At 62.2% G+C, this 112,214-nt stretch carries 110 protein-coding genes, 2 tRNA genes and 7 pseudogenes (1 of these 119 running past the window's edge); 65 read left to right on the top strand and 54 right to left on the bottom strand.

What is annotated here, in order from left to right; translation table 11 throughout:
- Positions 1–383: 383 nt before the first annotated feature.
- From CK227_RS22830 to CK227_RS22860, 7 genes are all read right to left on the bottom strand, one after another.
- A complete protein-coding gene (locus CK227_RS22830; RefSeq protein ID WP_095774462.1) occupies positions 384–1,202 on the bottom strand; it encodes an MBL fold metallo-hydrolase in 819 nt (272 codons plus the stop codon).
- 3 nt (positions 1,203–1,205) lie between these two features.
- Positions 1,206–2,000, bottom strand: a complete 795-nt coding sequence (locus CK227_RS22835) for a TatD family hydrolase (protein WP_095774461.1) — start codon at positions 1,998–2,000, stop codon at positions 1,206–1,208.
- Positions 2,000–3,553, bottom strand: coding sequence for a methionine--tRNA ligase (gene metG / locus CK227_RS22840; protein WP_095774460.1), 1,554 nt, complete (start codon positions 3,551–3,553; stop codon positions 2,000–2,002). Before metG ends, CK227_RS22835 begins: the two co-directional genes overlap by 1 nt.
- An 84-nt stretch (positions 3,554–3,637) precedes the next feature.
- Positions 3,638–4,693: a DNA polymerase III subunit delta' gene (locus tag CK227_RS22845; RefSeq protein ID WP_095774459.1), complete on the bottom strand. Its 1,056-nt coding sequence runs from the start codon at positions 4,691–4,693 to the stop codon at positions 3,638–3,640.
- A complete protein-coding gene (gene tmk / locus CK227_RS22850) occupies positions 4,690–5,364 on the bottom strand; it encodes a dTMP kinase (protein WP_095774458.1) in 675 nt (224 codons plus the stop codon). Before tmk ends, CK227_RS22845 begins: the two co-directional genes overlap by 4 nt.
- 76 nt (positions 5,365–5,440) lie before the next feature.
- Positions 5,441–6,607, bottom strand: a complete 1,167-nt coding sequence (locus tag CK227_RS22855; RefSeq protein ID WP_095774457.1) for a D-alanyl-D-alanine carboxypeptidase family protein — start codon at positions 6,605–6,607, stop codon at positions 5,441–5,443.
- 83 nt (positions 6,608–6,690) lie between these two features.
- Positions 6,691–7,914, bottom strand: coding sequence for a septal ring lytic transglycosylase RlpA family protein (locus CK227_RS22860; protein WP_095774456.1), 1,224 nt, complete (start codon positions 7,912–7,914; stop codon positions 6,691–6,693).
- A 275-nt stretch (positions 7,915–8,189) separates the two neighbouring features.
- On the opposite strand from CK227_RS22860, the gene CK227_RS22865 reads away from it, so the two are divergent.
- From CK227_RS22865 to CK227_RS36835, 3 genes are all read left to right on the top strand, one after another.
- Positions 8,190–8,279: transfer RNA gene (locus CK227_RS22865), tRNA-Ser, on the top strand.
- A gap of 225 nt (positions 8,280–8,504) precedes the next feature.
- On the top strand, positions 8,505–8,747 hold the full coding sequence (locus CK227_RS36250) for a DUF680 domain-containing protein (protein WP_143750515.1): 243 nt from the start codon (positions 8,505–8,507) through the stop codon (positions 8,745–8,747).
- Between the two features lie 685 nt (positions 8,748–9,432).
- The gene (locus CK227_RS36835) at positions 9,433–9,591 is read left to right on the top strand and encodes a hypothetical protein (RefSeq protein ID WP_179295961.1); all 159 of its coding nucleotides are present in this window, start codon (positions 9,433–9,435) and stop codon (positions 9,589–9,591) included.
- A 312-nt stretch (positions 9,592–9,903) separates the two neighbouring features.
- Here the strand turns inward: CK227_RS36835 and CK227_RS22875 are convergent, their stop codons facing one another.
- Complete coding sequence (locus CK227_RS22875; protein WP_095774454.1) at positions 9,904–10,137, bottom strand: hypothetical protein; 234 nt, start codon at positions 10,135–10,137, stop codon at positions 9,904–9,906.
- A gap of 297 nt (positions 10,138–10,434) precedes the next feature.
- Between CK227_RS22875 and CK227_RS22880 the strand changes: the two genes are divergently transcribed.
- The 7 genes from CK227_RS22880 to rimO all read left to right on the top strand — a co-directional run bounded on the left by CK227_RS22880 (position 10,435) and on the right by rimO (position 16,158).
- Positions 10,435–11,232: a sterol desaturase family protein gene (locus CK227_RS22880; RefSeq protein ID WP_095774453.1), complete on the top strand. Its 798-nt coding sequence runs from the start codon at positions 10,435–10,437 to the stop codon at positions 11,230–11,232.
- A gap of 143 nt (positions 11,233–11,375) precedes the next feature.
- Positions 11,376–12,182 carry an alpha/beta hydrolase gene (locus tag CK227_RS22885; RefSeq protein ID WP_095774452.1) on the top strand — a complete coding sequence of 269 codons (807 nt, stop codon included), beginning with the start codon at positions 11,376–11,378 and terminating at the stop codon, positions 12,180–12,182.
- Between the two features lie 67 nt (positions 12,183–12,249).
- Complete coding sequence (locus CK227_RS22890; RefSeq protein ID WP_095774451.1) at positions 12,250–12,921, top strand: DUF2161 domain-containing phosphodiesterase; 672 nt, start codon at positions 12,250–12,252, stop codon at positions 12,919–12,921.
- A gap of 88 nt (positions 12,922–13,009) precedes the next feature.
- Positions 13,010–13,273, top strand: coding sequence for a TfoX/Sxy family protein (locus tag CK227_RS22895; protein WP_210202897.1), 264 nt, complete (start codon positions 13,010–13,012; stop codon positions 13,271–13,273).
- A 127-nt stretch (positions 13,274–13,400) separates the two neighbouring features.
- Positions 13,401–13,808: a DUF930 domain-containing protein gene (locus tag CK227_RS22900; RefSeq protein WP_179295962.1), complete on the top strand. Its 408-nt coding sequence runs from the start codon at positions 13,401–13,403 to the stop codon at positions 13,806–13,808.
- 185 nt (positions 13,809–13,993) lie between these two features.
- The gene (locus CK227_RS22905) at positions 13,994–14,680 is read left to right on the top strand and encodes a TerC family protein (RefSeq protein WP_095774449.1); all 687 of its coding nucleotides are present in this window, start codon (positions 13,994–13,996) and stop codon (positions 14,678–14,680) included.
- A gap of 164 nt (positions 14,681–14,844) precedes the next feature.
- A complete protein-coding gene (rimO, locus tag CK227_RS22910) occupies positions 14,845–16,158 on the top strand; it encodes a 30S ribosomal protein S12 methylthiotransferase RimO (RefSeq protein ID WP_095774448.1) in 1,314 nt (437 codons plus the stop codon).
- 77 nt (positions 16,159–16,235) lie between these two features.
- On the opposite strand, the gene CK227_RS22915 is transcribed toward rimO, so the two are convergent.
- From CK227_RS22915 to CK227_RS22950, 8 genes are all read right to left on the bottom strand, one after another.
- The gene (locus CK227_RS22915; protein ID WP_095774447.1) at positions 16,236–17,303 is read right to left on the bottom strand and encodes a BMP family ABC transporter substrate-binding protein; all 1,068 of its coding nucleotides are present in this window, start codon (positions 17,301–17,303) and stop codon (positions 16,236–16,238) included.
- Positions 17,304–17,354: 51 nt separating this feature from the next.
- Positions 17,355–18,275: an ABC transporter permease gene (locus tag CK227_RS22920; protein ID WP_095774446.1), complete on the bottom strand. Its 921-nt coding sequence runs from the start codon at positions 18,273–18,275 to the stop codon at positions 17,355–17,357.
- Entirely contained in the window at positions 18,275–19,405 is a 1,131-nt protein-coding gene (locus tag CK227_RS22925) for an ABC transporter permease (protein WP_095774445.1), read from the bottom strand. Before CK227_RS22925 ends, CK227_RS22920 begins: the two co-directional genes overlap by 1 nt.
- Positions 19,402–20,979, bottom strand: coding sequence for an ABC transporter ATP-binding protein (locus tag CK227_RS22930; protein WP_179295963.1), 1,578 nt, complete (start codon positions 20,977–20,979; stop codon positions 19,402–19,404). The genes CK227_RS22925 and CK227_RS22930 overlap by 4 nt, the downstream gene beginning before the upstream one ends.
- A gap of 133 nt (positions 20,980–21,112) precedes the next feature.
- Positions 21,113–22,090 (bottom strand): quinone oxidoreductase, encoded by a 978-nt coding sequence (locus CK227_RS22935; protein WP_095774444.1) that lies wholly within the window; start codon positions 22,088–22,090, stop codon positions 21,113–21,115.
- Between the two features lie 28 nt (positions 22,091–22,118).
- Complete coding sequence (gene pcsA / locus CK227_RS22940; protein ID WP_179295971.1) at positions 22,119–22,925, bottom strand: phosphatidylcholine synthase; 807 nt, start codon at positions 22,923–22,925, stop codon at positions 22,119–22,121.
- Between the two features lie 23 nt (positions 22,926–22,948).
- Entirely contained in the window at positions 22,949–23,563 is a 615-nt protein-coding gene (locus tag CK227_RS22945) for a DUF1326 domain-containing protein (RefSeq protein WP_095774442.1), read from the bottom strand.
- Between the two features lie 14 nt (positions 23,564–23,577).
- Positions 23,578–24,507: a DUF2182 domain-containing protein gene (locus CK227_RS22950; RefSeq protein ID WP_095774441.1), complete on the bottom strand. Its 930-nt coding sequence runs from the start codon at positions 24,505–24,507 to the stop codon at positions 23,578–23,580.
- A gap of 70 nt (positions 24,508–24,577) precedes the next feature.
- Between CK227_RS22950 and CK227_RS22955 the strand changes: the two genes are divergently transcribed.
- Both CK227_RS22955 and hspQ read left to right on the top strand, forming a co-directional pair.
- Complete coding sequence (locus tag CK227_RS22955) at positions 24,578–25,792, top strand: UbiH/UbiF family hydroxylase (protein WP_095774440.1); 1,215 nt, start codon at positions 24,578–24,580, stop codon at positions 25,790–25,792.
- A gap of 148 nt (positions 25,793–25,940) precedes the next feature.
- Positions 25,941–26,264 (top strand): heat shock protein HspQ, encoded by a 324-nt coding sequence (gene hspQ / locus CK227_RS22960; RefSeq protein WP_019858091.1) that lies wholly within the window; start codon positions 25,941–25,943, stop codon positions 26,262–26,264.
- Between the two features lie 99 nt (positions 26,265–26,363).
- On the opposite strand, the gene CK227_RS22965 is transcribed toward hspQ, so the two are convergent.
- On the bottom strand, positions 26,364–26,993 hold the full coding sequence (locus tag CK227_RS22965; RefSeq protein WP_027046833.1) for an invasion associated locus B family protein: 630 nt from the start codon (positions 26,991–26,993) through the stop codon (positions 26,364–26,366).
- A 234-nt stretch (positions 26,994–27,227) separates the two neighbouring features.
- Between CK227_RS22965 and CK227_RS22970 the strand changes: the two genes are divergently transcribed.
- The 4 genes from CK227_RS22970 to mgtE all read left to right on the top strand — a co-directional run bounded on the left by CK227_RS22970 (position 27,228) and on the right by mgtE (position 33,777).
- The gene (locus tag CK227_RS22970; protein WP_095774439.1) at positions 27,228–29,048 is read left to right on the top strand and encodes an extracellular solute-binding protein; all 1,821 of its coding nucleotides are present in this window, start codon (positions 27,228–27,230) and stop codon (positions 29,046–29,048) included.
- 16 nt (positions 29,049–29,064) lie between these two features.
- Entirely contained in the window at positions 29,065–29,745 is a 681-nt protein-coding gene (locus CK227_RS22975; protein WP_095774438.1) for a DsbA family protein, read from the top strand.
- 502 nt (positions 29,746–30,247) lie between these two features.
- On the top strand, positions 30,248–32,140 hold the full coding sequence (locus tag CK227_RS22980) for an ABC transporter ATP-binding protein/permease (RefSeq protein WP_179295973.1): 1,893 nt from the start codon (positions 30,248–30,250) through the stop codon (positions 32,138–32,140).
- Positions 32,141–32,412: 272 nt separating this feature from the next.
- Positions 32,413–33,777 (top strand): magnesium transporter, encoded by a 1,365-nt coding sequence (gene mgtE, locus CK227_RS22985; protein WP_095774437.1) that lies wholly within the window; start codon positions 32,413–32,415, stop codon positions 33,775–33,777.
- A 102-nt stretch (positions 33,778–33,879) separates the two neighbouring features.
- On the opposite strand, the gene gor is transcribed toward mgtE, so the two are convergent.
- The 3 genes from gor to rpiA all read right to left on the bottom strand — a co-directional run bounded on the left by gor (position 33,880) and on the right by rpiA (position 36,733).
- Positions 33,880–35,271: a glutathione-disulfide reductase gene (gor, locus tag CK227_RS22990; protein WP_095774436.1), complete on the bottom strand. Its 1,392-nt coding sequence runs from the start codon at positions 35,269–35,271 to the stop codon at positions 33,880–33,882.
- A gap of 120 nt (positions 35,272–35,391) precedes the next feature.
- Complete coding sequence (locus CK227_RS22995) at positions 35,392–36,015, bottom strand: DUF2059 domain-containing protein (protein ID WP_095774435.1); 624 nt, start codon at positions 36,013–36,015, stop codon at positions 35,392–35,394.
- Positions 36,002–36,733: a ribose-5-phosphate isomerase RpiA gene (rpiA, locus tag CK227_RS23000; RefSeq protein ID WP_095774434.1), complete on the bottom strand. Its 732-nt coding sequence runs from the start codon at positions 36,731–36,733 to the stop codon at positions 36,002–36,004. Before rpiA ends, CK227_RS22995 begins: the two co-directional genes overlap by 14 nt.
- A 193-nt stretch (positions 36,734–36,926) precedes the next feature.
- Here rpiA and CK227_RS23005 point away from each other — a divergent pair, with 193 nt between their 5' ends.
- The 5 genes from CK227_RS23005 (at position 36,927) to CK227_RS23025 (ending at position 39,724) form a co-directional block, all read left to right on the top strand.
- Positions 36,927–37,610 (top strand): phosphoglycolate phosphatase, encoded by a 684-nt coding sequence (locus CK227_RS23005; RefSeq protein ID WP_095774433.1) that lies wholly within the window; start codon positions 36,927–36,929, stop codon positions 37,608–37,610.
- Between the two features lie 137 nt (positions 37,611–37,747).
- Positions 37,748–37,822 (top strand) — tRNA-Val (locus CK227_RS23010).
- A gap of 160 nt (positions 37,823–37,982) precedes the next feature.
- The gene (locus CK227_RS23015) at positions 37,983–38,240 is read left to right on the top strand and encodes a PepSY domain-containing protein (RefSeq protein WP_095774432.1); all 258 of its coding nucleotides are present in this window, start codon (positions 37,983–37,985) and stop codon (positions 38,238–38,240) included.
- A gap of 149 nt (positions 38,241–38,389) precedes the next feature.
- Complete coding sequence (locus tag CK227_RS23020) at positions 38,390–39,130, top strand: lysozyme inhibitor LprI family protein (RefSeq protein WP_245318216.1); 741 nt, start codon at positions 38,390–38,392, stop codon at positions 39,128–39,130.
- Positions 39,131–39,241: 111 nt separating this feature from the next.
- Positions 39,242–39,724 carry a hypothetical protein gene (locus CK227_RS23025; RefSeq protein WP_179295965.1) on the top strand — a complete coding sequence of 161 codons (483 nt, stop codon included), beginning with the start codon at positions 39,242–39,244 and terminating at the stop codon, positions 39,722–39,724.
- 4 nt (positions 39,725–39,728) lie between these two features.
- Here CK227_RS23025 and CK227_RS23030 read toward each other — a convergent pair whose 3' ends face one another.
- Both CK227_RS23030 and CK227_RS37350 read right to left on the bottom strand, forming a co-directional pair.
- The gene (locus CK227_RS23030) at positions 39,729–41,609 is read right to left on the bottom strand and encodes a murein L,D-transpeptidase (RefSeq protein ID WP_095774431.1); all 1,881 of its coding nucleotides are present in this window, start codon (positions 41,607–41,609) and stop codon (positions 39,729–39,731) included.
- Positions 41,610–41,819: 210 nt separating this feature from the next.
- Positions 41,820–41,927 (bottom strand): annotated as a pseudogene (locus CK227_RS37350) (oxidoreductase); the annotation flags it as partial.
- Between the two features lie 5 nt (positions 41,928–41,932).
- Between CK227_RS37350 and CK227_RS37355 the strand changes: the two are divergent.
- A pseudogene (locus CK227_RS37355) lies at positions 41,933–42,043 on the top strand (TetR/AcrR family transcriptional regulator); the annotation flags it as partial.
- A 64-nt stretch (positions 42,044–42,107) separates the two neighbouring features.
- Complete coding sequence (locus CK227_RS23045; RefSeq protein WP_032930276.1) at positions 42,108–42,503, top strand: rhodanese-like domain-containing protein; 396 nt, start codon at positions 42,108–42,110, stop codon at positions 42,501–42,503.
- A 69-nt stretch (positions 42,504–42,572) separates the two neighbouring features.
- Here CK227_RS23045 and CK227_RS23050 read toward each other — a convergent pair whose 3' ends face one another.
- Positions 42,573–43,484 carry an alpha/beta hydrolase gene (locus tag CK227_RS23050; protein WP_095774430.1) on the bottom strand — a complete coding sequence of 304 codons (912 nt, stop codon included), beginning with the start codon at positions 43,482–43,484 and terminating at the stop codon, positions 42,573–42,575.
- Between the two features lie 47 nt (positions 43,485–43,531).
- Here CK227_RS23050 and CK227_RS23055 point away from each other — a divergent pair, with 47 nt between their 5' ends.
- The gene (locus CK227_RS23055) at positions 43,532–43,984 is read left to right on the top strand and encodes a MarR family transcriptional regulator (RefSeq protein WP_019858112.1); all 453 of its coding nucleotides are present in this window, start codon (positions 43,532–43,534) and stop codon (positions 43,982–43,984) included.
- 16 nt (positions 43,985–44,000) lie between these two features.
- Here CK227_RS23055 and CK227_RS23060 read toward each other — a convergent pair whose 3' ends face one another.
- Together CK227_RS23060 and CK227_RS23065 are read right to left on the bottom strand one after the other, a co-directional pair.
- The gene (locus tag CK227_RS23060; protein WP_095774429.1) at positions 44,001–44,612 is read right to left on the bottom strand and encodes a pyridoxamine 5'-phosphate oxidase family protein; all 612 of its coding nucleotides are present in this window, start codon (positions 44,610–44,612) and stop codon (positions 44,001–44,003) included.
- 63 nt (positions 44,613–44,675) lie between these two features.
- Entirely contained in the window at positions 44,676–45,029 is a 354-nt protein-coding gene (locus CK227_RS23065; RefSeq protein ID WP_095774428.1) for a DUF971 domain-containing protein, read from the bottom strand.
- A 196-nt stretch (positions 45,030–45,225) separates the two neighbouring features.
- Between CK227_RS23065 and moaA the strand changes: the two genes are divergently transcribed.
- The 13 genes from moaA (at position 45,226) to CK227_RS23130 (ending at position 55,030) form a co-directional block, all read left to right on the top strand.
- On the top strand, positions 45,226–46,221 hold the full coding sequence (gene moaA, locus CK227_RS23070) for a GTP 3',8-cyclase MoaA (protein WP_095774427.1): 996 nt from the start codon (positions 45,226–45,228) through the stop codon (positions 46,219–46,221).
- A 55-nt stretch (positions 46,222–46,276) separates the two neighbouring features.
- Positions 46,277–46,771: a hypothetical protein gene (locus CK227_RS23075; RefSeq protein ID WP_179296503.1), complete on the top strand. Its 495-nt coding sequence runs from the start codon at positions 46,277–46,279 to the stop codon at positions 46,769–46,771.
- A 119-nt stretch (positions 46,772–46,890) separates the two neighbouring features.
- Positions 46,891–47,250, top strand: coding sequence for a hypothetical protein (locus CK227_RS23080; RefSeq protein ID WP_095774425.1), 360 nt, complete (start codon positions 46,891–46,893; stop codon positions 47,248–47,250).
- 178 nt (positions 47,251–47,428) lie between these two features.
- Positions 47,429–48,349 carry a DMT family transporter gene (locus CK227_RS23085; protein ID WP_095774482.1) on the top strand — a complete coding sequence of 307 codons (921 nt, stop codon included), beginning with the start codon at positions 47,429–47,431 and terminating at the stop codon, positions 48,347–48,349.
- Positions 48,350–48,392: 43 nt separating this feature from the next.
- The gene (gene mobA, locus CK227_RS23090) at positions 48,393–49,025 is read left to right on the top strand and encodes a molybdenum cofactor guanylyltransferase MobA (RefSeq protein ID WP_095774424.1); all 633 of its coding nucleotides are present in this window, start codon (positions 48,393–48,395) and stop codon (positions 49,023–49,025) included.
- Complete coding sequence (gene mobB, locus CK227_RS23095; RefSeq protein ID WP_095774423.1) at positions 49,022–49,537, top strand: molybdopterin-guanine dinucleotide biosynthesis protein B; 516 nt, start codon at positions 49,022–49,024, stop codon at positions 49,535–49,537. The genes mobA and mobB overlap by 4 nt, the downstream gene beginning before the upstream one ends.
- A gap of 146 nt (positions 49,538–49,683) precedes the next feature.
- The gene (locus CK227_RS23100) at positions 49,684–50,469 is read left to right on the top strand and encodes an ABC transporter substrate-binding protein (protein WP_095774422.1); all 786 of its coding nucleotides are present in this window, start codon (positions 49,684–49,686) and stop codon (positions 50,467–50,469) included.
- Positions 50,470–50,549: 80 nt separating this feature from the next.
- Complete coding sequence (locus CK227_RS23105; RefSeq protein ID WP_095774421.1) at positions 50,550–51,269, top strand: ABC transporter permease; 720 nt, start codon at positions 50,550–50,552, stop codon at positions 51,267–51,269.
- Entirely contained in the window at positions 51,266–52,087 is an 822-nt protein-coding gene (locus CK227_RS23110) for an ABC transporter permease (protein WP_095774420.1), read from the top strand. Before CK227_RS23105 ends, CK227_RS23110 begins: the two co-directional genes overlap by 4 nt.
- 213 nt (positions 52,088–52,300) lie before the next feature.
- Positions 52,301–53,170, top strand: coding sequence for an NAD(P)-dependent oxidoreductase (locus CK227_RS23115; RefSeq protein WP_095774419.1), 870 nt, complete (start codon positions 52,301–52,303; stop codon positions 53,168–53,170).
- Between the two features lie 6 nt (positions 53,171–53,176).
- Positions 53,177–53,881 (top strand): DNA alkylation repair protein, encoded by a 705-nt coding sequence (locus CK227_RS23120; RefSeq protein WP_095774418.1) that lies wholly within the window; start codon positions 53,177–53,179, stop codon positions 53,879–53,881.
- Positions 53,841–54,419, top strand: a complete 579-nt coding sequence (locus tag CK227_RS23125; protein ID WP_095774417.1) for a GNAT family N-acetyltransferase — start codon at positions 53,841–53,843, stop codon at positions 54,417–54,419. Before CK227_RS23120 ends, CK227_RS23125 begins: the two co-directional genes overlap by 41 nt.
- A gap of 44 nt (positions 54,420–54,463) precedes the next feature.
- Entirely contained in the window at positions 54,464–55,030 is a 567-nt protein-coding gene (locus CK227_RS23130) for a DUF3299 domain-containing protein (RefSeq protein ID WP_095774416.1), read from the top strand.
- 12 nt (positions 55,031–55,042) lie between these two features.
- Here the strand turns inward: CK227_RS23130 and CK227_RS23135 are convergent, their stop codons facing one another.
- The 4 genes from CK227_RS23135 to CK227_RS23150 form a co-directional block, all read right to left on the bottom strand.
- A complete protein-coding gene (locus tag CK227_RS23135; protein WP_006205209.1) occupies positions 55,043–55,534 on the bottom strand; it encodes an Lrp/AsnC family transcriptional regulator in 492 nt (163 codons plus the stop codon).
- 107 nt (positions 55,535–55,641) lie between these two features.
- Complete coding sequence (locus tag CK227_RS23140; RefSeq protein ID WP_095774415.1) at positions 55,642–56,316, bottom strand: uracil-DNA glycosylase family protein; 675 nt, start codon at positions 56,314–56,316, stop codon at positions 55,642–55,644.
- The gene (locus tag CK227_RS23145) at positions 56,256–56,867 is read right to left on the bottom strand and encodes a glutathione S-transferase (RefSeq protein ID WP_095774414.1); all 612 of its coding nucleotides are present in this window, start codon (positions 56,865–56,867) and stop codon (positions 56,256–56,258) included. The genes CK227_RS23140 and CK227_RS23145 overlap by 61 nt, the downstream gene beginning before the upstream one ends.
- A gap of 34 nt (positions 56,868–56,901) precedes the next feature.
- Positions 56,902–57,525, bottom strand: a complete 624-nt coding sequence (locus CK227_RS23150) for a thermonuclease family protein (protein WP_095774413.1) — start codon at positions 57,523–57,525, stop codon at positions 56,902–56,904.
- A gap of 76 nt (positions 57,526–57,601) precedes the next feature.
- Here CK227_RS23150 and CK227_RS23155 point away from each other — a divergent pair, with 76 nt between their 5' ends.
- The gene (locus CK227_RS23155) at positions 57,602–59,122 is read left to right on the top strand and encodes a HAMP domain-containing sensor histidine kinase (RefSeq protein WP_095774412.1); all 1,521 of its coding nucleotides are present in this window, start codon (positions 57,602–57,604) and stop codon (positions 59,120–59,122) included.
- A gap of 32 nt (positions 59,123–59,154) precedes the next feature.
- On the top strand, positions 59,155–59,682 hold the full coding sequence (locus CK227_RS23160; protein ID WP_095774411.1) for a GNAT family N-acetyltransferase: 528 nt from the start codon (positions 59,155–59,157) through the stop codon (positions 59,680–59,682).
- A gap of 19 nt (positions 59,683–59,701) precedes the next feature.
- Here CK227_RS23160 and CK227_RS23165 read toward each other — a convergent pair whose 3' ends face one another.
- Positions 59,702–60,700 (bottom strand): nicotinate-nucleotide--dimethylbenzimidazole phosphoribosyltransferase, encoded by a 999-nt coding sequence (locus CK227_RS23165; protein WP_095774410.1) that lies wholly within the window; start codon positions 60,698–60,700, stop codon positions 59,702–59,704.
- Between the two features lie 197 nt (positions 60,701–60,897).
- Between CK227_RS23165 and CK227_RS23170 the strand changes: the two genes are divergently transcribed.
- Positions 60,898–61,128, top strand: coding sequence for a DUF1289 domain-containing protein (locus CK227_RS23170; RefSeq protein ID WP_064988667.1), 231 nt, complete (start codon positions 60,898–60,900; stop codon positions 61,126–61,128).
- A gap of 111 nt (positions 61,129–61,239) precedes the next feature.
- Positions 61,240–61,947, top strand: coding sequence for a TIGR02281 family clan AA aspartic protease (locus tag CK227_RS23175; RefSeq protein WP_095774409.1), 708 nt, complete (start codon positions 61,240–61,242; stop codon positions 61,945–61,947).
- A gap of 2 nt (positions 61,948–61,949) precedes the next feature.
- Here the strand turns inward: CK227_RS23175 and dusA are convergent, their stop codons facing one another.
- Positions 61,950–62,948, bottom strand: coding sequence for a tRNA dihydrouridine(20/20a) synthase DusA (dusA, locus tag CK227_RS23180; RefSeq protein ID WP_095774408.1), 999 nt, complete (start codon positions 62,946–62,948; stop codon positions 61,950–61,952).
- Between the two features lie 115 nt (positions 62,949–63,063).
- On the opposite strand from dusA, the gene CK227_RS23185 reads away from it, so the two are divergent.
- Positions 63,064–64,125 (top strand): site-specific integrase, encoded by a 1,062-nt coding sequence (locus CK227_RS23185; protein WP_095774407.1) that lies wholly within the window; start codon positions 63,064–63,066, stop codon positions 64,123–64,125.
- A gap of 12 nt (positions 64,126–64,137) precedes the next feature.
- A pseudogene (locus tag CK227_RS23190) lies at positions 64,138–64,569 on the top strand (LysR substrate-binding domain-containing protein); the annotation flags it as partial.
- 24 nt (positions 64,570–64,593) lie between these two features.
- Here the strand turns inward: CK227_RS23190 and CK227_RS23195 are convergent.
- Together CK227_RS23195 and CK227_RS23200 are read right to left on the bottom strand one after the other, a co-directional pair.
- Positions 64,594–64,939: pseudogene (locus CK227_RS23195) on the bottom strand (FAD-binding protein); the annotation flags it as partial.
- Positions 64,940–65,268: 329 nt separating this feature from the next.
- A complete protein-coding gene (locus CK227_RS23200) occupies positions 65,269–66,171 on the bottom strand; it encodes a LysR family transcriptional regulator (protein WP_142875980.1) in 903 nt (300 codons plus the stop codon).
- 119 nt (positions 66,172–66,290) lie between these two features.
- On the opposite strand from CK227_RS23200, the gene CK227_RS23205 reads away from it, so the two are divergent.
- The gene (locus CK227_RS23205; RefSeq protein ID WP_095774405.1) at positions 66,291–67,256 is read left to right on the top strand and encodes an MBL fold metallo-hydrolase; all 966 of its coding nucleotides are present in this window, start codon (positions 66,291–66,293) and stop codon (positions 67,254–67,256) included.
- A gap of 658 nt (positions 67,257–67,914) precedes the next feature.
- On the opposite strand, the gene CK227_RS23210 is transcribed toward CK227_RS23205, so the two are convergent.
- From CK227_RS23210 to CK227_RS23230, 5 genes are all read right to left on the bottom strand, one after another.
- Entirely contained in the window at positions 67,915–68,319 is a 405-nt protein-coding gene (locus CK227_RS23210) for a periplasmic heavy metal sensor (protein ID WP_095774404.1), read from the bottom strand.
- Positions 68,316–68,756, bottom strand: a complete 441-nt coding sequence (locus CK227_RS23215) for a hypothetical protein (RefSeq protein ID WP_095774403.1) — start codon at positions 68,754–68,756, stop codon at positions 68,316–68,318. Before CK227_RS23215 ends, CK227_RS23210 begins: the two co-directional genes overlap by 4 nt.
- Positions 68,753–69,349: a sigma-70 family RNA polymerase sigma factor gene (locus CK227_RS23220; RefSeq protein WP_095774402.1), complete on the bottom strand. Its 597-nt coding sequence runs from the start codon at positions 69,347–69,349 to the stop codon at positions 68,753–68,755. The genes CK227_RS23215 and CK227_RS23220 overlap by 4 nt, the downstream gene beginning before the upstream one ends.
- Positions 69,350–69,440: 91 nt before the next feature.
- Complete coding sequence (locus CK227_RS23225; protein WP_095774401.1) at positions 69,441–69,824, bottom strand: hypothetical protein; 384 nt, start codon at positions 69,822–69,824, stop codon at positions 69,441–69,443.
- Positions 69,825–69,852: 28 nt separating this feature from the next.
- Positions 69,853–70,287, bottom strand: coding sequence for an EF-hand domain-containing protein (locus CK227_RS23230; RefSeq protein WP_095774400.1), 435 nt, complete (start codon positions 70,285–70,287; stop codon positions 69,853–69,855).
- A 235-nt stretch (positions 70,288–70,522) separates the two neighbouring features.
- On the opposite strand from CK227_RS23230, the gene CK227_RS23235 reads away from it, so the two are divergent.
- From CK227_RS23235 to CK227_RS23250, 4 genes are all read left to right on the top strand, one after another.
- Entirely contained in the window at positions 70,523–70,945 is a 423-nt protein-coding gene (locus tag CK227_RS23235) for an EF-hand domain-containing protein (RefSeq protein WP_095774399.1), read from the top strand.
- Positions 70,946–70,977: 32 nt separating this feature from the next.
- The gene (locus tag CK227_RS23240) at positions 70,978–71,400 is read left to right on the top strand and encodes a BA14K family protein (RefSeq protein ID WP_095774398.1); all 423 of its coding nucleotides are present in this window, start codon (positions 70,978–70,980) and stop codon (positions 71,398–71,400) included.
- A gap of 42 nt (positions 71,401–71,442) precedes the next feature.
- Complete coding sequence (locus CK227_RS23245) at positions 71,443–71,892, top strand: VOC family protein (RefSeq protein WP_095774397.1); 450 nt, start codon at positions 71,443–71,445, stop codon at positions 71,890–71,892.
- Positions 71,893–72,254: 362 nt separating this feature from the next.
- Positions 72,255–72,710: a MucR family transcriptional regulator gene (locus tag CK227_RS23250; RefSeq protein WP_095774396.1), complete on the top strand. Its 456-nt coding sequence runs from the start codon at positions 72,255–72,257 to the stop codon at positions 72,708–72,710.
- A 467-nt stretch (positions 72,711–73,177) separates the two neighbouring features.
- Here the strand turns inward: CK227_RS23250 and CK227_RS23255 are convergent, their stop codons facing one another.
- From CK227_RS23255 to CK227_RS23310, 12 genes are all read right to left on the bottom strand, one after another.
- Entirely contained in the window at positions 73,178–74,002 is an 825-nt protein-coding gene (locus CK227_RS23255; RefSeq protein ID WP_095774395.1) for a DUF1445 domain-containing protein, read from the bottom strand.
- A 157-nt stretch (positions 74,003–74,159) separates the two neighbouring features.
- Positions 74,160–74,975, bottom strand: coding sequence for a type III secretion system export apparatus subunit SctT (sctT, locus tag CK227_RS23260; protein ID WP_095774394.1), 816 nt, complete (start codon positions 74,973–74,975; stop codon positions 74,160–74,162).
- 9 nt (positions 74,976–74,984) lie between these two features.
- Entirely contained in the window at positions 74,985–75,254 is a 270-nt protein-coding gene (locus CK227_RS23265) for a flagellar biosynthetic protein FliQ (RefSeq protein WP_095774393.1), read from the bottom strand.
- 19 nt (positions 75,255–75,273) lie between these two features.
- Positions 75,274–75,927, bottom strand: a complete 654-nt coding sequence (sctR, locus tag CK227_RS23270; protein WP_095774392.1) for a type III secretion system export apparatus subunit SctR — start codon at positions 75,925–75,927, stop codon at positions 75,274–75,276.
- Positions 75,920–76,894: a type III secretion system cytoplasmic ring protein SctQ gene (sctQ, locus tag CK227_RS23275; RefSeq protein ID WP_179296502.1), complete on the bottom strand. Its 975-nt coding sequence runs from the start codon at positions 76,892–76,894 to the stop codon at positions 75,920–75,922. Before sctQ ends, sctR begins: the two co-directional genes overlap by 8 nt.
- A 152-nt stretch (positions 76,895–77,046) precedes the next feature.
- Entirely contained in the window at positions 77,047–77,535 is a 489-nt protein-coding gene (locus CK227_RS23280; protein ID WP_095774390.1) for a hypothetical protein, read from the bottom strand.
- Entirely contained in the window at positions 77,522–78,880 is a 1,359-nt protein-coding gene (locus CK227_RS23285; RefSeq protein ID WP_095774389.1) for a FliI/YscN family ATPase, read from the bottom strand. Before CK227_RS23285 ends, CK227_RS23280 begins: the two co-directional genes overlap by 14 nt.
- Positions 78,877–79,497 (bottom strand): type III secretion system stator protein SctL, encoded by a 621-nt coding sequence (gene sctL / locus CK227_RS23290; RefSeq protein WP_095774388.1) that lies wholly within the window; start codon positions 79,495–79,497, stop codon positions 78,877–78,879. The genes CK227_RS23285 and sctL overlap by 4 nt, the downstream gene beginning before the upstream one ends.
- Positions 79,498–79,501: 4 nt before the next feature.
- Positions 79,502–80,119, bottom strand: coding sequence for a SctK family type III secretion system sorting platform protein (locus tag CK227_RS23295; protein ID WP_095774387.1), 618 nt, complete (start codon positions 80,117–80,119; stop codon positions 79,502–79,504).
- Positions 80,116–80,883 (bottom strand): type III secretion inner membrane ring lipoprotein SctJ, encoded by a 768-nt coding sequence (gene sctJ / locus CK227_RS23300; RefSeq protein ID WP_245318215.1) that lies wholly within the window; start codon positions 80,881–80,883, stop codon positions 80,116–80,118. Before sctJ ends, CK227_RS23295 begins: the two co-directional genes overlap by 4 nt.
- 79 nt (positions 80,884–80,962) lie before the next feature.
- Positions 80,963–81,583, bottom strand: a complete 621-nt coding sequence (locus CK227_RS23305) for a hypothetical protein (RefSeq protein ID WP_143750516.1) — start codon at positions 81,581–81,583, stop codon at positions 80,963–80,965.
- A 19-nt stretch (positions 81,584–81,602) separates the two neighbouring features.
- Positions 81,603–82,175 carry a type III secretion protein gene (locus tag CK227_RS23310; RefSeq protein WP_095774481.1) on the bottom strand — a complete coding sequence of 191 codons (573 nt, stop codon included), beginning with the start codon at positions 82,173–82,175 and terminating at the stop codon, positions 81,603–81,605.
- Positions 82,176–82,475: 300 nt separating this feature from the next.
- Here CK227_RS23310 and CK227_RS23315 point away from each other — a divergent pair, with 300 nt between their 5' ends.
- The 3 genes and pseudogenes from CK227_RS23315 (at position 82,476) to CK227_RS23320 (ending at position 84,128) form a co-directional block, all read left to right on the top strand.
- Entirely contained in the window at positions 82,476–83,198 is a 723-nt protein-coding gene (locus tag CK227_RS23315) for a L,D-transpeptidase (RefSeq protein ID WP_245318213.1), read from the top strand.
- A gap of 45 nt (positions 83,199–83,243) precedes the next feature.
- A pseudogene (locus tag CK227_RS37360) lies at positions 83,244–83,336 on the top strand (LysR family transcriptional regulator); the annotation flags it as partial.
- A gap of 111 nt (positions 83,337–83,447) precedes the next feature.
- A complete protein-coding gene (locus CK227_RS23320) occupies positions 83,448–84,128 on the top strand; it encodes a substrate-binding domain-containing protein (protein WP_245318217.1) in 681 nt (226 codons plus the stop codon).
- A 13-nt stretch (positions 84,129–84,141) separates the two neighbouring features.
- On the opposite strand, the gene CK227_RS23325 is transcribed toward CK227_RS23320, so the two are convergent.
- The gene (locus CK227_RS23325) at positions 84,142–94,713 is read right to left on the bottom strand and encodes a LysM peptidoglycan-binding domain-containing protein (protein ID WP_095774383.1); all 10,572 of its coding nucleotides are present in this window, start codon (positions 94,711–94,713) and stop codon (positions 84,142–84,144) included.
- 76 nt (positions 94,714–94,789) lie between these two features.
- Positions 94,790–95,638 (bottom strand): MurR/RpiR family transcriptional regulator, encoded by an 849-nt coding sequence (locus tag CK227_RS23330; protein ID WP_245318212.1) that lies wholly within the window; start codon positions 95,636–95,638, stop codon positions 94,790–94,792.
- Positions 95,639–95,862: 224 nt separating this feature from the next.
- On the opposite strand from CK227_RS23330, the gene CK227_RS36255 reads away from it, so the two are divergent.
- From CK227_RS36255 to CK227_RS23360, 6 genes are all read left to right on the top strand, one after another.
- Positions 95,863–96,045, top strand: coding sequence for a hypothetical protein (locus CK227_RS36255; protein ID WP_142875995.1), 183 nt, complete (start codon positions 95,863–95,865; stop codon positions 96,043–96,045).
- A 114-nt stretch (positions 96,046–96,159) separates the two neighbouring features.
- Positions 96,160–97,161 (top strand): EscD/YscD/HrpQ family type III secretion system periplasmic domain-containing protein, encoded by a 1,002-nt coding sequence (locus tag CK227_RS23335; protein WP_095774382.1) that lies wholly within the window; start codon positions 96,160–96,162, stop codon positions 97,159–97,161.
- A gap of 59 nt (positions 97,162–97,220) precedes the next feature.
- Positions 97,221–97,598, top strand: a complete 378-nt coding sequence (locus tag CK227_RS23340) for a hypothetical protein (RefSeq protein WP_245433486.1) — start codon at positions 97,221–97,223, stop codon at positions 97,596–97,598.
- A gap of 325 nt (positions 97,599–97,923) precedes the next feature.
- The gene (gene sctV, locus CK227_RS23350) at positions 97,924–100,086 is read left to right on the top strand and encodes a type III secretion system export apparatus subunit SctV (RefSeq protein ID WP_095774380.1); all 2,163 of its coding nucleotides are present in this window, start codon (positions 97,924–97,926) and stop codon (positions 100,084–100,086) included.
- A 102-nt stretch (positions 100,087–100,188) separates the two neighbouring features.
- On the top strand, positions 100,189–101,490 hold the full coding sequence (locus CK227_RS23355) for a type II and III secretion system protein family protein (RefSeq protein WP_245318211.1): 1,302 nt from the start codon (positions 100,189–100,191) through the stop codon (positions 101,488–101,490).
- A 69-nt stretch (positions 101,491–101,559) separates the two neighbouring features.
- Positions 101,560–101,955, top strand: a complete 396-nt coding sequence (locus tag CK227_RS23360) for a hypothetical protein (RefSeq protein ID WP_245318210.1) — start codon at positions 101,560–101,562, stop codon at positions 101,953–101,955.
- A gap of 185 nt (positions 101,956–102,140) precedes the next feature.
- Here CK227_RS23360 and CK227_RS23365 read toward each other — a convergent pair whose 3' ends face one another.
- Complete coding sequence (locus CK227_RS23365; protein ID WP_245433487.1) at positions 102,141–102,938, bottom strand: tetratricopeptide repeat protein; 798 nt, start codon at positions 102,936–102,938, stop codon at positions 102,141–102,143.
- 91 nt (positions 102,939–103,029) lie between these two features.
- On the opposite strand from CK227_RS23365, the gene CK227_RS23370 reads away from it, so the two are divergent.
- The 3 genes and pseudogenes from CK227_RS23370 to CK227_RS23380 form a co-directional block, all read left to right on the top strand.
- The gene (locus CK227_RS23370) at positions 103,030–104,070 is read left to right on the top strand and encodes an EscU/YscU/HrcU family type III secretion system export apparatus switch protein (RefSeq protein WP_095774376.1); all 1,041 of its coding nucleotides are present in this window, start codon (positions 103,030–103,032) and stop codon (positions 104,068–104,070) included.
- A gap of 691 nt (positions 104,071–104,761) precedes the next feature.
- Positions 104,762–105,024, top strand: a pseudogene (locus CK227_RS23375) (pyocin activator PrtN family protein).
- Between the two features lie 8 nt (positions 105,025–105,032).
- A pseudogene (locus tag CK227_RS23380) lies at positions 105,033–105,177 on the top strand (LysR family transcriptional regulator); the annotation flags it as partial.
- Positions 105,178–105,250: 73 nt separating this feature from the next.
- Here CK227_RS23380 and CK227_RS23385 read toward each other — a convergent pair.
- Entirely contained in the window at positions 105,251–108,100 is a 2,850-nt protein-coding gene (locus CK227_RS23385) for a winged helix-turn-helix domain-containing protein (RefSeq protein ID WP_095774375.1), read from the bottom strand.
- Positions 108,101–108,299: 199 nt separating this feature from the next.
- Between CK227_RS23385 and CK227_RS23390 the strand changes: the two genes are divergently transcribed.
- From CK227_RS23390 to CK227_RS23410, 5 genes are all read left to right on the top strand, one after another.
- Positions 108,300–109,574 (top strand): epoxide hydrolase, encoded by a 1,275-nt coding sequence (locus tag CK227_RS23390; RefSeq protein WP_095774374.1) that lies wholly within the window; start codon positions 108,300–108,302, stop codon positions 109,572–109,574.
- A gap of 34 nt (positions 109,575–109,608) precedes the next feature.
- Entirely contained in the window at positions 109,609–110,025 is a 417-nt protein-coding gene (locus tag CK227_RS23395) for an organic hydroperoxide resistance protein (RefSeq protein ID WP_095774477.1), read from the top strand.
- A 74-nt stretch (positions 110,026–110,099) separates the two neighbouring features.
- Positions 110,100–111,143, top strand: a complete 1,044-nt coding sequence (locus CK227_RS23400; RefSeq protein WP_095774476.1) for an alpha/beta hydrolase — start codon at positions 110,100–110,102, stop codon at positions 111,141–111,143.
- A 19-nt stretch (positions 111,144–111,162) separates the two neighbouring features.
- Positions 111,163–111,678 (top strand): cytochrome P460 family protein, encoded by a 516-nt coding sequence (locus CK227_RS23405; RefSeq protein WP_095774373.1) that lies wholly within the window; start codon positions 111,163–111,165, stop codon positions 111,676–111,678.
- Positions 111,679–111,794: 116 nt separating this feature from the next.
- Positions 111,795–112,214 carry the 5' portion of an alpha/beta hydrolase gene (locus CK227_RS23410; protein ID WP_095774372.1) on the top strand. Its footprint extends 357 nt past the window's final position, so the window shows 420 of its 777 coding nt (coding positions 1–420); the start codon lies at positions 111,795–111,797; the stop codon falls past the right edge of the window.

Genomic DNA, 112,214 nt, shown 5'->3' on the forward strand with positions numbered 1-112,214 from the left:
TCGCTCATCAGAACAAGTCCCAAGTTGCAATCTCCCGCACCGTCGAAGGCGGAGAGATTGGCAGCGCACAAGCAGGAGCGACATTCCTACTTTGCCAAACCCGGACATTTTAACTTAGCTCCTACATCCGCAAGTCGCATAAGATAGATTATGGAACTTATCTGTTGGCCAGCATCTGGAAATTGCCGTTGATTTTCATGGATTTGGCTCGATCGGGGCGTGTTGCCTTGAGCTAACGGCCGACGCTGCGCGAATGATGATAGCAAAGCGTGGAGATCGAACTGGCCGATTGAAGTGTTCGTGCATGACGGGCTATGAACGGATGTGAACGCTGCTGATATTCGCCCCAAAACGCAGAGCACCTTCATCAGAGCCCGTTCGTATCACGCTGATTCAAAGGGAATTTCGATCACCATGCCGTCATAGGCCGGGGTGACGTTGGCCGGCAGTTCGCCCTTGACCGTGGCATAGTCGAGCGGCACGTGCATGTGGGTCAGTACGGCCTTCCTCGGTGTCAGCTTTTCGATCCAGCCGAGCGCCTGGCCGAGCGACAGATGGCTGGGATGGGGGTTGTACTGCAACGCGTCGATGACCAGCATCTCCAGGCCGCGCAGCCGCTCGGCGGTGGCGTCGGGAAAGTCGCTGATATCAGGGCAATAGGCCAGCCCTCCAATGCGGAAGCCGAGCGAGATGATGTCGCCATGAATCTGCGGCAGCGGTTCGAGGGCGAGGGCACCCCCCTCGCCTTCGATCATGACAGGCATTGCGTGGTCGATGATATGCGCCCGCACGATCGGCGGATAAGAACTGCCCGGCGGCGTCTCGAAGCAATAGCCGAACGCCTGCCGCAGGCGCAGCATCGTCGGCTGGTCGGCATGGATGTCGATCAGGTGGCGCTGCTCGAGCACATAGCCGCGCAGATCGTCGATGCCGTGAATATGGTCGGCATGTGGGTGCGTGTAGACGACCGCGTCGATGCGTTTGACCGACGCAAGCAGCATCTGCTCGCGGAAATCCGGCCCGGTGTCGATGACCACGGTGGTACGGCCGCCATTGGCCGCAATCCGTTCGACCAGCGCTGCCGTGCGCATGCGCCGGTTCCTCGGATTGGTCGAGTCGCAATTGCCCCAGTCGCCGGTGATGCGCGGCGTACCTGGCGACGAGCCGCAGCCCAGAATGGTGAGGCGCAGCCGGTCGGTCATCGCTCAGGCGCTCAGCTCAGCAGGTCGCGGCATCTTGCCGAACAGGCGGAAGAAATTGTTCGTTGTCAGATCCGCGATTTCAGCTTCGCTGACACCAATCGTCTCCGCCAGCACCTTGGCGGTGTGCGCGACATAGGCAGGCTCGTTGCGCTTGCCGCGAAACGGGATCGGCGCCAGATAGGGTGCGTCGGTTTCGACGAGCAGGCGGTCATGCGGCACGCCGGCGGCGATGACGCGCAGTTCGGCAGAGTTCTTGAAGGTCAGTATGCCCGAGAACGACACGTAGCCGCCGAGCGAGACGCCCACCTCGGCCAGCCGGCGTCCGGAGGAGAAACAATGCAGGATGAAGGGGAAGGTGCCCTTCCCTGTTTCGTCCTCTAGAATGGCTGCCATGTCGTCATCGGCATCGCGCGAATGGATGACGAGAGGCAGGCCGGTCTCGCGAGCGGCGGCAATGTGATTGCGAAAGCCCTGCGCCTGCGCATCGCGCGGCGCCTTGTCGTAGAAATAATCCAACCCCGCTTCGCCGATTGCCACCACCTTCGGGTGTGCCGACAGGCGGATCAGCTCCGCCGCCGTCACGTCCAACTCTTCCTCCGCATTGTGCGGATGGGTGCCGACCGAGCAATAGACATCGTCGAAAGTCTCCGCGATTTCAAGTATTTGCTGAAACCGCTTCACACGGGTTGAGATCGTTACCATACGGCCAATTCCGGCCGCCTTGGCGCGGGCGACAATGGCCGCCCGCTCCTCGGCGAAATCTGGAAAATCCAGATGGCAGTGGCTGTCGACAAGCATCAGGCGTTCGTGCCCGGCTGTTCGACGTAACGTGGAAACACGCCTTCCGGCACCGGCAAGGCAGTGCCCGGCACCAGCGCATGGTCGGCGTGGACATGCGCGAAATCACGTTTGTCCGCGGGCACCGCCAGCAGGTCGAGCAGCTTCGCTGCCGATCCAGGGATAAAGGGCTGGCACAGCACCGCCACGCGCCGCACCAGTTCGGCGGTCGTCCACAGCACCGTTTCCATGCGTTCCGGATCGGTTTTCTTCAGCGCCCATGGTGCCTGTCCTGCGAAGTATCGATCGGCTTCCGCCACCACATCGAAGATCGCCGCCAGTGCCAAATGAATGCCTTGCCCGGCCATGGCTTTGCGCGCGGTGGCGAGAGCGGTCACCGCCTGATCCAGGATCGCGCTGTCGGCTTCCGTCAAATCGCCGCGCTTCGGCACCACGCCGCCGCAGTTCTTGGCGATCATCGACAGCGACCGCTGCGCCAGATTGCCGAGGCCATTGGCAAGATCGGCGTTGGTGCGGTTGACGATCGCTTCATGGCTGTAGCTGCCATCCTGGCCGAACGGCACCTCGCGCAGGAAGAAGTAGCGCACCTGGTCGAGACCGTAATGCTCGATCATGGTGAACGGGTCGATGACGTTGCCGACCGATTTCGACATCTTCTCGCCGCGGTTGAACAGGAAGCCGTGGCCGAAAACCCGCTTCGGCAGCGGGATGCCGGCCGACATCAGGAAGGCTGGCCAGTAAACCGCATGGAAACGCACAATGTCCTTGCCGATGATGTGCGCATCGGCCGGCCACAAGCGCCATTTCTCATCGTTTTCATCGGGATAGCCAACACCGGTGATGTAATTGGTCAATGCGTCGACCCAGACATACATCACATGCTTGTCGTCGCCCGGCACAGGCACGCCCCAGTCGAAGGTCGTGCGCGAGATCGACAGATCCTTCAGTCCCGATTTGACGAAACTCATCACCTCGTTGCGGCGCTCGGCCGGGCCGATGAAGTCCGGCTGGCTTTCATAAAGCGCAATGAGCTTGTCCTGGTAGGCCGAGAGGCGGAAGAAATAACTCTCTTCCTCGACCCATTCGACCGGCGTTCCCTGCGGTCCGTAGCGGACATTGTCGGGACGGACCTCCGTCTCCTCCTCGCCGTAATAGGCTTCGTCGCGCACCGAGTACCAGCCGGCATAGCCGCCCTTGTAGATGTCGCCATTGGCGTCCATCGCCTTCCAGATCGCCTGCGAGGAGGCATAGTGCCGCTCTTCCGTGGTGCGGATGAAATCGTCGTTGGAGGCGTTGAGCGCGGTCGCCATGCGCTTGAAATCGGCCGCGTTGCGATCGGCCAGCGCGCGCGCCGAAATGCCTTCGCGCTTCGCCGTCTGCAGCATCTTGATGCCGTGCTCATCGGTACCGGTGAGGAAGAAGACCTGCTTGCCGTCGAGGCGCTGGAAGCGCGCAAGCGCGTCGGTGGCGATCAGCTCGTAGGCATGTCCGATATGCGGCTTGCCGTTTGGATAGGAAATCGCGGTCGTGATGTAGAATGTGTCGCGTGACATGAATGAACCGTCATGAATGTCTGAATGGAAGCCGTGGCGGTGGATATCGCATCGGAATGGCGATTGCCATCCCGGTGGAGGCCGTCACATTCGCATCGCAGAATTCAGGCGGTCGATCATGATCAAGGCGTGCTGCTTTTTGTCGAGATTGTAGGTGTCGGTCTCAGATATAGCGTCCAGCGCCTCATGCCAAGTGTCCGACAGCGTTTTCGCCCTTGCGAGGTCGCCTGCGAGCGCGGCCTGGCTTGCAGCATCCGACAAAAGGTCGAGCGCCCGGCGGTTGAAGATATCGAACTGGATCGCCTGGTCGCGGCCGGCGACGGCTTCGGCGAGCCGATAGGCGCCGCCGATGTCGTTTTTTCCCTTCGCAACCAGCGCGTCGAGCGTCGAGGCGATCTCCAACCCGCCATATTGCGTCAAAAGGATCGCGCTGCGGGCGCTGCCCCCTGCCCGCTCGACCAGTGCTGCCCGCGCGGCCGGATCGTCCGGCGGCGGCGGCTCGGCTGTTTCCAGCACCGCCATCAACTCGTCGGCGTCGAGCGGTGTCAGGCGTATCACCTGGCAGCGTGAGCGGATCGTCGGCAGCAGGCTGCCCGGCGCATGGACGATGAGAATGAACAGCGTTCGCGCCGGCGGCTCCTCAAGATTCTTCAGCAAGGCATTGGCGGCGTTGGCATTCATGTCGTCGGCCGGATCGACGATGACGACCCGGTAGCTGCCGTCATGCGAGGTCATCGACAGGAAGCGGCTGACCCGGCGGATCTCGTCGACGGTGACGACCGTCTTGAAGCTCTTGGTCTTGTCGTTCATCGGCCGGGTCAGATGCAGCACGCCCGGATGCGCCCCGGTCGCGATCTGGCGAAACAGCGGTGAGGCCGGATCGGGACTGGCAAGGCTTTCCGGCGCCTGCCCGAAGGCCGGGTGCTTCAAGAGATGGTGCGCCAGGTGGAAGGCCATCGTCGCCTTGCCGATGCCGACCGGTCCGGCGAAGATCAGCGCATGCGGCAGCTTTCCCGATCGATAGGCGGCGGCGAGCATTTCCGCTGCCTGCCTGTGCCCGACCAGACGGGGCGTTTCGGAGGGTTCGGGAACGCCGTCCAGCGTATCATGCTGTTCCGGCGCGATGCGTTCGAAGATCATACGGGTGCTGCCTGCCTGTTGCGCGCGGGCGCCCTCGCCTCCAGCGCCGCGAAGACGGCCGCGGTGACGACGTCCTCCACCGTATTGGGATCGGCGGAAGCATCGACGACGATGCAGCGTTCCGGCTCGGCAGCGGCGATCGCCAGAAAGGCCTCGCGGCGGGCCTGATGAATGGCCAGCGTCTCCTTTTCGAAGCGGTCGGCGTCGGCGTCGCTGCCGCGTCGCAGCGTCGCGCGCCTGAGGCCCTCGGCTGGATCGATATCGAAGATCAGCGTCATATCGGGCATCATGCCATTGATGGCGACCTGTTCCAGCGTGGCCATGAACGCCGAGTCGATCCCGCCGGTGACGCCCTGGTAGACGCGCGAGGAATCAAGGAAACGGTCGCAAAGCACGATGGAGCCGCGCTCGACCGCCGGCCGGATGACCTGCTCGACATGGTCGGAGCGCGCGGCGGCGAAGAGCAGCGCCTCCATCTTCGGTCCGAATGGCTCGGCGGCACCCGAAAGCAGCACATGCCGGACCGCTTCGGCACCCGGCGAGCCGCCCGGTTCGCGCGTCAGCAGGACATCATACTTCTTGGCGCGCATCTTTCTCGCCAGCCGCTCGATCTGCGTCGACTTGCCTGCGCCCTCGCCGCCTTCGAAGGTGATGAAAAATCCGCGCGCCAATCGAAAGGGCCTTTGTCCAGGTGGATTGTTGCGCTCTAGATAGTCCGCGTTCGGGAAAACGTCCATGCCATCGGTGCTATCGCAGCCAGCCGATCGCCAGTTCCTTGACGGCATCGAGCGCGCGCTGCGGCAAAGTGCCGACGCCGATCGATTCAGCAGCGAAAAGCGGCGTCTCCTGGCTCAGCGTGTCGCCGATCCAGACGCGCAGCGCCCCCACCGGCTGGCCCTCCTCCACGGGCGCCGCAACCGGCCCGGTGTAGACGATCCTGGCCGTCAGCTTGTCGCGGTTGGTGATCGGCAGGAAGATGTCGATCGGCCCTTTTGCCTTCAGCGTCACGCCGGATTTCGCACCGCCGAAAACCTGGGCCTCGCCGACGACCTCGTCCTTGGCGAAGATCTCCGTCTTCTCGAAGGAGCGCGCGCCCCAGTCGAGCAGCTTGCGCGCCTCCTCGGCACGCTCCTTGTCGTTGGCCAACCCGCTCATCGCCATGATCACCCGCGTGCCGTTGTAGCCGACCGAAGCGACAATACCGAAGCCCGAGACCTCGCTCGCGCCGACAGCCAGACCGTCGGCCCCGATGTCCATTGCCAGCAACGGATTGCGGTTCCTCTGCGAGATCTTGTTCCAGGTGAAATCCTTCAGCCCGTAGTAGCGATAGAAATCCGGATAATCGCGCCACAAATGCAGCGCCAACTGCGCCAGCTCGCGCACCGTCGTCTGCTGGCCGTCGGCCGGCAGGCCGGTCGAATTGACGAAGGTCGATGTCTTGAGCCCGATCTGGCGGGCGCGCTCGGTCATTTGCGCGGCAAAATTGTCCTCGGAGCCGGCCATGCCTTCGGCGATGACAATGCAGCCGTCATTGGCCGCCTGCACCGTCACGCCCTGGATCAGGTCTTCGAGCCGGATCGCGGATTTGAGCTTGGCAAACATCGTCGACGTGCCCGATGGCGCGCCGCCCTTGCGCCAGGCGTTTTCGCTGACCACGAACGTGTCGTCGAGCTTGAGGCGCCCGGACTTGATGGCGTTGAAAACCACCTCCATGGTCATCAGCTTGGCCATCGAGGCCGGCGGGATCGGCTTGTCGGCGTCTTTCGAGAACAGCACCGTGCCGGTGTCGGCATCGATCATGAAGGCTTGTGTGGCCTTGGTCTCGAAAAGCTGCGCTTGGGCTGGTGCGAGGCAAAGCAGCAGTAAGGCCAGTCCCAGAAAGCCGGCAAATGGCGGAAAGGCGCGCAACTGCATGAAATCTCGACCCGTTTGCCGGTTTTGGCACAGCCAAGCTATCAGGGTTTTTTCCGCCGGATCAACCGCCCGGGCAAAATAGATCAGTTGCGCACAGCCAGCGCATCGGGTGCGCCGTGCGACCATGCCGCCTGCAGCAATTCGTCCAGGCCGCCATGGCCGTTCGGATAGAGATTGACCGCGTACCAGTCATTGCCGTCGAGGTCGGAACGCTGGATTTCCGTTCGGCCGAAGGGCTGAAGTGCCGTTGCCACGCGCTTGGCTTCGGTGGCGTCGTCGAACGTGCCGGCGGCGACATAGTCGGCGCTGGACGGTGACGCCTGCGGATTGGACTTTTGCCACGACCGCAGGATATCGGCGGGTGACATGCCGCTATCATCCAGCGCGGCAAAGACGTCGGCGCGCTGCACGCGTTCATCCGCATAGGACAGCGAGGCCACCGCGAACGGCGACTGCGGCGGCAGGCCGATCTCCGGACGCTCCGGCACGATCGGTCCGAAATCGGGCAGCGCCAGGTCGCCGAAAGCCGGCGCCTGCGCCGACAAAGACGGTTGCGCGGCCTCGCTTGAATCCGTCAGCTGACCGGGGAACGGCACGGCGGCCGCGCCCACCGGCAGGCTTGGCGACGGTCCGTTCATGGCCACCATGACGCCGGTCGGCAGGCCATCCGACGGATCCGGAATCCTGTTGCCGGGATGATAGGAGGCCATCAGATATTGGTCGTCATTGCCATCGAGCGGCGCGCGACCGACATATTCGACCTTGACCTTCGCCGTGCCCACCTTGTCGTAATCGAGCATCTGCGCCGCGCGCTCCGAGACGTCGATGATGCGGCCCTCATGATACGGTCCGCGGTCGTTGACGCGCACGATGACCGAACTGCCGGTTTCGAGGTTGGTGACACGGGCGTAACTGGGCAGCGGCATGGTCGGATGCGCGGCCGTCAGATGCGTCATGTCGTAGACTTCGCCATTGGCGGTCAGTCGGCCATGGAAGGCGTCGCCATACCACGAGGCCAGGCCGACCTTGGCGTAGTGCCGATCTTCCTTGGGATAGTACCACTTGCCGCGCACCTGGTAAGGTTTGCCGAGTTGGTCGCGACCACCGCCGCGCCGCATGAAGCCAGCGCGCGGGCTCGCCTTCACGCCATATTCGGTTTCGGCGAAATATTCCTTGGAGCGATGCTTGGAATTGACCATCGCCTTCGGCTCGGGCTGCGACGCGCAAGCCGCCAGCAAGGCAGCCGACGCAGCCAACAGCGTAAGCGTGGAAGCGCGACGAAGACGCGGGCGCGTCGTAGCCTGCATTATCCTGAAATCCCCTACAGTCTCAATCAAGACGCCGTCGCATGAACAGCAGAGGAGGCAAAGCACTCGCTCGACAATACCAACGGCACCCTGAACCCCGATCCTTTGTGCACAGGAATTGTTTATCACGGTATTAATTGATTGTGGCCGGAACCGGGCAAGATTGTGGCGCTTCCCTGCTGCATGGTTCAGTGAAGGAACAGGCGCGGCCACGCATGCCGGTTGACAGGCCTTTGCCGGGCACACTAGAGCAGTCGCATGTGACTGATGTCACTGGAGGGATGGCCGAGCGGTTTAAGGCACCGGTCTTGAAAACCGGCGTGGGCGCAAGTTCACCGTGGGTTCGAATCCCACTCCCTCCGCCACAATATCAATAAAAACAAATGGTTAGGGTTATGGGATGGGCCTTGCCGTAACTTTTGCCCCAATCCCCTACATAAAAAGCCGGGAAGCCGAGCCGGCGGGCTAAGAGTTCGCCCCCGTTTCGATCCACGCTGACCTCGACTTCGGTGGACCAATGATCTGTGATTGACGGTAACCCTTCCGCAGCGTTAACTTCTTATTAGCTTTTGCTAAAAGAGGGGCATCTAATGAAAACCGCTATTCTTTGCGCGGCAATTGTGCTTGCCGCGTCGAGCGCCGCCATGGCGCACGACAAGAAGGCAAAGGTCATTGCCGACGCGTGTGCCGGCCTTTCGATCAAGGCTGCAGTTGCCGCGAAATTGGACTGTGCGGCAACCGGTACGGCCATTTCACCACAGGCCGATTCAAGTAGTCCTAAGCCGCACCTTGGGTACGATACCAACCCTTGGACTCCCTCATTCGGACTCTAGGCGCTCCATAACGCGGAAGGCCCGTAACTGTTAGGCAGCGGGCTACTGTGGGTCTGCATCGGCCACTCCCGTGCCGCGTAGGCGGATATGACTTCCTCCCGGCTCATCGTGTGGCCTCAGCCACCTCCTCGCTATCGACTGACTTCCGTGTGCGGCGCAAAGAAGCAGCGGATGGTCATATTCGGGGAAGACGTGCAGATGTGATATTGGTTGTCTTCGCTCTCTAGGACGCGGTTCTTGGGGATGAAGTATCGACTCTTGGACCCGTGCGGATATTGAAATCGCCGCCCGGTAGCGGCTCCACATAGCGCGAGCTAATGACCCTACAATCCTTCTTGTCGTCGCAGCATTCATATCCGGTGACCGGATCATGGTAGCCGGTATACCAGTTGTGAGCGACAACGAGTGCGATCAAAAAGAGCCTCATGTGTCAGAAAATCTTGCGCCTCCAGTCGAATATTAGCAAGTTCTTGGCGTGTAGATCAGGCCGACAGCGCGGCCCGCAGAAACGCTCGCTGGCCGGACTACTAGCGGCCCAGCGGCCAAAGGCTCCGTCCTACACCGGCGAAGCATCCCTCCCACCGCCGAAGCCTCTGCCACGCTCTGTTGCTTGCCGAGGAACAGTTCCACCCCTCGCGAGTTTCTAATGCAGGCGGACGCGCAACGATTTAAAGGCGGCCATTGCATGCAACAGATCGACGACACCAAAAAGCCGGTTGAGTTCGATGAACGGGAGCGGCAAAGCCTCATCCGCATTAAGGAAACTCAGGAACTCATCGAGCGGAACCGTAGGCTTATAGAGCGGTCGCGTGAAATCCTTTCGAGGGCTAATAAACGGGCTTGAGAGAGCCAGCGCCTAGATGCTTTACGCGCCCAGGTTTTTCCTGTGGTTGCAATCGTGGCAGCCCGCGCGGCCGCTGGCCAACGTTCGGCATGACCTTAGTTGGTCGGCCCGCGTCAAATGGCGCCTGCATCACGTTGGCGGGGGTGATGCGGGCCGAGCCAAGACCGCACGGATCCAGGCGCTGATCCGCGAACTGGTCGGGCGTTCGATCCAGCCGTTGGGGCGACACCATAATGTCGGTTTGCCGGGCGGCCTATCCACGGCGATGAGCGCGTGCGGCGACGACAGGCCCGTGCAATGCCAGGCGATTGCTCAATCCGACGGCTGGGTACGCTCCGCGATGGCGAATGCCTGAAGGTTCTTGGCCTTGCCGATGTCCTGATCCGCATTTGCGATGATCGAAAAGAAGGCCGCTCTGGCGATGTCCGTCTTCGAGGCCTTGGGGTGCGCTTTTTGGGCTGCCTTGACAAGCTGTTTGGGAGACATGTCGGGCGTGACGATCCTCATGAGGGTGTCGCCGATCGCGCTCATTTCACTTGCGTCCATGACGGGGTGTCCTGTGCTGACCGTAGACCACGATAGCAAGGATAATTCGCGACTGCCAAGATGGTAGCTGAAATAGAAAACCCCACCGGCAGGGAACCGGAGGGGTTAGTCCTGGGAGGACGCACGGCACGCGCTGCGTTCGCCGACCGCGCCTTATCTTCATATCGCCCGGTTGCGACACCGATGTGACACTCTGGTCAGACGCCGGCATCAAGCCTTTGGAAAGGAGAAATGTGGTTCTGTTCGGAAGCTGAGGCGCGTGCGGTGCTGGCCAGGCTAGGCAATAGAGGCGAGCGAATGGATATATTTGGCATCAAGGGGCTGTTGATCTGCGCGCTGATCTTCATTCCGTTCGAACATCTGTTTCACGAACGGCCCCAGAAGGTCCTGCGCAAGGGCCTGGGTGTCGATCTGATCTATATGCTGTTCAATGGCCTCATCGTAAAATTGGTCATCGTTCTGATCGCGGCCAACACACTCGAAGCCGCTGCGATCCTCGTTCCGCAATCAATCACGCAGACCGTTGGCGGCCAGCCCGTCTGGCTGCAGGTTCCCGAAATCATCGTGATCACCGATATCGGCGTCTACTGGGCACACCGGGCTTTCCACACGATCCCGGCGCTTTGGAAATTCCATGCGGTACACCACGGCATTGAGGAACTGGATTGGCTCGGCGCTTTTCACTCCCACCCGGTCGATGCCATCCTCACAAAGGCATTGTCGCTGACGCCGATCTTTTTCCTCGGCTTCTCCGAAGCCTCGATCGCCGTCTTTTCGGTCATCTACTTCTGGCACACGCTGCTCGTTCATTCGAACGTGCGGATTCCGTTCGGTCCCTTGAAGTGGCTGATCGCCAGCCCGCAGTTCCATCGCTGGCACCATGCCAACCAGCGCGAGGCCTATGACAAGAACTTCGCCGGGCAATTGCCTGTCCTCGACATGGTGTTCGGCACCTACAATGCCACTGGCGACAAGGTGCCGGAAAAATACGGCGTCGATGATCCGATCCCCTCCAGCTATTTCGGGCAGGTCAGCTATCCGCTCCTGCCGGACGAGAAGCGATCGAACCGTCCAGTGCCGAGCACCGAAGCCTGACGGCTGACACCGACACGCAGGTCTTTCGCCGCTCGAAACCGGCGGTGTCGCCAGGTGGCAGCAGACGTTGCGTCGCGGGTTGGCTTTGGCTGATACCGGCAATAATTGTGGGTCCTGCGCGTTCGCCTCGAGGCATTCCCGGCATGGACCATCACGATGACGATCTCAGGAAATTCGAAGCGCATGGCGCGACGCCCCTGCCGGCCGCAAGGGACGAAGGCCGGGTGGCACATGATGGCGCCGAAATCTGGTACGCCACGTTTGGCGCCGGCCTCCCCGTGATCCTGCTGCATGGCGGCCTCGGTCACAGCGGCAATTGGGGATTTCAGGTCCCCGCGCTGGTCAAGGCCGGCTATCGGGTCGTGGTGATCGACAGCCGTGGCCATGGGCGCAGCAGCCGCGACGAGCGGCCGTACAAATATGAACTGATGGCTTCCGATGTCCTGGCCGTGATGGACAGGCTGCACTTGAAAAAGGCGGCTATGGTGGGTTGGAGCGATGGCGCCTGCGTTGCCCTGATCCTCGGCATGAAAGCCGCCGACCGCATCACCGGCGTGTTCTTCTTCGGCTGCAACATGGATCCGAGCGGCACCAGGGAATTCGAGCCCAGTCCGGTCATCGATCGCTGTTTCAGCCGGCATGCCAGGGACTATGCCGAATTGTCGGCGACCCCGGACCAGTTCGACGCATTCGTCGAAGCCGTCGGCCTGATGATGAAGTCCGAACCCAATTACACCGCCGCCGACCTGGCGCGGACGCGCGTGCCCGTGGCGATCGTTCAAAGCGAGCATGACGAGTTCATCAGACACGAGCACGCGAGCTATCTGGCCCGCAGCATCCCGGCATCGCAATTGATAATCCTGCCCGACGTCAGCCATTTCGCACCGCTGCAACTGCCCGGGCAGTTCAACAGCGTGCTGCTGGCCTTCCTCGAAAAAATGCATTCTTGAGAGCTCGGTGCGCAGCGCGCGCCGATGCCGGAAGGCTTTTTTTGTCGAATCGGCTAAGCCTTGCGGCATGAACGAGACCTCACTCTATGCGCCGGTGAAGCGGTTCCTCGAAAGCCTCGACTTCGTCGTGAAGGGCGAGATCGGCGGCTGCGACATCGTCGCGCTGCGCGACGGTGAGCCGCCAATCGTCGTCATCTGCGAGTTGAAGCTGCAATTCAATCTGGAATTGGTGCTGCAGGGCGTCGACCGTGCGGCCGCTTGCGACGAAGTCTGGCTGGCGGCGCGCATGTCGGCCCGGGGCAAGGGACGTGAAAGCGACGCCCGGTTCCGCAACCTCTGCCGCCGGCTTGGCTTCGGCGTGCTTGGCGTGACAGCCAACGACAAGGTCGAGGTGCTTGTCAGTCCCGCCGCGCCGGAGCCGCGCAGGAATGCACGGCGACGCTCACGCCTTGTCGACGAGCACCAGCGCCGCCGCGGCGATCCTGTCGCCGGTGGAGGATCGCGCAATCCGATCATGACCGCCTATCGCCAGAGTGCCCTCACCTGTGCGGCCGCGATGGCGGACGGACCCAAACGACCACGCGATCTGAAGGCCTTGACGCCGATCGCGCCGAAAATCCTGCAGCACAATGTCTATGGCTGGTTCGCGCGCGTCGATCGCGGCGTCTACGACCTCACCGACGCCGGCCGCGCCTCGTTGATCCGTTGGCCGCAGGCCTCGGACAGTTCGGCGGGATGACCGTGAACGTGCTCTAGCCGTCATCCAGTTCGCGCAGGATTTGCCGATCAAACGGACGTTCCGATCAACTTTCTGACAGGGAGGCATGATGACGGTACGCATTCAGGGCATGCGAAATCTTGGACCGGCGACGGCGCGGATGTTGGCGGAAATCGACATTATCGACGATGAGGATTTGCGCCATCTTGGCTCGGTCGAAGCCTATCGTCGCCTAAAGTTTCGATTTGGCCGACATGTGACGATCCTCGCGCTCTATGCGATGGAAGCTGCATTATCCGATTGCGATTGGCGGGATCTCAAACCGGACACAAAGGCGTTTCTCCGACAACAGGTTGGCGCGGCCAAGTCTTAGAGGACGGCGCTCCAAACGTTCACCAGGAATTCGGTCCGACGACGAAACACGACACGGGATTTTGAACGCGAGGGCCGCCTGAACACGGGAACCTGCCGGGTCCTTTGGTTGATTTTTCAGACAAAACATGCTGCTAGTCCCGCCCATGAAGACACTCTGCATGATGGCCATTGCGTCCCTGACGCTGACTTTCCCGGCCAGCGCGATGGACAATGCTTTGCGTGCCGGGCTGATGAAACTTGACCCGCAAACACGCCTCGAACAGCGGTGCGATGCCGAAGTCCTGGACCGGATCACCCACGATGATCGCAAGTTCAAGGCCGACCGGGTCGTCGCCTACGCCTTTGCGACGCCCGAGATGAGCGCCGATGCGATCAGGAGTCCGGGTGCGGCATTCCGCAGCAAAGGACAGTGGTACCGACTGAAATTCAAATGCCAGACCGGGCCGGACCATATGGAAGTCCTGCAGCTGCGCTACCGGATCGGCGACGAAATTCCGGAAGCCGACTGGGCGAAGTACAATCTCTACGATTAGTTTTTCGCGGGCTTGCGTAGGCTTTGGCTCACGTGCCGGCAGCGGCTAAGAATCCCCTGTAATACCCCTGCCACGAAAGTGGTTTTCCAGTGGTGTCCGTCGCGGCGTCTTGACGCCAGCGGACCATGCCTTTAGGCCCGTCTGGACAATCGACAACGAACACTCGGCGAAGGGCTTCCCGGTCGATGGAAATATTTACCGCCGCGGGCATATCGGCTCTTTTTCAAGTCATCGCTATCGACCTTGCACTTGCGGGCGACAATGCCATCGTCATCGGCCTCGCGGCGGCCGGCCTGCCCGCCGCCCAGCGCAAGCGCGCCATTTTGGTCGGCATCGCGGCGGCCACCGTGCTTCGCATTTTCTTCGCCCTGATCACGCAATGGCTGCTGACCATCGGCCCGATGCTGCTGATCGCCGGCGGCCTGCTTTTGCTGTGGGTCTGCTGGAAGATGTGGCGCGAATTGCGCGTCAGCCAGGATGAGGAGCGCGACGCGACCGAAGCGCTGTCGAATGGCGATTTCGACAAGGACGGCGTCATCGGCGGCAAGGGATCCGGCAAGACCTTCTCACAGGCCGCCTGGCAGATCGTCATTGCCGACGTGTCGATGTCGCTCGACAATGTCCTGGCCGTGGCCGGCGCGGCCATGAACCATCCGACGGTGCTGATCATCGGACTGGCCCTGTCGATCGCCTTGATGGGCTTTGCCGCGTCGTTCGTCGCGCGCCTGCTGCACAAATACCGTTGGATTGCCTATGTCGGCCTGGCAATCATCCTCTATGTCGCGGTCAAGATGCTGCTTGACGGGGCCGTGCAGCAATTCCCCGAGCACTTCGCCTTCCTGGCGCCTTGGTTCGGATCCGGGGGCCACTGAGCCATCCGATGGCGCGGACCAGCCCGTCGGCCGGTTTGCTTGATTGCGCAACCCATGCTATTGCGCCGCGCGTATTGGCTCCTGCCATGCGCCATAGACCGACATTTACAGCGATTTGAGGCCGGACCAGCGTTTCGGCCCGTGCCCCCATTGGAAGCTTGCCTATGTCCGCCCCTCGCGTCAGTTTCGTTAGCCTTGGATGTCCGAAGGCGCTCGTGGATTCCGAGCGCATCATCACGCGCCTGCGCGCCGAAGGCTATGAGATCGCCCGCAAGCATGACGGCGCCGATCTCGTCGTGGTCAACACTTGCGGTTTCCTCGATTCCGCCCGCGACGAGTCGCTCAACGCCATCGGCTCCGCGCTTTCGGAAAACGGGAGGGTCATCGTCACCGGCTGCCTCGGCGCCGAGCCGGAGGTGATCCGCGAAAAGCATCCCAATGTGCTGGCGATCACCGGGCCGCAGGCCTATGAGAGCGTCATGGCAGCCGTGCATGAGGCAGCCCCGCCCTCGCATGATCCGTATATCGACCTGCTGCCGCCGCAGGGCGTCAAGCTGACGCCGCGCCACTACGCCTACCTGAAGATCTCGGAAGGCTGCAACAACCGCTGCACCTTCTGCATCATTCCCGCCCTGCGTGGCGATCTCGTTTCGCGCCCGGCCGCCGATGTGCTGCGCGAAGCCGAAAAACTGGCCAAGGCAGGCGTCAAGGAACTCCTCGTCATCTCGCAGGACACCAGCGCCTACGGCATCGACATCAAGTACCAGACGTCGATGTTCGGCGACCGCGAAGTGCGCGCGAAATTCCTCGATCTCTCCGAGGAGTTGGGCAAGCTCGGCATCTGGGTGCGCATGCACTATGTCTACCCCTACCCGCATGTCGCCGACGTCATCCCGCTGATGGCCGAAGGAAAAATCCTTCCCTATCTGGATATCCCGTTCCAGCATGCCTCGCCGCAAGTGCTGAAAAACATGCGCCGTCCGGCACATGGCGAAAAGACGCTGGAGCGCATTCGCGGCTGGCGTGACGTGTGCCCGGATCTCGCTATCCGCTCGACCTTCATCGTCGGCTTCCCCGGCGAGACGGATGAGGATTTCGAGATGCTGCTCGACTGGCTGGACGAGGCCAAGATCGACCGCGCCGGCTGCTTCAAATACGAACCGGTCAAGGGCGCCCGATCCAACGACCTCGGCCTCGAACAGGTACCGCAGGACGTCAAGGAAGCACGCTGGCACCGCTTCATGCAGCGTCAGCAGAAAATTTCGGCGACGCAGTTGGCCAGGAAGGTCGGCAAGCGCCTACCGGTACTGATCGACGAAGCCCATGGCAATTCGGCGAAGGGCCGCACCAAATACGACGCGCCCGAGATCGATGGCTCGGTCCATATCCAGTCGCGCCGCCCGATGCGTGCCGGTGACATCGTCACCGTCAAGATCGAGCGCGCCGACGCCTACGACCTCTACGGTTCGGCCGTCTGAGCGTTCCGTCACTTTCTCCCGGCAAATGAAAAGGGCGCCTCGCGGCGCCCTTTCCTGTTCGAAATGTGATGCGCCGCTTACTGCGGCAGCTTGTCGTCGACGCCCTTCACGTAAAAATTCATGCCGAGCAGTGTGCCGTCATCGGCGACTTCACCGTCCTTGAGCCACGGTGTACCGTCCTGCTTGGCGATCGGTCCGGTGAAGGGGTTCCAGCCGCCGGCGATCTTCTTCTCGGTTGCCTCGGCCATCGCCTTCACGTCGTCGGGCATGTTGGTGTAGGGCGCGAGCTTGACCGCGCCGTCCTTGATGCCGAGCCACACATTGTCCGGCTTCCAGGTGCCATCGATGGCTGCCTGCACGCGGCTGATGTAGTACGGACCCCATTCGTCGGTCAGCGAGGTCAGCTGCGCGTTCGGCGCGAACTTGATCATGTCGGACGACTGGCCAAAGCCATGCAGCTTGCGCTCCTCGGCGACCTGCAGGGCGGCGGTCGAATCGGTATGCTGGACGATGATGTCGGCACCTTGATCGAACAGCGCCTTGGCGGCGTCGGCTTCCTTGCCCGGATCGAACCACGAATTGACCCAGACGATCTTGGCCTTGAAGTTCGGGTTGATCGACTGCGCGCCGAGCATGAAGGAGTTGATGCCCATCACCACTTCGGGAATCGGGAAGGAGACGATGTAGCCGGCAACGCCGGACTTCGATTCCTTGGCGGCGATCTGGCCGAGCACATAACGGCCTTCGTAGAAGCGTGCGTTGTAGATGCCGAGATTGTCACCGGTCTTGTAGCCGGTGGCGTGCTCGAACATCACTTTCGGAAACTTCTTGGCGACCTTCACCTCGGCATCCATGAAGCCGAAAGAGGTGCCGAAGATCAGCTTGCAGCCTTCGCGCGCCAGACGCTCGAAAGCACGGTCGGCATCGGGACCTTCGGAGACGTTCTCCAGATAGGCGGTCTCGACCTTGTCGCCGAGCGCCTTCTCGACTTCGAGCCGGCCCTGGTCGTGCTGGTAGGAGTAGCCGAAATCGCCGATCGGGCCGGTATAGACCCAGCAGGCCTTCAACTTTTCGGCAGCCTCCGCGGACGCGGCCAGCGACAGTGCCGCTGTCGTCGTCATCAGGGCAATAAGCAGTTTTTTCATCGTGTTACCTCTCTGTGTTAAGCCTTGGAGCTTCCCGTCTTTTTGTTTTTGTCAACGATCCGGAACGAATGGCTGCCCCAGGGATGCCGGCGTGTTCATCATCGTCAGACGCTTGTTGCGCGAGATTAGAACGAGAACCACGACGGTTGCCAGATAGGGCAGAGAAGAAAGCATCTGCGAGGGCACCGGAATGCCAAAAGCCTGTGCATGAAGCTGGCCGATCCACACCGCGCCGAAGATGTAGGCACCGGCCAGCACCCGCCACGGCCGCCACGACGCGAACACCACCAGCGCCAGCGCGATCCAGCCGCGGCCCGCGGTCATGTTCTCGACCCACTGCGGCGTGTAGACCAGCGACAGATGGCCGCCGGCAAGACCGGCGCAGGCCCCACCGAAGATCACCGAGAGATAGCGGTAGCGGATGACCTTGATGCCGAGTGCGTGCGCCGAGGTGTGGCTGTCGCCGATCGAGCGCAGCGTCAGCCCGGTCCGCGTCTTGAACAGGAACCACATGACGGCGGCGGTCAGCACGATCGAGATGTAGAACACCGGATCCTGGCCGAACAGCAGCTTGCCCACGACCGGGATGGCGCTCAGGCCTGGAATGTCGAGATTGGGCAGCCTGACACCGGGCTGGCCGACGAAGCTCGTGCCGATCATGCCGGAGAGGCCGAGGCCGAGCAGCGTCAGCGACAGGCCGGTCGCCACCTGGTTGGTGGCCAGCGACAGCGTCATGACGGCGAACAGCAGCGAGAACAGCGCCCCCATGGCGATCGCCGCCAAAAGGCCGATCCAGGGCGAGCCGGTCAGATAGCCGGCCCCGAAGCCGCCGACCGCACCCATGATCATCATGCCTTCGACGCCGAGATTGAGCACGCCGGAGCGCTCGACCACCAGTTCGCCGATCGCAGCGATCAACAGCGGTGTCGCCGCCGTCGCGATGGTCAGGAGGATGTTGACGGTGATGTCCATCAGCGGGCTTCCTTCAACTTCGGTGCAGCGTCGAGCTTTGCCGCGCCTTCTTGTTCCGTCAGCGCCAGGCCGATCAGGCGGATGCGGTAGTGGATGAGCGTGTCGCAGCCGAGCACGAAGAACAAAAGCATGCCCTGGAACACCCGCGCCACCTTGTCGGAAATGCCGAGCGCGCTTTGCACCGCCTCGCCGCCGAGATAGGTCAGCGCCAGAACCAGGCCCGCGGCGATGATGCCGAGCGGATTGAGGCGGCCGAGGAACGCCACGATGATGGCGGTGAAGCCGTATCCGGGCGAAATCACCGGCTGCAATTGTCCAATGGCGCCGGAGACTTCAGAAATGCCGGCAAGTCCGGCCAGCGCGCCCGACAGCAAGAAGGCGAAGAACACCATGCGGCTGAGGCCGAAACCGGCAAAGCGCCCTGCCCGCGGGCTGGAACCCAGCACACGCACCTCGAAGCCCTTGAGCATGCGACCCATCAGGATCCAGATCAGCACCGCGGCAACCAGCGCGAAGACAAAGCCCCAGTTGGCACGTCCGGCGTCCGGCATCAGTTCCGGCAGCACGGCGGAGTCGCCGAACTGGATCGTCTGCGGGAAACCATGGCCCTGCGGATCGCGCCATGGGCCGCGCACCAGCCAGTCGAGGAAGAGCTGGGCGACATAGACCAGCATCAGGCTGGTCAGGATCTCGTTGGTGTTGAAGCGGGTCTTCAGAAACGCGGGTATCGCCGCATAGGCCGCGCCGCCGACCATGCCGAGCAAAAGCATCAGCGGCAACACCAGCGGGCCTTCGAATTGCGGAAACAGCACCGGAATGGCCGAGCCGAAGATGGCGCCGAAAATAAACTGGCCCTCGGCGCCGATGTTCCAGATGTTGGCCTTGTAACAGACTGACAGGCCGACCGCGATCAGGATCAGCGGTGCCGCCTTGATCGCCAGTTCATGCAACTGCCAGACCTGGCTGATCGGTTCGATGAAATAGATCCGGAACGCGGTCAGCGGATTGACGCCGAGCAGAGCGAACAGAATGGCACCGGCGATGATCGTCAGGGCGAAGGCGATGAACGGCGACAGGGCTGAAAACAGCGCGGAGCGCTGCGGGCGTTTGACGAGTTCGAGGCGCATCATGCCGTCTCCAGCGTATGTTCGGCGTGGCCGGGCTCGGCGCCGCCCATTAGCAGGCCGACCTTCTCGAAGGTTGCTTCGGCGATCGGCATCGGCTTGGACAATTCGCCATTGTGCATGACCGCGATCGCGTCCGAAATTTCGAACAGCTCGTCGAGATCCTGGCTGATCACCAGCACCGCCGATCCGCTGCGCGACAGTTCGATCAACGCCTGGCGGATGTGTGCGGCGGCGCCGGCGTCGACGCCCCAGGTCGGCTGGTTCACCACCATGACGCTGGGCCGGCGGTCGAGTTCCCGGCCGACGATGAATTTCTGCAGGTTTCCGCCCGAAAGAGCCGCAGCTTCCGGATCCGGCGCGCTCTTGCGCACGTCCATCGCCTCGATGATGCGTTGGGAGGCAGCGTAAATGGCGCCGCTCTTGACCATTCCACCGGTGCCGACAAACGCCTTGCCGTCAGTGGCATGGCGCGACAGCAAAAGGTTTTCCGAAAGTTTCATGCGCGGCGCCGCACCATGGCCGAGGCGCTCTTCCGGCACGAAGGCGGCACCCAGCAAGCGCCGTCCGGTGATGGTCAGCCCACCCGCATCCTTGCCGCGGATGCGCACCGAGGCGGCATCCTGCTGCAACACTTCGCCTGAAACGGATTCGAAGAACTCGCCCTGCCCGTTGCCGGCGACACCGGCGATGCCGATCACCTCGCCGGCACGGACATTGAGGCTGATGTTCTTGAGCGGAATGGAGAACGGCGTTGCCGGCTTGCGGGTGAGACCGCGGACTTCAAGCAGCGGCTGCGCGGTCTCGATCCCCTCGACCGGGGCACGCACCACGGCCTGCACCTCATTGCCGACCATCATGCGGGCGAGCGAGGCGGCTGTCTCCTCGCGCGGATTGCAATGGCCGACCACCTTGCCGTGCCGCAATACGGTGGCGCGGTCGCAGATGCGCTTGACCTCTTCCAGCCGGTGCGAAATGTAGAGGATCGATTTGCCTTCCGAGCGCAGCCGCTCCAGCGTCTCGAACAGCTTGTCGGCTTCCTGTGGCGTCAGAACCGAGGTCGGCTCGTCCAGGATGATGAGCTGCGGCGTCTGCAGCAGGCAGCGGATGATCTCGATGCGCTGGCGTTCGCCGACCGACAGGTCGCCGACCAGCGAATCCGGATCGAGCGGCAGGCCGTAGCTGTAGGAAAGCGCCCTCGCCTTGGCGGCGATGCTGCTGATGGGCGAGCCGTCGTCCAGGGAAAGCGCGATGTTCTCGGCCGCGGTCAGCGCCTCGAAGAGCGAAAAATGCTGGAACACCATGCCGATGCCTAGCTTCTTGGCGACACCCGGGCTGGTGATCCGCGCCGCCTGGCCGTTCCAGAAAATCTCGCCGGAATTGGGCTCCAGCGAGCCGAACAGCATCTTGACCAGCGTCGATTTGCCGGCGCCGTTCTCGCCGAGCAGCGCGTGGATTTCACCTTTGGCGATGTTGAGATCGATATGGTCGCACGCCGTCAGCGTGCCGAATATCTTGGTCAGGCCACGAACCTCGAGCAGGTTCGCCCCATCGTGATTTGCACTCACAGTGCCTCCCATCTGGTTCACCAGATATGTTCTGTGTTCCCGCAAACATGGTAGGCGCCGCCGGCTCTCAACGGAAAGCGGCACGCGTCTTGAAAGAGCTTCAAGAATTTCAGCGGAAATTCAAGGGATAGCAAGCCCGGCGGGACTAAGGGATGAGAATGGTCGTCCCTGTGGTTCTGCGCCCCTCGAGGTCGGCATGCGCCTTGCCCGCATCCTTCAGCGCATAGCGCTGGTTGATCTGGATCTTGACGGCGCCGCTGAGCACCACTTTGAACAACGCGGCTGCGGAGGCGTCGAGGTCCTCGCGTTTCGCGTTGTAGACGAACAGCGTCGGCCTGGTGGCGAACAGCGAGCCCTTCTGTGCCAGCAATGACATCGAGAAGGGCGGGATCGGTCCCGACGACTGGCCGAAGCTGACGAACATGCCGAGCGGCCTGAGGCAGTCGAGCGAGGCCGGGAATGTGTCGTTGCCCACCGAATCGTAGACGACGTCGCATTTCTTGCCGCCGGTGATGGCCGCGACGCCGGCGACGAAATCCTGCTCCCTGTAATTGATGACATGATCGAAGCCGTGCGCCCTGGCGAGCTCGATCTTGTCGGTCGAGCTTGCAGTGCCGATGACGGTTGCGCCCAGATGTTTCGCCCATTGGCCGAGAATGAGCCCGACGCCGCCGGCAGCGGCATGGAACAGGATCGTGTCGCCCGCCTTCACCTTGAAGGTCCGGCGCAGGAGATATTCGGCGGTCATGCCCTTCAGCATCATTGCGGCCGCCTGTTCGTCACTGATGCCGTCCGGAACCTTGACGACCCGGCTGGCATCGATGACGCGCTCCTCGGCATAGGCGCCTGTCGTTACCGCATAGGCGATCCGGTCTCCAGGCTTCAGCCAGTCGATATCCTGGCCGACCTGCAACACCACGCCGGCGGCCTCGCTGCCCGGAATGAGAGGAAAGCCTCCGGGCGGCGGATAAAGGCCGGAGCGATGATAGACATCGATGAAGTTGAGGCCGATCGCCGTATGCCTGACCAGGATCTGCCCGGAACCCGGTTGGCCGGGATCGGCGTCCTCATAGGTCAGAACTTCCGGGCCGCCATGGGCGTGGATGCGGATAGCTTTGGACATGGACCGGGATTCCTCTGGGAGCGGCTCGTCAGGCCTTTTTGGCGCCGAGATTTGGAAAGAACTGCATGATGCCACCGATACAGGCCAGGTAAAGCCCGGTAATGGTGATGCCGATCTTGATGAAGGTGCTGACCTGTGCGCCCAACACTCCGATCTGGTCGTAGAAGGCGGCAAGTGCCGCCTGTGCGAGAGCAAGCGCGCCGAAGGCGCACCACAAAAGGGTCATTGTGAGATTGATGGGCCGCAGCCGCACGACCCGCACCGGATGAATGAAATTGATGGGGATGAAGGTCAGAATACCGGCTACCACCACCACCGCGAACGATACCCATTGTCCGGGCTCGATGACGAACAGCGTGAACACCACCATGTTCCAGACCACGGGGAAGCCCTTGAAGAAATTCTCCTTCGTCTTCATGCCGGTGTCGGCGTAATAGATCGCGCTGGAGACGACGATGATTGCCGCCGACAGGAACGACAGACCCTCGCCCATGAAGCCGCGCTGGTAGAGCGCGAAGGCCGGGATCAGCACGTAGGTCACGTAGTCGATGATGTTGTCGAGGAGCTCGCCCGACCAGGTCGGCAGGATTTCCTTGACCTCGAGCTTCCTGGCGATAGGCCCGTCAATGCCGTCGACGAACAGCGCCAGCCCAAGCCACCAGAACATTGCCGTCCAGCGTTCCTCACTCGCCGCCACCAGCGACAGGAACGCGAGGAACGAGCCTGACGCCGTCAGCAGATGGACCGAGAACGCCCTCGCCTGCGGCCAGGTGACCTTCTTCTTCGGTCGCGGAATCCGGTCCGTGAGCTTCTTGGCGGCTTTCCGTGCCGCCATGTTCCTGGCCGATGTGTTCTTGCTCACGGGCCCCGCCAATCCAGCTTGCAGATTTCGGCCGAGCGGCCGGCAAAATTCCAGTTGCGGCCAAAGGCTCGCATCTTGCTCTTGTCGGACCTCGCCACGATGATCTCCGGTGCAATCCAGTATTCCGAATTGGTGATCACCGTATCCTTCTCGCGATCCTTGCCCGCGATTGGCGTGACCGCGCCATCGATGATCTTCGGTATCTGGAAGATACGCGTCTTGTCCCGTGTCTCATAGGTGATCGGCACCTGTTCCACACCCAGGAATTTTCCGACCAGGATCGACAGCAGCGATGTGGTTCCGCCGGCCTTGCCGGTGAAAATCCTCGTCAAGGCCTTTACCGCGTAGATCGAGGCGCGTTTGTCGATGAAGAGGCCCGCGGTCCAGTTGCCACGGCTCATGTAGCCGGGGATTTCCATGATCAGCCCAAGGTTGAGGCCGGACAGGTCGACCTCGCCGAAATGGCCGGCATCGATACGGAAACCTGCCCAGGTCTGGCAGTAGCCCTCGGTCGGAGGGTGGCTGCCGAGCGACAGCACGCAAGGGCAAAAAACCGTGCAATTGCAGGAGAGTACGAGCTCTCCTTTCATTGCCCAGCCCTGATCTGTCATTGAATTTCCCCCACTCACAACGAGATTACTAACAGCGCGGCTGCCCAGACAAGCAGTATCGCACCGGCCAGCCGGGTTGGAAGACGGCCCGTGGTTTGTTTTTCAATCAGGGTGAACACGCCGATCAGCGCCATCCAGAAGATGTTCATCACGCCGACTGCGAACATCACCAGCATCAGCGCCCAGCAGCAGCCGAGGCACCAGACGCCTTGCACGGCACCAAGGCGGAAGACGCGGATCGGCGTGGCGCTCCAGTTCGAAAACAGGATCGAGAACGGGTTGCGGCATTTTTTCAGGCAGGCCTCCTTGAGGCCGCTGAACTGGTAGAGGCCTGCAACCAGCAGTGCAAGCGCCCCGGCAACGCCAAGCAGCGGATCGTAGATTTCGCCGGACGCGGCGAATGCATGCACGCCCAATGTCAGCGCCGCAAACAGCATCGAGGCGGCGAGCCAGACACCGAGATAGCCGGCAACCAGTACCAGCGGATGGACGACCGGCTCGCCTTTGATCCGGGCCGTATCGGCGATCTCACAATAGGTGCGGATCATCGGTGCCGCCGACGGCAGCATCGCGGCGACCGCCATCAGGAACCACATCAGGATCAGCGCCAGGGCATGCGGGACGATGCCTGCATCCAGCGGCGCCGGCGACAGGCAGAGCGCGAAGAACCGCTCCAGGAAATCGGGCAGCGGCAGCTGCGGCAGACCGCGCAGGAGCATGTCGCCGGGCGCGCTGCCCCTGGCCTCGGCGCCGCGAATCGCCATCGTGGCCAGCGACGACCAGGCGAGCAGAATGCTGGCGCCGACGACGATATTGACCGTCAAACGCGGGTTGCGCGCAATATCAGCCGTGGCGCGGCCGGCGCGGTCGAGATGGCTGAAATCGTCCTGGGGGCCGGTCATGACACCCGAATGAGCCGAATCGCCGCGTTGATCAAGCCGCATGAACTGACCTATATGCTTCTCGACTGGCAGGTCTGGTGGCCCGCCTCGCATCGCAAGCCGGAAACCGATCTTGGAGCATCACGAAACAGCGCCGATACTGATTGCCGGCACTGGTCCGGCAGGACTGATCGCGGCGCTTGCTTTTGCCGATGCCTGCTTCCCGGTGACGCTGGTGGGGCCCGAGGCGTCGGCCCCCGATGGCCGCACCACGGCGCTGATGAACCCTGCCCTGAAAGTGCTTGAGCGGCTCGAGGTCCTCGAAGTCATCAGGCCCAAGGCCGCTCCCTTGAAAGTCATGCGCATCGTCGACGCGACCAGCCGGCTGATCCGCAGCCCCGTCGTCACCTTCCGCGCCAGCGAGATCGATGAGGACCAGTTCGGGCTGAACCTGCCCAACAGCGTGCTTAGCCCGGCGCTTGCCGACAAGGTCGCCGCCCATTCCGGGATCGAATGGCGCAGGTCGATGGTGAGGACCTGGCATCTCGATGCCGATCGGGCCCATGCCGTCCTCGCCGACGGCAGCGAGGTTGGCGCGTCACTGGCGGTCGCCGCCGATGGTCGCCAGTCGCCTGCGCGCGAGGCGGCAGGCATTTCGACCGGCTCGCACGCCTATCCGCAGGCCGCGCTCGTGCTTAATTTCGGCCATAGCCGTGAGCACGCCTCCACCTCGACCGAGTTCCACACCGAAACCGGTCCGTTCACTCAGGTTCCGTTGCCCGGCAATCGCTCAAGCCTCGTCTGGGTGGTGAAGCCCGAGACCGCCAAGGAGCTTGCCGCCCTGGATGACGCAACGCTCTCGTTGCGGGTCGAGCAGCAGATGCAGTCGATGCTGGGTCGGGTGACGGTAGAGCCGGGCCGCCAGATCTATCCGCTTTCGACCGTGACGCCCCTGCGTTTCGCACGGGACAGGGTGGCGCTTGTCGGCGAAGCCGCGCATGTGTTCCCGCCGATCGGTGCGCAAGGCCTCAACCTTGGCATCAGGGATATTGACGATCTGGTTGGAATTGCAAAAGAAAATAGCGGAGATCCAGGCGCGGCCAAGGTCCTTGCCGCCTACGATTTCAAGCGTCGTCCCGACATTCTGGCGCGCAGCAGCGCGGTCAACCTGCTCAACATGTCGCTGCTCTCCGACATGCTGCCGGCGCAGATGGCACGCGGCGCCGGTCTCGGCGTGCTCGGCGGCTTTGCACCGTTGCGCGCCTTCTTCATGCGCGAAGGGCTTCGCCCCGGCAGTGGTTTTGCAGCACTCGCGGGCGGCCTGCGGAAACCCATGCGGCAGCAGTAGCGATTTTGCGGATTCTATCGCGACATCGCGACATCAATCAAAACCTTTGCGTCGCATTCTGCGTAGCTTGAAGGCGCTCGAACGCTTCGGGATTGAATTGACTCGGAGTCTGCGCCAAATAAAGTCAAGGAATTCAGTGGTGAGTACGATGAAAACGGCCAAATTCGCGATCGGACAGGTGGTTCGCCACCGGCTGTTTCCGTTTCGAGGCATCATTTTCGACGTCGACCCTCAATTCGCCAACACCGACGAATGGTACGAAGCCATCCCCGCCGATGTGCGGCCGCGCAAGGATCAGCCATTCTACCATCTGCTCGCCGAGAATTCGGAAACCGAGTACATCGCCTATGTGTCGGAGCAGAATCTCCTCGAGGATCGGTCAGGCGAGCCGGTCCGCCATCCGCAGATCAAGGAGATGTTCGACAAGAGGCCGGACGGGCGTTACGAGCCGAAACGCCAGTCCAGGCACTGACCTTCCGGCATTCCGGCCGCCGTCAGGAAAGGCCAGACACGAAAAAAGCGGGGCATGACCCCGCTTTTTCATTGGCTTGGGAGCGACCGAAGCCGGTGATCAGTTGGCGGTCTTGGCCTTGTCCTGCTCGTCCTTGAGCTTCTTGGCGAAGTCCTGGTTGTTCTTGGCAACGAAGTCCTGGAGCTTCTTCTGCCGGTCCTCGATGTCCGACTGCTGCAGCGGAGGGCCGTCATAGGCGCCGCTGAAGCCCTGGAGCGCGATCTTGATCGGGTTGGCCTGATTCTGGAAATTGATCGAGGTCAGCGTGATCCCCTGACCCTTCTTGAACGAGGCGACGAGCTGGTCGGTCAGCGGCACTTCGGCCACGCAACGATCCGGAAAGCAGATGACATAGTCGAGCTTTACGGCCTTGCCGGTGTCGATCTGCAGGCCGATGCCGGGAGGCACCAGGCGGCCGGTCGGGACCGTCACCTGAAACACCTTGCGGTTCACCTTGCCCTTGAGTTCGATCAGGCTGACACCGGTGACGAGCTGGCCGTTGCCGGCAGTGACGATGTTCTGGACGTTGCAGATATCAACGTCTTCCTGCTTGGTGCAGGCCTTGAACCAGCCCTGAGGGATCTGTTGCTGCTGCTGTGCGGAAGCAGAGGGAAGTCCTGCGCCCAGAAAGCCGACCACGCCCGCGGCCATGACCGAAAGGCGGTACGCATTGCTGTTCAGGCTCGTCATGTCGTGCACTTCCTCTCAAATAATCCCGGAACCGGCTTCTCTACGCCGTGTGGTCCAGCTACCTGTTGCCGAAATGAGGCAACAGAATGACTTCGGACGGCGTGTTACACTGCAAGCGGTGCCGAATCCAGCCCCGCTCACTTCTAATTCTTGATGACACGATTGGCCGGTACGCGACTGCCTCATGCTAGGCTGCGCACCGAATCATCAAGCCGACCTGTTAAGGAGACGGTCATGGGCCGCGTTCTTGTTTGGCTGGTCACCGCGATATCGCTTTTCACCCTTTCGCTGCGACCGGCCATGTCGGAACCGAAGCATGCCATCGCCATGCAGGGCGAGCCGGCACTGCCGCCCGACTACACCCATTTCGACTACGTCGATCCCGATGCGCCGAAGGGTGGCAACATCACCTATTGTGTTGTCGGCAGCTTCGACAACCTCAACCCTTTCATCCTGAAAAGCCTGCGCACGACGGCGCGCGGCATGATGGATCTGACCTACGGCAACCTCGTTTTCGAACCGCTGATGCAGCGCAACTACGACGAGCCCTTCAGTCTTTATGGCCTGCTCGCCGACAGCGCGGACATGGATTCCGAGCGCAAGTCGATCGAATTCCATCTCAATCCCAATGCAAAGTGGTCGGACGGCGAGCCGGTGACGCCGGAGGATGTGCTGTTCACCTACGATGTGTTCACCGACAAGGGCCGACCGCCCTACAACGCACGCATGAGCCTGATCGCCAAGCTTGAAAAGACCGGTGATCACAGCGTGCGCTTTACCTTCAATGACAAGGCCAATCGCGAAACGCCCATGATCATCGCGCTGACGCCGATCCTGCCGAAACATGCCTTCGACAAGGAGACTTTCGACAAGACAACGCTCAAGCCGCTGATTGGCAGTGGACCCTACACCATTGCCCAGGTGGCTCCGGGCCAGCGCATCGTGTTCAAGCGCAACCCCGACTATTGGGGCAAGGATGTCCCGGCCAAGCGCGGCTTCGACAATTACGAACAGATCACCATCGAATATTTCCTCAACGCCAACGCCAAGCTCGAGGCTTTCAAGAAAGGCCTTTGCGCCATCGACGACGACGGCGATCCGGTCAAACGGGAGCGCGATCTGGATTTCCCGGCCTTCCACAGAGGTGAGGTGGTTTCCGAAACCTTCGATACCGGCATTCCGCCCGTGGTGACCGGTTTCCTGTTCAACACCAGGCTGCCGAAGTTCTCCAATCCGGTGGTTCGGCGCGCGCTCGGCATGCTTTACGATTTCGAATGGGCGAACAAGAACCTGTTCGGCGGCAAATACACCCGCACGATGAGTTATTGGCAGAATTCCGAGCTTTCCGCGCTCGGCCATCCGGCCGACGACAGGGAAAAGGCGTTGCTCGCCCCCTACCCCGGCCGTGTGCCGCCTGACGTCATGGACGGCACCTGGAAACCGCCCGTGACCGACGGTTCGGGCCAGGACCGCAAGGTTTTGAAGACAGCCTTCGATCTCCTGAAAAGCATCGGCTACCACGTGCAGGACGGCACGATGCTCGATCCCGACGGCAAACCTTTCGGGTTCGAGATCCTGACCGCTTCGCAAGACGAGGAGCGCCTGGCCGGCATCTATCAGCGCACGCTGGAGAAGATCGGCATCAATGTCAGCATCCGTAGCCTCGACGGCGACCAGATCCAGTCACGCAAGCAGCGCTTCGATTTCGAGGCTCTGATCGGATCCAGCGGCTTCAGCAATTCACTGTCGCCAGGCTTCGAACAACTCGGGCGCTGGGGCTCCGAGGCGGCCAGGGCCGAAGGTTCGTTCAATCTCGCCGGCGTTGCCGATCCGGCAGTCGATGCGGCGATCGAAGCGATGCTGCGCGCGCGCTCGAAGGAGGATTATGTCGCCGCCGTTCGCGTTCTCGACCGGCTGCTGATTTCGGGCAATTACATGGTGCCGATGCAGTACAACACGCAGCAGTGGCTTGCTTACTGGAATTATCTGGAACATCCGAAGAAGACGCCCATATTCGGTTATCAGCTGCCGACATGGTGGCGCAAACCGAACTGAAAATCCGGAGATCGAGATGAGCGAAGCGAACGCCATAACCGTCGATGTGGTGTCGGATGTCGTCTGCCCCTGGTGCTTCATCGGTCAGAAGCGGCTGGACAAGGCCGTTGCCGCGGCCGGCGACGTCGATGTGCGTATACGCTGGCGGCCGTTCCAGCTCGATCCGACCATTCCGCCGCAAGGCAAGGACCGCCGGGAGTATATGCGGGCCAAGTTCGGCAGCGATGAGCGCATTCGCGAGATTCATGCCCGCATCGAGCCGCTCGGCGAGGCAGAGGGCATCTCCTTTGCCTTCGATGCCATCAAGGTCGCGTCGAACACGCTGGATGCGCACCGCTTGATCCGTTGGGCGGGTGCTGCCGGTGAAGCCGTTCAGAACAGGCTGGTCCGCCGTCTCTTCCAGTTGAATTTCGAGGAAGGCGTCAACATCGGCGACCATACCGTGTTGGTCGAAGCCGCTCGCGAGGCCGGCATGGACGCATCCGTGGTCGCCACGCTGTTGCCGACCGACGCCGATGTCGAGGCGGTGCGCACCGAGATCGCCACGGCGTCGCGCATGGGCATATCGGGCGTGCCGTGCTTCCTGCTTGAAGGCAAATATGCCGTGATGGGCGCTCAGGACGTCGACACGCTGGCTGACGCCATCCGCCAGGTGGCGGCGGCGAAGGCGCGCGGCGAATTGGACAAGGTCGGCTGAAGCCGGTCATTCCTTCGCCTGCGACGAGACCGTTTCAGGTCACTTCTCGGCTCCCGGAAAGGCCGATCGCGCCAGGAATCAGACGTCAAAGGACGGCCGGTTTTCGGGAATTTGGTTAGCCCCAACGAAAAATCGGCTCGCCGGACAAGCCAAAATGAGTCACGAAATCGTGTGGACGCCTTCCCTAAGGGAAGGTTGTGGCTCATCGCGTCGTAACCAAGTAACCATCTGACATTGTTATGTTAAATCGCCTTCCTGCCGGCTTACGCGAAGCAGTTGGAAAGCCTGCTCTGTTGCCTTCCCGACACGGCCGGATCTTCAAATCTCGCTGACCCCCTATAAAAATTAATGGAAAATGATCAATTGGTGTTACCATCCGTAACAAAACAAAAAAGGTTTGGGCGGGATCGTGATTCGGATCGGCAGACGATCGCAGGAGTCAGTACCGGATAGACTACACCGCGGCGCCGCAGGGCGGTCGCATTTGACGCCGGTATCCTCGATGCGCAGTTTCTGGGGGCTGATGAAGGCCTACTGGTTCTCCGAGCGCTGGAAGGAAGCCTGGACGCTCACCATCGTCATCGCTCTGCTGACGGCGCTTTCCAGCAAGGCCGGCGTCTGGTTTGCCCTGGCATTGGGCGAGTTGGGCAATTCGATTGCCTTCTTCCACGATGCAGCCAACACCAGCCCGCTGCAGGCAATCCTGACCAATGCCGGCATATTGGTTCTGCTGGTCGTGCTCAAGGATGCCGGCTTCACCGGCGTGCGTGGTCTTGTCTCGGCAACCCTGCACCGAAAGTGGCGTGGCTGGCTGAATAGCCAGTTCAACAAGGCTCTGCTCGACGGCAATCACACCCACTTCCATGCTCAGCATGGTTCGGCGGCTGGCGGTATCGTCGCGCCCGACAACATCGACCAGCGCATCCAGGAATCGATCAAGGACATGACGGGCGGGGCGATCGGTCTCGCCATGGGCGTTCTGGGTGTCGCGACCTCGCTCTATTTTATCGGCGAAAATCTGATCGGGTCCTCGGTTGAGGTCAAAGGACTGGAGTTCCTCGGCAGTTATGGCAGCGCCGTGCTGGCCTTCCTCGCCGTCGCCATTTACGTGCCGCTGAACACCTGGATCGCGGTCAAGCTCGGCCGCTTGCTCGAGCGGCTCAATATCCGCATGCAGCAGGCCGAGGGCAGCTACCGCAGCGAACTGACGACGTTCCTGCGCCGTAGCTTCCATGTCGCCGCCTCGCATGGCGAAGACGTGCAAAAGTCGATGCACGACAAGCTCTACGTCGATATCGACAAGACCTGGGGCAAGCTCAATGTCGTCAACAATGGCTACACGTCGTTCGAGCTGATCTACAACTTCCTCGGCGCCCGGATCGTCGCCTATGGCCCCGGTCTGGTGTCGTTCATACACAATCGCCTGGACTACAAGGGCTACATAACCGGCTCCGAAATGGTCGCTCAGCTGATCAGCCAGTGCTCGTGGTTCATTCATGTCATGCCCGCCATCGCCACGCTGCGCGCCAACAGCCAGCGTGTCACGGAACTGGCGAACGCGATCGAGAACGTTCAGCATCCGCAGGCGTTCTACAGCCAGACCGGTCAGTCCGACTTCCATTATGCCAGCCAGAACCCGGTTTTCGGCCTGACCATCCAGAAGCTCGAACTGGCGCATCAGGGAGAGGACGCGACACCGTTCCTCAGCGCCGCCAATTTGCGCTTCCGGCGCAGCGAGTGGACGTTCCTCAAAGGCGAATCCGGTTGCGGCAAGACTTCACTGATCAAGGCGATCAACGGTCTTTGGCCTTATGGCCGCGGTACCATTGTCTTCCCCGACGGGGTGAAGAGCTTTTATGCCGCCCAGGAGGTCAAGCTCCAGCAGGTGTCGCTGAAGCAGCTGGTCTGCCTGCCGGGCTCCGAGCACGACCACGGCGATGCGCAGGTCGCGTCCGCGCTGCACAAGGCCGGCCTTGGCGACTTCATCGAGCATATGGCCAATGAAAGCCGTGAAGGCAAAAGCTGGGATCAGGTCCTGTCGGGCGGCCAGAAGCAGAAGCTGGTGGTGGCCCGCATCATCCTGCAGCAGCCGGGGCTGCTGTTCCTTGACGAGGCGACCGGCGCCCTTGACCCGGAAGGCAAGATTGCCTTCCACCAGGCGATCAAGGACAACTGCCCCGATGTCACTGTGATCAGCGTCATGCACGAAGCGGTGGCGCCACGATCGGCTGCCGGCACCGAGTTCTACCATTCGATCGTGTTGATCGCCGACGGCGTCGCCACCAAGAAGCCGCTGGTTCCGACCCTGCCGGTCGAACTCACGACGATTCTGACCCAGCCACGTCCGGTCGAGGACAAATGGCTGCGTTTCTCACGTCGGCTGAAGCAGAAATAACGTTGATTTCACCGCGACTTGCCGGGCAGCGCGGCAGTCGGCGATCACAGTATCGCGATCGGAGCCATCAGGCGCCGTTTTCCTCACTCACTGCGATTGACTCGGCAAGGCGCGCTCCTATGTTGCGCCCGCTTGCTGACAGTCAAACGCGAACCCGCAAGCGGAAAGGTCACCGCGCCATGCCTGGCGACAGTATTAGTCGAACGCAACCGCCGTCCGCCTAGACGTGACCTAACATGGTTCATGTCCTGCCGGACGGCTAGGAGTGAACCATGAACGATTTTTCCCCCGTAGCGGACGACGAGGCCATCGCCATCGCCCGCATCCTTGCAAACGACCATGTCGCCGACGTGGTCGAGGGGCTCAACCATGAATCGCGCGAAACCGCGACGGATCTGCTTTGCGCCGTACCGTTCGAGCGGCTGGTCGAGATCTTCGACCAGCCTGAACTCGACGGCGCGCCCGAACTCGCGGAGGCCCTGCCCCGCGCCAAGGCAAGCAAGCTGCTCACCGCCATGTCGGTCGACCGTGCGGCCGACATACTGCGCGAGCTCGATGAGCCGGCACGCTCCGAACTGCTCGGCGCACTGGCGCCGCCGCTGCGCGCCACCCTGCTGTCCATTCTGGGCTATCCCGAAGGCAGCGCCGCATCGATCATGACGACGGAATTCGTCAGCGTTCCCTCCGACTGGACCGTCGGACGCACGCTGGACTACATCCGCAAGGTCGAGCGGACGCGCGAAACCGTCTACGCGATCTACATCGTCGATCCGCAAACGCACCTCCTGGTGCGGTCGACCGGCCTGCGCCGGCTCATCACCGGTGAGCCGGACGACCCGATCCTGTCTGTGGCGCCGGACCGTGTGCCGGTGACGGTCACCCCGCTGACCGATCGTGAAACCCTGGCGCAGACGATCTCCAAATACGATCTGCTCGCCGTACCCGTCGTCGACCACGGCAAGATCCTCGGCATCGTGACAATCGACGACATCATCGACACGATGATCGAGGAAACGACGGAGGACGTGCATCGCTTCGGCGGCATGGAAGCGCTCGACGAGCCCTATATGAAGATGAGCTTCCTCGCCATGATCCAGAAGCGCGCCGGCTGGCTGTGCGCCCTGTTCCTCAGCGAAATGCTGACCGCGAACGCCATGCAGAGCTACGAAAGCGAACTGGAAAAAGCGATCGTGCTCACCCTCTTTATCCCGCTGATCATGAGCTCCGGCGGCAATTCCGGCTCGCAGGCGACCTCGCTGGTCATCCGGGCGCTGGCCCTGCGCGAGATTGGGCTCGGCGACTGGTGGCGGGTTGCCTTGCGCGAACTGCCGACCGGCCTGGTGCTGGGATCGATCCTTGGCGTGGTCGGCGTCTGCCGCATCACGCTGTGGCAGTATTTCGGTTTCTACGATTACGGTCCGCACTGGCCGCTGATTGCCGCGACGGTCGGGGCCGCATTGGTCGGCATCGTCACCTTTGGTTCACTCTCGGGATCGATGCTGCCCTTCGCGCTGAAACGGGTCGGTTTCGACCCCGCCAGCGCATCGGCGCCGTTTGTCGCCACACTGGTCGATGTCACCGGGCTGGTGATTTATTTCTCGGTGGCGCTGGTCATCCTGCGCGGCACGCTGCTGTAGCGCATTGCTGTCTCCTCCGCTGGCCATGGCCGGCGGCGGCTTCCGCCCTAGGCTGCCTGCCTTAGGTGGTTCAGTCGACCTTCATCGAGCAAAACGCGCCCGTCACTGGACGCGCTGGCCGTCCTTCACGCGGTAGGTCGGCTTGTACATGGTGACGAGTTCTTCCGCCGCGGTCGGGTGCACGGCCATTGTGCGGTCGAAATCATCCTTGGTCAGGCCGGCCTTCAGCGGAATGCCTAGCAGCTGCGCCATTTCGCCGGCATCCGGCCCCAATATGTGGGCGCCTAGCACTTTGCGGGAAGCGCCGTCGACCACCAGCTTCATCAGCATCTTCTCGTCGCGGCCCGAAAGCGTGTGCCGCATCGGCCGGAAGCTGGCGCGGTAGATTTCGACATCGGCGAAACGCTTGACGGCTTCGTCTTCCGACAGGCCGACAGTGCCGATTTCCGGCTGCGAGAAGACCGCGGTCGCGATCGTGTCGTGGTCGGGCGCGGTCGGGTTGCCCTTGAATGCCGTCTCGACAAAGCACATTGCTTCGTGGATCGCCACCGGTGTCAGCTGCACGCGGTTGGTGACGTCGCCGATCGCCCAGATATTGTCGATGTTGGTGCGGGAATACGCGTCGACCTTGATCGCGCCGACCTGGGTCATCTCGAGGCCGATGCCTTCCAGGCCCATATTCTCGGTGTTGGGGATGCGTCCGATGGCCAGCATGACCTGATCCACCGTCAGCGTCTGGCCGCTGGTGAGAAGGGCATCGAGCCGGCCGTCCGGCCGCTTGCGGATCGACTCCGATACGGCGTGGCAGAGGATCTTGATCCCCTTCTTTTCCATGGTCTCGTGCAGCGTGCGGCGCAGATCCATGTCGAAGCGGCTGAGGATCTCCTTGCCGCGATAGACCAACGTGGTGTCGACACCGAGCCCGTGAAAGATGTTGGCGAACTCGACCGCGATGTAGCCGCCGCCCTCGATCATGATCGCCTTCGGCAGTTCCTTGAGGTCGAAAGCCTCGTTGGAAAAGATGCAATGCTCATGACCGGGAAGCGCTGGGTGGGCCGCCGGACGGCCACCGGTGGCGATCAGGATCTGGTCGGAGGTGACGGTGCGGTCGTCGTCCAGGAGATGCACCACATGCGGGTCGACGATCATCGCCCGCGAATGGAAGGTCTCGCCGCCGGCGCCCTCGACATTCTTCTTGTAGATCGCCTCCAGCCGGCTGATCTCGCGGTCCTTGTTGGCCACCAGCGTCTGCCAGTTGAAACTGGCTTCCGGCACCGTCCAGCCATAGCCGGCGGCATCGGCAAAATGCTCCGGAAATTGCGAGGCGTAGACATAGAGTTTTTTCGGCACGCAGCCGCGGATGACGCAGGTACCGCCAAAACGGTATTCCTCGGCGATGCCGACGCGCTTGCCGAGTGCGGCGGCAACGCGCGCCGCCCTCACCCCGCCGGAGCCGCCGCCGATGACGAAAAGATCATAGTCATAACCGGCCATGAGGCGGCTCCTTGAATGTCGGAAAATGCGAGTGACAGGTAGGCCGCCAAAGGCCAAAAGAAAAGCCCGGACAGGCCGGGCTTCGCAGATGGCCGCAAGGCCGCATTTGAAAACGCAGGATCAGTTCTGCGTGCCGTCGGCGGGAGCCGAACCGTCGGCCGGTGCGGCGCCATCCGCCGGAGCCGCATTGTCGGCCGGAGCAGCACCATCAGCGGGCGCAGCAGGCGCAGCCGGAGCCTTTGCCTTGGCGGCCGCGGCCAGCGTTTGGCCGACCTGCTGGGCGAGATCGCGGGCAAGGCCGTTCTGCCAGATGTCGGCTGCCTTGACCAAGTCACGCGTCACGGTCGGGCCGCTGTCGAGCAGCTTCTTGCCGGACTCGGAGCTGTAGAAGGCGGCGATGTCGTTGAGTTCCTTCTCGGAAAACACCTTCGCATAGGCAAGGGCCGCTTCCTTCTCGAGATCGGCGCGGCGCGACGCCATCGCCAGAGCCTTCTCGCTGATCGTCTTGCCGATCAGTTCCTGCATGTCCGGGTTCTTCTGGATGAGCTGCGATTCGAGCGCGGCGGCCGCCTGCGGCAGGATGTTGTCGAACGGGTCGGTCGCATGGATCGCCGCGACCGCGGCGCGGGCTGCCTTCAGGTGCGATTCGGTGACGTCCTGCGAAAACGCCGGCGACGACAAGGCCAAAACGGCCGAAGCCGCCAGAACGACGCAAAGGCCGCGAACCCGGTTATGCAACATCATGGTTGGTAGAACTCCCTGGTTTTCGGGCGGCATGGACGGTTTGGATACCGTCGCCGCCGGCGATGATGGCCGCTGACGCCAGCCCGATGAAAAGACCATGCTCGACCACGCCCGGAATGGCGTGGAGAGCATTCGAAAGCGCTCTTGTATCCGGAATGCGGCCAAAAGATGCATCGAGGATAAAATGGCCGCCGTCTGTAACAAAAGCCTGGCCTCCCGTCATCCTCAATGTAATCGGACCGGAAAGGCCGAGCTCTGCAGCCGCCTTGGCTACGGCGATCTCGGTGGCGCGCAGGCCGAACTTGTTGACTTCGATCGGCAGCGGAAACCGGCCGAGCGTCTCGACCATCTTCGAGCGGTCGGCGATGACGATCATGCGCTGCGAGGCCGCGGCAACGATCTTCTCGCGCAGCAGTGCGCCGCCGCCGCCCTTGATCAGGGTCAGTTCCGGATCGACCTCGTCGGCGCCGTCGACGGTGAGATCGAGCTCGGGGGTTTCCTCCAATGTCGACAGCGGCACGCCAAGCTCGCGGCAAAGTGCTGCGGTGCGCTCCGAAGTCGGCACACCGATGACGGTCATGCCGGTGGCGACCTTGTCGGCGAGCAGCCGCACGAACTCTTCCGCAGTGGTGCCGGTGCCGATGCCGAGCCGCATGCCATCGCTGACATGGGCAAGGGCGGCCCGCGCGGCCTCGACCTTCAACTGTCTTGCATCCATGCTGCTGCTTGCTGCCCCGGGGAACCTTGTGTTCGGGCTCCTAGCATTTTTGCCGGCCCGGTCAAAGCTTTTGACCGGGTCAAAACCTTTGACCGTGGTCAAAGCCGTTGGGGCACCTATCCACCGCTTTGCTTGCCTTGACGCGCCGCAGCCGCTATCGCCTCCACAGGTACAAACCTGTGCAGGATGGATCATGAGTCGCCCGATCATCGTGTTCGACTTGGACGGAACGCTGGTTGACACAGCGCCGGACCTGCTCGACAGCCTCAACCACAGCCTGGCTGCCAGCGAACTCACGGCCGTCGACGAGGCCGGCTTCAGGCGCTTTGTCGGCCATGGCGGCCGCGTGATGATAGAGCGGGCGCACGCCGCCCAGCAGCGCTCGCTTGACGTCGCCGAGCATGACCGGCTGCTCAAGCTGTTCCTCGATCACTACACCGACAACATCCCCGGCAAATCGCGCCCCTACCCCGGTGTCGTCGAGGCGATCGGGCGTTTCGAGAAGGCTGGCTATCTCCTTGCCATCTGCACCAACAAATACGAGGCCAATTCCCTGGCGCTGATCGAGGCGCTCGGCCTGACCAGGCATTTCGCGGCCATCGCCGGCCAGGACACGTTTGCGTTCCGCAAGCCCGATCCACGCCACCTGACCGAAACCATCAAGCTGGCCGGCGGCGATCCGCACCGCGCTCTGATGGTCGGCGATTCGCAGACCGACATAGACACCGCCAAGGCCGCCGGCATTCCGGTGGTGGCCGTCGATTTCGGCTACACCGACCGGCATGTCCGCGAATTCGAACCTTCGGCGGTGATCTCGCATTTCGACGCTCTGACCGTGGAACTGGCGGAGCGGCTGATCCGCGCCGCGGGCCACTGAGCCGACGGCGACCGGCATCCCATCGGGACGGCCCGAGGAGCGAAGAATCCGATCGCTGTGAGAACGCCAGACAGCGCCTTGACTTAACCGGCCGGCCTCCCTTATATCGCGGCTCGCTTGGCCTTCGGGCAACGAGCGGGCGATTAGCTCAGCGGGAGAGCACACCCTTCACACGGGTGGGGTCGCAGGTTCAATCCCTGCATCGCCCACCATTTTCCCAAATGGTTTTCCAGCCTTAGCCCGTTGACGCTCTGTTGGCAGCGGCGCGGCGAATTGCAGCTTGTGCGGACATGGCCGGGCACGCATGGCGTCCCATCCGGAACCAACCACCGCACCAGCTCGTTTCCTTGCGTCGAAACTTGAGGGAAAACCATGTCCAGATTTCTCGTGGCAACCAGCGTTGCCGTTCTTCTCGCCGCCGGACCGGCCCTGGCGGCGGATGACAAGCCGTTGCCGCCGCCCAATGCCAAGAAGCTGTCGGAGATCCTCGCCAAGGTCGAGCACCGCGACGGTTTTCGCTATGTGAAAGAGGTCGACTGGGACGATGGCGCCTACACCGTCACCTATTACACGTCGGACAAGGCGAAGGTCGAAATCACCTATGATCCGGTGACCGCCGAGCCCAGGTAGGAGCCGCCGGCAGATATCCGATAGACGGATCCGCTTTTGCACACGCTCGATGGACCAATCGGCGTGCCGCAAATTGTCCATCCTTGGCGTGTGATATGTACGCCGAGGCGCGGCCGTGCCTTGCGCTATCCTGATGCTTGGGGGCACCGATGCGATCTTCCATCCAAACCAAAGTCTTGCTTGTGCTTGCTGTCATCCTGGCTGGCAGCATGCTTGCGGCGCCTTCGGCGCCCGCGGACGGGCCATCCTTCGATTGCGCCAAGGCCAGCCTGCCGGCGGAGAAGGCGATCTGCGCCGATCCGCAGCTGTCGGCGATCGATCTGCTGGTCGCCAAGGCCTACAAGGGGTTCGAGCCGGCCTTTGGCGGCGACAAGCGCAAGATCGCCCGCGGGCTGATTGCCGACCGCAACGCCTGCAGGAGCGATACAGCCTGCATCGTCAGCGCGCTGAACAACGCCTTGCAGACCTATGGCAATGCGCCCTCATGGGTACAGGACTACAACATCGCCCTGATCGGCAAGAAGGCTCTGGATACCGCCGCGGGCAATCCCGGCAACAACGATCAGCCCCTGCCCTCGGCCGTCGGACAATGCGCGTCCACGCACATCAAGACGCTGACCACGCGGCTTGGCGACGATCCGCTGGAAACCGCCTCGCCCGACGCCGGCAGCGCAGCCACCTTCACCAATGGCGGTGGGGCCGTCTCCTATGATCGCGAACCGGGCCTTGCCGCCTCGAAGGTCGGCGAACCCGTCGTGACTTGCCTGATCGCGATTCCCAGGGATTGTCCCAGGGATGACGACCGCGGCCGGGTCTATTATTCGATCGATCTGGTTGCAAAAGGTTCCTGGGCCTTGCCGGACTCCGAGCATCTGTGCGGCGGCGCCTGATCGGCGTGCTTCCCAATCCACGAAGCCTGCCAAAGCATCCGCTCTGTGCCTGCCCTTGCGCCGGATCGTCTTTGATGGCTGATTGGAACGGTTGACTGCGCCGCATGGGGGATGGGCATGGCGACGGCGAAGCATGTGATGAAACGCATCCTGATGATGCTGGCCGGCTATCTGGTCGCCGTGCTGGTCGGCCTGGTCGCCGTGGCGGCGATCTACGCCGCGCTCAGTTCGCTGCCCAACGCGCCGGCCTATTTCGACATCATGGGCGTCAGCCCGATCGCCGTCCTGGTGGTGCCGCCGCTCGGCATGTTCGTCTACTTCCTGACGATTGTCGTGACCGGGCTGCAGACACTGATCTTCGCGCTGATCGCCGAGTTCTTCTCGCTGCGCAATGCCCTGATGCACATGGTCTTCGGCGCCGCTGCCGCCGCCGGCGGCTTCTTCCTGATCTGGCCGAGCTCAGCGGAAGACATAGACCCGGAGCGCTGGGCCGATATCGGCATCATCGCCGCGGCCGGCCTCGTCGCCGGATTGATCTACTGGCTGATCGCCGGGCGGGAGGCGGGGTTCCGCCGCCCGTTGTCGCAATTCTAAACGATCAGCTCGACGGCGAGCGCACGGCCTCGGTGGCGTCCAATGCCTGCTTCAACCGCGAATCGCGGTCGTAGACGTCGCTGAAATACTCGACCTTGCCGGACATGTCGGGCCATGCGGTGAAATAGGCGACATAGACCGGAATCTTGCGCGTCACATCCTCGGTCGAATGCCCGTGCTTCAGCTTTTCGGCGACATAGTCGACCGTGGTGCCGAGCACCGCCGCCGCCATGCCGCGCGGATCCTGCAGGCGCACGCAGCCATGGCTGAGCGCGCGCATGTCCTGCTTGAAGAACGATTTCTGCGGCGTATCGTGCATGTAGATCGCATGCTTGTTGGGGAACAGGATCTTCAGTTCGCCCAGCGCATTGGCCTCGCTCGGCTGCTGGCGCACGCTGTAGGGAATGTTGGCGCCATAGCCGCCCCAATTGACCGCCGACGACGGAATGCGCTTGCCGCGCGAATCCGTCACCTCGTAGCCGGCCCGATCGAGATAGCCGGGATCGCTGCGCAATCTGGGCAGCATCTCATTGACGATGATCGACTGCGGCACGCCCCAATAGGGATGGAAGTCTACCTGCTTGATCTGGTCGTAGAAGAAAGCCGTCTGGTTGGTCACCCGGCCGACGACGACGCGCGTCTTCAGCTTCTCCTCGCCGTTGTCGATGTAGCTCGCAGTGAACGCCGGCTGGTTGATGAAGACACGTGGGCTGCCGAGATCGGAAGGCAGCCAGCGCAGCTCCTCCAGCGCCACCTGCACCTTGAGCAGTTTGTCAGCCTTCGACGTGCCGGCCAGCAAGGCGACAGTGCGCGGACCGATGACGCCGTCGCCCTTCATGCCTTCCTTCACCTGCACCGCCTTGATCAGCGGCACCAGCTCGGGGACATAAACCTCGCTGGTCGCCAGCCGCGACAAGAGCTCGCCATAGGTGCCGCCCATGCCGTCATCGAGATTGCGCGCGATCAGCGACAGCAGCTTCGGCAGTTCGGGGCTGGTCTCGCCCGGCTTCAGCAGCAGCTTGGGATCGACGACGATCTCATTTTCGGCACTGGCCTGCAGGGCCTCCAGCTCGACGCGCAGCGCCTGATATTCCGCATTCTGCGGATGCCGCGATTCGAGGTAGGTGCGCACTTCCTGTGTATGCGCCAGCGTCTTCAGCACGCCGACCATGTCGAGCGGCTTGGCCGGGAAATCATAGTAACCGGTCATCCGGTTGGGCTCGACACGGCCGTTCTGGGCGTCATGGGCATAGCGCAGGACGCGTGCCGACAGCGCCATCTCGAAGCGCACGAGTTCCCTGAGCTTGGCCGCGTCATCCGTCGACGCCGAAGTCGTGGCCGGCACATCGACGGTGTAGTCGGTGGGCGTCAGGCCGTAGCTCGCGGCCTCGCCCAGCACCCGCACCGCATCCTGGGCGCGGTTGTTGGGGCTGGGTCCGTTCACCCAGATGAAGTCCGGATTGGCCGAGTAATAGGCGATCAACGCCTTGGCGATGTCGGGCTCGGCGTAGAGTTCGTAGTCGCTGAGACCGGCAATGGCATCGTGGAAAGCAGCCCCCGTTGCTGACGGAACGAACGCCGCGTCCTGCGCCGTCGCCGGCTGCGGCGCGGCGGACAGCGTCGAGAAGTCGACGCGAATAAGCTTGTCAGCCTTGTAGGTGTAATAGGACGGCCCGCTGATCTTTGCGCCGCCGCCGCCGCCAGCCGGGGCTTTGGGTTTGTGCGTTGGCGGAGGCGGAAATTCGCCCTGCGGCTCATGCCTGATGCCGCCGCCGAACAGCATGTCGAAGAGCCCCTGGGCGCCTGCCTGAGGCGCGCCCAGGGCGAGCGTTGCCGCGATCGCCACAAGCGGCATCGCGGTTGCTTTTTTACCGAGGAATTTCATGGATCACCCGCTCCGGTCGCAACCGGTTCCCGTTCCGCACGCTAGACCGTCTCGCTCACCGCATGGCGGATGTAAGGCGCGACTATACCGATTCATACCGATTTGGTTAAGCTTTCATAAATTTTGGAAAGCCTGTTGCAGAACGGTTTCACAAGATCGTGTCGGCTGGAGCGCGGGCGTTTCGCTCCAGCCTGGAGAAATCCCCAAAATTCAGGCGTTGGCGCAGCCATCGATGGTCAATGCGGCACCGGTAACGAAACGCCCCTCCGGACCGGCGAGCCAGGCAACCATGCCGGCGATGTCATCGGCCTTGCCGAATCGCGGTGCAGCACGGCATGTCGATCCAGGCGCGCGACGGCGCGTCGCGCCCAGCGCTGATGGCCACCGTCACTGGCGCGATGGCTGCCTGGCAAACTCTGGCAGGCCCCGACTGAGCGTGACAAACGCTGGCCATTATGGTGGAAATCCAGCCAAACGCGCGGTCGGGAGGAACAAGCTGTGAAAAAGGGTTATCGCGAACTGCTGGATGAAGCCAACGCCGAGATCGAAGTGGTTTCACCTGAAGAAGCCGCGGGACTGCTCGAGGACGAAGGCACCATCTTCGTCGACCTGCGCGACCCGCGCGAGGTCGAACGCGACGGCAGGATTCCCGGCGCCAAACATGTGACACGCGGCATGCTGGAATTCTGGATCGATCCGGAAAGTCCCTATCACAAGCCGTTCTTCGCCTCGGGCAAGAGCTTCGTGTTCTTCTGCGCCGGCGGCTGGCGTTCAGCGCTCGCCACCAAGACGGCGCAGGACATGGGGCTTGTGCCCGTCAAGCACATCCTTGGCGGCTACACCGCCTGGAAGGCGGCCGGACTGCCTGTCGAGCCCGGCGAGAAGAAGAAATAGCCCCAATGCATGTCGCTCGAGAGTGGTCCCGGTTTTGAGACAACGACATGCCTGGACGAGGATTGCGTCTCAATGCAGCCGCGACGGCTCGCGGTGTTCCGCGACGAAGGCAACGGCGCGTTCGACAACGCCCTTGTCCGCAAGGATGCGGCGGTGGCCGAGACCGTCGGCCCAGTGCAGCCGCACATGGCCGCCAGCGCCGGCGTAGCGTTTCGCGTGCTCGGCCGGCACCTCGCGATCGTCAGGCGCGTGGATGACCAGCGTCGGCACCGGCGCCTGGGCGAGCTGGCGGTCACCGGTGAATTCATGCAGCGGCCGGCCGGACAGGTGCTGGACGCGGTCCGCCATCGCCACCTGCGAGCGCGGTCCGACGTTGAGCATGCGGCTGAAATCGGCGAAGATAGCCGGCAGGGAGCTGGGTGCGGCGATCAGCACGAGACGTCCGGCCGCCAGCGGCGGAATGTTCTTGACGGAACCGGCAATGGCATTGGCGGCAACGGCGCCGCCGAAGGAATGACCCACCGCCGCGACGAACGGGCCGAACCATTCGCCGGCGACCCGCACCGCGTCGACCGCGTTGACCATGTTCAGGTGCCGGCCCTGCGAATGGCCGTGCCCCGGCAGGTCCAGGGAAACGACCCTGTAGCCGGCGGCGCGATAGCCCTCGATCAAGGCGCGCATATATTCGGTGCGCGAACGCCAGCCATGAACGACAAGCACCGTGCCAAGTGCGGCCCCGCCCGGTTCCGGCCGGAATTCGTGCACCATGACGCAGCCGGTTGCCGTCTTCAGCCGATGATGGCGCGCCTCGGTCATGAACTCGGCGGCCCGGCCGATGGCGCGGCGCTCGCCATCGGTCAGCGCCTTTGTGCTCGGCGTGCGGCAGAACAGTTCGAAAGCCGCGCGCCCGGTGATGCGTGGCGCAATATGCTCGGCCGCACCAAATACGCTCCGGATGACCTTCAGCCCGATTGATGCCATAGTGAGAATCCATCCATACGTTCAAGCATGAACATAATAGTTCAAAGATGAACAATAAACAAGAGCTACCCTGGGACAACCCGCGTTTTCGCAACTGGGTCGCGGTGGCGCGTGCCTGCCATGTGCTGGAGCGCACGCTGGCGGTGAAACTCGCGCCGCTCGACCTGAAGCCGGCGCAGCTCGACGTGCTGATGAACCTCTACCGCCATCCCGGCATGTCGCAGCACGATCTTGCCCGCAAGCTGCTCGTCGGCCGCTCCAACATCACCATGCTTTTGCCGCAGCTGGAGACGCGCGGCCTGCTGCGCCGCGAAGGCGACGAGAAGGACAAGCGCATCCTGCGGCTCGCCTTGACCGAGGCTGGCGAGGCGCTGCTGATGCAGGCGCTGAAAGTGCATATGGCGCTGATCGAGAAAGCGATGAGCCAGTCGACGCCGGAGCAGTGCGACATGATCGGCGAACAGATGCGCAAGATCTATGAGGTGCTGAAGGAGGCCTGACGGCCTTTTCGGTCACTCACCACATGGTTTTCTTCGCCCGCTCCGGCCATTCCTTGTCGTAGGCCTCGCCGTCGATGTTCTTGCGGCTGGTGATTTCCAGGATTTTTCCCGGCGTCGGCAGCGATTTTGGATCGACATGTTTTGCCGGGTTCCAAAGCTCCGACCGCACAATGGCGCGGGCGCACTGGAAATAGACCGAATCGACGTCGATGACGGTCACCGAGCGCGCCGCCTTGCCGTCGACCATGAAGGATGCGCAAAGTTCGGCGTCCGTGGTGATGCGCGCGCGGCCGTTGATGCGCAGCGTCGTGCCAGAGCCCGGCACCAGGAACAGCAACCCGACACGCGGATCCCGGATGATGTTGCGCAGCGAATCGGCGCGATTGTTGCCGCGCCGGTCCGGCATGATCAGCGTCTTCGGATCAACGATACGCACGAAGCCGGCGAGATCGCCGCGCGGCGAACAGTCCAATCCCTCCGGGCCACTGGTGGCAAGCGCAACAAAGGGCGACGCCTCGATGAAGGCGGCATATTCGGGAATGACGTGATCGAGTTCCTTGACCAGCGAGGCTTCGCCTGGAACGCCGTAGAGCGCCTCGAGCTGTTCGACCGTGGTGATAAGCGACATCTTTTTCGTCTCCGAACCCTGGCCGGCGCTACTCCAGATGTGTGACGCCTTTACGACGTCGGCTTAGCGATCGCGGCTCAGCCCTTTTTCGGCAAGCTCCGCCAGGTAGGCATTCCAGCGCTCATCCTTCTCGTGGCCAAGCGCGTGCAGATAGTTCCAGGTGAAAATGCCGGTGTCGTGGAAATCATCGAAGGTGATGCGCACCGCATAGTTGCCGACCGGCTCGATCTTCAGGATGGCCACATTGCGCTTGCCGGGAACCGTCACACGCTGGTCGGGCGAATGGCCCTGCACCTCGGCCGATGGCGAGGCGACGCGCAAAAGCTCCGCCGGCAGTTCGAATGGCTGGTGATTGGGAAAGGTGACCGACAGCAGCTTGCGGTCCTTGGAGACCCGGAGTTCTTTTGGCGCGGTCATGCTGTTTGATCCCGTATCGATTGCCCTTCCCTACGCCGCTTCGCGACAGGGGAAAAGTCCCGATAGACGACCGACACACGGTGTCGGCTCCGGGATGTTACCAAAGATCGAGAAGCGGTATCTTGAATGGTGGGCTGGATCGTATCACATAGCTGTATATAACGACGCCGGTAACGGCCACGGGAAACGCTCGAACATGAACATGATCGACCCTTTCGGTCGCACGATCAGCTATCTCAGAGTGTCGGTCACCGACCGCTGCGATTTTCGCTGCACCTACTGCATGGCCGAGGACATGGCCTTCCTGCCGAAGAAGGACCTGCTGTCGCTGGAAGAGCTGGATCGGCTCTGCACCGTTTTCATCGAGAAGGGCGTCAGACGGCTGCGCCTCACCGGCGGCGAGCCACTGGTGCGCAAGAACATCATGCATCTGGTGCGCCAGCTCTCGCGCCACCTCGATAGCGGCGCGCTGGAAGAACTGACGCTGACCACCAACGGCTCGCAGCTGTCGCGCTTCGCCGCCGAGCTCGCCGATTGCGGCGTCAAGCGCATCAACGTCTCGCTCGACACGCTGGATGCGGACAAGTTCCACCAGATCACCCGCTGGGGCCATCTCGACAAGGTCATGCAAGGTATCGATGCCGCTCAGGCGGCCGGGCTCAAGGTCAAGCTCAACGCGGTGGCGCTGAAGGATTTCAACGACGCCGAACTGCCCAACATGATGCGCTGGGCGCATGGCCGCGGCATGGATCTCACTGTCATCGAAACCATGCCGATGGGCGAGATCGACGCAGACCGCACCGACCAGTATCTGCCGCTGTCGCTGCTGCGCGCCTCGCTGGAACGCCAGTTCACGCTGGCCGACATTCCCTTCAAGACCGGTGGCCCTGCACGCTATGTCCACGTCGCCGAGACCGGCGGAAAGCTCGGTTTCATCACACCGATGACGCATAATTTCTGCGAAAGCTGCAATCGCGTCCGGCTGACCTGCACGGGCACGCTTTATATGTGCCTCGGCCAGGAAGACGCGGCCGACCTGCGCGCGCCGTTGCGTGCATCCGAAGGCAACGAACTTGTCGCCGACGCGATCGACGAGGCCATCGGCCGCAAGCCGAAAGGCCATGATTTCGTCATCGACCGCCGCACCAGCCGTCCGTCGGTGTCCCGGCATATGAGCGTCACCGGCGGCTGATTTTTTGTCCGATTTGGTGCAAGACTATCTTTGGTCACAAGGCCAAGGGGGCATCGTGCTGCGTCTTTATCGTATAGGCTTGTCGTCGCTGACCACTGTCCTGTTCTTGGCGACGCCCGTCACAACAAGTGCAAACGCCAAGCCCTTCACCTATGCGAACGCGCGCTTCGGCACCGTCTGCACCTTTCCCGACGAGATATTCACCGATCGCCAGCCCGAGCCGGAAAATGGCGACGGACAGGTTTGGCTGAGCGCGGATGGCGCCAGCCTGACCTGCTCCGGCATCCTCAACGTCGATGACGACACGCCGAAAGGCTTTGTCGCCGATGAAAAGGCAAGCAAGGAACCTGACTACACCGTTACCTACAGCAAGACCGGCAAGAACTGGGCGGTGCTGTCGGGCATGAAGGATGGAAAGATCTTTTATGAGCGGCGCCTGTTCGGCACTGATGGCGTCATCCGCACGGTCTGGATCGATTACCCGCCAGCCCTGAAGTCGAAATACGACCCGCTGGTCGGCGCGATTGCCGGCAGTCTGAAGGGACAGTGAGTATTTCGGATCACACCCCAGAAAAAGTCTTGTCCGCGAACCGCCGCCGGATTTACGGCCACGCTGTTCCGGCCTAGCCTTCCCCTGAAAGCGGCTTTTCGCAGATAGGGGGAAACGTCATGCGCAAACTCATTCTTTCTCTTGCATTGCTCGGCCTTGCGGCCGTGCCGGCGGCAGCGCAGTCGATCGGTGGAACCTACACCGTCGCCGGCACCAATTTCGACGGATCGAAATATGATGGCGAAGCCACCATCACGCTGACCAGCGGGACGACTTGCGCGATCCACTGGGAGACTGGCGGTTCTTCGTCCGATGGCATCTGCATGCGCAACGACGATGCATTCTCCGCCGGCTATGTCATGGGCAAGGACATCGGCCTCGTCGTCTACAAGGTCGAGGATGACGGGTCGCTGCATGGCCTGTGGACCATCGCCGGCAAGGAAGGCAACGGCACCGAAGTGCTGACGCCGAAGCAATAGACATCGGCAGCCGGTACGTTCCGGGAGGCGAAGCCGCCTCCCGACCAGATCCGCGCCGAATTGAGGACGTGATTTCACGCCGGCGATGACGAATGCCCCGGTCCTGGCCCAGCCCTTTGCCATTGCTGTTTCGTGGCGGGCTGTTACAGGCTTGCTTCCCAAGCAACCGGTGGATGTCTTGCCTCTTTCCCCAAATCTTCGCGGCGCGTTGTTCATGATGGTGGCGATGGTTGGCTTCACGCTCAACGACGCCATCACCAAATACTCTTCGCAATCGATGAACATGGCGCAGGTCATGCTGATCAGAGGAGCCTTTGCCTCGCTCTTCGTCGGCCTGCTGGCCTGGCAACGCGGCGCGCTTTTGCGGCCGCGCCTGATGCTGCAGCCGCTGGTGGCAATCCGCGTGCTGGGCGAAGCTGGCGCCACCGTGTCGTTCCTGGTGGCGCTTGCCCATTTGCCGATCGGCAGTGTCTCGGCCGTTCTTCAGGCGCTGCCGCTGGCGGTGACGATGGGTGCCGCGCTGTTTTTCGGCGAAGCGGTCGGCTGGCGACGCTGGCTGGCAATCGCAGTCGGTTTTGCCGGCGTACTGGTCATTGTGCGGCCCGGCTTTGATGGCTTCAGCATCTATTCCCTTTGGGCGCTGGCCAGCGTCGCCTGCTGCACCGTGCGCGACCTCGCCACCAAGCGCATCCCCCAAACCATACCGACCATGCTCGTCTCGACCGCGACCGCGCTGGCCATGACCGGCGTCGGCGTGGTGCTGTTGTCGCCGATGGGTGGCTGGACGCCCATGACCGGCAAGAGCACGGCGCTGCTGGCGCTGGCCGCGGTGCTGGTGCTCATCGGTTATCAATTCATCATCATGGCGATGCGCTCGGGCGAGATCTCCTTCATCGCGCCGTTCCGCTACACAGCGCTCCTCTGGTCCATCCTGCTTGGCTTGATCGTCTTCGGCGACATTCCGGACATGCCGATGATCGTCGGCGCGACAATCGTCGTCGGTTCGGGTCTCTACGCGCTCTATCGCGAGCGCGTGGTCGGTCGGCGAAGGATCGTCGCCGAAACCACCGGGCCGGCCATGGCGCCGGATGGAATCTAGCCGGGTCTTGTGATTTCCGGCGGCTGGCGTACAGGCTCGATGCATGAGGCGAGATATTGCAGGGATCGTTCTGGCCGGTGGCCAGTCAAGGCGGATGGGAGGCGGCGACAAGAGCCTGTTGCCGCTCGGCGGCGGCAGCGTGCTTGAGCAGGTCTTGTCGCGCCTTGGCCCGCAGATCGAAACCCTGGCGCTGAGCGCCAATGGCGATCCCGAACGCTTTTCCCGTTTCGGACTGCCCGTGCTTGCCGACACCGTCGAAGGCTTTGCCGGGCCGCTTGCCGGCATTCTGTCCGGCCTCGAATGGGCGGCCGCTGGCACACCTTGCAAAGCGGTCGTCACCGCCGCCGGCGACACGCCTTTCCTGCCGCTAGACCTCGTCGCGCGTCTGGCGGCGGCAGCCGGCGAACATCCAGGTTCAATTGCCGTCGCCTCCTCGGCCGGCCGGCTCCACCCGACCTTCGCGCTGTGGCCGACGGACTGTCGCGACGCCTTGCGGCATTTCCTGGTCGATGAGGACAACAGGCGCGTTTCGGCCTTCATCGAGCGCCATGGCCATGTCGAGGTGGAATTCCAGGTCGTGCAATTCGCTGGCCGGCCACTCGATCCTTTCTTCAACATCAATGTGCCGGACGATCTTGCCCAGGCCGGGCGCCTGTTGCAGAGCATGACATCATGAACGTCTTCGGCATCACCGGCTGGAAAAACTCCGGCAAGACCACCCTCACAGAAAAGCTGGTCGCTGAGCTTGTGCGGCGCGGCTGGAAGGTCTCGACGGTCAAACACGCCCATCATGATTTCGACATCGACAAGCCGGGCGCCGACAGCTTCCGCCATCGGCAGGCCGGCGCCACCGAGGTCGCGATCGTGTCCGGCAACCGCTGGGCGCTGATGCATGAATTGCGTGGCGAGGATGAGCCGCCACTGGAGAGCATCCTCTCGCGACTCGCCCCATGCGACATCGTGCTGGTCGAAGGCTACAAGCGCGAATCACACCGCAAGATCGAAACGCGGCGCCTGGAAGCGAGGGACCGGGCGCCGCTTTCGGCAGGCGATCCCAATATTGTCGCCATCGCCGCCGATTTCGCCGTCACGGACGAGAGCCTGCCGGTATTCGACCTCGACGACGTAAAATCGATAGTCGACTTCATCGAGCGCATCACCGGCCTCGTTGCTTGGGATGTAACGTAACGGCAGAACCCCATTGCCGATTTCGGTGGTTTTGCAGTTGCTTTTTTCTTGGAAAGAGTGGGAGTATCGCCTCAGCGGGCGGTCAAAAGCACCGCCCCATAGAGCCGTTTCGGAACGACGGCCGGGACCATAAAGAGAGGACTATCATGCGTATTGCACTGCGTATCGCGCTCGCCGCATCGGCTGCGCTGCTGACGCTCGGCGTAGCCCAGGCCCAGGAAAAGACCCTGCGGATCGGCACCGAAGGCGCCTATCCCCCGTTCAACAACCTCACCTCCGACGGCAAGCTCGTCGGCTTCGACATCGACATCGCCCAGGCGCTTTGCGATCAGATGAAGGTCAAGTGCACCTTCGTCGCCCAGGATTGGGACGGCATCATCCCGGCACTTCAGGCCGGCAAGTTCGACGCTATCGTCGCCTCGATGTCGATCACGCCGGAGCGCAAGGAGAAGGTCGACTTCACCCACAAATACTACAACACCCCCTCGGCTCTCGCAGTGCCGAAAGACAGCACGCTGAAGGGTGTGACCAAGGAAGATCTCGCCGGCAAGACCATCGGCGTCGCCACGACGACCACCCATTTCAACTATGCCTCGAAGACCTACACCGACAGCACCGTGAAGGGTTATCCGAGCAGCCCCGAGGAGCAGGCAGATCTGGCCAACGGCCGCCTCGACGCCATCGAGGACGATATCGTGGTGCTGCAGCAATGGCTGGACACGCCTGATGGTGCCTGCTGCAAGATTCTCGGCCAGCCCTCGCCGCAGCCGGTCGAGATCTTCGGACCGGGCGCCGGCATTGCCGTGCGCAAGGGCGAGACCGATTTGGTCAACAAGCTCAATGAGGCCATCGACGCCATCCGCGCCAATGGAAAATACAAGGAAATCAACGACAAGTACTTCAAGTTCGACGTCTTCGGCGCCGAGTCCTGATAGACAGGATCAAGACGGCGGGGAAATTCCCCGCCGTCTTTCTATTCATCCTGGGAACGTCGTGGGGATAACACCTGTCAATGCCAGCCCAAAGCATATGGACACTTCTCAGTTGGGGACCTGATGGCTGGAGTGACGACATTGCCTATGGCGTCATTGTAACGGTTCTGCTTGCGCTGGCGACGCTCCCCATTGGGTTGACGATCGGTTTTTTCATTGCGCTGGGCAAGCAATCCGAGGAGCCGTCGCTGCGCCTCGCCGCCAATATCTACACCACGGTCTTTCGCGGCCTGCCGGAACTGGTGACGCTTTTCCTGTTCTTCTTCGGCATGCCGATCCTGCTGCAACATCTCATCCGGTATTTTCGCCCCGAAGCGACCATCGACGTCAACAGTTTCGTGGCCGGCATGATCGTGCTCTCGCTGATCTTCTCGTCCTATGCCAGCGAGGTTTTCCTCTCGGCCTTCCGCGCCATCCCGAAGGGGCAGTATGAGGGTGGCTATTCCATTGGTTTGTCCAGATGGCAGACAATGCGCTTGGTGATCCTGCCGCAGCTGCTGCGCATTGCCTTCCCCGGTCTCGAGAATTGCTGGCTTAGCCTTCTCAAGGACACGTCGCTGGTTTCGGTCGTCGGTCTTGCCGAGACGCTGCGCAACGCCGGTGTGGCGGCTCGCGTCACCAAGCATTCGTTCCTGTTTTACAGCATTGCGGCTCTGGTCTTTCTGGGTCTGGCCGTCGTGTCATCCTTCGCCACCAGCGCCATTTTGCGCTCGCTTGGCAAACGGGAGGCACAACGATGAGCGCCACAGCCGCCATGGTCGAGCGGCCGCCACCGCGGACCCGCGGCTGGCCGCGACGGCGCATCGTCGGCTACGCGCTGGTCTGCCTGTGGATCGCCTTTGGCCTCGGCATCGTCGGCTATCTGTTTTTTGCCTGGAACCCGGCCTTCTTCGCCAAATATGCGCCGGCCTATCTGAGCGGGCTGGGCGTTACCTTGTCGCTGGTCGCCATTTCGATGGTGCTTGGCGCCGTCCTGTCGATGCCGGTTGCTTACGGGCGTATGTCCAGGAACCGGATCCTGGCCGGTCTTGCCTACTGTTACGTCTATTTTTTCCGGGGCACGCCGCTGCTGGTTCAGACCTTTCTGGTCTATTACGGGCTGGGGTCGTTCAGGCCGGAACTCCAGATGATCGGGCTTTGGGATTTCTTCAAGGACGCCTTCAACTGCGGCGTCTTCGCCTTTGCGCTCAACACCGCTGCCTACCAGGCCGAAATCCTGCGCGGCGCCGTCGAAAGCGTGCCCAGGGGCCAATGGGAAGGCGCCGCCTCCCTCGGCCTGCACAAATTGCAGACGCTGCGCAAGATCATCCTGCCGCAAGCTCTGATCGTCGCCTTGCGGCCCTACGGCAATGAGCTGATCCTGATGGTCAAGGCGTCCGCCATCGTCGCCATCATCACCGTGTACGACCTGATGGGTAATGCAAAACTCGCCTTTGCCAATTCCTTCGACATCCAGGCCTATATCTGGGTCGCCCTGGTGTACCTGGTGATGGTCGAGTTGTTGCGCCATGCGATCGAATGGATCGAGCGCCGGATCACCATCCACCTGAAGCGTTGACGGATTTCCATATTGCCTGCTCCAGTCGATCAGTCCGCAGGCGTCTTGACGAATTGAGCGCAGGGCCTAGAACGGTTCACCGTTTCGCAGAAACGCCGAACCGCTCTATCTCTTTGTTTTGATGCAATTCCGGAGGGAAAACCGCTTCACACTTTTCCTGGAATTGCTCTAGAGCTTCCGCAGCAATTTCGTTTCCGTCTGAAGGGCAAGTTCATGGCATCTGTGGCATTTCTCGGTCTTGGCGTGATGGGCTATCCCATGGCCGGCCACTTGAAGAACAAGGGTGGTCACGACATCACCGTCTACAACCGCACCAAGGCCAAGGCCGAGCAATGGGTCGGCCAGCATGGCGGCGGCCTTGCAGTGACGCCGGCAGAGGCAGCCAAGGACAAGGACTTCGTCTTTTCCTGCGTCGGCAATGACGACGATCTGCGCTCGGTGACGACAGGTCCCGAAGGCGCCTTCAAATCGATGAAGAAAGGTTCGGTCTTCATCGACAACACCACGGCTTCGGCGGAAGTCGCGCGCGAACTGGCGGCAGCAGCGGAGGCAGGTGGATTTTCATTTCTCGACGCGCCGGTCTCCGGTGGCCAGGCAGGCGCCGAGAACGGCGTGCTGACCGTCATGGTCGGCGGCGATCAGGCTGCCTTCGACAGAGCGAGGCCCGTTATCGACGCTTTTGCCCGCATGGTTGGGCTGATGGGCTCGGCTGGCGCCGGCCAGCTCACCAAGATGATCAACCAGATCTGCATCGCCGGGCTCGTGCAGGGACTGTCGGAAGGTATCCATTTCGGCAAGAAGGCCGGGCTCGATATCGAGAAGGTGATCGAGGTGATTTCCAAGGGAGCCGCCGGTTCATGGCAGATGGAAAACCGCCACAAGACAATGAGTGCCGGCAAGTATGATTTCGGCTTTGCCGTCGACTGGATGCGCAAGGATCTTGGCATCTGCCTGGCGGAGGCCGACCGCAACGGCGCCAAGCTGCCGGTGACCGCGCTTGTCGACCAGTTCTACAAGGATGTGCAGGCCATGGGTGGCAAGCGCTGGGACACCTCCTCGCTGCTGGCGCGCCTGGAGAAGTAGGCGATCATGTCCCTGCCCGCTCCAGGCTGGACCGCGCAGGACATCGTCGCGCATCTGCGCTCGATCGGCACCGAGGAAAACCGCGCCGGCATGGCGCGGTTCGGCATCAACATCGCGACCGCGCTCGGTGTCGGCAACACGGATTTGCGGCCCTTGGCGCGCAAGCTGAAGCGCAACCACGAACGATCCCTGGCGCTGTGGACCAGCGGCATTCGCGAAGCGCGGATGCTGGCGGCTTTCACCGGCGAACCGAAGAAGATCACCATTGAGGAATGCCGTAGCTGGGCCGACGATTTCGATTCCTGGGAAGTCGTCGATACCGTCTCCGACCTGTTCGTCGATACGCCGTTCTGGCGCACGCTGATCGAGGAGTTTGCGGTCGACGAGCGCGAATTCGTCCGCCGCACGGCCTTTGCCATGTTGGCATGGGCGGCCGTGCATTTGAAAAAGGAGCCGGACGCGACTTTCCTGTCCTATCTGCCCTTGATCGAAGTCCATGCCGGCGATCAGCGCAACTTCGTCAGGAAAGCCGTCAACTGGGCGCTGCGGCAGATCGGCAAGCGATCGATGAGCCTGCACGCCCCTGCCCTGACCCTGGCACAGAAACTCGCCGACTCCCCAGACAAGACCGCGCGCTGGATCGGCAAGGATGCCGTCAAGGAACTGTCGGATGCCAAAACGCTGGAACGCCTCGCCGGCAGAAACGTTTGACCTCGCCAACATCCGCTTCACCGAGGTGACGCCGGCAACACGCGGCAGCTTTGAGACCCTGTTCGAGCAGCCGGGTGCGCCAAAATATTGCTGGTGCATGGCCTGGCGGAACTCTGACCGCGAGCACATCCAGAACGATGAAAAGAAGCGTCAGATGATGGCGCTCATCGATGCCGGCACCCCGGTCGGCATCCTCGCCGAGATCGACGGCAACACCATTGCCTGGTGTTCGGTCGCTCCGCGCGAGACCTATCGCAGGCTTTCAAGGCGGCAGGACGACAGCGAGACGGGCGTATGGTCGATCGCCTGCTTCTATGTGCCGAGGGCCTTGCGCGGCGGCGGCCTTGCTTCGGCCTTACTTGACGCTGCCATCGATCATGCCTTCGCCAAGGGCGCGCGCATCATCGAGGCCTATCCCGTGGCCGAAGCGTCGCCGAGCTACCGTTTCATGGGCTTTCGCGACATGTTCGCGTCGCGCGGCTTCCGTGAAGTCGGCATGGCTGGTTCTCGCCGACATGTGATGCGGCTCGCGCATTGACGTCATTGGCCGCGGCGTCTTTACTTGGCCGCAAAGGAAGCGGCATGAGCGTCCATCTCAAATCAATCCTGGCTCTGGCGACCGCGCTGTCCCTCTGGGCTGCCGGCGCTTCGGCCGAAACCATGCACATCTTTTGGAAGGATTTGCGCCCGGCGAGCCAGGCCGTCGCGGAAGACGCCGGCCTGCCGATGATTGCGGCTAAACTACCCGATCATGGTGAGACGCTGTCGCTCGGCTTGCAGGACAAGACGGTACAATTAGCCGGCTACGCGTTGCCGGTCGATCGCGATGGCGACCTCGTCTATCAGTTCCTGCTGGTGCCATGGACCGGCGCGTGCAGCCACATGCCGACGCCACCAGCCAATCAGATCGTGCTGGTGACGCCAGCCCATCCCTACAAGATGTCGCAAGCCTACCAGTCGGTCGCCGTCACCGGCGCCCTGAAGCCGGACATGGAGAAAAGCCAGCTGTTCATTCTGGATGGCGTCAGCGTCATCCAGTCGGGCTATAGCGTGCACAGAGCAGAGGTGGTTGGGGTCGACACCGTGCCTGATGCCGTCACCCTGCCGGTGAACTCGCCCTGGACGTTCCTGAACAAAAAGAAGAACTAATCGGGCTTGCGCTCAGGCGGCGTTGGCGCCCGATTCCTTGTCCAGCACCATGTAATCGAGCGGGATTTCAGTGGTGTACTTGATCTGCTCCATGGCGAAGGACGACGACACGTCACGGATCTCGATCTTGGCGATCAGCCGCTTGTAGAAGGCGTCGTAGGCGGCGATGTCAGGCACCACGACGCGCAAGAGATAGTCGACGTCGCCGCTCATGCGGTAGAACTCGACCACCTCGGGAAACTCCTGGATGACCTCGGAAAAGCGGCGCAGCCATTCGTGGCTGTGCGAATTCGTGCGGATGGAGACGAAGACGGTGACCCGCACATTGACCTTCTCATGGTCGAGAATGGCGACGCGACGCTTGATGACGCCTTCCTCCTCGAGCTTCTGGATGCGGCGCCAGCAGGGCGTGGTCGACAGGCCTACTTTCTTGGCGACATCGGCCACCGCGAGTGTCGCGTCCTCCTGCAGGAGGCGGAGAATTTTTCGGTCAAGGCGGTCCATTAGAGGCTCCTGAGGAATAGTTTGGCTATATTCCCCTTTATTTCGGGCTTTCACAAGAAAGAAATTCTGCCAATCGCTATGAAAGCGAGTGATTTCTTGCTGAATGCCTAGCCGAGGCGATAGCGGATTTCCGAGCGCAGGAAAGGCAGCAAATCCATTTCAAACCACGGATTCTGCTTCAGCCAGCCGCTGTTGCGCCAGGATGGGTGCGGCAGCGGCAGCACCTTTGCGCCGACGGAATTCTCCCAGATGGCCCGCCAGTCCTTAACCGTCTCCGTCAGCGAGGGCCGGCGCGCGGCGCCCATATGCCAGGACTGCGCGTAGATGCCGATAGTCAGCACCAGGTCGATCCGCGGCATCAGCGCCATCAAGGGCGTGCGCCAGGCCGGCGCGCATTCGCGCCTTGGCGGCAGGTCACCACCCTTGGCATCCTGGCCGGGAAAGCAGAAGCCCATCGGCACGATGGCAAATTTCTCGATGTCGTAGAATTCGTCGCTGGTCACGCCGAGCCAGTTACGCAGGCGGTCGCCCGAAGCATCGGTGAACGGCATGCCCGACAGGTGAACCTTGGTTCCCGGCGCCTGGCTGGCAATCAGGATGCGGGCACTGGACGAAGGCCGCAGCACCGGCCGCGGCTCATGCGGCAGCGGCCTGCCGGCGGGGTTTTCGACGCAGATGCGGCAGGCCCGGACTTCTGCGGCAAAATTGTCCAGTTCCAGGGTCAAGCGGCGGCACTCGGCCGGCTGGAGATCGCCTGATGCCAACGCAGGACATTGGTGCATTCCTCCGGTACGTTGATGCGCGCCGGCTTCATGAAGTCGATGGCGATCAGGCCGGTGATATCGGCGATCGAATAGCTGTCGCCGGCAGCGAATTCCCGCTTCGCCAACTCGCCGTCGAGGATTTTCAGGAACTCCAACGCCTTCGGCTTGTTGGCCTCGCCCCATTCGGGGATTTGTGGGATTTCCCATTCCTTCATGGCCGGATGAATGTGGCGAAATGCCTGCGCGACGCAGCTGAGCAGGTTGAACTCCATCCGTCTCTGCCACATCTCGACCTGTGCCTTGCCGAGCGCGCCGCGTCCGAACAGGGCCGGCTCCGGATGCAACTCCTCGAAATACCGGCAAATAGCGACGGATTCGGTGATGACGGTGCCATCGTCAAGCTCCAGCACCGGCAGGCGCTGCAAAGGGTTGCGAGAGCTCACCGTTTGGCCCTTGTGCTCCAGCGCGCCCATGTCGACGGACACCAGCGGAACCGCGATCCCCTTTTCGGCGAGAAAGACGCGTACCCGCCGCGGATTGGGCGCCCGGCCACCGTCGAAGAGCTTCATTTCGATCCTCCCTTTCCTTCCAAGCCGATACGCTTCACCAGAAGCGAAAAATCTCCCGCACGGCGTCGCCGATCGACGCCAGCGTGCCGTGTTTTCGCTCCACCACTTCGCCGTGATGGCTGTCGCGCCAGTCCTGCGGTTGATCGAACGTACCAGCCCAGATACCGACCTTGGCGGCCCGGGCGGTCGCTTCCTCGCTTTCGAAGTCGCCAAAGGCAACCGCCCAACCCGCCTCGACCTGAGCGCGGTTGAGGTCGGTGCCGCCGGCCTTGCAGTCGCCGAGCAACCGGCCATAGCGATCCCGCTGCCAGCCGCTGCAGGTAACGGGCCTGCCGGCGATCAGGCGCACTAGCGACTGGCGCGCAAGCGTGCCGCAGGCATAGTCGGCGCCGTTCCTGCGGCACGTCTGTGTGTATTCCGGGGCGTCGATGCCGCGCATGCGGATGCGCTCGGTGCCGAGCGTGATCGAGTCGCCATCATTGATGATGGCAGCGCCTTGAGTCTGGCGCGTCTCCACCTGATCGAGGCGCGCCGCCAACAGGATCAGCAGCCCCAGAATGATGATGGCCAGCCCATAGTCCAGCACCTTGCGCCACAGGCTTCTCGGGCGCGGCGCCGCGTACCGCCGGCGCGATCTTGGCGACCAGGAACGGCTCATATGGCAAACGGTTGGTTAATCATTCGAACGTAGCTTAACACCTTGGAACCGCTGCACGCATAAATCGAAGTTTTTGATGCCCTTGCAACGCTCGAACACAGCGGACAAGTTCATTGTGGACCGCAGGAAACGGCATCGCAACAGCGATGTCGCGCGTGCGGTGCGCAAGACGCGCGACCGTCTTTCGCAGCAAGCCGGCAATCCCGATTTCGACCGCGAATTGTTGAAACTCCACGCCGGCGCCATGACAAGCGGCGCCGTGGCGATCCCGCTGTTCGTCCTGGCGATCGCCGCTGGCGGCTGGCTCGCCGGCGTCGGTAATGAGATCGGGCTCTGGGCGTTGTTCACGCTCATCTGCTATACGATCGTCGCCTTCATGGCACGGCGCATCGAGCGCACGGAAGCGTCCGAGCTTAACCCCTTGCAAACGCGACGGGAATTTCTGGTCGGCCATTTTCTTTGCGGCCTCGGCTGGGGCTGGTTCGTCGTGCTCGGCTGCGGCGCCTGCGCTGTCGACCAGTTTCAGGTGGTCAAGGCGGTGGTGCTGCTTTTTGCCATGGCCGGGACGGCGCTCATGGCTTCATCGCTGAGCGGCGCGCTGCTGGCGACTTTTGCCGTGCCGGTGGCGCTCTACGCCTATGTCGGCACCAGGCTGTGGATGCCGGTCGAGGCGGTCATGGCCGGGCTGCTTGTCCTGTCGCTGCCTTTCTTCGTCTATGTCGCCCGTCAGCTCAACCGCGCCTCGCTGATGCTGTTGTCGTTCCGCACCGAAAAGGATGCGTTGATCGCCGAACTGGAGACAGCGAAATCCATGTCGGATGAGGCGCGGCGGCGGGCCGAGGATGCCAATCTGGCAAAGTCGCGGTTCCTCGCTTCGATGAGCCATGAATTGCGCACGCCGCTCAACGCCATTCTCGGCTTTTCCGAGGTGATGGCGAACGAGGTGCTGGGGCCGATGAGCAATCCCACCTATCGCGATTATGCCCATGACGTGCATGATTCCGGCCAGCACCTGCTCGACCTGATCAACGAGATCCTCGACCTGTCGCGCATCGAGGCCGGTCGCTACCAGCTCAACGAAGAGCCGGTGATGCTGCTCAACATCGTCGAGGATTGCTGCCACATGATGGAGTTGAAGGCGCGCAACAAGGATATCCGCGTCATCCAGGATTTCGAACAGACATTGCCGCGGCTGTTCGCCGACGAGCGTGCCGTGCGCCAGATCACGCTCAACCTTCTCTCCAACGCCATCAAATTTACCGCCACCGGCGGCGAGATCCGCGTCCGCGTCGGCTGGACGGCGGGCGGCGGGCAATACATCTCCGTCAAGGACAATGGCCCGGGGATTCCCGAGGACGAGATCCCGGTCGTGCTCTCGGCTTTCGGCCAGGGCTCGATCGCCATCAAGAGCGCCGAACAAGGCACCGGGCTCGGTCTGCCGATCGTGCAAGGCCTGCTTGCCATGCATGGCGGCGAATTCGAGCTGCATTCCAAGCTGCGTGAAGGCACGGAGGCGATTGCCATCTTCCCGCTGAGCCGGGTGATGGAAGAACTGCCGGCGTTGCCAACCGCGGCGGTGGCGGCGCGACGGCGTTAGGCGACCGGCCTCAAAGGGGAACGCGGACCGCAATGACCGCAGACTGGGATGCCGGCAGCGTCGAAATCAAATCGCACCGACTTCGCCTCAAGTTGTTTGCGGCCGTTGATGCTGACGAGGTCTTTGCCGCCATCACGCCCGCAATCACCCGTTTCATGCAGTGGGAACCACCTCGATCATCAACGGCCTTTGCCGAGGTATGGCGATCCTGGTTGGCGCCGATCCTCGACGGATCGGATCTGCATTTTGTTGTGCGCTCGCTGGCGGACGATCGCTGTATGGGTCTTGTCGGCCTGCATGCGGCGAAGACGGCCTGTCCCGAAATCGGAATTTGGATAAGGGAGGACGTCCATGGAAACGGCATCGGCCGGGAGGCCGTCGCCGCCGTGGTGGCATGGGCGTCCGAGGAACTCGATCCGGATGGCTTCGAATATCCTGTCGCCGAAGAGAATATGGCGAGCCGAAGAATCGCGGAAAGCCTCGGCGGCTCGATCGTCGAGACCCGCTCCAATCCGAAATACACCTCGGTCGTCTATCGTCTCCCCAATCCCAGGCGGTGATGCGCCGGGCGGGAAGCCTCTAGATCCGAACCGCCGCCGCCATGCCTGAACTGGTCAGCGCCGCCGCCTTGACCAGGCCCGCGCCAAGTGCCGCCCCCGCCCCCTCGCCATTGCTTATGCCGAGGTCTAGCAGTGGGCGCAAGCCAAGCAGTTCGGCGGCCCTTGCATGCGCGGGCTCCGGCGACAGGCTGGCGAGAAGGCAATGCTTGAGCGCAGCGGGGTTTGCGACATAAAGCACAGCCGCGGCAGCCGTTGCGGCAAAACCGTCGAGCAGCACGGGTATCTTCTGCATCCGCGCGGCGAGAATGGCGCCGGCTATCGCGGCGAACTCGCGGCCGCCGACCCGGCGCAGCACTTCCAGCGGGTCGTCGAGATGGCCGTGGTGAAAAGCCAGCGCCGCATCGACCACATCGGCCTTGCGGACCTGCATCGCCGCGTCGGCGCCGGATCCCGGACCGACCCAGTCGGCACCCCTTCCCTCGAACAGGGCGGCGAGCAGGGCGGCGGCGACGGTGGAATTGCCGACGCCGAGATCGCCGAGGCAAAGCAGGTCGGTGCCGCCCGCGATCGCTTCCATGCCGAAGGCCATGGTCGCCGCGCAGCCGCGCTCGTCGAGCGCGGCATCCTCTGCGATGTCGCCGGTCGGGATATGCAGGGCAAGATCGAACACCTTCAATCCGAGATCATAGGCAATGCAGATCTGGTTGATCGCCGCACCGCCTGCCGCGCAAAGCTCGACCGCGTTGGCGGTTGCCGCCACCGGACGCGGCGAAATACCATGACGGGTCACGCCGTGATTGCCGGCAAAGATTGCCATCAGCGGCCGTGTCACCGCGGGCGGAGCCCGGCCGCTCGAGGCGGCAAGCCACGCCGCGATGTCCTCGATGCGGCCGAGTGAATGCGCTGGCTTGTCGGCCTTGGCAAACAGCGCGCGCACGCGCGCTTCGGCTTTCAGGTCGGCTGCCGGCAGATTGTCGAGCAGGTTGCGAAAATCGTCGAAAGGCAGAGCGCTGGTCATGTCGTGAGCAATCATTCCTGGATTTGGTGAGCGGCATAGCCGCGTTGCGTGATCGGCACAACCTCTCCCAAACATCAGCCTTGATTGCCGCAAAGATGGCCCGGGAAGGCGCGATCGCGAGGGCTTGCATTGGCTTTGCCGTTGCACCATGTGGAGGTGGAAGAGCGGAGTCCGCACGGATCCCTCGAAAGAAAGTCATGACGGCCATCGAATCCCCCTGCATCCTGGTCTGCTCGATCGACATGAAAACCGGCTTCTGCTTCGGTTGCGGCCGCACGCGCGAGGAAATCGGCGCCTGGATGGGGATGACGCCCGAATCACGCCGCAATGTGATGGCCGAACTGCCGGCCCGACTGGAAACGGTCGAGCGCCGGCCGCGCCGCGAAACGCGCCGCACCCGCATGGCGCGCGAACGCGACGTACTCTAAAGCCTTCACCGTTTCACGGAAACGGCGAACCGCTCCAACTCTTTGTTTTAACGCAATTCCTATGGAATACCGTTTTCGCACTTTTCCTGGAATTGCCCTAGCGAGGCACGGATGAGCAGCCGACTGTTCTGGATTCTGATGGCGGTGATCGGCGTTGGAGCGGCCCTGCTCGTGCTCAATGATTCCGCCGGCAGCACGCTTGGCGTCGAGAATTACGATTTTGGCAGGCTGATATGGCTTGGCGCCTTCGGCGCCCTGATCGCCACCGGCCTGCTGCGATCGGGCCGCCCGTTGGGCGACATGGCACGGAATTTCGGCGCCTGGGCGGCAATCGTGCTGGCGCTGATCGCCGGCTACCAGTACCGCTACGAACTGCAAGATGTCGCCAGCCGGGTGACCGCGGGCCTCGTTCCCGGCAGCCCGCTGGCGCTTGGTGTCGAAGACGGCCACGACACGGTGACCCTCGACAAGGCCGACAATGGCCATTTCGAAGCGCGCATCCTGGTCAACGGCAACCCGATCCGGGCCGTTGTCGACACAGGCGCGACCAGCACTGTGCTGACGTCGGAAGATGCGCAGGCCGCCGGCTTCAATCCGGCGGCGCTCAACTACACGATACCGGTTTCGACAGCCAACGGCATGGCGCGCGCCGCCGCGGTGAAGACCGACGCGGTGGCGATCGGCGGCATCGTGCGCAAGGACATGCCGGTGATGGTCGCGGCACCCGGCATGCTGAGCCAAAGTCTGCTCGGCATGAATTTCATTGGCTCGCTGTCGGGCTTCGACGTGCGTGGCGACCGCATGATCCTCAGGGACTGAGCTCAGGCCGCCTTGGCGGCCCTTCCACCGAATTCGACGGCCGCGAAAGCCGTCTTCAGCACGTCGGGCCCGGCACCGGGCCGGTTTGCGTCGGTCGACAGGATCTGGCGGTAGCGGCGTGCACCGGGCAGCCCATGGAACAGCCCGACCATATGGCGGGTAACATGGCCGAGCCGCCCGCCCCGTTCGATGTGGCGCGCCGAATAGTCCGCCATGGCATCGATCAGCCCAGCGAAATCGAACGCCTCGGGCCTTGCGCCGTAGAAGGCTGCGTCGACGCCGGCCAATATGCCTGGCGTGTGGTAGGCGGCGCGGCCGAGCATGGCGCCGTCGACATGATCGAGATGCGCGCGCGCCTCTTCAAGCGACTGAATTCCGCCGTTGATCCCAATGAATTCGTTCGGCTTTTTGGCCTTCAGGCGATAGACCCTGTCATAGTCGAGCGGCGGGATGTCGCGGTTTTCCTTGGGGCTCAGCCCTTCCAGCCACGCCTTGCGCGCATGCACCCACAGGGTGTCGGCGCCGGCCGCGAAAACCCCGTTCGCCAACGCATCCAGCGCCAGCTCCGGATCCTGTTCGTCGACGCCGATTCGGCACTTGACGGTGACGGGGATTGTCACGGTCGCCTTCATTGCCGCGACGCAGTCGGCGACGAGGTCGGGCACCTTCATCAGGCAGGCGCCGAACGTGCCCGACTGAACGCGGTCGGACGGGCAGCCGACATTGAGGTTGATCTCGTCATAGCCGAAGGCTTCGCCAATGCGCGCCGCCTCGGCAAGTTTCGCCGGATCCGAGCCGCCGAGCTGCAGCGCGACCGGATGTTCCACCGCATCGAAACCGAGCAGCCTCTCGCGCGCGCCCTGTATGACCGCGTCGGCCACCACCATTTCGGTGTAGAGCAGCGCATGGCTCGTCAGCTGGCGATGGAAGAACCGGCAATGCCGGTCCGTCCAGTCCATCATCGGGGCCACGGCGACTCTATGATCTTGATTTTTCAGCATTTTTTCTTTAACATCAAATTCTTAGGTCCTAGCGGCCCAACCCGAATTTACGCCAGAATACGACCCTTTTCGCCACGTTTCGATCTCTCAGTGCACACGGAGCGCACACGAAAAAATGGCCACCTACACAAAGCTCTCGTCCGGTTCCTGGCGTGTCCAGGTCCGTCGCAAAGGACGCTACGTCAGCGAGACCTTCCTTCGCCGAGACGACGCACGGCGCTGGGCGACCGAGACAGAGCGCCAGGTCGATCGCGGTGAGACGCCGACCAAGTCCCGCATAGCGCGCCTGAAAACTTTCGGCGACCTCATCGACCTTCATATCGGCGACATGAGCGATGTAGGCAAGTCCCCTCGCCGCTCCAAGGCCGCAGCCCTCAATATGCTGCGAAGACATCTGGGGAAGTGCAACATAGCGGCTCTCGATCGCGAACGGATCATTCGTTTCGGCCGAGAGCGGGCCGTCCAGGGCGCCGGGCCGATGACTCTTGGTATCGACATCGGCTTTGTAAAACTTGTCCTCTCTCATGCTGCGGCGGTTCACGGTCTGCCAGTCAAGGTCGAACCGGTTGATCTGGCGCGTATCGCTCTGACAAGGCTTGGCCTTGTGGGTAAAGGGAACGAGCGAGACAGACGTCCCACCCAAGATGAGATCGATAGGCTCATCGCCCACTTCAATTCAAACCCTCTGCAGATAGCGCCTGTCGGTCGGATCATACGCTTTGCCATCGCTACGGCCATGCGGCAGGAGGAGATTTGCAAGGCGCGTTGGTCTGACGTCGATTCTCGCACGCGGATGCTACTCATCCGCGACCGAAAAGATCCTAGGAACAAGAACGGGAACAATCAGCGCATACCGCCATTCGCCGCAACCGGCTACGATGCGTGGGCTATTATCGAGGAGGAACGCGCAAGGCGCAGCAACGACGATGATCGAATTTTCCCGTTCAATCATAGGTCAGTCGGCACCGCTTTCCGCCGAGGATGCGCTGACCTTGGCATCCAGGACCTTCATTTTCACGACTTGCGGCACGAAGGAACGAGCCGTCTGTTTGAAGCTGGGTTCACAATTGAACAGGTCGCGCTGGTCACAGGGCACAAAGATTGGAAGATGCTACGGCGATACACTCATCTAAAGCCGGAGATGCTTCATACCATCCACGCGACAAAGGCTGCATGATTGTGGTGAGGGGTGGCAGCATCAGTCGGGACCGCGTTGAGCGCTCCATGGACCGAGCAGCTGTTTGAGGACGACTTTGTCATCGTCGCGCATCAGGGCCATCCGATCCTGGCTGCGGAAACCCTCGCGCCGCGCGACATGCCGGGCTTCGAGTGGGCCTTGGTTTCCTCTTCTGGGGATCCGGTCGGACAGGTCGACGATGCACTTCGGCCCTTGGGGCTAATGCGCCGAGTCCTTCTCACGGTTCCGAACTTCCTCCACGTTCCGCAGATCGTCGCCGAAACAGGGCTCGTCATCGCTCTCGGCCGGCGCTTCAGCAAGATGGCGGCGGCACATTGGCCGCTAGGACTGCGCGAGCTGCCGCTGCCTGTTGCTGGCTTCACAGCCAATATGATGTGGCTCGCGCAAAGAGATGGCGACCCGGTGCTCGGCTGGATACGGTCCCTGCTGCGGTCGTCCGTCTTGTCGTCAGAGGGTTTGTTGGAGCTCGGGCAAGATCTCGAAAAGATCGGCAACGATTCCGTAATCGGCGACTTGGAAGATTGGCGCGTTGGCGTCGGTGTTAATCGCCACGATCACCCTAGAATCCTTCATGCCGGCCAAATGCTGTACGGCGCCGGAAATCACTCAGGCGATGTAAAGGTCCGGGGCGACTATCTTTCCGGTCTGGCCGACTTGCAAGTCTTTCGGCGCGTAGCCCGCGTCTACCGCGGCTCGAGACGCCGACGGCGGCGCTGAGCCTGCCGGCGGTCACTTCGGCAAACTTTTCCGGCGAGCCAAGCGCCCGGCCGCTGGAGACGATGATCTTCGCCGCTGCCGAAATGCCGCCGCTGGCAGCATAGGCAGCGACCCAGATCCGGAATTCCGAAATCCGGAGTCAGCCGTCCGGTTACCTCCGACGGCATAAAGCGCCCGGCCGAACCAAGTCCGGCTCAGCACCAGCTCTGCAAGAACCAAGACGAGCGCCCAGAGAAAGACGACCGGCGCCAGGCATCGCCGGCCAAAGCGACTGCGAGAGAATCATTTTCTGGTCAGAAGCGGCAAGAACGAAATCTGTCGCTGGCACGGCTGGATGCGTCTCCATCAAAATCGCGGAATCGATCTTATCCGCGACGACTTTGTCGCTAAGATCGGCTTGTGCCCTCATTCTGCGAGCGCTCCACGTGTCCGCAGAAATCTTGCCAGACCCTCGACGAAGGCGCGCACCTTTCTAGGAACATAGCGATTCGAAAGATAGACGGCCTGAATGACCTGTGGCTCGTGCCGCCAATCGGGAAGCACGCGTTCAAGTGTGCCCGACGCAATCATCGGATCCAGAAGGACGTCATGGACGAGTCCAATACCCATGCCTGCGACGATCGCCTCGCATATAAGATGTGAATTGTCAGATCGGAGTACTGGCTTTACGAGAACTTCCGTGACCTCTGCGGATCGCGTCAGACGGATCTGTTCGGCGCCTTCTAGATACGAGCGTACGACGTAATCGTGATGCTTCAGATCCGCAGGATGGCTCGGCCGTCCATGCCCATCAAGATACTGAGGCGTCGCCGCGAGACTGCGCTTCAGTAGCCCTATCTTTCGCACGATCAGCTGACTTTCCGTAACCGGTCCCATCCGAACCGCGAGATCGAGACCGTCGGCGGCCAGATCAACGAAGCGATCGGAGAGTGAGACGTCCAAATCGATGCCCGGGTGCTCTTCCCTGAACTGAAAAAGGTATGCGCCCAGAATTTGGGTCCCAAAGCTAACAGGCGCGCTAACGGCCAATCGACCCGTGATTCCTGCGTCTAGATCACTGACGATCTGGTCGGCTTCCTCCATGCGCTCCAGTACGCCTCTGACATGCTGCAGATAAAGAGCACCCGCCTCCGTCAAAGCAACTTTTCGCGTTGTTCGATCGAATAACCGAGTCTGCAGCTGGGTTTCTAAAGCCCGGATTTGCTGGCTTACGGCAGACTGCGCGCGCTGAAGATCACGAGCCGCAGCCGAAAAGCTGCCGCTTTCTGCGACGCGCACGAAACAGGACAACATCGAAAGACGATCCAAGGTGGCGGTCCCATTTATAAGTAGCCGAGATAAATGTTATCAAGTTTGGCGGAATTAATCAGCGGCGATAATCGCGATATAGCACTTCAGCCAATCGTCCGAAACTTCCAGGAGCTGACATGTCTATCTCACGTCGAAACCTTTTCGCCGTCTCTGCCGGCCTCGCTTCGCTCGCCGTTCTCCCCGGCTCCCCTGCCGCTCTTGCCGCAGTTCCCCTTGCCGCAACCCCGGTGCCCGGCGTGATCCGCCGGAAGGTCGGAAAGATCGAGGTGACCGCTCTTCTTGACGGTTATATGGAAATGCCCGCCACCCTATTCAAAGCACCGGAGGAAGAAGCTGCCCGCCTCGCCCGCGAACAATTCCAGCCGCCCTCGCCGCGCTTGAGCCCGGTCAACGCCTATCTAATCAACTTGGGCGACCGCCTTGTGCTGATCGACACAGGGGCAGCTGATCTCTTCGGTCCAACGCTCGGAAAGGTGTCGCAAGCACTTGCCGCGGTCGGGGTCAAACCCGAGCAGATTGATGCGGTCCTGCTCACCCATATGCATCCGGATCACGTTGGCGGCGCCATCGATCCGCATGGGAAGGCCGTGTATTCAAACGCGGAGCTGATTGTTTCGGGAGCTGACTTTCGCTACTGGCACGACGAGGGCGCTCTTGGCCAGGCTCCAGCAGCATTCAAGCCATTTTTCTCTGGAGCTCGCGCCGTCGCCAAAGCTTACCAAAAGCGTCTGACACAGTTTTCCGATGAAACCGAGGTATTCGGCGAGCTAAGGACCGTGCCGCTCCCCGGCCATACACCCGGCCACACCGGCGTTATGGTCCGTTCCGGAGACGATGCCCTCTTCATTTGGGCCGATATTGTACACCATGCCGCATTTCAGTTCGCCCATCCCGAATGGGGTCCTGCCTTTGACGTTGATGGAAACCAAGCTGCAGCGTCCCGCAAGCGCGCGTTTGACCAGGCAGCTTACGATCGCATCCTTCTAGCGGGGATGCACATGCCGTTTCCCGGTTTTGGCCACATCGCTTCCGAAAATGGCAGCTACCGTTTCGTGGCCGCCGAATGGCCGTACGCGCTGTAGCTGCAACCCAAGTTGGACGGATCGCTGGCGAAATCTACGCGAGTTCCATCCGCCAGACCGCTAACATTGCGCCTCGCCTGGCACGTTGAGGTTAGCTGTCATTGTCGAAGCCACGGACTGAGGCACGAGAACCTACCCGTCAGACGAGTCAGCGGTCAGGATTGTTTCGAAGAAGCAGCCCGGGAAGCTATTTCGCTGCGACGGCGGCAATGTCGTCGACGGCCAGACTGCCGACGCGATGCGTCATGGCGCTAGGTGAGGCGTCTAGTCTAGTCTCTGCTGGGGGCGTCCGGCTTGCAGAAACAGTAAAAAGGGGGCGGGCCTGGCGTCGGTTGCTGCTGCAACTTTCGGCCCATTTCAGATACTTGACCCGATTCATCGAGCGGCCTCCGTCACGCGTCCGTTCCCTTTTTGGATGAACCAACCATGTGCGCGGTGTACGACGCGCGACTAACCCGCCTTTAAAGGTGCATAAACGAGCAGCCCGCCGCCGCCGAACGCAATCCAGGCAAGATCGCGGCGTCGCACCGCGCGCAGGCCGGCGACCAGCTCTCGCCAGAGCAATATCAGGACAAGCCTGTCGTGCCGCATTGGTCCGTCAGCATGTTTCCGATGTTGAAATAGGTCACGGCAATTGTGCCGCGAGTGCGGCGACCGCTCATCCGCCGCCGGCCGGCTTCGCATTGACGTTCTTCATGGCGGCAAGCAGATAATCCTGGACCGTTGCCTGAAGATTGGTCGTGGCGGCGCGCACCGCGGCCATCGCCTGCCTGACCGCCGCTTCGTCGAAGGGTCGGGCCTGCTCGGCCGCCGCAAGGTCGGCGCGCGCCGCGCGCAGCTGCCGCAGCGCTTCGAACGTGCGGGCGCGGTTGTCGCGCATGACCGCACGGAACTCCTTGCGCACCTCAGGTGAATAGGCGCCCGCGACCTCCGCCAGCAGCCCGCGCGCAACGGCCGCCTGGCGCAGGCCATGCGTGGCATAGCCAATGAAGAAGAAGTTGAGGGCAAGCGACAGCGCGAGCACAACCAGCACGGCCGCCCAGGTCCATGATCGCCTGGTCATAGCGGACCCCCCTCGCCCGGATCGGCCGTGATCGCCGACCCTCCGTCATCTGCAAGCCTGGCGCCCGCAGCGAGCGCCAGAAGTTCGGAATCCTGGGACTGGTCCTGAAGGCGCGCCACCTGGTAGCCGGCTACCGTCGCGGCGACGAGGACAGCGGCGGTGCAAGCGGCGAGGCCCGCCGGCGCGACGAGGACGCGCGGCAGCAGGGACGGACGCCGAGCGGGGCGATCGATGCGCGCCATCACGTTGCGCGCCAGGGCGCGATCGTCGCTCTCGACCAGCGCGGCCTGCCGCACGAGCCTGTCGAGCGCCGCGTCGGCGCCGGCATCGCCTTCCAGCGCCATGAATGCCAGGGCCGGGCCTTTCAAGGACGCCGGCCAGGCGTCGATGTCGTCGCCGAAGCGGCGCCGGTTGTTCTCGAATTCCTCGCGTGTCATGAGGACTTCCTTTCGCGGCCCCCGGCCGCATCTGCCAAATGATCCCTGAGCGCGCGGCGTCCGCGCACGAGCAACTGCTCGACCGAGCCCGCGCTGGCGCCCATCACCTCGGCTATCGCCGCGATGTCAAGCTCGCCCACCGCCCGCAGAAGCAGCGCCATCCGCTGGCGCTCCGGCAGGCGCGACAGGCCATCGCGCACGATCGCCAGCTCCTGCCTTGCCGCCGTCGCAGTCTCGGCATTCGCTTCCAGCGCGGCCGGCTCCTCGCCGATGTCGTCCAGGCCGAAGAAATTGCGCAGCGCGCGGCGCCGGCGCTGGTCGATGCACCGGTTGGCCGTGATCCGGTAGAGCCATGTCGAGGCGCGCGCCCTGCCGGGATCGAAGCGCGCGGCTTGTTTCCAGACGGTCACGAACACCTCCTGCACCACGTCCTCGGCATCGGCCGCATGGCCGAGATAACGCGTGGCGAATGTCCGCAGCCCACGGCCGTGACGGGCCATGAGCGCGGACAAAGCCGCCTGGCTGCCCGCGGCGATGCGGGCCAGAAGCTCCTCGTCGCCATTGGAGGCTTCATCCCGCACGGCGGCGGGCACCGGTCGAGGAGCCCCCGGCGGCGAGGGAGAAGTCTGCGACGATCCGGCTCGGGAGAAGAACGAATTCCGACGTCAAGTCCACCACCAGATATCAGCGGCGCCAACGGCGGAAGCCGTGAACCGTGTTGCCGTTCGGGCCCGTGAAGCTGCCGACAGAACGGCCGCCAAACGGTCCGGCCGCGCTGTAGCGCTGACCTGAAACGGTCTTGCCGTTCGGCCCGGTGGCAGAATAGCTCCTGGAGCAGTGGTCAACAACGCCGGCCTTGCAGGTTGAATTGGACGTGTAGGTGCCGCCGTTCGGTCCGGTGCGCGTGGTCGAGCCGGTGTAGATATTGCCGTCCCGGTCGACGCTGCGGCTCAGTTCGCCGCCATGCGCGGTCTTGCGCGTCCACTCCTCGGCGGAGGCTGGGGAAGCGGCCGACCAGACGACCATCGCGCCAAGGCAAAGCAGCGGAAGTTTGAGTCTTGAAAGCATGTCATTTCCTTTCTGGCAGGCAGGTTGGTCAGTTGGCGTGAGCAGCCACGATCTTGCGGATCGCCGCGATCTCGTCGGCGGAGAGCCTGCCGTCGCCATTGCGGTCGGCGAGATCGAAGAGCGGCGTGCTGGCCTGGAACTCGCTCTCGGTGACCTTGCCGTCGCCATTCCTGTCCATGCGCCGCCAGCGATTGCCGAGGCGGGCCTCGGCTGCCAGGGCGCGGTCATCGATGGCCTGGCGGGCGGTCTCGATCTCGTTCTCGTCGATGACGCCGTCGCCATTGCGGTCGAGCCTTTTGAAGAGACGTCCGCGGGCGGCGAGCATCTCGTCCTTCGAGATCGCGCCGTCGCCATTGGTGTCGAGGCGCTGGAGGATGCGCTGGCCGGGCATGTCCTGCGCCGCGGCGGCGCAGAGCGGCGTGAGGCCGAGAAGCAGGCCCGCAAGGATCGCTGAGCATTTCATGGGTGGTTCCTTTCGATTGTGACGTCGCGGGGGAGCGACTGTCGGCCAATACGCAGCCCGGTTCGTGCTCCTACGCCGACGTCCGGATTTTTTTGGCGGCCGCCATACCGCGGTGCCCCGTGCATCGACCTTCCGAAAAATTCGAAGACGGCGCGTAGGAGCCGGCGAACTCTTGCGTAGGAGACGCTGCAAGGACGGTCCGCGGCGGGCCGTCGATTTCAGCGGAGACACCCAGATGACCAAGATCGTGACCGCCTTTGCGGGGCTGCTTCTGTGCGGCTGCAGCGCATTCGCAGCCGACCAAGGCGCCAGGGAGGCGTTCCGGCGCATCGACACCAATGGCGACCGAAAGCTCGAATTCAGCGAGATCCAGGCAGCGCGGGCGCTGATGTTCGACCGGCTGGACGCCAACCACAATGGCGTGCTCGACCCCGACGAGGTGCAGGCGGCCATGGCACAGGTCAAAGCGAAGCGCGACGTGCAGGCCGCACGGTTCACGGGGCTGCAGGCCGAGGCGGGGCGCATGGACCGCAACGGCGACGGCAAAATCTCGCGCGACGAATTCACGGCCGCCATTCCCGACCGGCTGCTGCAGGCAGACACCGACGGCGACGGCGCGCTTTCGATTTCCGAACTGCGGGCGCTGAAGCGCCCGTGATCCATGCCAAACCAAATCAGAGGAGACTATCGATGAAGAGAATGATCACTGCTTTCTGCGGCCTGATGCTCGGCGCCGTGATCTTGGCCTCGCCGGCCGAGGCCATGCCGCTTGCGGCGCCGGCAGTTCCGGCGTCCGTGACCAGCCAGGCAACGCCGGTCTGGTACCGGCGCGGTTTCTACGTTGTCGGCGGCGCCTATTACTACAATGGTTACCGGGGTTATTGGCGTGTACGGCCCGGCTACCGCTACTACAACGGCTATTGGTTCCCGGCCGCCGCCTTCGCGGCCGGCGTGGCGGCCGCCACGGTAGCGCCACCGCCGCCCCCCGCGGCGCGCCTGGCGGCCGCCCATGTGCGCTGGTGCTTTGACCACTACCGCTCCTACCGCGCCTGGGATAACAGCTACCAGCCCTATGACGGCCCTCTACAGCAATGCCGGTCGCCCTATAATTGAAACGCGGCGCTGCCGTCATCGACCCCGGAAGGAGGCTCGCCCATGCAGAACCGCTCCATGCCTGCCAATACGGTCATACCGGTGCTTGCTTACCCAGATGTGGAAGCGGCGAGTCGTTGGCTCTGCGAAGCCTTCGGATTCGAATTGCGGCTGACGATCGGCAATCATCGCGTCCAGCTCGGCTGCGGCGACGGGGGCGTCGTGGTCACGACCCTGAAGAGCGGCGGATCCGCGCTGTCGCCCGGCGACGAGGGATTCTCGGTGATGGTGCGTGTCGAGGATGTCGATGCGCACCACCGCCGCGCGATGCGCCGCGGCGCCATGGCGCTGACCGCGCCGACGAGCTACCCCTATGGCGAACGGCAATATTCCTGCCGCGATCTCGCCGGCCACGCCTGGACTTTCTCGCAGACGATCGCCGATGTCGCGCCCGAGGAATGGGGCGGCAGAACCGAGCGTCACGTCTCAACGGATTCAGACGACACGCTTTAAGCGTTGTTTTGACGTATGCCGCTGCCTGCATGGGCGCAAAGCTGTCGTTGGGAATACTTAGGCGCTCGTGCTGACGCGCGCTATCAGCAAGGCACACGTGCCAGAGGTCGACACCTCTTATCCGAAAATCGAATCTACTGACCCACCTTGTCCATAAGCAAATGCAACTCGGGCTGCGGCGCGATCCAGAAAGTTCGAAAAGCTTCCAAGAACCCCAGGCGAATTGGATGCGCTCTGTGGCTTGGTCTCCGTGACATCCATCTAACAGTATCCGCTGGTGGAATTTCTCTCGGCATCGCTCAAAATTGCGGTATACGACAGATGCGTGGGGCGAGCTTTATCCCTATCGTAGGAGCTGATACTTGAGCGATCAAAACGAAGCCCAAACGGCCGATCTCGTCGGGCTGACTGCAGACATTGTCTCTGCCTATGTAAGCCAAAATCCACTACCCGTTGCTGCGTTGTCAGATCTCATCGCGTCGATCCATTCGTCACTGACAGGCCTTGGCCAGCCGAATGTGGCCGAGCTGCCGAAACAGGAGCCAGCCATCAATCCGAAACGGTCGGTAGCGCCGGACTACATCATCTGCCTCGAAGACGGGAAGAAATTCAAATCGCTAAAACGGCATCTCTCGGTACACTACGGACTCTCTCCGGATGAATATCGCGAGAAATGGGGATTGAAGCAGGATTACCCTATGGTTGCGCCGAATTACGCGGCTCAAAGATCAACACTTGCGAAGGCGGCGGGGCTAGGACGCAAACCGCAGCCGGTCTCTGCTAAAAAAGTCCCTGCCAAGCGCAAGTCCAGGGCCTAGTAGAGACAAGCTTCTGGACCGTCCCACCTTGGGCGCTCTGGTTTTTCGACCAAAACGACCCACCGGCGACGTGCCGGGGGCGCACCACCTTATACCAGGCGCTCTTCGACGTTTAAATTCTCGACTGAGCATCGCCGATAGTAGAAGAGTGCTTCCTCGATAGTGGGTCTCGGAATGTAGCGGTCTACCGACTCGAACCCCAGAATTCGTATTGCTCAAGTTCGCATAGCTGCGGATAGAGACATCGAACTTCCATCATAAGCGAACGCAATTCACCTGGAGGCGCAAGGCAGAAAGTTCGAAAAGCTTCCAGGAACCCCCAAATTGCAGAACCGCTTTTGGGGTCGCAAGCGGATTGACGGGTTCGGGGCTAGACCTGAAAAGCCGACGGATGCTCCCAACATGTCTCGGTCGTCAACTTCCGAACATGAGGACAACGGTATCGCTGGATGCCAGAACCGCTGCTATCACACCTTGAAAGTGCCCGCATCCGCTTTGGCGTCGACGTCGGTAATCAACATATGCCCTGGCGATACCGTGATCGAGATCGCGAGTTCGGCGCGAGCAAGTGCATCTTGCGCGGTCAGGCTGCTGGCCCAGAACACTGGGACCTCCCCTTCCAGGATTTCGACCGCATCGCCCCAATCGGGAGCGGTCAGATCTCTTACTCCGATAATCGATGGATCTCCGACATGGATGGGAGAACCGTGGGCAAGCGGGAAGCGTGCGGTGAGGGCGCGAACCTTGTCGACATCGCAGCGTCTCATGGGACGCATGGACACGACCATCTCGCCACCAAAAGGTCCCGCGCCGCGCGTCATGATCTTGGTCCGAAACTTTGGGAGGGCTTTGCCGTGGCCGATGCTGCGGAGCTTGACGCCCTTTTCCACGAGGGCCGCTTCGACGGTAAGCGCACTGCCGAGCGCGAAGGCGGCAAAATCGTCCCGCCAAAGGTCGATGATATCTGTCCTCTGACGGATCACCTCCCCAAAGTGATAGATATTGTATTGCGGAGCATCGGTGCGGATATCGATATCGCCTAGCGCTGGAAGCAATGGGCTGCCGGCGCGGCTTACCGCGACCAAGGGGCAGGCTTTAGGGTTGCGGACGCAAAACTGATGGAAATCGCTTGCAAAGCGACGGGACACAATCACGACGTTCGCTTGAAGCTTGCCTCTTGCAAGCCCTCCTGTGCGCCCTTCATATTCGCCCGTCCTGACCAGTGTCCGCAGTTTGTCTGCATCGACTAGCCGCAAATTGTCATAGAACAATGAAGTGACTTGGCGAGGCATGGTTTCCGAAAATACGCACGTTTCAGGAAAGAGTGTAGGATCATGGCGACCTAGCGGATTGTCAAATCAACAGAATCTTTCCTCGTCGATAAATTGTATTTATTGCTTAGATGGCAAAGTCTAAGTTATTAGCAGTTTTGCATAGACATACTGACTCTCACTGACAATCGCGGCAGCCGATCGCTTCGATCTGCCGGCCCGCTTCGTGCAGAAAGGCGAGATCGCGATTGATGTAAGAGAGAAGGAAAGCCGCGTAGAGGACGAAGACGAGGCTGAAGACCAATGTCTTGACGACCAGCGAAAGCGCAAAAACATTCAGGTGCGGTGAGGCACGCGCCAGGAAGGCCAGCACAATATCAGACAAGAGCATGCTGATGATGAGCGGGAAAACGAGGGTCAGCGCCATCACCAGGATGCGGTTCATGAGATCGAGAAAGATTCCAGCCGCGTCCTTGCTGAACACAGGCAGAAGATGATCGATCGGCCAAAGACCATAGCTGTCGTAGAGGCCTGTCAACGAAAGCTGCAGGCCGCCGGCTGCAAGGTAGATCGTGACCATGATGATGGCGAGCAAGGTGCCCGTGGCCCCTGTCTCATGGGTCATCATCGGATCGATCAGCGCACCCATCGAGGAGCCGCGCTGCAGATCCAGTATATCGCCCGCCGCTTCCGCCGCCCAGAACGGTATGCCCATCGCCAGCCCGAGTGTCACCCCGACCACGACCTCCTTGAGCATGTACAGCACGATCATCGTCATCGGCAGATCGGTGGTCGTCAGCTTGCTCACGATCATCGGAAAGACCGGAACCGCCAGCGCCAACGCAACACCATTGCGCAGAAGCCCTGACAGGGGCACACGCGAAAAAAGCGGCATGAGCAGCATGAACCCGGTCATGCGCGCGAGCGCGAAAGCACCTGCCAGAAGATAGAACTGGAGCTCTTTGACCGAGGTGAAGAGCGGTTCGACCGGCATCCTCGTATCTCAGCGGGTGACGATGGGAAACTCGTCCAGCGCGGTCGACGCCTGTTGCGCAATCTGCTGCGCGAGCAATGGACCAAAGACGATGATAACCAGAAGGATGACGACGAGCTTTATCGTCTGCGGCAGCGACTGATCTTGAATCTGTGTCAGTGCCTGGGCAAGGCCGACGAGCACGCCGACGGCCAGTGCCGCGACGATGGCCGGGCTGGAGGCCAGCAAAACCGTGAGAAGCGCGCCTTGGACCTTCGCCAGAATAAAATCATTGCTCATGCGAAAACCCCCGGCGGCGTCATGAGTAGCTCAGGATGAGGCCATGCATCAGCCGCGACCAGCCGTCTATCGCGACGAAAAGGAACAGTTTCAGCGGGATCGAAATCAGGACCGGCGAAACCATGATCATGCCGAGCGTCATCAGCACGTTCGCAACGACGATATCGATGATCAGGAAAGGCAGATAAAGTAGGAAGCCGATCTCGAAGGCACGGGTAAGCTCGGATGCGACAAAGGCAGGGACAAGGATTGACAGGTCGTCGTCCTTGAGGTTTTGCCGCGCCTGTTCCGGCCAAAGGCGGTTCGTTCCGTCGAGAAAGAATTGCCGCTCCTGCGGCTGGGTGAACTTCATGAGGTGGCGCTGCAACGGCTCCCTGACGAGTTGTGCTGCCCTGGCAAGGTCATCCGTCGTCTGGAACTGCACCTGCCCTTCCTGAAGCCGGCTCGACATTTCGCTCAGCAATGGCGTGGTGACATAGACCGTCAGCACGAGCGCTATGCCATAGAGCACCAGATTGGGCGGCATCTGCTGAACGCCGAGCGCGTTGCGGATGAGGAACAGCACGACCGATATCTTCAGGAAGCCCGTCATCGTGACGACTGCCAGAGGCAGCAACCCAACCACACCGACGGCGATAAGGATTCCAAGCAGGTTGGGCGAGTTATCAAGCATTGTCGAACATGCGCAGGACCCGCACGCCCAGGCTTTCTCCGATCCGCGCGATCTCGCCGCGGCCGACACGCCTGCCATTGGCAAGGATGTCGACAGTCGCCTCGGTTACCTCGACGAGCGGAATGATGGCGCCGGGCGCAAGCTGCCTTACTTCTCCAAGAGGCATTGCCGTGCGGCCGACCTCGAAGGCAAGGACGACCGGCAATTCGTCCAAAGTCGATTCTTCCAAGGTGTCCGGCGGCGGCGTATTCTGGTTCATGGCCCACTCCCAGTTCGATCCAGTGATTGCGGTCGGCGCGGCAAGCAATTGCGGGCCGCCGGCGGTCAGGCCCACCGGCGCGAAAAGGCGCTCGGCAATGATGAGCGTCGCCACGCCCTCTTCCGCCGTGTCGTCGAACAGCACCACATCGTCAGCCTGCAGGCTTTGAAGCTCGCCAATGGTGATCGCAAGCGGACCGCGCCAAAGACGGACCGACAGCGGAAATTCGGCCGGGATCGGCGGCCTGGTTTTGCCGAGCTCGTCGAGAAGGCGGCCGATCCGTACCGGCAGACCGGTGTCATTCGTCGTCAGGACGCAGCCTATGGTGTCATCCTTGTCGGTCAGGGCGAAAGCGAATGGAGTTTCCCCCGAAACGGCATCTGCCGGTGCCAGCGAGGTGATCGCGATCTTCTCGCCCAGTCTGGCCTCGATATATTCGAGATCGTCTTCGAACGTGGCCTCCAACAAGAGCGCGGCGTGGGCCGGCGCAAGCCGTTTCATATCGACCGCCCCGTCGACCCTGGCGAGACCTCGCTCGACAACAGAAAGCGGCAGGCGCAATTGCCCGGCCATGTCCCCGACAGTGAAGCCAACAGCGCATAGCGGCTGGTTCGCGGAATTCAGCCCCGGCCAGGCGGCCGCGATCGCCATGGCCTTCCCGGCAATCGTGATCTGCGCGGCAGTGCGGCGACGGTAGAAGGCGTTCAACGCCCCGACATCCGCGGTCGCTACGGTTGCTAAAGTCAGTGGCTCTCCGCTGCTCGACTGTGCCGCCGCGCGTTTCGCCGGTTTTGCCCGCGCTTTCGTTCTTGCCGGCGCGAAGTCTTGAGGCATCACATCCATATCAATCACGGATTGGGCTATCGTTCTGTGGACAAGCGCGGCTGGCCGCGCTCCTCTTCCTCGGAAAGCTCGGCGAGGGCCTGGCGGCGACGCGCGTTGCGTTTGGCCAATTGCTCCGACAGCCTGTCCAGCTTGGTCACAGCCTTGATGCTCGCACGGTGGTCGTTGCGGGCTGCCGACAGCTCGACTTTCCGTCGCTTCTCGACGACGCCGGCCATTTTCTCGCCTTCCCGCAACTGCCCGGTTTTCCTGGCGTCGACCTCGAACCGTCCCTGCAGCCGGTGGAGGCTGGCGGCATTCACCGGCTGCCCGACCAGCGCATCGAAGGCCGCATCCTCGGCGTTAGCAGTGCGCAGGAGGTGTTCCGTGACGGCCGCGGCCGCCTCCTGAACTTCCCTCGCGGCCTGGTTGGCGGCGGCGCGCCTTATGATCACCTCTTCCTGTGCGCGCTCCTGGCGGCGGCGTCTGAGGTCGCGCAGTCGAGCGATCATGTCAGGCTCCTTCATCGACGATCTCCCGCATGCGCTGGCGTGTCCCGTCGATGGTCTCATATGTTGCGGACGGCTGGCGCAGGAAGGCGTTGATGGCATCGATCTTCGCTACCGCCTCGTCCGCCACGGCATCGCTGCCCTTTTCGTACTCGCCGACGCGCAGGAGCAGTTCGATGTCGGCATAGCGGGCGAGCAGTTCGCGCAAGCGGCCGGCGTCAGCCCGATGTGCCGGCGGCACGACGGCATCCATCAGGCGGCTTCGGCTGCGCAGGACGTCGATGGCGGGAAAATGGTTGCGTTGCGCAAGCTCGTTCGACAGGAAGACGTGGCCGTCGAGCAGCGCCTGGATTTCCTCGGCGACCGGATCCAGCGTGCCGTCGCCTTCCAGGAGAACGCTGTAGAGGCTTGTGATGGACCCGACTCGACCGGGGCCTGAGCGCTCGAGCAGACGCGGCAGGACCGCAAACAGCGAAGACGGGAAACCACGGCGCGTCGGCGGCTCGCCCGAGGCCAGGCCGATCTCGCGCTGCGCACGCGCAAACCGCGTTATGTTGTCCATCGCAAGCAGCACATGCTTGCCCTGATCCCGAAAAAATTCGGCTATTGTTGTCGCCACATAGGCGGCCTTGACACGCTCGATGGCGGGCCGGTCCGAAGTTGCGACGACGACGATCGCCCGCTCGCGCCCTTCCGATCCAAGCTGGTGTTCGAGGAATTCACGCACCTCGCGCCCGCGCTCGCCAACCAGGGCGACCACGGCGACATCGGCGTCGGTGCCGCTGACGATATCGGAAAGCAGGATGGACTTGCCGACGCCTGGCTCGCCGAAGATACCGACGCGCTGCCCGCGTGCGCAGGTGAGCAGCCCGTCGAGGGCGCGGATTCCGAGCTGGATCGGCTCGGAAATCAGACTGCGCTCCAGCGGGGATGGCGGATAGGCATTGACCGGATAGCTGCCGACAATGCCGTCCGGCGAAAGCGGCTTGCCATCCAAAGGTTCGCCGAACGCGCTGATCACCCGGCCCAGAAGGCCGGGGCCGACGGGCACCAGCTGGTCCTTCCCGGTCGCAACGACTTCGGTTAGGCTTGAAAGCCCGGTCAGATCGCCCAGTGGAACAAGGACCGCCATCTCATCCATGAGGCCTACGACTTCCGCCTTGGTCGTCCGGCCGGTTCTGGGGTCGACCAGCTCGCATATCTCACCGATCCTGGCTTCTTCGACGGTCGCATGAATGACCGTTCCGGTGACCCGCCGGACACGTCCTTTGCGGGGACGGCTCGAATCGTCGCGAAGGCCAGAACGGAGGTTTGGAATGATGGACGCCAGACGGCTTTCGATATCGATGGCGGAACCTGTCATGCCGGCGCCTCGGCCCTTGACCGGATTGCGGCGGCGACGGCATCGAGCTGGGCGTCGATGCTGGCGTCAATGACGGCGATATCGGTCGAGAGGATGCAGGCCGCCGGCGCCAGCGCATCATCCGCATCGATTTCAACCATCATGCCCAGATCGCTGTTGCGCAAGACCGTGTCCAGCTCCTCGCGGACCCGGTCCACCGAAGCGGGATGGACACGGATTTTCAGATATCTGGCACGGCGAATTTCGGTCACGGCCTGTCCAGCAGCCCTCGCGACAAGCGTGCCGACGTCGAACTCCCCCAGAATTCGCCTGACGACCTCGAGGGCGAGCCCGGTGACTTCGGCCTCGAGCCCGCCGAGATAGCGATCCACCTTGACTGCCGTTTCGCTTATCAGCCGGCTGGCATCCGCGTCGCCTTGCGCCTTGCCGTCCTCATAACCCTGAGCGTATTCGGCTGCGTAGGCGCGCCGGGCGGCTTCGCGCATTTGCTGGGCATCACGCCTCGCGGCATCGAGAAATGCATATCCATCCTGCCAGGCCCGCGCTTCAGCGGCGCGCAGGATGCGGGCATAGGGGCGCCTTGGTATTTCAACGGTCGCGGTGTCCGCTTCGGCCATCGCGCTAACCCATCGCTCGCCGCACAATTGCCGGACCGGCCTCGATGAACGACTTGGCGGTCCGGTCGACGAATTCGTGCGGCATGAGCTTGATGCGGACGCGCGCGCCTGTCTCGCGGGGCATCGCCTGGCACCATCCGCCAAGGCAGCTCAAACCATCGGCATAGACACGACCGCGGATATCCTCAAGCGGGTGCAACGGCCGCGTTGGACCGGCCAGATCGCGATTGGCAACCGCAAAAGTGCAGAGATCCGCGCCCAGCGCAGTCTGCAACGCATCGGCTTCGCGCCCGTCAATGGCGGCGGCAAGATTGCCGGCCCAGTAGATCGCACCCGAGCGAAGAGCTAGGTCCTCCAATTCCTCGCCCGACGACAAGGCAATCGCCCGATCCACGTAGTCCGACGGTTCATCGGTCGCGCAAGAGAGCCGGTAGTGATCGAGCAGAAGCTTCGACAACCGCTCATGCAGGCGTTGCGACTGCAACATGCGCTGGCACGCAGCTTCGCTGATCGCATCGTCAAAGCATTCGGCGAGTCGGGCCGCGTCCGCATAGGATGCGAGGCTAGAGATGAAGGCCTGCCATTCCGGGCTGGCCGCTTGCTCCGAGCCGGCCCCGGTCATGCCTTCCTCGCGGGGATTGCGGAAGCTTCAAGGGCGTAGACATTAGGCCGTCGGTACCACTGCAGGTACGCCAACCGGGCGGCCAGCGCGAGTATCGCGGCCGCCATGCCGTAGAACAGCCACATCGCCGCCGCCACGCTGTCCGGATGCAGCCAGAGACCAAGGAAAGTTATGAACCCTGGCTCAGATTCCTGCTCCGGGGCGGTCGCGGCGACCGAAATGAGCGTGACGGAGACATTGTCGTAGGTCAGCCCGGCGATGCCCTTGGCCACCAGCATCTTGACCTGCGGGATCAGCTCGTTCATCGGCACCGATGCGCGATGCCTGATGAATACCGACGCGGACGACGGCACCAACTGCTGCCTCAGCGGATCATTCTCGGGCAGGACCAGGTGAACCCGCGCGGAAAGCACGCCGTCGATTTCGGAGATTGTCTGCGACAGCTCCTGGCTCAGGCCATAGATCATCGTTGCCCGCTCTTCCACCGGCGAGGATACGAGCCCGCCTCTCTTGAATACGTCGCCGAGCGTCTGGAATTCCTGTTTGGGTAGACCGCTTTCGTCGAGAAGGGCCATTGCCTCGGCAAAGCGGCCCTTCTGCACCGAAACCGTCATCTTGCCGTCCTTGCCGGCCTCGCGCTGGGCCAAAATCCCGTGACGCATTAGCGTGGCCACGATTTCGTTGGCCTGCCGCTGATCGAGGTTGGAATAGAGTTCCACCGAACAGGCCTGGAGCATCAGCATGCCGGCGACGACAAGCGCCACGCGGCACCGTGCGGCACATCGATTGAACAGCGCCGACCGTCGCGACTGGAACAATTCGGGCACGAGCATTCCGCGGCGCCTACTGTTGCTTGATCAACGTGCTGGTGGACGACGTCACGGCCTTCACGCTGCTGGTCACGACTTCCAGATTGGCTGCTGCCCACATCACCGAAATGGATCGCTCGAGCAGGTGCTGGGCATTCTTTGCCGGCGCATTTTCGGCTTCCTTGCCTGCCGGGGCGGCATCCGGCGTGGCGGCGGTTTCGGCTTGCGCCGGGATGTTCGCCTTGCCAAGGGCCTTTTGGACCTGCTGCATGGTTCCTTCCAGCGACTGGACAGCGGAGCCGAACAAGGCCGAGGGATCCGTGGCCGGGCCCCCTCCGGTCTTTTCCACCTCGGCCAGATAGTCGAAGAGTTTGCGCTCAACGATCGGCTCCGTCCTTCCCGGTTTTGAGGACTGTCCAGCCATTGCCGGACTGGCGCCGGACGATGCCTGTGCCACCTGCTGACCCGCGCGTGCGGCGACATCACCGCGCTCAGGCGTGTTGACCTTCGCGGCGTCGTGCTTTTCCTGCTTGGCTCCGACCATTCCGTTGCCAGGCTGCGCTGCAGCGCCGGCGGTGATCTGCTGTTGTGAGCTTATGCTGGTGGTCAAGTTTGCAAGCGTAGCTTCCAGAGCTCCAATCGGCGCGATTTGCATAGACCTGCCCTCCTCTTTCCTAGTTCGGCTGGGCGGAGGGGACATTATACACCTGCGCCTGCGTTCCGCGGAAAACGCGGACCGAAACAACTTTGCCCGGCTCTTGCTTGGTGCCCGTCGCCGCAGGAACTCCGAGCGTTTTCCTGACCAGTTCGATGTAGGAGGGCGGCCCCGACACCGAGACGACGTCATCTTGCCTGGAGACCTTGGTCGGAAACCTCGGATCGATGACGCCCAGCCGCGAAAGCCGATCTTCCGCGCCGGCGGCCGTGTTGGCATCGAGCGGGATCAGTTCGGTCTGGATTTCAGCTTCGGTGGCGACGTTCATGACGATACCGTCGAAATGCCAGACCAGACCGTATCGATTGCAAATATCTTCCAGAAATTCGCGCGCCGTTCCAACTTGCATACCGGCGCTCAAACGTCCCTTAACGAGCTTGCTGACGCGCATCGGCACCCGCATGTTGCGGCCAAGCTCGGCGAGCGCATCCGTCACCGACTGGTCGATGGTGATATATTTGTAGGGGCCCGCGGGCCAGCGCGGCTCGGCGGCGTTCGCCTGCGAAGCAGCAAGCGTGAACAGCAGGATCACACCAGCCATGAAGGCAGCGTTGGCTCCCGATAACCGGTCCACGAGGCAGGTAACGCGACCCGTCAAAATTGATCCTATCACGGACGCGCGGAGCTAGCCCGCGTCGCCCGTCTCATGGGTTACCCGCCAATTTCACCCTATCGCGTGCGTCGCTAAAATGGAAGTCCAATTGGATTGAACTCACGTAGTTAGTTCCAAATGTTGCGGTCAGTGAGCAAAGCGATATGGTGCGGGCTGGAATCGGGCAGCGAAGGCTCGCGGTCGCCGGTTTGTTGCTCGGATTTGAAGGGATCAGCCCAGGTGGCGGCACGCAAGAACCTGCTCTTGAGCCTGAATGGTCCGACCGGCATTGCTTGGCAATGGCCCCTGATCGGGGAGCGGCTCGGCAAGGGCTTGGGTGAATCGGTTCTGGTCGCTGCCGCGTTGACTGCCGCGATGGCGCCGGCGCAAGGTCAATCGAACAGCGGCTACGACCCGAGAAGCTGGAGCTACGATCAAGCCCGAAATGTGCTTGTCTCGCCATTCGCCCCCGGCCAGGCCTCGGATGGCGAAATACGGCCGGCATGGTCGGCAATACCGAGGGAGATCGTCGATTTCGCTGAGACGCAACCGAAGGGATCAATCGTGATCAACACCAGGGAGCGGCGCCTCTATTACATATTGGGAAACGGCAAGGCGCTGCGATATGCGGTCGGCGTCGGCAAGGAGGGTCTGGAATGGTCCGGTCGCGACACGATTTCGAGCAAGAAGGACTGGCCGGATTGGCGACCACCGGCCGACATGCGGTTCAGGGAAGCATCGAAGGGCCATTTGCTGCCGGCGCGCGTCGCAGGAGGACCGAACAACCCGCTGGGCGCACGCGCGCTCTACATCGGCAACACGCTTTATCGCGTTCATGGCACCAATCAGCCATGGACCGTCGGGCAGGCCAATTCCTCCGGTTGCATTCGAATGACCAATGAAGACGTTATCGACCTATATGACCGAGTGAAGATCGGCGCCCAGATTATTGTCCGGCATTGAATCGTGATCCCTTTCAACATCAAGCAGCTTGAAACCTTTCTCCTGGTGGCGACTTTCGGAAGCTTCCGAAAGGCTGCGGAACGCTTGAACACAACGCAGCCGGCGGTATCGACCCGGATAGCCAGTCTGGAAGAAGCGCTCGGCGCCAAGCTGTTCGAAAGGCAGAGCAGCACCGTAAGGCTGACCGCCGAGGGACAAAGGCTGCTGCCGCCGGCGCAGCGGGTCCTGCGTGTCGCCGAACGGCTGCAATTGACCGCAAGCTCCCTTTCGGAAACAGCGGGCGTGCTCAGGCTCGGGGTTGCCGAGACCATCGTGCACACCTGGCTGGCGGATTTCCTTAAGGAATTGCAGGCGAACTATCCGCTCGTCGATACCGACATCGTCGTCGACACGACGACGACGCTGCGCAATGAGCTCATGTCCCACCGGCTTGATCTTGCGGTGCTGATGGGTCCCATTCAGGAATACAGCATCGAGAATATGGAGCTGCCCTCCTTTCCGCTCGTATGGGTCTGCTCGCCGTCCTTGAAATTGCCCAATCGAGGCAAGCTGACGCTAAGCGACCTGATGCAATTTCCGATTATCAGCTATGCGCGCACGACGAGACCCTACAGCGAACTTTACCGCAAGCTGACCGGTGAGCTTGAAGCGACGCCGCGTATCTTTCCGGCCAATTCGCTGGCCGCCTCCATCACGATGACGCTGAACGGGATCGGTATCGCCTCCCTCCCCAGGGAAGTCGTTCAGGATCATACTGCCAGCGGCTCGCTGCGCATCGTCGATTGCGAATGGCATCCCTCCGACCTGCGGTTCACCGCTTCATACTCCTCCGAACCGTCCAATCCGATAGCGGAGCGTGCGGCAAAGCTGGCCGGTTGCATCGCACATGCATTCGCCGCAAGAATCGGCAAGGCCCAACCTGCCGATTAGAACCCGCGCCGTCTCAGCCAACCGCCGCAATCGGCAGGTAGATGCGGTCGCCGGAGAAAATCATATCCGGGCTTAGAATATGATCCATGTTCAGCACCACCGTATCGGCAACATCGGCTGAATGCGCCTTGGCGATCAGGCGGATGCTGTCACCGTTCCTGACCTCGACCCACTGATAGCCGTCCTTCTCCAGTGTCGGGTTCGTGCGGCCCTGCGGATTGCTGCTGCCTTCGGGATGAACCTCGACATAGTTGCCGGAAGCCCAGCCGCTGTGCATTTTGCCATCCGTTCCGAAACCTTCGACGGCTATCCAGGCCTTTCCCGACGGGTCGGTCGAAGGCCTCGCGGTCTGTTCGACGAATGAGCCGGGTCGCAGCACCGTCACCACGGCGGCGTCGCCCTCGGGCTGGCTCCGCAAATTCAGGCCATCGTCCGCCGACACCACAAGTTGCGGGAAATGTTCGGGCGGGGTCTTCGGTTCGTCTGGGACATCCGGGTGATCGTCGGGCTGCTGGGAGGACGCATCGCCATCCGGCTTGTTCGGATCGGGCGGGGCGACCGTCTTGGGGTCCCAAGGTTGGGCGAGCAGCGAGTCCAGTGAGAAGAGAAGCATTCCGATGCCGAAAGTGATGCCCAGCGTCCAGCGATCCCATGCAGCCCATTTCTTGTCGGACTTCGCAGCGGCCGCGATATCGGCATCGGTTCGCGGCACCGAACGGCGGTTCATCCGGTCCGTCCTTATCGCCGACGCCCAGAACTCCGCGCAGCCGAACGTGAACATGGTGCCGGCGACCGTGGCGATCGGCGCCGGCCAGGAGTGAAGTGTATAGACAGCGCAGCCGAGCACATAACCGGGGCCAGCCAGATGCTCGGCCAGGTTCCGGATCACCGGCCTGCCGGTGAACGACTGCAGCATTGACTTCGTGCCATAGACGACGTTGCCGAGCGAGAACGTGCTGTTGACGACAAGATCCTTGCCCTGGACCATTCCGGTCGCGGCCCCTGGCGCCGCGGCAATGAACGTGGCGCCGCCAAGCGCATTGAGGAACCGCCCGAACGGCCTGTGGCTTGCCGTCGCGTTGGGAAAGATCGCCTGCGTGCCGAACACGAAGCCCCGCACGCCAAACGCAACCGCTCCGGCGGTGGCGGTCCAGGTCGGAGGCAACGAGCTCCACAGCACGTAGGATGTGGTCGACATGCCGCCAAAGGTGGCGAGAGCCTGAGCGTTTTCGCGCATCCTGGCGTGGCTCAGCGCCAGATCGACGCCGGCCGCCTGATCCGGCGTCAGCGCCTTTTTATGGGTAGCCCGAAAGGTTGTCAGCTGCAGCACGGAAAGCGCATTCGTCTGCTCCGTCGACATCCAGGTAAACTGCGTGGGCGTGAACTTGCGCAACTGGCCGGGGCTCAGTTCGCCAAGCTGCTTCGGCGTCAGGGCGCCGATCTGTTGCCTGGTCAGCGCCTCGATCTGATGAACGGTCAGGGTCCCTAGCTGCTCACGCGTCAGCGCCGATATATGGTCCGGCGACAGCTTTGCCGTTGTCGCGGGATTGCGTGCCGCGACAAGGTCGGGATTGAACGCCGCGAACTGCGTCCCATCGAGATGGCCGAACTGGGCAGGTCTCATGGCCGCGAACTGTTCCGACGTAAAGGCGTTGCGCTGCTCATCGCTGAGCTTGGCGATCTGGTCAGGCGTCAGCTTGCGCACTTGCTCCAAGGTCAAGGCAGCGAGCTGCTCGGGCGAGAAGGCGGCAACCTGATCCGGTCGCAAGCCGCTGATGCGGCCAGGCGCAATGGCCTGTAATCTGCTTGGCCTGATCGCCTGGAGCTGTTCGCTGCTCAGCGCCCGCAACTGCTTCGGCCGCAGCGCCGCAAGTTGATCAATCGTCAGTTGCCCGATCTGCTCTGGGCTCAGTGTGGCAACCTGCTCGGGCGTCAGCTTGGCGATGTGCTCCGGCTTGATGGCGTGCAACTGCGCCCCGGTCAGCCCTGAAATCTGATCGGTGGAAAATGCTCTGACTTCCGGCCCGGTCGGCGCCCGTACCGGTTGGGCATGTCCCGGTTGCGCTGCGGAACTCGCCGGAAGCTCAAGGCTGACGATCCTTCCGCTTGCCGGGTCAAAAACCGCCCTGCCGTCGTCGGACACGGGCGGCCAAGTGACGCTCGGCGAGGACGTTTCGGCCGAAGTGTCCACCACCTGCGGCGTTTCGTTGGCCGTCACGGATGGCGTCTCGTCGACCACCGCTTCGGTTACCGGCGCCTCCGTCGGAGCGCCGACATCCCAGAATTCGTCGGCTGGCCGCAAGATGATCTGCGGGCGTTTCGGCGTCGATGCGCCTGGAGCAAGGGCATCCTCGTTGCGGGTAAATCCGCTGACGAAGGTGCCGTCTGGGCCCATCATCCGCCAACCATGGACCTCGCCCCACGGTATGCTGCCGTCGACTGCGGTCTCGTCGACACGGGCCATCCTGTCGCCGACAGGCCGGCCCATCGCCTCGAACTCGGTCGGTACGTGGAGGCGCGGCCGGCTCGGATTCAATGTGTAGAGATAGGTGTAGCCTTGCTGGCGCGCGGCCCGCGACTCCTCCGAGACGAAGGCCTTCGCCCCTGAGACCGACTGGCTCGTGCCAACGAAACGGCCATGGGTATTGCCCATGACATAATTGCTCAGCGCGATGCCTTGCGGGTTGTCCACCCAGATCCCTGTCGGCAGCGGCGGCGAGAAGCCTCCCGCGTCCCTGATCTCGCCCGGCGAGCGCGTGTCGGCGCGGAAAACATAGGGGCCGACATTGCCGCGCAACGGTCGGCCGGCATTGCTTGCTCCCTCGTCTACACCAGCGGGCTGATCGCCCTCTTCCGGACGATCCAGGCTTCCCGGCACGTGTTCGTCGGAAGCACCGCGTATCCAGGGCAGCACCACAGCTTCGCCCGTACTGGGGTCGTACACCAGTATGTGCGTCTTGTCCGCTAGCTCCGGGGCGTCGCCCCACGCCCGTGGACCGTCGGAAGGCGGAACATAGACCCGTTCCGGTCCCCTTGGCTCGGTGCCCAGCATCGCCGCCGTGATCACCTTGCCGCTCTCGTCTTCGAGCTGGATAGTTCGGCCCGAACTGCTTTTGGTCGCCGCGGACTGGGATGGTGAAGTTGCAGCGGCAGGTTTGTTGTGTCCGAAGATGTTGCCGACGATCCCGGCATCATCGAGCGCCCCTTGCAACTCGGGCGAAGGCGGCGCGTCAAGGAAAACCCAGCGCGGTTGATAGCCCGGGTTCTCATCCCGCAGCGCCACATCCTTGTTGATCTGCTCCTGCAATTTCGGCGTGAGCGGCACTTCGCGCATCTGCGCGACACCGTTGATCGTCGTCCAGCGATGGTAGGTCTTGACCTCGATGGCTTCGATCACGTCGTCGCTCTTGAAGACGGGCGCATCCACATACCGGCCACCCGCGCCTGAGACGGGGTGGGCTCCACCCGGGTTGGCATCGACCGGAAAATGCGCTTCTCCAGGCGACCCATTGAGTTCGCGCGTATAGATCTCGCCGGCCTTCCATTTCTCGGGCTGCCGCATGTTGCGGACCTGTTGCAGCGAATAGGTCGTTGGAGGCGCCGCCTCGATCGCCTTCCTGACCGGCGTTGCCGCCGGCGGCACGGCCTCACCCTCCGGCCGAGTGCCCGGAACATGGTCCTCGGAGGCGCCGCGCATCCATGGCAGGACGGATGCTTCTCCGGTCTCCGGATCGCGGAACAAAATATGCGACTTGTGCATCAACTCCGGTTCGTCGCCACGCGCCGGTGGTCCGTCGGCGGGTGGCACATAGACATTCTCCGCGCTCTTCGGCAGCGGTCCATAACGGGTTGCCGTCACGGACTGCCCGTGCTCGTCCCTGATCTGAATCGGGCCGTTTCGGCGGCTGCCCACCTGCGAGGAGAGGAACGTCAGCACACCGTCGGCAACGTTCTGGCGCATGAAGCCGCCATCGACGATCGACGGGCCGAATTCCGTCCGGAACTGCTCGATCGCGGCGCGCTGATCAGGTCTTGCGTTTTTTTCCAGTCCGCCGAGGAACTGCTCCAGGGAGGCTTTGCCGCCCTTCGGGATGCCTGTCGCCGCGCCGTCATGCGAGGTTTCCACGGCATGGGCAAGCCAGGCCGGGACCGTCAGTTCCTCGGTTTGCCCGTCGGCGCGATCGAAGGTCAGTGTCGCGGTTTCGTTCTTGGCGATCGAAGGAGCCATGCTGGCCGCCTTGGACTTGTACTGGACCCTCACCTCGGCGCTGAAAGTCAGCGCACCCGCGGGCAGAGGATGCATCGACAGTGAAACCGTGTAGCGCGTGGCCGGGCTGCCATGCGAACCGTAGAGGTTCTTGTAGATGTTGCCGGCGCTCGGCATGTACCGGGACTGAGGCGGTCCGTCGGGTTGGAAGCGTGCCGGAAGCCATGATTGTACTGTCGATTTCACCTTGTAGGTCGCGGACGTGACCATCCGGTCGGGATTGAAACCCAGCACGCCCGGCAGGTTGTTGTGATCGTTGAAGATGACGTCGACCAGCATCGCCTCGGGATTTACAACGCGAGCCTTCTCGCCGGTCAGCAAAACGATGTCTGCCCTGGCCGCCTTGCCCGGCACTGCCGAAAGACGCAATCCGCTCAGCGTCGGCTCATCGACCAGAGAAACCGTGTTCGACGGATCGATCTGACCGGCCTTGACGAGGTCACGGATCGAGCGGATGCCATCGCCCTCGCCGATGGCTGCGATCAGTTCGGACGCCTTCGCCGGGTCCTTGACCGCGAACTGGATCTTCAGGCTTGTCGAGCCGAGCGCGGACTGGATCTGGTCGAATGCCTGCGTCGACACTATGTCGCCCGGCTGCAACGTGTCCTTGACAGACAGTTCCGGGCGCCTCTCGAAGCCGACGCGCGGCATCTCGCCCACCGCCGCGACGTGATTGGCTACGATCGGCAGGCGTATGCCGGCCTTGGTCTCGGTCATGACACGATCGAACGGAAGCGCGCCTTGCAGCGTGACATGGCCGGAGCTGTTTTCCGCCGGCACCCCAAAGAAATCATGCTGGCCGGGCGCGAGGGTAGCCTCCTTGCCAGTCAGCGAAGGCGTGTAGATCATCTCGATCACAGTGCCTTCGCCGTCGGGTGTCACCCCGACGATAGCGGCATCGACCGGATTGGCCTCATAGCCGCTGGCATCGTGGAATATCGCCTTGCTCGCCGCCGCCGACAGATCGCTGCTGCGAACCGGGAAGGCCGTCTGGTTGGACACCGGCCACACGCCGGCCTGGAGGCTTGTGATATTCCTGTATTCGCGTGCCCGGTAGGATACGACGCCCTGGGTGCCGAGCGCGTCCTTGAACGGCGTCAGGCTGCGTTGGCTGACGCTGTCGACGATCGACCACCCGATCATGCCGAAATCGGTCTTGGTTCCGACACCGAAGCCAACGGCCGCAATTGTCGGCGAGCCTATCCCGAATGCGTCGCCGGTGTTCAACCGGACCCGGAAGGTGAGGCCGGCGCGGAAGTCCGGCAGTACGTCACGAAGCGGCGTGCGTGGAACCTGGACGCCGTCCGGGCCATAGCGCTCGGCCATCTCGGCGCTGGAATAATAGCTTTTCTCCTGCTCGTAGCGAGCCACCAGCTGCTCGGCGCTCAGGCCGTCGAGATAGGCCGAGGACGTCTTCGGATCCTTGCCGCTGGTGTAGACGTAGCCGCTCGTGTCGCGTTCGGGCATGCCGGCAAAGCTGCGTGTCTGCGGATCCCAGACCAGGCGTACCGGTCCGTCTTTTCCTGTCGGCTCACCCGGCACCACGATGGGGTCGCCATCAGCGGGATGCGGTGTGCCTTGGGCAGTCGAGCCATCAGAATCGCGGCCCGTCAGTACCGTCGGATCATTGCCGCCGGCGTCATCGCCCTTGATCGCTTCTCCCGGGATGACCGGGTGGCTGGGGTCATGGAAGACCTGCTCTCCCGTCGGCCGGTAAACGCCATCGGCGCCCATTTCATAGATATTCATCGGGCGTCCGGAGGAGCCGGGGCCAAGCGCTGGCGGCGACTGCCTCGGTCCCTTGCCGCCGGGCGGTTGCTTGCCACCGGGCGGCTGCTGATGCGGACCGCCATTGCCCGGCGGCGGGTTGGCGCCGGGGCCGTTGGAGCTCGCCTGTGTTCCCGTTCCTGGCCGCATGGTGCGCAGACCGTGGATGCCGAGCCCCGTGCCGGTGACGCCAGTGCCAAGACCCGTCAGCGCGTTGGCAAGCTGGAGACCGTTCATCTGGTCCCCGTTGGCGGCGAGATCGTACGCGGATGTCGCCAGCAAAGGTGTGCCGACAATCACCGAGCCGACGTCCAGCCCCCACGCCGTCTTGTTCAGTTTGGCGGTCGATTGCATGTAGGTGCGGGTTTCTGACGCCAACGCCCAGTTCGACCGTGTCGCGCCTATGCTTCCGGCGAAGGCGCGGGGGCTGGCAGCAAGGCCTGCCAGCAATGACTCGCTCTTCGCCGCCATGCCGATGGTGCGCAGGCCGCTGGAGGCCACGGGCAGAACTGTTGTCGCGGCGCTTGCGATATTCGTGAGCGATTCGGTGTCGTACCACTCGCCACCGTGATCCAGGTGGTTGGCCTCGTTTATAACGGCTCTGGCTCCGAGATAGGCCGCGCCCGTATAGGCCAGCGGCGCGGCGACCGGCGCCGCTGGCGTGAATGACAGGATGGTGGCAATGCCGGTACCGATGCCAACCAGCGGATCGACGACCTTATCCCAGACCGAGACGTTTCGCGCTTTCACCACCTCAAGCGCGATCTTGCCGTCGGCGCCGGCCTTCATCTCCAGGTTTTTGGGAACGACAAGCTTGCCGTTCTCGCCAAACTGACTGTTGTTGTCCTGGAAATCACCAAGGTCATCGAACTTCTTGCCAGTGGCATCGACATATCGGGTGTTGCCGTCCCCGTCGCGCACCGCAAAGAGAGTAACCTGCTGCGTTCCGACCCGGTCGTCGATATAGAAGATCGGCACGCTGCGCACATACGGATTGTTGCCGCCGATATCGCGGATCTCGTCCGTCACATTGTCTATCGCGTCGCGCCCATCATCGGTCGAACTGTCCAGGCCGAGCTTCTTGGCGACCGTTTCATCAAGGGCCGCGCCCGGCTGTTGCCTGAACTCGTTGTCGTAGCCGTTGGCGAGCAACTGCTGGAACCTCGGCTGATATATGCCGTCGAGCGCCTGCGGCTCATGCTTGTCCAGATAGGTCTTGTCGACCGTGGTGTTGTCATCCACCAGCAGCGAAGGCTCGCTGAGCCGAAGCTCATGATAGTCGCTGAAGCCTTGCACCACCCTGCGCAGATCCTCGGCCTGCGATATCTGAAGCCTGACGGCACCCAGCTTGAGCCTGGCGACCGCGACTTCGGGGTCGACCCAGCGACCGCTGGTATCGTCATCTTCCGTGTCAAGATCGATCCAAACCGCCTTCCCGCCCTTGGTCAGCGCATCGATCCCCGTCTTGGCGTAGTTTTGGGCAACGTCGGGCGCCACCTTGATCTTCTGCCCGCCGACATCGATCTCGACCGGCTGCGCGCCATCGGGTAGCGTGCCCGCGGGAGCATCGACCGTTCCTGGTTTGTGGTTCGTCAGCGCATTGTCGAAATTGGTCTGCAGCGTCGGCAGTTGGGTCTTGAGGTCGGCAATGCTGTTGCCGAGTTGCTTGTCGAGGACGTCGTTCATGCTCTTTGCCGCCTGTTCCTCGCTGGCCTTTACCGATTGCAGACCATTTGCCGTGCAGACTTTTGCGTTGGCATCGTAGCCGGCCAGAAGTGTCTGCCAGTCCTTGTTGAGTTGGCGATCGCGATATTCGTCCCGGACATTCTTGTCGGTCAGGCTGTAGGTCAGCTGCTGTTCGGTGGTTCCCTCGTCGAAATGGTTGACCACCCAGAGCTGGCCGTCACGGATCTCCAGTGTCGAGCTCTTGTAGTGCCCGAGGTAATCGCCGCTGATGCGATTGTACTTCTCGTCAAAATTAAACTTCTGCTCGCCAAGATACTCGTTGGACAGCTTCTGCTCGAGATCCGTCTGCCGCGCATTGACCTTGGTTGCGTCGGCATGGGCGTCGAAATAGTTCTGGTAGGCCTGAGCCAGTTCGAGTTGGCTGCCTGCCGTCGTCTGCAGGCTCGTGAGCTCCTTGTATTCCTTCGAGTCCTTGGGAACGCCGTTGAGCTCGGCCTGCCCTACCAGGAAGTCGACGGTGAGCTTGTCGCCCTTGCTCAGATGCAGGCCGACCTCGGAAAACAGCTTGTCGACGGCAGAGTGGTCGGCGACGCTTTGATCGCGTTGCGGATGAAGGTCGGGAGTGCCCCGCGCGCTGACTGCCGGCGCGTTCGGATCGCCCAGCGGGGTTAGCGGACCCTGCCCGGCGATGGCGTCCTTAAGGACGCGCCCGGCGTTCTCATATTCGCCGCGGGCATCCCGCGCGTTCTGCAGCAAGGTGTTGGCCTTGGTCAGCCGCTCGCGCGCATCGGCAAGCGTGCCTTTCGGTTTCTGAGCGTTCCATTGCAGGCCGTGCGGCGCCAACGCCTTATTCAGGATGGTCTGCGCGCCACCGACGCCATCCTTGTAGGCGGGATCGAGCATATCGACGTTGAGCTGCTCCTGCTCCTGGCCCGCCAGAGCCCGCGTCTCGGTGACGCGCGACAGCGCGATGTTCTCGTCGATGATGGCCTGAGCAACCTGGGGATCGACCCAGGTCCAGACGCCGTCCATCTTCATCGGCATCCACTTTCCCCCGGAGGGCGCGTTGCCCTGCGGTGGGTCGCCGAGTGGATCGACAACCCTGTTCTGTCCGTCAAGCTTGGGCGTGACGGGCGTACCCAGGTGGTATTTGTCGATCAGGTCCTGTTTGTCATGTCCGGCTTTTTGCGCGGCGGCGATCAGGCTGGGCAAGGTCTCCCCGGCCAACAACCCCTCGACGAAGGTCTTCACGACCTGGCTTTCTTTTGCCTCCTTGGCATCGCTGCTGTTGGGGTTTGCCGCCAGCAGTGTCTTGGCCAGCGATTCCTCCGTGCTTCCTGCCTCGATCTGCAGGTCGGTGCCGGTGGTGTTGTTGTGCAACGTCGAACTGCCATCGGGCTTGGTGGTCAGGGTATAGCCGTTGAAGGTAACCTTCACGGTCGTGCGCGTACCGTTATCGATGGTGACCTTTTCTCCGGTGTCGATGATGTCCGGATCGCGGTGCGAGCTGAAAAGCTCCGGATTCGCGCGCCTGAGATCATCCAGCGTCACGCCATATTGCTGCGCGATAAGGGTCAGGTTGTCGCCCGCCTTGACCTCGTATTCGACAGGCTTGCCGCCATTGATCTTCTCGGTGATCGTCGTCGTCACCCGGCCGTCCTTGTCGGTGACGGTCTTGGTCTCGGTTCCGTTACCATCGACGGATTGCGAGGTTTGCTTGCCGTCAGCCGTGGTGGTGACGGTGCGTACGTCGTGCTGATAGTCGTGGGAGTAGACGGTCTTGTCGCCGCTGCGCGGATCGACGATCTCGACCGACTGCGCGTCGCTGCTGTCGGTGGCCTTGACCTGATAGCCGGCGCCTTCAATCTCGGCGATCACCTGTTGGTCGGTGAGGCCATTTTCCTTTGCGATCTGGTCGATGCTTTTTCCGTCGGCAAGGCCTTGCCTGATGTTCGGCGTGTCGGATCCGCCTGGATCCTGGGCGGGCGCCAATATGGTTTTGCGGCCGTCCGGACCTGTGACCGTGGTCACGGGAAGAGAAGGACCGGCGCCCGGCGTCACGGTTTCCACCGACGCTCCATTGGGCAGCGACGTCCGCTCGGTAACGGTTCCGGTCCCGAGGTCGTCCTCATAGCGCGTCGTTAGGGCGCCGGTGTCTGAATTGTAGCTGGTGGTTTCCTTGCGTCCGAGCCCATCCCGGACCGGCGAGGTGGTCGTCGCGCCGCCGGGCTGTTCCTGGACGGTCGCATAATAGCTGTCGTGCTGGTAATCATAAAACTGCGTGACGGTGCGGCCGCTGGTATCCGTGATTTTCGTCGTCTGCGTGTCGCCGTTCGGCGCGCTTCCATCCGACACGGTCATCCCGCCGGACCTGAGCGCGGCGATAACCTGCTCGCGTGTCATATGGCGGTCAGACGCGATCTGGTCGATGCTTTTGCCTCCGGTGACGTCGTTGACGATATCGCGGGCGGTGTTTGCTGCTGCGGGATCGTCCCTGGTCGGACTCCCATCGAGGTCCACCAGAGTCACGGCCGGCGTCGCGAGATTGGTGTTCACGTAGAGTGCCGGCGTCACCGTCGTGCCATTGCCGGATGTGCCATTGCCGGCGTTCGCAACATTGACGCCCGGTGTCGCCGGTGCCGTTGCCGGCTTCGGCTGAAGGGAACTCAATTGCGTGTTTACATGCGCCAGTTCCTGGCGAGCCTGTGCCGCCCAATCGCGCTCGCCCATTCTGTTGGCGAGCCTGATCTGATCGCGCAGTGCCGCCGCCTGCGCCTCCAGCCGTGCTACCTGGGCGGCATCCGCGTTGGCATTGACCTTCTGTGTCTGGAGGGGCGGCTTGGTGAGCGTTATCGGGCGAACCATCTGGACGACCTCCGGAAATCACTGTTGCCGGCAGCCCGGCCGCCGTCACACCCGCCCCGATCGCAGCCATCCGCTATTATCGAGGGGGCTTCCAATAGATGCCGAAAGCAGCAAGCTGTTCTTCCGACTGTTTCACGCGCTCCGCGGCATCCATTCCGGAGCGCGCCGCCGTCAGCGCCGCCAGGATTTCGACGGCGGCGAATGCCGGCGCCATGCTTCGGAAGAATGATTGCGAATTGGAGGTGACGATGATCGCTTCCCGCGCAATCCGGGTCAGCGGCGACACGCTGCTGTCGGTGATCGCCACCACGCCGACGCCCTGCCGGGCCGACTGGCGCGCCACGTCTATCGTCGTGCGCTCGTACGGCGACATGCCGACGGCAAGGAGCACGTCGCCGCGTCCCGCGTGCTGAAGGGCCTCCAGACCTTGTCCGGCCATCTCGCCGACCAGCATCACCTTGCGGCCGCCGCTATCTGCGAACGACATGATGTCAACGAAATGGCTCGTGACCGGAAAAGCCGAGCGTAGGCCGAGGCCGAAAAGATTGCGCGATCCCGCAACGAGGTCGGCGGCTGCGATGAATTGCATGGCGCTACCGTATTCGCCAAGACTTGAGACCTGCGCGGCGAGGGCGTCGGCAACGACGCCGACCGTCGAGAATCCCGAACCGCCGTCCCGTTCGATGCCCTGTCGTGCCGGCAATCCTCCTGTCGTCTCGCGCAGCGCGCGCGCATAAAGGCTGCGCATGTCCTCATAGCCTTCAAGGCCGAGCCACCGCGCCAATCGCATCATCGTACTGTGCGAAACACCGGCCTGCTGGGCCTGCTCGCGCATCGACATCAGCGCCACATCCTTGGGATGATCCAGCACAAAACGCGCCGCGATCCGCAGTTGCGGCGGCATAGTCTCAAACCGTTCGGCCAACAGCTCCGCCAAAGGACCTTTTTCCATTCCCAATCACCCCATTCACCCCATCGCTCAGGCTACTCCGCGAACGCCTCGAACGCAACAGTTGGAACAAAAATGGCTCACATATTCCAAACGGACTTTCATTTTCGATCGCCCTGCCCTAGATTGCGACTGCAAGGTCCTGGACCGCATGCACGAGTCTGGGCTTGCAACCTGAACAGCCCCTCAAGGAGACAATGATGGCTGCCACCCCTCCCATTACATCCGGTTCTGCAGGGTCACCGGAACAAAACCTGGACAAGATGATCAAGCAACAGGAACGCATGTTTAACCTGGAGATCACGAAAGATATCGCGAAATCACAGCATGACATGCTGATGAGCACCGCCAAGACGCTCGGCGAGTCGGCTGAGAAGGCCTGACGCGAAGCATGCTCAAATCTATGCGCCGCCGACAGCAACCGGCGGCGCAGTTGCATGGCGGAAGCCCATCGTCCGGCTGCATTTGAAATCGCCATCGGCGGGAGATGAAGTGGCATGACCGCTAGTCCTATCGGCAGATATCTGGACGCTGTGCCGGCGCGTCGGCTGCGATCGATTATCGCCCCGTCGCCGTCATCCGCACAGTCCATCGCGCTCAGCGTAACCCACGGTTTTCATGCCGGCGCTGAACTCAGTCTGGTTGAGGCGCTGTATACGATCGGCTCCAGCACCGAATCTGACATCGTCCTCAGGGATGCCGGCATCGCTCCAATCCACGCCAGGCTGCGGCGCAAGGGCAACCAGTTTGAAATCGAAGCCGTCGGCGGCGATGTCGCACTCCTCACAGGCGAAATCATTCGTCAAGGACAGGGCAGTCGCTGCAGGTTGCCGTTCCTCATCGGTATCGGTGACGCCCGAATCCGGCTGGTCAATCCGGAACGCCCATCGAGCCGGTGGTCGCTCGGCAACCGCTCCATGTTGGTTGCCGGCAGCGTTCTCCTTGCCGTTTTTGCCGTTTCTGTCGCTGCCAACGGGTTCTCGCTCGCCAAGTCAGACATTGGCTCACAGGCATCTTCTCGGGACGATCAACCGGTCAGAATGGCGTTCGCCGGTGAGCGCCGGCAGGAAGTGCTGGACGATTCATCGCCGGCGCAGATTCAAACAGTCGCCGATGCGGAAAGCCAGCTCAAACAACGTCTCGATCAGTCCGGCATAAGCACCGTCACCGTCCAGCGATCGCCCGGGCGCCTCGTGGTTTCCGGCGTGATCCCAGATGACAAGAGCGGCGTCTGGACCGAGACCCAATCCTGGTTCGACCAGACCTTCGGCGGTCAAGTTACTCTCGTGTCCAACGTCATGACCGGCAACGCAGTGCAGGCGCCGCGCCTGATGCTGCAGGCGATCTGGTATGGCGACCGGCCCTACGTCATCGCAGCCGACGGCGCACGCTATCACGAAGGCGCATTCACCGATGACGGCTGGACCATCAAACATATCGGCGAGACGGAACTTCTGCTGACCAAGGGCGGCGCCACGGTCGCGCTGAAATATCCGTGAACCGCCGGCTCGAAGGGCCGCGCCTCGATTCGGCGAGGATGGAGACTGCCGGCCGCGACGTGCATCAGGCCGAAGGCGTGCGCGGTCAAACGATCAGCCGGCGACGGATGAATGGCGCCGACAAAGCCGCGAAGGGTGCTCCGGGGACGAAATCGGCCGCTGCCGCCGAGAGGCCTGAGACGGCGGAATTCCAGGCCTCTGGAGAGGCCGCCGGCGAATCGCTGGATGAAATACTCAGCAACTTCGTCATGCCCGCCATTCCGGAGTGGGCCATCTTGCGCCGCTCGGTGCCTATTCTGCAGCATTTCATAGCGAACCTGGTCCCAGACCTTGAGGGCGGCGAGCAACTCAAGACGCTCGCCAGAACGCTGATCGAGGATGAAATCGAACGTCATCGCGACCTGCTTGGCCGCATGCAGGAAGGAATCGAAATCTGACCGACCCGCATGACACCGTCCATCTGCTGCATGTCCTGGGCTATCTCCACGGTTGTCATGGGCAGGCCAAGCGGGGCGCGGCGTACCTGCTTATCGCCGCGCAGCTCTCGCCGGGAAATGCCGGCGTTCTCAGGACGCTGGCGCACCTGCTCATACTGGATGGCGAGGCCGAAAAGGCGCTTTCGACGATTGCCAGGCTGGAGACTTTGGAAGGAATGGACCACCCGGTGCTTGCACTGCTGAAGAGTCGGGCCCTGCTCGTTGCCGGGCGCAAAAGCGAGGCGCACAGCGCGTTGCTCAGCTTCCTGTCGCATCGGGCTGCCTGATGACCGCGTCGGAGCGACTTCTGCAATTCCTTGCCAGGCTGTCACGCCGCAGCGACCTGATCATCGCCGTCCTGATGCTGGTTGCAGTGGTGATGATGCTCATTCCCCTGCCGACCTTTCTCGTTGACTTCCTCATCACCGCAAATATCGCCATTAGCGTGCTCATCCTACTGGCGTCGTTTTACGTTTCTCACCCGCTTCAGTTTTCGTCGCTGCCGTCGGTCATCCTCATCGCCACCTTGTTCCGGCTGGCGATCACGATCACGACAACTCGGTTGATCCTGCTGCAGGCCGACGCCGGCGAGATCATCACCGCCTTCGGCACCTTCGTCGTCGGCGGCAGCATCGCGGTCGGCCTCGTTATCTTCCTGATTATCACAGTCGCGCAATTCATCGTGGTAGCGAGGGGCGCGGAACGCGTCGCCGAAGTGGCCGCGCGCTTCACGCTCGATGCGTTGCCGGGCAAGCAAATGAGCATCGATGCCGAGCTGCGCAACGGCGATATCGATCAGGCTGAAGCACGCCGCCTGCGCCAGCAGCTGGAGCGCGAGAGCCAGCTGTTCGGCGCGATGGACGGCGCCATGAAATTCGTCAAGGGCGATGTCATTGCCGGCATAGTCATCATCCTGGTCAACCTGATCGGCGGTTTCGCCGTCGGCACGCTGCAGCACGACATGTCGCTGGGAGACGCGGCCGCGACCTATTCGTTGCTCACCGTGGGCGACGGGCTGGTGGCCCAGATCCCGGCGCTGCTGGTCGCGATCGCCGCCGGCACGATGGTGACTCGCGTCGGCAGCGCGGACGGAACGGGCGACCTTGGCCGGCAGATAACCAGCCAGCTCCTCAGGGACTCGCGAGCACTCGCCCTCGCGGCGGTGATCATGGTCGGCCTTGCCATGGTACCAGGCTTCCCTTCCATTGTGTTCCTGGCCCTTGGCGCCTGCTTCGGCGCGGGCGCCTATGCAATCAATCGCCGCGACGCCGGTGACTCCGAACCCCAGGACATCGGCCAGATCGCGGCGCAGGAACAACGCGGTGGTTCGGCTTCGCTTTCAGCAATCTCCACCGGAACGCTGACTGCTTCCTACCGCGTCGTCGTGCGCTTCGGAGCCAAACTCGCGGCGGCGGTTCCAGAGCCCGAATTTGCTGCGCTTGCCGACGGCGTTCGCCGCGAACTCTTCGGCGATCTCGGTGTCGACGTGCCGGTCATCGGCACGCAGGCCGACGAGATGCTCTCCTCGCGAAGCATCCGCATCGATCTGGAAGGCGCGCCCATCCTTGACGCCGAAATCCCTGCCGGACGTGTTCTCGTCGAAGCCGACCCAACGCATCTCGATCTGCTCGAGTTGACTTACGAAAAAGCTGCTTCAATCGCCGGCCAGCGCAGGTTCGCGTGGGTCGATGACAGCCAAATATCGATACTGAAAGAAGCGGGCTTCGCTTTCGCCACACCCGCCGAAACCGCGGCCAGATGGACCGCAAATGCACTCCGGCTGTATGCGGGACATTTCGTCGGGATCCAGGAGACGCGCAGGCTTCTGTCGGACATGGAGCCGGACTATGCGGATCTTGTCCGACAGGCGCAGGAGATCGTGCCGCTGCAGAAAATCGCGGAAGTGCTTCGCCGGCTTGTCGGCGAAAACGTGCCGATCCGCAATCTGCGCCTCATCCTCGAAGCGCTGATCGAATGGGGTCAACGCGAACAGGACGTTGTCCTGTTGACGGAGTATGTCCGCACGTCCCTGAAGCGCCAGATCAGCTTCCGTTCCGCCGGCCGCAACAACATCATCGCAGCCTATGTGCTGCAACGCTCCGCCGAGGATATTCTGCGAAACGCGGTGCAAAGCACATCGTCAGGCACGTTCCTGAACCTCGCGGACGACGATGCGCAGGCCTTGGTAAGCGAAGTCGAGCGAGCCCTGTCGCACAATTCCACCGACGCCTCGCCGGTCGTCCTTGCAGCCATGGACGTGCGCCGTCACATGCGCAGCCTGCTCGCCCACAATGCGATCGAGCTTCCCGTCCTATCCTTCCAGGAACTTGCGCAGGAATTCAACGTCCAGCCGCTGGCCACGATCACCGGCCGCAGCGGAAGAGCCGGCGGGCGCGCCCAGGCGCTGCCGTCGGCTCAGGCGAAAGCCTCGCAGGAGACAGTCTCATGACGGCGGCCGGACGAATGAGGACATATGGGGAATCAGGAGAGGAACGGCATGACGATCCACGATACAGCGGCAGGCGTCCGATCCGCAGCTGGGCGGACGGATATGCGCTGGCTCGCGATCGCGACGGCTGGCGTTTTGCTGGCCTTGTTGTTCACGATCGCAGGCGCGGCGGCGCAGAAAGCGTCGCCGCTGCCGAGCAAGCCAAGTCTCGATCTGCCGGTCGGGCAAGGACGCTTGCTGCGGTTCAATGAGCCGGTCGAATCCGTGCTGGTCGCGGACACAACGATCGCGGACCTGCAGGTCGTATCGCCAAGTTTGGTCTATGTCTTTGGCCTCAAACCCGGCCTCACCAATCTCATTGCGGTCACGGCCGATGAGCGGATCGAGGCAACCGCTCAATTCCGCGTCACGCCCGACATCACGCCCGCCAATGAGGCCAAGCACGCAATGCAGCCGAAGTCGGCGACAAATCTGCACATTTTCGGAACCCGCATCGCCATCACAGGCGAAGCACGAGGCGTCGACGAGGCAAAGGATCTGGACAATGTCGCAAGAACGTTCTCGCCGCCAGAACAGCCGCCGCTGAACAACATGACCGTGCAGGGCTCGCAGCAGGTCAACATCCGGGTCCGCTTTGCCGAAGTCTCGCGCACGGAGTTGCAGTCATACGGCGTCGACTGGTCCGTCGGCTACAAGAGCGGCGGCTTCGAATTCAACATGTTCCAGGACAATGGCGTGCCTTCGGGCAGCGATGGGAATTTTGGTCTGAGCCTCAACCAGGCGCACGGCCTCAATTTCGATGTCCTCATCGAAGCCCTGCAACGCAATGGCGTCGTCAAGATACTGGCCGAGCCGAACCTGACCGCGGTGACCGGACAGACGGCGAACTTTCTGGCTGGTGGCGAGATTCCCGTGCCTATCGCGCAGGGATCCGACGTGACCACCATTCAATACAAGCCTTTCGGCGTGTCCCTCGGTTTCACCCCAACGCTCATCGGCCGCAATCGCATCGCGCTGCACGTCCAGCCGGAGGTCAGCTCTTTATCGGATTCCGGCTCCGTAAGCGCCAACGGCTTTGCCATGCCGAGCTTCGTGGTGCGACGAGCCGACACCACGGTGGAGGTGGCAAGCGGTCAGACCTTTGCGATCGCCGGCCTTTTCCAGCAGCGAACCTCGCGCAACCTGGAGAAATTTCCGGTTCTCGGCGATGTGCCCGTGCTTGGGCCCCTTTTTCAGTCGCAGCGGTTCCAGCACGAAGAAACCGAACTTGTCATCTTGATCACGCCCTATCTGGTGGCACCGGTGCGTGACAGCCTCGCCACGCCGCTCGACCGCCCGGCTGCCAAGCGTCTCAGTCGCAAGCACGCCAACGACGCGTCATCGACCGGTCTGATCATCAAATAGCGAGAAACGACCATGATATTGCGCATCGCTTTCAGCTCCGTTTTTCCGCCGTTGTTTCTGGCCGGCTGCATGAGCAGTCCGCAACAGCGGCAGGATTACTCGCCCGGCTACAGCTATGTTTCGACCGATACCGACGACTCCGAGAAAGGCGTCAGCGGCTCCGTTCTGGCTCCCAACGCATGCCTGGCCGAACCGGCCGATGATGACAATTCGGCCGCCAGAACCAATCTGACGATCGTCTCCGGCGTCGGCTTCCACCTGCCGTCCGGCTGCGCTAATGCCTATAATCTGCAGCGCATGGCCGAAAGCCAACGCGACCTGGTCGAAGGCCGGCGCATGGGAGCCGCGCCTGCGGCGCCGACGGCGCGCGCGGCCCGTCGTTACCTCGATGGCGAGGAGGCGCCGACAGGCGGAGCCAACACAACTGCGCCGGCGACGCCGCAGACGACGCAGTCCGTCGAGTGAGCCTCTGCCAACTCCTCGCCCGCAGCACCGCTCCAGGCGTCAAGCTTGGTGCGAGATCGGCCCAGGTCTTACGCTCCGACGCGTTGGAACAGGTCACAGTTTCACGGAAACGGCGAGCCACTTCATCTCGTTGTTTCAACGCAATTCCGGACCGGAAACCGCTCCGCACTTTTCCTGGAACTGCTTTAGCCCAGGATGGAGCCGAGCGCTTTGGCCTTGGCCTGCGTGCTGCCCTTCGAACGGATGGTCCTGGCACGCGCGAGCAAGATGGCCACCTCCTTGGTCGTCAGACCGATAGGCGGCGACCCCTTGACCTGATCGGCTTGGCCAAGAAGTCCATAGACCATCACGACATTGCGCTTCTGGTGCAATTGCGCATTGGGTGCGGCAGCAATCTTCTGCACCAGCGGCAGTGCCGCCGCGGAATTGTCTTCAAGGGCTGCCGCCAATACCATGTTGGTCTCCACGTCGAGATCGCCGGGAGCGAGTTTCAACGCCTGGGCGAAAGTCGTCTGCGCTTCGGCGGTCTGGCCGGCGAATGTCTGCGCCACGCCCAGACGGTTATAGGCAGCGCTGGTGTTGACCAGAGGCGCTGCCTGCGCGAGCGCGCGCATGCCGGCATCGATGTCGCCAGCCTCTATCATCGCCGAGCCAAGGCCGAGCATCGCCTTCCCGTCGTTGGGAGCTTTTGCGAGCGCGGCCTGGTAGGCCTTGGTCGCATCGGTCGGATATCCGGCCCGCATATAGGCGTCGCCCGCCTTGACGAACGCGCCCGCGTTGGCGTCCGGCATCGTTGCCGCACGCTGATAGAGCGCTATCGCGGTATCACTTTCCCCGCGCGCATCGATATCGTCGGCAAGCTTGATCAACCGATCCGACTGCGAGGACGGACCTTGGGCCGTCGCGTCGATCGAGCCTGTTTTGGCCGTCTGGCAAGCGGACAGCGCCAGGGCCAGGGCCACAGGCAAGAATACGACATGCAACCGCATATCCACCTCTCCGTATTCAAGCCCGGCGCCACCTTACACAGCGCATGGGCGGACTGGAACCACAACAGTGCGGTAAGATTGCAACATGGCCGAAGAAGCTGAGGAAAAGAAACTCCCGGCATCCGACAAGAAGCTGCGCGACGCGCGCCGCAAAGGCCAGGTTCCGCAGAGCCGCGACCTTATCTCCGGCTTCACTTTCTTCGCAGCGCTCGCATATCTCTATTTTTCCTGGCCGATGCTCTTCAGGCACCTTTCGGAACTGGTGCAGACCGTGACCGTGACCGGCGGTTCGTTCGGGGATGTCAGCCTGCGCGCCATCCATCAATTCTTCTCGCTGCTGATACTTGCCACTCTGCCGTTGGTCAGCATCGTTGTCGTTCTCACCGCGGTCTTCGGCATGCTGGGGACGTTCGGGCCAGTCCTCTCGTTCGAGCCGCTCAAACCGCAGTTCGACCACATAAATCCAGCCAAGGGCCTGCAGAAGATCCTGTCGCTCCGCAACGTCATCGAGTTTGCCAAGGGCCTGATCAAACTGGTGCTACTGGCATGCCTCTTCGTCTTTGTGCTGATCATATGGCTGCAGCCGCTATTCGATGCGCCGGGTTGCGGTCCGTCATGCCTGGGGCCGGTGATCCAAGCAGTCCTGACGCCGCTGGGAATCGCCGCCGGCCTGGCTTTCGTCGTCATCGGCGTGATCGACGTCCCTATTCAACGCTGGCTGTTTCTTCGCGACATGCGCATGACAACAACCGAGTATAAGCGTGAACACAAGGATCTCGAAGGCGACCCCTTGATACGCCATGAACAGCAGCGGCAGCGGCGCGAAGCGGTGATACGGCCGGCGAAGCTGGGCGTGAAAAATGCGGTTATCGTCTTCGTATCCGGCGACCGGGCCGTGGCGTTGCGTTACATCAGGGGCGAAACGCCGGTGCCGACGGTTGTCGCCAAGGGTCAGGGGCGCGTTGCTAACGAGATAACAGCTCAAGCGCGCCAGGCCGGTATTCCGGCGGTCGAGGATAACGCCCTTGCCGAAGCACTCTTCGAGAACACGAACATGGGATCATATATCGGCCAGCAGATGTTTCCGCCGGTTGTTCGCCATCTCGTTCGGCATGGCCTCACTTGAGGCGGGGTTCGCCTGCAAAACTCAACGTCGACTCAGTCTTGACCTGACTACCGGCAGCGCTCGATCCACACGGCCTTTATCGACTCGATCATCGACCTCATCGATATTAGGCGGCACTCCCGCGAAACGGATTCGTGCCTGAGGCGCAAAGCTGCCACTCACATTTGGATTCCTGTTGACGGCGTTATCAGGAGGGCAAACGCGCCAGGAAGTCGATGCCGGCCAAACTCGCCCCAAAAAACCGAATTTAGTGTCCCGCCTTGTCCATGAGTACCCGCAATTCGTGCTGAGGCGCGACCCAGAAAGTTCGAAAAGCTTCCAGGAACCCCAGGCCAAGTGAACGCCGGGGCGGCCAATGATGTTCACGGATATCCCGGCGAACATTCGCGTTGGAGCGATCAATATCGTCGGCAGAAGAACGTCAGAGAAGGGCTACCGGCGGCTCCGTCGTGGGAACGAAAAAAGAAGAGAAGCAGAACTTTCGTGTGCGATTTTTGCACACGCTGCCCCGTAAACATCTGATTTCATTTATCTATATGTCCAGTCCATCATAGGCGCAATGGCAAATTTCATATACTTGTCAATCATTTATCCGCATTATTTAAACTGCATTTAGGTTGGGGCAGACTGACATTGCCGGCCTCTATGATATGTGGCTCGTTTCATTCTATTTTTCAAAGCGTAACCATCAATGTCACTCAACACCGCTTTTCTGTTCATGGCGCAATACAACGGTAAGGCTATAATTCCGCTCGATGAGGTTCGGCGCGATTTCTTTGCCACCTGACGCTCCCGAAATTTCTCCGCAAGCTCGGTTCAGGCGACATCGCCCCGCCGCTCATGCGAATAGAAACAGGTCAGAAATTTGCCAAGGGTGTCCATTTGCAGGATTTGGCAGACTACCTTGATAAGCGCAGACAGGCGGCCCAGAGGGAGATGAGCGGTTGGAACTGAGTGCAATCGTTACCCATCAGGCACTCATGCAGGGCGGAAGCCTGGCAGTTCATGGATGGCGACAAGATCGTTGCGATTCAGCCGCAGGGCAGGTTCAAGGCCGATAACGCTACGGCGCTTGCCGCTGCCGCGGCGGCAGGACTCGGCATCGCTTGACTCGCCGATTGCATCACGTATGGCTATGTGACCTCCGGAGCGCTCTCGTTCCGATTGTAGCGGAGCCAGACTAACTCTGCGTCGCGAGCAGACGTGCAGCTGACTTCAGATCAGCAGTATCCAAACCCTCAACGAAGCGCTCGAACCGCGGCTGGAGATGCGCCCGGGCGGTTTCGTGTTGTCTGCGATCGATCAGAAGGGTAGCCAGGTCGATCGCGGCGCGCAGCTCCCATCCCCATGCGCCCCAACCCTGGCTCATTTCGAGTGACCGCGTGAAGCAGGTTTCAGCCTCGTCGGTGCCAGACTGCACTGACGCCAAAACAAGGCAGCCCTTCACGCGCAGTAACTCCGGCATATAGCAGAGATCTCCGTTTGCCTCGACCGACAGAATCGTGTCGTCGAGCAGTGGGAGGGCCTCCGCGAGCCGGCCCGTGGCGGCAAGGCCTTGAACGAGCGCGACGTTGAGCGGAGTGGTGAGCAGTTCGTAGGGCGCTGCGTGGAGCTCCGCGAGACTGCGTTGCAGGCTCTCGATTCCCTTCTCCGCATCGCCTCGACGAATGGCCAGTTCTCCCTTGAAGCCTCGTCCTAGCGCCAGATACGGTCCGAGCGAGTGGGGTTCCGCACGCAAGAAGAGACGGTCTATATGCTCGTCCGCGCGATCGAGATCGCCGACCCAAATGAACACGGAAACGGCCCAAACAAGAGCGATCGAAAGCGTCAGCGGATGGTTCAGGATCTCGGCGTCCTTGATCGTCAGCAGCGCACGTTCCACCGCCCGATCCGGATGGCCTTGCAGCCAAAGCGTCCTTGCCAGGATCGCGCCGGCGAGGATTCTTCCGTCGAAACCGAGATAGTTGGTCGTGGTCCGGCCGGAATTCGGCCCGTATCGCAATGCTGCCGCAAGCGAGGTCTGTGCGCGGCCTAGTTCTCCTTTGAGGTGAAGCGATATTCCCATCAACGAATGCGCCAATGTCGTGGAGACGGAGTCTTCCAGCGCGCCGGCAATAACGGCGCAACGCTCCGCGTAGCGGAGCGCGGTCTTGAAATCTCCCGTACGCAAATGGAACATCTGCAGTGGCCCGAGAACCTGAATCTGATCCAGCGCATCGCCGCGCTGCTCGGCAATGGAGAAGCTTCTGTTCAGCGCCACGCGTGCTGCATCCCTTCCCCCGTGCGTGAACATCAGGGAGATCCCGAGGGCCGCCTGAAGGTGCATCTCCTCGCGTCCGCTGCGCATGGAGTCGTGGAGAGCGAAAATTGCGAGGGAGGTCCAGCGATGGCACTCGGTGAGCAAGGACATCGATAGGAAAAGCGGAGCAGCGGCGGCGGCAAGACGAATGCCGAGCCTGGCATCCCCGTTGGATCCGAAACACCGATCCAGAGCACCACGCACATTGGCAAGGCCGGCGAGGTGCTGTGATCGTTGCGACGCGCTCGACAACGTAGGCCACTCATTCCCCGTATCCTCCAGCCATCGCAGACAGTAGGTCGCGTGCCGGGCGACCAGTTCCGTGAGTTCCGCATCCTGGACCTCGAACTGAAGGGCATAAGCCCGCGTCGTATCGAGCAGCCGGTAGCGCATCGTTGCACCGGCTGGCCTCGCCGCGACCATCGACTTCGCCACGAGGCTGTCGATGGCGCTGAATACGAGCGCATCGTCCACGGTCGGGCTTGTTACTATTGTCAGCGCGGCATCGATCGAAAAATGACCAACGAAAACGGCAAGCCGGCGAAGCACCAGGCGCTCGAATTCGGACAGAAGCCCGAAGCTCCAGTCCAAAGTGGCCTGAAGTGTCTTCTGGCGCGGCGGTGCGCTGCGCTGCCCCGGCCACACGAGGGCCAGGCGTTCGTCGAGAAGCATTGCGGTCTTCTGCAGGCCGTAGCTCGCAACCCGTCCTGCTGCCAGTTCGATGGCAAGCGGTACGCCATCAAGCTTCCGGCAGATGTGCGCCACGACCCCTGCTTCCGAATCGTCGAGGTCAAGACGAGCACCGCTCGCTGCTGCGCGCTCCAAGAACAGCTCGGTCGCAGGGAACGCTTGCGCGACTGCTGCGGTGGGTTCCAGATCGTCTGGCGGGTAAGCAAGCGGCGCGAGCTTATAGACATGCTCGCCTTCGACCTGGAGAGCCTCCCGGCTCGTCGCCAGGATGTGGGCCTGCGGCGCGGAAGCGAAGATACGGGCGGCCAGGTCCGCCGCCGCGACTATGACATGCTCGCAGGTGTCCAGGATCAGGAGGATTCTCTTGTCAGCCAGGTATGTGATGAGAGCGGACGCGGCGGCGTCAGACTGAAGCGACAGCCCCAGCATCGAGGCTACAGTCGGCGCAACCAGGTTGGGATCATTCAGCGCCCCAAGATCGACGAAATGCACGGCGCCCGCGAACGCATCGACCACGTGATGCCCGGTCGCCACCGCAACGGTGGTCTTGCCGACCCCACCCGTGCCGACGATCGTGACGAAGCGCGCGGCCGCCAGCTCCGCGGAAAGCGCGGCCGTGTCTTCGGTTCGCCCAACCATGCGGGCCAGTCGGCTCGGGAGGTTGGCCTGCGGGTAGCTGGCGGCGGCCTCGCTTCGCGCATCGTCGCGACCACCCGATCGCGAGATCGGTGCCACGAAGCAATAGCCCCGGCCCTTCAAGGTAGCGATGTAGCGCGCGCCGTCCTTGCCATCGCCCAACGCCTTTCTGAGATTAGCCATGTGAAACCGCAGACTACCCTCCTCGACGGTCACGTCGGGCCAGACGTTCGCCAATAAATCCTTCTTGCTGATCACCTCGTTGGAGCGGGCAGCCAAAGTAGCCAGGATATCGAACGCGCGCCCGCCCAGATCGACGGTGGTGCCTTGCCGCAAGAGCAGCCGTTCGCGGACGGCAAGCGTAAAGGGACCAAATGATATCGTGTCGCTTGCAGGTCCTATCATGACACTCCCTTGGCGGCCTGCTCATGCAGGCGACCACTCACCTATGAGAAGAACAAAAGTGGGGGCTTCGCTGCAAGCCTGCATTCGCCGACGAGCACTAACGTTGCATCATAATGCATAACGGGCGCTTCGGGCGATCTCCTTCTATGTGTCGGAAAGAGCAAGAACCTCTCTGCCGACGGACCCAAGGAGAACGACCATGCCCGCATTATCGTCATCGCTCACGCGGCGAAGCCTGCTTGCCGCATCAGCGGTGGCAGGCGCCTTGAGCCTGCTTCCCGCGAGGGCGCGCGCGAGTGCCGACATCGAAGCCGTCCATCCCTTTCGCGCCGACATTCCGGAAGAGGCAATCGTCGATCTTCGTCGACGTCTGGCAACGACGCGCTGGCCCCTGCGGGAAACCGCCACGGATCAGTCGCAGGGCGTGCAACTCGCAAAGCTCCAGAATCTCCTTCGCTATTGGATGACCGATTACAACTGGCGGAAGGTCGAAGCGAAGCTCAACGCTCTGCCTATGTTCGTCACCGAAATCGATGGCGTTGCCATCCACTTCATCCACGTCCGGTCCCGCCATGAGAATGCTATGCCGATGATCATGACGCATGGTTGGCCCGGTTCGATCCTGGAATTCATGAAGGTCATCGGTCCCCTGACAGATCCCACCGCTCATGGCGGTGCTGCCGGAGATGCCTTCCATCTCGTGGTACCGTCAATCCCCGGCTTCGGCTTTTCCGGGAAGCCGACGGAGACCGGCTGGGGCTCAGACCATATCGGCCGTGCCTGGGGCGTGCTGATGGGGCGGCTGGGTTACGACCGCTATGTCTCACAGGGCGGCGACTGCGGTTCGGTCATCTCTCATCGCATGGCGCTGCAGAAGGTGCCTGGGCTCATTGGCATACACGTCAACATGCCAGGTACCGTTCCGAAAGAGATCGCGGCGATCCTCACTGCCGGCGGACCAGCGCCAAGTGATCTGACCGGGAAGGAAAGCGCGGCGTTCGATGCGCTCGACACCTTCTACAAGGACAGTTCCGGCTATGCCGCCATGATGGTCACACGGCCGCAGACCATCGGCTACTCCCTAGTGGATTCGCCGGTCGGCCTGGCCGCATGGATCTACGAGAAGCTCGCGCAGTGGACCTACAGCGGCGGGGAGCCCGAGCGGGTTCTGAGCAAGGACGAGATGCTCGATGACATCTCGCTCTACTGGCTCACTGAATCCGGAGCGTCGGCGGCGCAGATCTACTGGGAAGACCACTCCAACAATTTCAATGCCGTGGACATTGCCGATCTCCCCGTCGCCGTGACGGTGTTTCCAGGCGAAATCTACTGCGCGCCGCGAAGCTGGGCCGAGCGTTGCTACCACAACCTTATCTACTTCCACGAAGCCGACAATGGAGGCCACTTTGCGGCATGGGAGCAGCCCCGGCTCTTCACGGAGGAAGTCCGCGCGGCCTTCAGATCATTGCGCTGATCGAACATCCGATTTCATAACGGGAATGCATACCATGACGACTCAAGCGAAACGACTCTACACGGGGAAAGTGCGTACCACAGGAGGTCGGGACGGTGCTTCACGCAGCTCCGACGGCCGCTTGGACATCAGGCTCTCGACGCCTGGCGGTGCGGGCAGCGGCACCAATCCCGAGCAGCTTTTTGCTGCAGGTTGGTCGGCATGCTTCGAAGGCGCGATGGCGATCGCCGCGCGCAAGATGAACATCGTGTTGCCTGCGGATCTTGCGATCGATGCGGAGGTCGATCTCAACAGCAACGACGGCGCCTTCTTTCTCAGCGCCCGGCTCAATGTGAGCCTGCCAGGGATGGATCCCAATGACGCCAGGGCGGTCGTCGATGCAGCGCATCAGTCATGTCCCTATTCAAAGGCCACGCGTGGCAACATCGAAGTCGAAATCAACCTGATCTAGTCCCTCGGTCTTGGCAATCGCGCTGCCGCGACTGCCCCGTGAGCAAAGGCAATACTCCCATGAACGCAATCAAGATTCCGGAAGTCATAGACCATCACCGCCGGCGCCTGTTCGGCATCGCTGCGGCTACCGTCGCCCTAGCTCAGCTAGGGGCGGTCCGAAGCTCGAATGCTCAGGACGGAGAGCAGACCGCTGTGGTCAGCGCAACAGGATCGCGCACCGCGTTCGCGGCGCTAAAGCAGATCGATGCTGGTCTGCTGAACGTTGGATATGCCGAGGATGGCCCAGCGGATGGGCCTCCCGTCATACTGCTGCATGGCTGGCCATACGACATCCACAGTTATGTCGATGTCGCGCCACTGCTTGCGGGAGCCGGCTATCGGGTAATCATTCCTTATCTGCGCGGCCACGGCACGACGCGGTTCCTGTCGGATGCCACGCTTCGCAACGGGCAGCAGGCCGCGCTGGCGGTCGATATCATCGACCTGATGGATGCCCTGGGCGTCGAAAAGGCGATCGTCGCCGGCTACGACTGGGGCGCACGGACGGCAAATATCCTTGCCGCGCTCTGGCCCGAGCGCTGCAAGGCCATGGTGTCAGTCAGCGGCTATCTGATCGGCAGCCAGGCGGCCAACAAGGCGCCGTTGCCGCCGCAGGCCGAACTGCAATGGTGGTATCAATTCTACTTCTCGACAGACCGCGGCCGCGCCGGCTATGCGAAATACACGGATGACTTCGCCAGGCTGATCTGGAAACTCGCCTCGCCGCACTGGAACTTCGACGACGCGACTTTCGCCAGAAGCGCCGCCGCGTTCCGGAATCCCGACCACGTCGATATCGTTATCCACAACTACCGTTGGCGGCTCGGCCTTGCAGAAGGCGAGCGCCGCTATGACGAGCTAGAGGAAAAGCTCGCCAAGGGCCCGGTGATCAATGTGCCAACGGTCACGCTCGAGGGCGACGCGAACGGCGCCCCACATCCCGTTCCCACGGCCTATGCGAAGAAATTCTCTGGCAAATACGAGCATCGGCTGATCACTGGCGGCATCGGGCACGACCTGCCGCAGGAAGCGCCCGAGGCGTTCGCAAAGGCCGTCATCGACGTCGACAAGTTCTGAGTGCGGACGGAGCGAGCGCATGAGACGCAATCTTGTAATTGCAGCCGTCATCACCGTGTCGATCGCTCTCGCTATCGGCTGCGTGGAGATCGACATTGTTCGAGCTCAGAACAACACGGAAGCCTCGCCGATCTATGGCGTGACGATCCCGGACGGTTACCGCAGGTGGGAGCTCATCGCGCCAGCCCTGGAAGGCGACCCGCTGAACGAGCTTCGCGCTGTCGTGGGAAATACAGTCGCAATGGATGCCTATCGAAATAGCACGCTGCCGTTCCCGGACGGTACCGTGCTGGTCAAGCTCGCTTGGAAGCGCATGCAGTCGGCCGAGTTCGAACCCGCTTCGGTTCCTGGCGCCGCCACAACGGTGCAGGTCATGGTCAAGGATTCGAAGAAATACGCGTCGAGCGGCGGCTGGGGTTTTGGGCGGTTCATTAATGGCAAGCCCGTCGACGAAGCGCAGCACGAGACATGCTTCGCCTGCCACGAGGCGCGCGTCCAGGGACACGACTACGTCTTTACCCGCGACGCGCCGTAACTCGGTTCCCACGCAGAGAAACGCAGAGCGAACACGAGGGAGAGTTTGCGGCATCCCCGCCCCTCACCTGCGCTCGACGCGGTGAAGACCGCACCCCACAACGAAAGGATGTTCCAATGAAAATCTTGCTCGCAGGCCTCGTAATTATCGCGGCCACGTTCGGTAACGCACAAGCGCAGCCCGACAAGCCTACCATCGTCCTGGTTCACGGCGCCTTCGCCGACTCTTCGAGTTGGAACGGTGTCGTTGAGATTCTTGAAAAGGACGGCTTTTCCGTCGTGGCGGCAGCCAATCCGCTACGGGGCGTCAGAAGCGACGGAAACTATGTCGCCAGCGTGCTTTCCTCGATAAAAAGCCCGGTCGTTCTCGTCGGCCATTCCTATGGAGGGTCGGTGATCAGCGACGCTGCCGATGGTCATGCCAATGTGAAGGCGCTGGTCTATGTCGCCGCATTTGCGCCGGAGGCGGGTGAAACCGCTGCGCAACTTGCAGGAAAGTTTCCAGGCAGCACGCTGGGTCCGACACTCGCTCCTCCT

It is taken from the genome of Mesorhizobium sp. WSM4308, assembly GCF_002294905.1.
Taxonomy (GTDB): Bacteria; Pseudomonadota; Alphaproteobacteria; order Rhizobiales; family Rhizobiaceae; genus Mesorhizobium.

What these genes read in the sequence shown, in the direction of transcription:
- CK227_RS22875 (WP_095774454.1), bottom strand. Translation starts at nt 10,137, where the DNA reads ATGGACGCAAGTGAAATGAGCGCGATCGGCGACACCCTCATGAGGATC.
- CK227_RS22950 (WP_095774441.1), bottom strand. Translation starts at nt 24,507, where the DNA reads ATGCGGCTTGATCAACGCGGCGATTCGGCTCATTCGGGTGTCATGACC.
- CK227_RS23110 (WP_095774420.1), top strand. Translation starts at nt 51,266, where the DNA reads ATGAGCGCCACAGCCGCCATGGTCGAGCGGCCGCCACCGCGGACCCGC.
- mobB (WP_095774423.1), top strand. Translation starts at nt 49,022, where the DNA reads ATGAACGTCTTCGGCATCACCGGCTGGAAAAACTCCGGCAAGACCACC.
- CK227_RS23050 (WP_095774430.1), bottom strand. Translation starts at nt 43,484, where the DNA reads ATGGCATCAATCGGGCTGAAGGTCATCCGGAGCGTATTTGGTGCGGCC.
- CK227_RS23160 (WP_095774411.1), top strand. Translation starts at nt 59,155, where the DNA reads ATGACCGCAGACTGGGATGCCGGCAGCGTCGAAATCAAATCGCACCGA.
- CK227_RS23175 (WP_095774409.1), top strand. Translation starts at nt 61,240, where the DNA reads ATGAGCAGCCGACTGTTCTGGATTCTGATGGCGGTGATCGGCGTTGGA.
- CK227_RS22925 (WP_095774445.1), bottom strand. Translation starts at nt 19,405, where the DNA reads ATGATGCGCCTCGAACTCGTCAAACGCCCGCAGCGCTCCGCGCTGTTT.
- CK227_RS23020 (WP_245318216.1), top strand. Translation starts at nt 38,390, where the DNA reads ATGCGATCTTCCATCCAAACCAAAGTCTTGCTTGTGCTTGCTGTCATC.
- CK227_RS23120 (WP_095774418.1), top strand. Translation starts at nt 53,177, where the DNA reads ATGTCCCTGCCCGCTCCAGGCTGGACCGCGCAGGACATCGTCGCGCAT.
- CK227_RS23170 (WP_064988667.1), top strand. Translation starts at nt 60,898, where the DNA reads ATGACGGCCATCGAATCCCCCTGCATCCTGGTCTGCTCGATCGACATG.
- CK227_RS23135 (WP_006205209.1), bottom strand. Translation starts at nt 55,534, where the DNA reads ATGGACCGCCTTGACCGAAAAATTCTCCGCCTCCTGCAGGAGGACGCG.
- CK227_RS23115 (WP_095774419.1), top strand. Translation starts at nt 52,301, where the DNA reads ATGGCATCTGTGGCATTTCTCGGTCTTGGCGTGATGGGCTATCCCATG.
- CK227_RS23150 (WP_095774413.1), bottom strand. Translation starts at nt 57,525, where the DNA reads ATGAGCCGTTCCTGGTCGCCAAGATCGCGCCGGCGGTACGCGGCGCCG.
- CK227_RS23245 (WP_095774397.1), top strand. Translation starts at nt 71,443, where the DNA reads ATGCAGAACCGCTCCATGCCTGCCAATACGGTCATACCGGTGCTTGCT.
- CK227_RS22890 (WP_095774451.1), top strand. Translation starts at nt 12,250, where the DNA reads ATGAACGAGACCTCACTCTATGCGCCGGTGAAGCGGTTCCTCGAAAGC.
- CK227_RS23265 (WP_095774393.1), bottom strand. Translation starts at nt 75,254, where the DNA reads ATGAGCAATGATTTTATTCTGGCGAAGGTCCAAGGCGCGCTTCTCACG.
- CK227_RS22995 (WP_095774435.1), bottom strand. Translation starts at nt 36,015, where the DNA reads ATGATGTTGCATAACCGGGTTCGCGGCCTTTGCGTCGTTCTGGCGGCT.
- gor (WP_095774436.1), bottom strand. Translation starts at nt 35,271, where the DNA reads ATGGCCGGTTATGACTATGATCTTTTCGTCATCGGCGGCGGCTCCGGC.
- CK227_RS23280 (WP_095774390.1), bottom strand. Translation starts at nt 77,535, where the DNA reads ATGAAGGAGCCTGACATGATCGCTCGACTGCGCGACCTCAGACGCCGC.
- moaA (WP_095774427.1), top strand. Translation starts at nt 45,226, where the DNA reads ATGAACATGATCGACCCTTTCGGTCGCACGATCAGCTATCTCAGAGTG.
- CK227_RS23080 (WP_095774425.1), top strand. Translation starts at nt 46,891, where the DNA reads ATGCGCAAACTCATTCTTTCTCTTGCATTGCTCGGCCTTGCGGCCGTG.
- CK227_RS23025 (WP_179295965.1), top strand. Translation starts at nt 39,242, where the DNA reads ATGGGCATGGCGACGGCGAAGCATGTGATGAAACGCATCCTGATGATG.
- hspQ (WP_019858091.1), top strand. Translation starts at nt 25,941, where the DNA reads ATGAAAACGGCCAAATTCGCGATCGGACAGGTGGTTCGCCACCGGCTG.
- CK227_RS23325 (WP_095774383.1), bottom strand. Translation starts at nt 94,713, where the DNA reads ATGGTTCGCCCGATAACGCTCACCAAGCCGCCCCTCCAGACACAGAAG.
- CK227_RS36255 (WP_142875995.1), top strand. Translation starts at nt 95,863, where the DNA reads ATGGCTGCCACCCCTCCCATTACATCCGGTTCTGCAGGGTCACCGGAA.
- CK227_RS22970 (WP_095774439.1), top strand. Translation starts at nt 27,228, where the DNA reads ATGGGCCGCGTTCTTGTTTGGCTGGTCACCGCGATATCGCTTTTCACC.
- dusA (WP_095774408.1), bottom strand. Translation starts at nt 62,948, where the DNA reads ATGCTGAAAAATCAAGATCATAGAGTCGCCGTGGCCCCGATGATGGAC.
- CK227_RS22860 (WP_095774456.1), bottom strand. Translation starts at nt 7,914, where the DNA reads ATGCAGGCTACGACGCGCCCGCGTCTTCGTCGCGCTTCCACGCTTACG.
- CK227_RS23185 (WP_095774407.1), top strand. Translation starts at nt 63,064, where the DNA reads ATGGCCACCTACACAAAGCTCTCGTCCGGTTCCTGGCGTGTCCAGGTC.
- CK227_RS23210 (WP_095774404.1), bottom strand. Translation starts at nt 68,319, where the DNA reads ATGACCAGGCGATCATGGACCTGGGCGGCCGTGCTGGTTGTGCTCGCG.
- sctR (WP_095774392.1), bottom strand. Translation starts at nt 75,927, where the DNA reads ATGCTTGATAACTCGCCCAACCTGCTTGGAATCCTTATCGCCGTCGGT.
- sctV (WP_095774380.1), top strand. Translation starts at nt 97,924, where the DNA reads ATGACCGCGTCGGAGCGACTTCTGCAATTCCTTGCCAGGCTGTCACGC.
- CK227_RS22885 (WP_095774452.1), top strand. Translation starts at nt 11,376, where the DNA reads ATGGACCATCACGATGACGATCTCAGGAAATTCGAAGCGCATGGCGCG.
- CK227_RS22845 (WP_095774459.1), bottom strand. Translation starts at nt 4,693, where the DNA reads ATGATCTTCGAACGCATCGCGCCGGAACAGCATGATACGCTGGACGGC.
- CK227_RS22835 (WP_095774461.1), bottom strand. Translation starts at nt 2,000, where the DNA reads ATGCTTGTCGACAGCCACTGCCATCTGGATTTTCCAGATTTCGCCGAG.
- CK227_RS22920 (WP_095774446.1), bottom strand. Translation starts at nt 18,275, where the DNA reads ATGGACATCACCGTCAACATCCTCCTGACCATCGCGACGGCGGCGACA.
- CK227_RS22915 (WP_095774447.1), bottom strand. Translation starts at nt 17,303, where the DNA reads ATGAAAAAACTGCTTATTGCCCTGATGACGACGACAGCGGCACTGTCG.
- metG (WP_095774460.1), bottom strand. Translation starts at nt 3,553, where the DNA reads ATGTCACGCGACACATTCTACATCACGACCGCGATTTCCTATCCAAAC.
- CK227_RS23155 (WP_095774412.1), top strand. Translation starts at nt 57,602, where the DNA reads ATGCCCTTGCAACGCTCGAACACAGCGGACAAGTTCATTGTGGACCGC.
- CK227_RS23215 (WP_095774403.1), bottom strand. Translation starts at nt 68,756, where the DNA reads ATGACACGCGAGGAATTCGAGAACAACCGGCGCCGCTTCGGCGACGAC.
- CK227_RS22905 (WP_095774449.1), top strand. Translation starts at nt 13,994, where the DNA reads ATGGAAATATTTACCGCCGCGGGCATATCGGCTCTTTTTCAAGTCATC.
- rpiA (WP_095774434.1), bottom strand. Translation starts at nt 36,733, where the DNA reads ATGGATGCAAGACAGTTGAAGGTCGAGGCCGCGCGGGCCGCCCTTGCC.
- CK227_RS23145 (WP_095774414.1), bottom strand. Translation starts at nt 56,867, where the DNA reads ATGAAGCTCTTCGACGGTGGCCGGGCGCCCAATCCGCGGCGGGTACGC.
- CK227_RS23355 (WP_245318211.1), top strand. Translation starts at nt 100,189, where the DNA reads ATGCGCTGGCTCGCGATCGCGACGGCTGGCGTTTTGCTGGCCTTGTTG.
- mobA (WP_095774424.1), top strand. Translation starts at nt 48,393, where the DNA reads ATGAGGCGAGATATTGCAGGGATCGTTCTGGCCGGTGGCCAGTCAAGG.
- CK227_RS23255 (WP_095774395.1), bottom strand. Translation starts at nt 74,002, where the DNA reads ATGCCTCGCCAAGTCACTTCATTGTTCTATGACAATTTGCGGCTAGTC.
- CK227_RS23005 (WP_095774433.1), top strand. Translation starts at nt 36,927, where the DNA reads ATGAGTCGCCCGATCATCGTGTTCGACTTGGACGGAACGCTGGTTGAC.
- CK227_RS23125 (WP_095774417.1), top strand. Translation starts at nt 53,841, where the DNA reads ATGCCAAAACGCTGGAACGCCTCGCCGGCAGAAACGTTTGACCTCGCC.
- CK227_RS36835 (WP_179295961.1), top strand. Translation starts at nt 9,433, where the DNA reads ATGCAACAGATCGACGACACCAAAAAGCCGGTTGAGTTCGATGAACGG.
- CK227_RS36250 (WP_143750515.1), top strand. Translation starts at nt 8,505, where the DNA reads ATGAAAACCGCTATTCTTTGCGCGGCAATTGTGCTTGCCGCGTCGAGC.
- CK227_RS23225 (WP_095774401.1), bottom strand. Translation starts at nt 69,824, where the DNA reads ATGCTTTCAAGACTCAAACTTCCGCTGCTTTGCCTTGGCGCGATGGTC.
- CK227_RS22980 (WP_179295973.1), top strand. Translation starts at nt 30,248, where the DNA reads ATGCGCAGTTTCTGGGGGCTGATGAAGGCCTACTGGTTCTCCGAGCGC.
- CK227_RS23240 (WP_095774398.1), top strand. Translation starts at nt 70,978, where the DNA reads ATGAAGAGAATGATCACTGCTTTCTGCGGCCTGATGCTCGGCGCCGTG.
- mgtE (WP_095774437.1), top strand. Translation starts at nt 32,413, where the DNA reads ATGAACGATTTTTCCCCCGTAGCGGACGACGAGGCCATCGCCATCGCC.
- CK227_RS23385 (WP_095774375.1), bottom strand. Translation starts at nt 108,100, where the DNA reads ATGATAGGACCTGCAAGCGACACGATATCATTTGGTCCCTTTACGCTT.
- CK227_RS22855 (WP_095774457.1), bottom strand. Translation starts at nt 6,607, where the DNA reads ATGCAGTTGCGCGCCTTTCCGCCATTTGCCGGCTTTCTGGGACTGGCC.
- CK227_RS22930 (WP_179295963.1), bottom strand. Translation starts at nt 20,979, where the DNA reads ATGGGAGGCACTGTGAGTGCAAATCACGATGGGGCGAACCTGCTCGAG.
- pcsA (WP_179295971.1), bottom strand. Translation starts at nt 22,925, where the DNA reads ATGGCGGCACGGAAAGCCGCCAAGAAGCTCACGGACCGGATTCCGCGA.
- CK227_RS23030 (WP_095774431.1), bottom strand. Translation starts at nt 41,609, where the DNA reads ATGAAATTCCTCGGTAAAAAAGCAACCGCGATGCCGCTTGTGGCGATC.
- CK227_RS23055 (WP_019858112.1), top strand. Translation starts at nt 43,532, where the DNA reads ATGAACAATAAACAAGAGCTACCCTGGGACAACCCGCGTTTTCGCAAC.
- CK227_RS23360 (WP_245318210.1), top strand. Translation starts at nt 101,560, where the DNA reads ATGAGCAGTCCGCAACAGCGGCAGGATTACTCGCCCGGCTACAGCTAT.
- CK227_RS23370 (WP_095774376.1), top strand. Translation starts at nt 103,030, where the DNA reads ATGGCCGAAGAAGCTGAGGAAAAGAAACTCCCGGCATCCGACAAGAAG.
- CK227_RS23130 (WP_095774416.1), top strand. Translation starts at nt 54,464, where the DNA reads ATGAGCGTCCATCTCAAATCAATCCTGGCTCTGGCGACCGCGCTGTCC.
- CK227_RS23100 (WP_095774422.1), top strand. Translation starts at nt 49,684, where the DNA reads ATGCGTATTGCACTGCGTATCGCGCTCGCCGCATCGGCTGCGCTGCTG.
- rimO (WP_095774448.1), top strand. Translation starts at nt 14,845, where the DNA reads ATGTCCGCCCCTCGCGTCAGTTTCGTTAGCCTTGGATGTCCGAAGGCG.
- CK227_RS23060 (WP_095774429.1), bottom strand. Translation starts at nt 44,612, where the DNA reads ATGTCGCTTATCACCACGGTCGAACAGCTCGAGGCGCTCTACGGCGTT.
- CK227_RS22945 (WP_095774442.1), bottom strand. Translation starts at nt 23,563, where the DNA reads ATGACAGATCAGGGCTGGGCAATGAAAGGAGAGCTCGTACTCTCCTGC.
- CK227_RS23165 (WP_095774410.1), bottom strand. Translation starts at nt 60,700, where the DNA reads ATGACCAGCGCTCTGCCTTTCGACGATTTTCGCAACCTGCTCGACAAT.
- sctL (WP_095774388.1), bottom strand. Translation starts at nt 79,497, where the DNA reads ATGGCCGAAGCGGACACCGCGACCGTTGAAATACCAAGGCGCCCCTAT.
- CK227_RS22895 (WP_210202897.1), top strand. Translation starts at nt 13,010, where the DNA reads ATGACGGTACGCATTCAGGGCATGCGAAATCTTGGACCGGCGACGGCG.
- CK227_RS23235 (WP_095774399.1), top strand. Translation starts at nt 70,523, where the DNA reads ATGACCAAGATCGTGACCGCCTTTGCGGGGCTGCTTCTGTGCGGCTGC.
- CK227_RS23405 (WP_095774373.1), top strand. Translation starts at nt 111,163, where the DNA reads ATGAGACGCAATCTTGTAATTGCAGCCGTCATCACCGTGTCGATCGCT.
- CK227_RS22900 (WP_179295962.1), top strand. Translation starts at nt 13,401, where the DNA reads ATGCTGCTAGTCCCGCCCATGAAGACACTCTGCATGATGGCCATTGCG.
- sctT (WP_095774394.1), bottom strand. Translation starts at nt 74,975, where the DNA reads ATGCCGGTCGAACCGCTCTTCACCTCGGTCAAAGAGCTCCAGTTCTAT.
- CK227_RS23015 (WP_095774432.1), top strand. Translation starts at nt 37,983, where the DNA reads ATGTCCAGATTTCTCGTGGCAACCAGCGTTGCCGTTCTTCTCGCCGCC.
- CK227_RS22975 (WP_095774438.1), top strand. Translation starts at nt 29,065, where the DNA reads ATGAGCGAAGCGAACGCCATAACCGTCGATGTGGTGTCGGATGTCGTC.
- CK227_RS23305 (WP_143750516.1), bottom strand. Translation starts at nt 81,583, where the DNA reads ATGCAAATCGCGCCGATTGGAGCTCTGGAAGCTACGCTTGCAAACTTG.
- CK227_RS23395 (WP_095774477.1), top strand. Translation starts at nt 109,609, where the DNA reads ATGACGACTCAAGCGAAACGACTCTACACGGGGAAAGTGCGTACCACA.
- CK227_RS23205 (WP_095774405.1), top strand. Translation starts at nt 66,291, where the DNA reads ATGTCTATCTCACGTCGAAACCTTTTCGCCGTCTCTGCCGGCCTCGCT.
- CK227_RS23140 (WP_095774415.1), bottom strand. Translation starts at nt 56,316, where the DNA reads ATGCACCAATGTCCTGCGTTGGCATCAGGCGATCTCCAGCCGGCCGAG.
- CK227_RS23335 (WP_095774382.1), top strand. Translation starts at nt 96,160, where the DNA reads ATGACCGCTAGTCCTATCGGCAGATATCTGGACGCTGTGCCGGCGCGT.
- CK227_RS22830 (WP_095774462.1), bottom strand. Translation starts at nt 1,202, where the DNA reads ATGACCGACCGGCTGCGCCTCACCATTCTGGGCTGCGGCTCGTCGCCA.
- CK227_RS23295 (WP_095774387.1), bottom strand. Translation starts at nt 80,119, where the DNA reads ATGACCGGGGCCGGCTCGGAGCAAGCGGCCAGCCCGGAATGGCAGGCC.
- CK227_RS22880 (WP_095774453.1), top strand. Translation starts at nt 10,435, where the DNA reads ATGGATATATTTGGCATCAAGGGGCTGTTGATCTGCGCGCTGATCTTC.
- CK227_RS23105 (WP_095774421.1), top strand. Translation starts at nt 50,550, where the DNA reads ATGCCAGCCCAAAGCATATGGACACTTCTCAGTTGGGGACCTGATGGC.
- CK227_RS22965 (WP_027046833.1), bottom strand. Translation starts at nt 26,993, where the DNA reads ATGACGAGCCTGAACAGCAATGCGTACCGCCTTTCGGTCATGGCCGCG.
- CK227_RS22935 (WP_095774444.1), bottom strand. Translation starts at nt 22,090, where the DNA reads ATGTCCAAAGCTATCCGCATCCACGCCCATGGCGGCCCGGAAGTTCTG.
- CK227_RS23065 (WP_095774428.1), bottom strand. Translation starts at nt 45,029, where the DNA reads ATGACCGCGCCAAAAGAACTCCGGGTCTCCAAGGACCGCAAGCTGCTG.
- CK227_RS23390 (WP_095774374.1), top strand. Translation starts at nt 108,300, where the DNA reads ATGCCCGCATTATCGTCATCGCTCACGCGGCGAAGCCTGCTTGCCGCA.
- CK227_RS23230 (WP_095774400.1), bottom strand. Translation starts at nt 70,287, where the DNA reads ATGAAATGCTCAGCGATCCTTGCGGGCCTGCTTCTCGGCCTCACGCCG.
- CK227_RS23285 (WP_095774389.1), bottom strand. Translation starts at nt 78,880, where the DNA reads ATGACAGGTTCCGCCATCGATATCGAAAGCCGTCTGGCGTCCATCATT.